General features: G+C 71.6%; 111 protein-coding genes and 3 pseudogenes (2 of these 114 cut by a window edge). 68 read left to right on the forward strand and 46 right to left on the reverse strand.

Annotated elements, in window-relative coordinates; all coding sequences use genetic code 11:
- Both EDC02_RS02405 and EDC02_RS02410 read right to left on the reverse strand, forming a co-directional pair.
- Positions 1 to 957 carry the 5' portion of a hypothetical protein gene (locus EDC02_RS02405; protein WP_123600533.1) on the reverse strand. 474 nt of this gene lie to the left of the window's left edge, so the window shows 957 of its 1,431 coding nt (coding positions 1–957); it begins with the start codon at positions 955 to 957; its stop codon lies beyond the left edge, outside the window.
- Entirely contained in the window at positions 957 to 1,601 is a 645-nt protein-coding gene (locus tag EDC02_RS02410; protein WP_148083310.1) for a hypothetical protein, read from the reverse strand. The genes EDC02_RS02405 and EDC02_RS02410 overlap by 1 nt, the downstream gene beginning before the upstream one ends.
- A 5-nt stretch (positions 1,602 to 1,606) precedes the next feature.
- Between EDC02_RS02410 and EDC02_RS02415 the strand changes: the two genes are divergently transcribed.
- Positions 1,607 to 1,960 (forward strand): beta/gamma crystallin domain-containing protein, encoded by a 354-nt coding sequence (locus EDC02_RS02415; RefSeq protein ID WP_123600535.1) that lies wholly within the window; start codon positions 1,607 to 1,609, stop codon positions 1,958 to 1,960.
- Between the two features lie 72 nt (positions 1,961 to 2,032).
- Here EDC02_RS02415 and EDC02_RS02420 read toward each other — a convergent pair whose 3' ends face one another.
- A complete protein-coding gene (locus tag EDC02_RS02420; protein ID WP_123600536.1) occupies positions 2,033 to 3,073 on the reverse strand; it encodes a glycoside hydrolase family protein in 1,041 nt (346 codons plus the stop codon).
- Positions 3,074 to 3,240: 167 nt separating this feature from the next.
- Here EDC02_RS02420 and EDC02_RS02425 point away from each other — a divergent pair, with 167 nt between their 5' ends.
- On the forward strand, positions 3,241 to 3,591 hold the full coding sequence (locus EDC02_RS02425) for a beta/gamma crystallin domain-containing protein (RefSeq protein ID WP_123600537.1): 351 nt from the start codon (positions 3,241 to 3,243) through the stop codon (positions 3,589 to 3,591).
- Between the two features lie 87 nt (positions 3,592 to 3,678).
- Here the strand turns inward: EDC02_RS02425 and EDC02_RS02430 are convergent, their stop codons facing one another.
- The gene (locus EDC02_RS02430) at positions 3,679 to 4,560 is read right to left on the reverse strand and encodes an enoyl-CoA hydratase/isomerase family protein (protein ID WP_123600538.1); all 882 of its coding nucleotides are present in this window, start codon (positions 4,558 to 4,560) and stop codon (positions 3,679 to 3,681) included.
- Between the two features lie 83 nt (positions 4,561 to 4,643).
- Positions 4,644 to 5,660 (reverse strand): Lrp/AsnC family transcriptional regulator, encoded by a 1,017-nt coding sequence (locus EDC02_RS02435; protein ID WP_123600539.1) that lies wholly within the window; start codon positions 5,658 to 5,660, stop codon positions 4,644 to 4,646.
- Between the two features lie 154 nt (positions 5,661 to 5,814).
- On the opposite strand from EDC02_RS02435, the gene EDC02_RS02440 reads away from it, so the two are divergent.
- From EDC02_RS02440 to EDC02_RS02470, 8 genes and pseudogenes are all read left to right on the forward strand, one after another.
- Positions 5,815 to 7,119, forward strand: a complete 1,305-nt coding sequence (locus EDC02_RS02440; RefSeq protein ID WP_199757478.1) for an amidohydrolase family protein — start codon at positions 5,815 to 5,817, stop codon at positions 7,117 to 7,119.
- A complete protein-coding gene (locus EDC02_RS02445) occupies positions 7,120 to 8,589 on the forward strand; it encodes an MFS transporter (RefSeq protein WP_199757479.1) in 1,470 nt (489 codons plus the stop codon).
- Positions 8,555 to 8,974: pseudogene (locus EDC02_RS41230) on the forward strand (RidA family protein); the annotation flags it as partial. The gene EDC02_RS02445 and the pseudogene EDC02_RS41230, both read left to right, overlap by 35 nt.
- A gap of 75 nt (positions 8,975 to 9,049) precedes the next feature.
- The gene (locus EDC02_RS02450; protein ID WP_233606327.1) at positions 9,050 to 9,991 is read left to right on the forward strand and encodes a threonine/serine dehydratase; all 942 of its coding nucleotides are present in this window, start codon (positions 9,050 to 9,052) and stop codon (positions 9,989 to 9,991) included.
- Positions 9,992 to 10,060: 69 nt separating this feature from the next.
- Positions 10,061 to 10,594, forward strand: a complete 534-nt coding sequence (locus EDC02_RS02455; RefSeq protein WP_123600541.1) for a thiamine pyrophosphate-binding protein — start codon at positions 10,061 to 10,063, stop codon at positions 10,592 to 10,594.
- Positions 10,594 to 11,202, forward strand: a complete 609-nt coding sequence (locus tag EDC02_RS02460; RefSeq protein ID WP_123600542.1) for a thiamine pyrophosphate-dependent enzyme — start codon at positions 10,594 to 10,596, stop codon at positions 11,200 to 11,202. Before EDC02_RS02455 ends, EDC02_RS02460 begins: the two co-directional genes overlap by 1 nt.
- Positions 11,199 to 12,641, forward strand: a complete 1,443-nt coding sequence (locus EDC02_RS02465) for an aldehyde dehydrogenase family protein (protein ID WP_199757480.1) — start codon at positions 11,199 to 11,201, stop codon at positions 12,639 to 12,641. The genes EDC02_RS02460 and EDC02_RS02465 overlap by 4 nt, the downstream gene beginning before the upstream one ends.
- Positions 12,638 to 13,858 (forward strand): pyridoxal phosphate-dependent aminotransferase, encoded by a 1,221-nt coding sequence (locus EDC02_RS02470; RefSeq protein ID WP_123600543.1) that lies wholly within the window; start codon positions 12,638 to 12,640, stop codon positions 13,856 to 13,858. The genes EDC02_RS02465 and EDC02_RS02470 overlap by 4 nt, the downstream gene beginning before the upstream one ends.
- Positions 13,859 to 13,896: 38 nt before the next feature.
- Here EDC02_RS02470 and EDC02_RS02475 read toward each other — a convergent pair whose 3' ends face one another.
- Positions 13,897 to 14,538, reverse strand: coding sequence for a TetR/AcrR family transcriptional regulator (locus tag EDC02_RS02475; RefSeq protein WP_199757481.1), 642 nt, complete (start codon positions 14,536 to 14,538; stop codon positions 13,897 to 13,899).
- 101 nt (positions 14,539 to 14,639) lie between these two features.
- Here EDC02_RS02475 and EDC02_RS02480 point away from each other — a divergent pair, with 101 nt between their 5' ends.
- The 3 genes from EDC02_RS02480 to EDC02_RS02490 all read left to right on the forward strand — a co-directional run bounded on the left by EDC02_RS02480 (position 14,640) and on the right by EDC02_RS02490 (position 17,236).
- Positions 14,640 to 15,458: a hypothetical protein gene (locus EDC02_RS02480; RefSeq protein ID WP_148083311.1), complete on the forward strand. Its 819-nt coding sequence runs from the start codon at positions 14,640 to 14,642 to the stop codon at positions 15,456 to 15,458.
- A gap of 75 nt (positions 15,459 to 15,533) precedes the next feature.
- Positions 15,534 to 16,484 carry an ABC transporter ATP-binding protein gene (locus EDC02_RS02485; RefSeq protein ID WP_123600546.1) on the forward strand — a complete coding sequence of 317 codons (951 nt, stop codon included), beginning with the start codon at positions 15,534 to 15,536 and terminating at the stop codon, positions 16,482 to 16,484.
- Complete coding sequence (locus EDC02_RS02490) at positions 16,481 to 17,236, forward strand: ABC transporter permease (protein ID WP_123600547.1); 756 nt, start codon at positions 16,481 to 16,483, stop codon at positions 17,234 to 17,236. Before EDC02_RS02485 ends, EDC02_RS02490 begins: the two co-directional genes overlap by 4 nt.
- A gap of 79 nt (positions 17,237 to 17,315) precedes the next feature.
- Here EDC02_RS02490 and EDC02_RS02495 read toward each other — a convergent pair whose 3' ends face one another.
- The 5 genes from EDC02_RS02495 to EDC02_RS02510 form a co-directional block, all read right to left on the reverse strand.
- Positions 17,316 to 17,843: an AAA family ATPase gene (locus tag EDC02_RS02495; RefSeq protein ID WP_158632028.1), complete on the reverse strand. Its 528-nt coding sequence runs from the start codon at positions 17,841 to 17,843 to the stop codon at positions 17,316 to 17,318.
- A gap of 39 nt (positions 17,844 to 17,882) precedes the next feature.
- Positions 17,883 to 18,746: a hypothetical protein gene (locus tag EDC02_RS02500; RefSeq protein WP_148083312.1), complete on the reverse strand. Its 864-nt coding sequence runs from the start codon at positions 18,744 to 18,746 to the stop codon at positions 17,883 to 17,885.
- A gap of 189 nt (positions 18,747 to 18,935) precedes the next feature.
- Positions 18,936 to 20,546 (reverse strand): arabinogalactan endo-1,4-beta-galactosidase, encoded by a 1,611-nt coding sequence (locus EDC02_RS02505; protein WP_123600550.1) that lies wholly within the window; start codon positions 20,544 to 20,546, stop codon positions 18,936 to 18,938.
- The gene (locus tag EDC02_RS40010; protein ID WP_158632029.1) at positions 20,543 to 20,695 is read right to left on the reverse strand and encodes a hypothetical protein; all 153 of its coding nucleotides are present in this window, start codon (positions 20,693 to 20,695) and stop codon (positions 20,543 to 20,545) included. The genes EDC02_RS02505 and EDC02_RS40010 overlap by 4 nt, the downstream gene beginning before the upstream one ends.
- A 157-nt stretch (positions 20,696 to 20,852) precedes the next feature.
- Positions 20,853 to 22,898, reverse strand: coding sequence for a beta-galactosidase (locus tag EDC02_RS02510; protein WP_123600551.1), 2,046 nt, complete (start codon positions 22,896 to 22,898; stop codon positions 20,853 to 20,855).
- A gap of 183 nt (positions 22,899 to 23,081) precedes the next feature.
- Here EDC02_RS02510 and EDC02_RS02515 point away from each other — a divergent pair, with 183 nt between their 5' ends.
- The 5 genes from EDC02_RS02515 to EDC02_RS02535 all read left to right on the forward strand — a co-directional run bounded on the left by EDC02_RS02515 (position 23,082) and on the right by EDC02_RS02535 (position 28,224).
- Positions 23,082 to 24,368, forward strand: coding sequence for an ABC transporter substrate-binding protein (locus tag EDC02_RS02515; protein WP_123600552.1), 1,287 nt, complete (start codon positions 23,082 to 23,084; stop codon positions 24,366 to 24,368).
- Positions 24,369 to 24,375: 7 nt separating this feature from the next.
- On the forward strand, positions 24,376 to 25,323 hold the full coding sequence (locus EDC02_RS02520; protein WP_123600553.1) for a carbohydrate ABC transporter permease: 948 nt from the start codon (positions 24,376 to 24,378) through the stop codon (positions 25,321 to 25,323).
- The gene (locus EDC02_RS02525) at positions 25,323 to 26,207 is read left to right on the forward strand and encodes a carbohydrate ABC transporter permease (protein WP_123600554.1); all 885 of its coding nucleotides are present in this window, start codon (positions 25,323 to 25,325) and stop codon (positions 26,205 to 26,207) included. Before EDC02_RS02520 ends, EDC02_RS02525 begins: the two co-directional genes overlap by 1 nt.
- Before the next feature lie 66 nt (positions 26,208 to 26,273).
- Positions 26,274 to 27,302, forward strand: coding sequence for a LacI family DNA-binding transcriptional regulator (locus tag EDC02_RS02530; RefSeq protein ID WP_233605698.1), 1,029 nt, complete (start codon positions 26,274 to 26,276; stop codon positions 27,300 to 27,302).
- An 82-nt stretch (positions 27,303 to 27,384) separates the two neighbouring features.
- On the forward strand, positions 27,385 to 28,224 hold the full coding sequence (locus tag EDC02_RS02535; protein WP_123600555.1) for a DUF4081 domain-containing GNAT family N-acetyltransferase: 840 nt from the start codon (positions 27,385 to 27,387) through the stop codon (positions 28,222 to 28,224).
- 61 nt (positions 28,225 to 28,285) lie between these two features.
- Here the strand turns inward: EDC02_RS02535 and EDC02_RS02540 are convergent, their stop codons facing one another.
- Genes EDC02_RS02540 through EDC02_RS02550 form a run of 3 tightly spaced genes read right to left on the reverse strand, consistent with a single transcriptional unit; the run spans position 28,286 to position 32,069 of the window.
- Complete coding sequence (locus EDC02_RS02540) at positions 28,286 to 29,902, reverse strand: hypothetical protein (protein ID WP_123600556.1); 1,617 nt, start codon at positions 29,900 to 29,902, stop codon at positions 28,286 to 28,288.
- Complete coding sequence (locus EDC02_RS02545; protein WP_123600557.1) at positions 29,899 to 30,945, reverse strand: glycosyltransferase; 1,047 nt, start codon at positions 30,943 to 30,945, stop codon at positions 29,899 to 29,901. Before EDC02_RS02545 ends, EDC02_RS02540 begins: the two co-directional genes overlap by 4 nt.
- Positions 30,924 to 32,069, reverse strand: coding sequence for an FAD-dependent oxidoreductase (locus EDC02_RS02550; RefSeq protein ID WP_123600558.1), 1,146 nt, complete (start codon positions 32,067 to 32,069; stop codon positions 30,924 to 30,926). Before EDC02_RS02550 ends, EDC02_RS02545 begins: the two co-directional genes overlap by 22 nt.
- Positions 32,070 to 32,124: 55 nt before the next feature.
- Here EDC02_RS02550 and EDC02_RS40015 point away from each other — a divergent pair, with 55 nt between their 5' ends.
- Genes EDC02_RS40015 through EDC02_RS02560 form a run of 3 tightly spaced genes read left to right on the forward strand, consistent with a single transcriptional unit; the run spans position 32,125 to position 34,621 of the window.
- Complete coding sequence (locus EDC02_RS40015; RefSeq protein WP_158632030.1) at positions 32,125 to 32,922, forward strand: NAD(P)-dependent oxidoreductase; 798 nt, start codon at positions 32,125 to 32,127, stop codon at positions 32,920 to 32,922.
- Complete coding sequence (locus EDC02_RS40020) at positions 32,922 to 33,749, forward strand: sugar phosphate isomerase/epimerase (RefSeq protein ID WP_158632031.1); 828 nt, start codon at positions 32,922 to 32,924, stop codon at positions 33,747 to 33,749. The genes EDC02_RS40015 and EDC02_RS40020 overlap by 1 nt, the downstream gene beginning before the upstream one ends.
- Entirely contained in the window at positions 33,746 to 34,621 is an 876-nt protein-coding gene (locus tag EDC02_RS02560; RefSeq protein WP_123600559.1) for a glycosyltransferase family 2 protein, read from the forward strand. Before EDC02_RS40020 ends, EDC02_RS02560 begins: the two co-directional genes overlap by 4 nt.
- A gap of 31 nt (positions 34,622 to 34,652) precedes the next feature.
- On the opposite strand, the gene EDC02_RS02565 is transcribed toward EDC02_RS02560, so the two are convergent.
- From EDC02_RS02565 to EDC02_RS02585, 5 genes are read right to left on the reverse strand one after another with little or no spacing between them, the layout of a single operon-like run.
- The gene (locus EDC02_RS02565) at positions 34,653 to 36,197 is read right to left on the reverse strand and encodes a serine hydrolase (protein ID WP_158632032.1); all 1,545 of its coding nucleotides are present in this window, start codon (positions 36,195 to 36,197) and stop codon (positions 34,653 to 34,655) included.
- Positions 36,194 to 36,745, reverse strand: coding sequence for a helix-turn-helix transcriptional regulator (locus tag EDC02_RS02570; RefSeq protein ID WP_123604425.1), 552 nt, complete (start codon positions 36,743 to 36,745; stop codon positions 36,194 to 36,196). The genes EDC02_RS02565 and EDC02_RS02570 overlap by 4 nt, the downstream gene beginning before the upstream one ends.
- A 10-nt stretch (positions 36,746 to 36,755) precedes the next feature.
- Positions 36,756 to 37,388: a DUF998 domain-containing protein gene (locus EDC02_RS02575; protein WP_123600561.1), complete on the reverse strand. Its 633-nt coding sequence runs from the start codon at positions 37,386 to 37,388 to the stop codon at positions 36,756 to 36,758.
- Between the two features lie 20 nt (positions 37,389 to 37,408).
- Complete coding sequence (locus EDC02_RS02580) at positions 37,409 to 37,717, reverse strand: hypothetical protein (RefSeq protein WP_123600562.1); 309 nt, start codon at positions 37,715 to 37,717, stop codon at positions 37,409 to 37,411.
- Positions 37,704 to 38,021 (reverse strand): hypothetical protein, encoded by a 318-nt coding sequence (locus tag EDC02_RS02585; protein ID WP_123600563.1) that lies wholly within the window; start codon positions 38,019 to 38,021, stop codon positions 37,704 to 37,706. The genes EDC02_RS02580 and EDC02_RS02585 overlap by 14 nt, the downstream gene beginning before the upstream one ends.
- A 141-nt stretch (positions 38,022 to 38,162) precedes the next feature.
- Between EDC02_RS02585 and EDC02_RS02590 the strand changes: the two genes are divergently transcribed.
- Both EDC02_RS02590 and EDC02_RS02595 read left to right on the forward strand, forming a co-directional pair.
- Entirely contained in the window at positions 38,163 to 38,966 is an 804-nt protein-coding gene (locus EDC02_RS02590; protein ID WP_158632033.1) for a Scr1 family TA system antitoxin-like transcriptional regulator, read from the forward strand.
- Entirely contained in the window at positions 38,963 to 39,145 is a 183-nt protein-coding gene (locus EDC02_RS02595) for a DUF397 domain-containing protein (RefSeq protein WP_123600565.1), read from the forward strand. The genes EDC02_RS02590 and EDC02_RS02595 overlap by 4 nt, the downstream gene beginning before the upstream one ends.
- 79 nt (positions 39,146 to 39,224) lie before the next feature.
- On the opposite strand, the gene EDC02_RS02600 is transcribed toward EDC02_RS02595, so the two are convergent.
- A complete protein-coding gene (locus EDC02_RS02600) occupies positions 39,225 to 44,783 on the reverse strand; it encodes an NACHT domain-containing NTPase (RefSeq protein ID WP_158632034.1) in 5,559 nt (1,852 codons plus the stop codon).
- Positions 44,784 to 44,907: 124 nt separating this feature from the next.
- Between EDC02_RS02600 and EDC02_RS42260 the strand changes: the two genes are divergently transcribed.
- Complete coding sequence (locus EDC02_RS42260; protein WP_255499772.1) at positions 44,908 to 45,033, forward strand: hypothetical protein; 126 nt, start codon at positions 44,908 to 44,910, stop codon at positions 45,031 to 45,033.
- A 134-nt stretch (positions 45,034 to 45,167) separates the two neighbouring features.
- Here the strand turns inward: EDC02_RS42260 and EDC02_RS02605 are convergent, their stop codons facing one another.
- Both EDC02_RS02605 and EDC02_RS02610 read right to left on the reverse strand, forming a co-directional pair.
- Positions 45,168 to 45,431, reverse strand: a complete 264-nt coding sequence (locus tag EDC02_RS02605) for a Txe/YoeB family addiction module toxin (RefSeq protein ID WP_123600567.1) — start codon at positions 45,429 to 45,431, stop codon at positions 45,168 to 45,170.
- Positions 45,428 to 45,703: a type II toxin-antitoxin system Phd/YefM family antitoxin gene (locus tag EDC02_RS02610; RefSeq protein ID WP_123600568.1), complete on the reverse strand. Its 276-nt coding sequence runs from the start codon at positions 45,701 to 45,703 to the stop codon at positions 45,428 to 45,430. The genes EDC02_RS02605 and EDC02_RS02610 overlap by 4 nt, the downstream gene beginning before the upstream one ends.
- A 108-nt stretch (positions 45,704 to 45,811) precedes the next feature.
- Here EDC02_RS02610 and EDC02_RS42265 point away from each other — a divergent pair, with 108 nt between their 5' ends.
- Positions 45,812 to 45,946: a hypothetical protein gene (locus tag EDC02_RS42265; protein WP_255499773.1), complete on the forward strand. Its 135-nt coding sequence runs from the start codon at positions 45,812 to 45,814 to the stop codon at positions 45,944 to 45,946.
- A gap of 45 nt (positions 45,947 to 45,991) precedes the next feature.
- On the opposite strand, the gene EDC02_RS02620 is transcribed toward EDC02_RS42265, so the two are convergent.
- From EDC02_RS02620 to EDC02_RS02670, 11 genes and pseudogenes are all read right to left on the reverse strand, one after another.
- The gene (locus tag EDC02_RS02620) at positions 45,992 to 46,540 is read right to left on the reverse strand and encodes a tyrosine protein phosphatase (RefSeq protein WP_233605699.1); all 549 of its coding nucleotides are present in this window, start codon (positions 46,538 to 46,540) and stop codon (positions 45,992 to 45,994) included.
- Positions 46,541 to 46,697: 157 nt separating this feature from the next.
- Positions 46,698 to 47,210 (reverse strand): ribonuclease HI, encoded by a 513-nt coding sequence (gene rnhA, locus EDC02_RS02625; RefSeq protein ID WP_199757482.1) that lies wholly within the window; start codon positions 47,208 to 47,210, stop codon positions 46,698 to 46,700.
- Between the two features lie 30 nt (positions 47,211 to 47,240).
- Entirely contained in the window at positions 47,241 to 48,047 is an 807-nt protein-coding gene (locus tag EDC02_RS02630; RefSeq protein ID WP_123600570.1) for an IclR family transcriptional regulator C-terminal domain-containing protein, read from the reverse strand.
- A 29-nt stretch (positions 48,048 to 48,076) separates the two neighbouring features.
- Positions 48,077 to 48,508 (reverse strand): annotated as a pseudogene (gene pcaC / locus EDC02_RS02635) (4-carboxymuconolactone decarboxylase); the annotation flags it as partial.
- An 85-nt stretch (positions 48,509 to 48,593) separates the two neighbouring features.
- Positions 48,594 to 49,412: a 3-oxoadipate enol-lactonase gene (gene pcaD, locus EDC02_RS02640; protein WP_123600572.1), complete on the reverse strand. Its 819-nt coding sequence runs from the start codon at positions 49,410 to 49,412 to the stop codon at positions 48,594 to 48,596.
- Positions 49,412 to 50,839, reverse strand: coding sequence for a 3-carboxy-cis,cis-muconate cycloisomerase (gene pcaB / locus EDC02_RS02645; protein ID WP_123600573.1), 1,428 nt, complete (start codon positions 50,837 to 50,839; stop codon positions 49,412 to 49,414). Before pcaB ends, pcaD begins: the two co-directional genes overlap by 1 nt.
- Positions 50,814 to 51,401 carry a protocatechuate 3,4-dioxygenase subunit alpha gene (pcaG, locus tag EDC02_RS02650; protein WP_233605700.1) on the reverse strand — a complete coding sequence of 196 codons (588 nt, stop codon included), beginning with the start codon at positions 51,399 to 51,401 and terminating at the stop codon, positions 50,814 to 50,816. The genes pcaB and pcaG overlap by 26 nt, the downstream gene beginning before the upstream one ends.
- Entirely contained in the window at positions 51,398 to 52,144 is a 747-nt protein-coding gene (pcaH, locus tag EDC02_RS02655; RefSeq protein ID WP_123600575.1) for a protocatechuate 3,4-dioxygenase subunit beta, read from the reverse strand. The genes pcaG and pcaH overlap by 4 nt, the downstream gene beginning before the upstream one ends.
- A gap of 35 nt (positions 52,145 to 52,179) precedes the next feature.
- Positions 52,180 to 52,905 carry a CoA-transferase gene (locus EDC02_RS02660; RefSeq protein WP_123604427.1) on the reverse strand — a complete coding sequence of 242 codons (726 nt, stop codon included), beginning with the start codon at positions 52,903 to 52,905 and terminating at the stop codon, positions 52,180 to 52,182.
- A gap of 38 nt (positions 52,906 to 52,943) precedes the next feature.
- Positions 52,944 to 53,783, reverse strand: a complete 840-nt coding sequence (locus EDC02_RS02665) for a CoA transferase subunit A (protein WP_123600576.1) — start codon at positions 53,781 to 53,783, stop codon at positions 52,944 to 52,946.
- Between the two features lie 36 nt (positions 53,784 to 53,819).
- Positions 53,820 to 55,043 carry a 4-hydroxybenzoate 3-monooxygenase gene (locus EDC02_RS02670; protein WP_123600577.1) on the reverse strand — a complete coding sequence of 408 codons (1,224 nt, stop codon included), beginning with the start codon at positions 55,041 to 55,043 and terminating at the stop codon, positions 53,820 to 53,822.
- Positions 55,044 to 55,197: 154 nt separating this feature from the next.
- Here EDC02_RS02670 and EDC02_RS02675 point away from each other — a divergent pair, with 154 nt between their 5' ends.
- From EDC02_RS02675 to EDC02_RS02705, 7 genes are all read left to right on the forward strand, one after another.
- Entirely contained in the window at positions 55,198 to 56,160 is a 963-nt protein-coding gene (locus tag EDC02_RS02675) for an ABC transporter substrate-binding protein (RefSeq protein WP_123600578.1), read from the forward strand.
- Positions 56,157 to 57,026: an ABC transporter permease gene (locus EDC02_RS02680; protein ID WP_123600579.1), complete on the forward strand. Its 870-nt coding sequence runs from the start codon at positions 56,157 to 56,159 to the stop codon at positions 57,024 to 57,026. The genes EDC02_RS02675 and EDC02_RS02680 overlap by 4 nt, the downstream gene beginning before the upstream one ends.
- Positions 57,023 to 57,799 (forward strand): ABC transporter permease, encoded by a 777-nt coding sequence (locus EDC02_RS02685; RefSeq protein WP_123600580.1) that lies wholly within the window; start codon positions 57,023 to 57,025, stop codon positions 57,797 to 57,799. Before EDC02_RS02680 ends, EDC02_RS02685 begins: the two co-directional genes overlap by 4 nt.
- Before the next feature lie 63 nt (positions 57,800 to 57,862).
- A complete protein-coding gene (locus tag EDC02_RS02690) occupies positions 57,863 to 58,660 on the forward strand; it encodes an ABC transporter ATP-binding protein (RefSeq protein WP_123600581.1) in 798 nt (265 codons plus the stop codon).
- Positions 58,661 to 58,699: 39 nt separating this feature from the next.
- Entirely contained in the window at positions 58,700 to 59,905 is a 1,206-nt protein-coding gene (pcaF, locus tag EDC02_RS02695; RefSeq protein ID WP_123600582.1) for a 3-oxoadipyl-CoA thiolase, read from the forward strand.
- 186 nt (positions 59,906 to 60,091) lie between these two features.
- Positions 60,092 to 60,913, forward strand: coding sequence for an SAM-dependent methyltransferase (locus tag EDC02_RS02700; RefSeq protein WP_123600583.1), 822 nt, complete (start codon positions 60,092 to 60,094; stop codon positions 60,911 to 60,913).
- A gap of 2 nt (positions 60,914 to 60,915) precedes the next feature.
- On the forward strand, positions 60,916 to 63,078 hold the full coding sequence (locus EDC02_RS02705) for a bifunctional diguanylate cyclase/phosphodiesterase (protein ID WP_123600584.1): 2,163 nt from the start codon (positions 60,916 to 60,918) through the stop codon (positions 63,076 to 63,078).
- Here the strand turns inward: EDC02_RS02705 and EDC02_RS02710 are convergent.
- The gene (locus EDC02_RS02710; RefSeq protein WP_123600585.1) at positions 63,029 to 63,547 is read right to left on the reverse strand and encodes a DUF309 domain-containing protein; all 519 of its coding nucleotides are present in this window, start codon (positions 63,545 to 63,547) and stop codon (positions 63,029 to 63,031) included. The two genes, EDC02_RS02705 and EDC02_RS02710, sit on opposite strands and share 50 nt — an antisense overlap.
- Positions 63,548 to 63,582: 35 nt before the next feature.
- Complete coding sequence (locus tag EDC02_RS02715) at positions 63,583 to 64,557, reverse strand: hypothetical protein (protein ID WP_148083313.1); 975 nt, start codon at positions 64,555 to 64,557, stop codon at positions 63,583 to 63,585.
- Positions 64,558 to 64,751: 194 nt separating this feature from the next.
- Between EDC02_RS02715 and EDC02_RS02720 the strand changes: the two genes are divergently transcribed.
- Positions 64,752 to 65,234, forward strand: a complete 483-nt coding sequence (locus EDC02_RS02720) for a pyridoxamine 5'-phosphate oxidase family protein (protein ID WP_199757790.1) — start codon at positions 64,752 to 64,754, stop codon at positions 65,232 to 65,234.
- A 161-nt stretch (positions 65,235 to 65,395) separates the two neighbouring features.
- A complete protein-coding gene (locus tag EDC02_RS02725; protein ID WP_123604428.1) occupies positions 65,396 to 69,124 on the forward strand; it encodes a SpoIIE family protein phosphatase in 3,729 nt (1,242 codons plus the stop codon).
- Between the two features lie 28 nt (positions 69,125 to 69,152).
- Here the strand turns inward: EDC02_RS02725 and EDC02_RS02730 are convergent, their stop codons facing one another.
- Complete coding sequence (locus tag EDC02_RS02730) at positions 69,153 to 69,467, reverse strand: STAS domain-containing protein (protein ID WP_123600588.1); 315 nt, start codon at positions 69,465 to 69,467, stop codon at positions 69,153 to 69,155.
- Between the two features lie 128 nt (positions 69,468 to 69,595).
- On the opposite strand from EDC02_RS02730, the gene map reads away from it, so the two are divergent.
- Complete coding sequence (map, locus tag EDC02_RS02735; RefSeq protein WP_123600589.1) at positions 69,596 to 70,456, forward strand: type I methionyl aminopeptidase; 861 nt, start codon at positions 69,596 to 69,598, stop codon at positions 70,454 to 70,456.
- Here map and EDC02_RS02740 read toward each other — a convergent pair.
- The 3 genes from EDC02_RS02740 to EDC02_RS02750 form a co-directional block, all read right to left on the reverse strand.
- Complete coding sequence (locus EDC02_RS02740) at positions 70,443 to 70,970, reverse strand: PadR family transcriptional regulator (protein WP_123600590.1); 528 nt, start codon at positions 70,968 to 70,970, stop codon at positions 70,443 to 70,445. The genes map and EDC02_RS02740 overlap by 14 nt on opposite strands.
- Before the next feature lie 95 nt (positions 70,971 to 71,065).
- Complete coding sequence (locus EDC02_RS02745) at positions 71,066 to 71,479, reverse strand: ferritin-like domain-containing protein (RefSeq protein WP_199757483.1); 414 nt, start codon at positions 71,477 to 71,479, stop codon at positions 71,066 to 71,068.
- Between the two features lie 33 nt (positions 71,480 to 71,512).
- Positions 71,513 to 72,133 (reverse strand): hypothetical protein, encoded by a 621-nt coding sequence (locus tag EDC02_RS02750; RefSeq protein ID WP_233605702.1) that lies wholly within the window; start codon positions 72,131 to 72,133, stop codon positions 71,513 to 71,515.
- Between the two features lie 290 nt (positions 72,134 to 72,423).
- Here EDC02_RS02750 and rimP point away from each other — a divergent pair, with 290 nt between their 5' ends.
- From rimP to dapB, 17 genes and pseudogenes are all read left to right on the forward strand, one after another.
- Complete coding sequence (gene rimP / locus EDC02_RS02755; RefSeq protein WP_123600592.1) at positions 72,424 to 73,071, forward strand: ribosome maturation factor RimP; 648 nt, start codon at positions 72,424 to 72,426, stop codon at positions 73,069 to 73,071.
- The gene (gene nusA / locus EDC02_RS02760) at positions 73,068 to 74,105 is read left to right on the forward strand and encodes a transcription termination factor NusA (protein ID WP_123600593.1); all 1,038 of its coding nucleotides are present in this window, start codon (positions 73,068 to 73,070) and stop codon (positions 74,103 to 74,105) included. Before rimP ends, nusA begins: the two co-directional genes overlap by 4 nt.
- Positions 74,106 to 74,147: 42 nt before the next feature.
- Positions 74,148 to 74,447, forward strand: a complete 300-nt coding sequence (locus EDC02_RS02765) for a YlxR family protein (RefSeq protein WP_233606328.1) — start codon at positions 74,148 to 74,150, stop codon at positions 74,445 to 74,447.
- 93 nt (positions 74,448 to 74,540) lie between these two features.
- Positions 74,541 to 74,693, forward strand: a pseudogene (locus EDC02_RS42630) (translation initiation factor IF-2 N-terminal domain-containing protein); the annotation flags it as partial.
- Positions 74,694 to 74,816: 123 nt separating this feature from the next.
- Positions 74,817 to 77,501: a translation initiation factor IF-2 gene (gene infB / locus EDC02_RS02770; RefSeq protein ID WP_370461509.1), complete on the forward strand. Its 2,685-nt coding sequence runs from the start codon at positions 74,817 to 74,819 to the stop codon at positions 77,499 to 77,501.
- Between the two features lie 128 nt (positions 77,502 to 77,629).
- Complete coding sequence (locus EDC02_RS02775; RefSeq protein WP_123604430.1) at positions 77,630 to 77,923, forward strand: DUF503 domain-containing protein; 294 nt, start codon at positions 77,630 to 77,632, stop codon at positions 77,921 to 77,923.
- A 100-nt stretch (positions 77,924 to 78,023) separates the two neighbouring features.
- The gene (gene rbfA, locus EDC02_RS02780; RefSeq protein WP_123600596.1) at positions 78,024 to 78,557 is read left to right on the forward strand and encodes a 30S ribosome-binding factor RbfA; all 534 of its coding nucleotides are present in this window, start codon (positions 78,024 to 78,026) and stop codon (positions 78,555 to 78,557) included.
- 29 nt (positions 78,558 to 78,586) lie between these two features.
- Positions 78,587 to 79,591 carry a bifunctional oligoribonuclease/PAP phosphatase NrnA gene (locus EDC02_RS02785; RefSeq protein WP_370461510.1) on the forward strand — a complete coding sequence of 335 codons (1,005 nt, stop codon included), beginning with the start codon at positions 78,587 to 78,589 and terminating at the stop codon, positions 79,589 to 79,591.
- Positions 79,592 to 79,712: 121 nt separating this feature from the next.
- Positions 79,713 to 80,120: a hypothetical protein gene (locus EDC02_RS02790; protein ID WP_123600598.1), complete on the forward strand. Its 408-nt coding sequence runs from the start codon at positions 79,713 to 79,715 to the stop codon at positions 80,118 to 80,120.
- Positions 80,117 to 80,335, forward strand: coding sequence for a DUF6186 family protein (locus EDC02_RS02795; RefSeq protein ID WP_123600599.1), 219 nt, complete (start codon positions 80,117 to 80,119; stop codon positions 80,333 to 80,335). Before EDC02_RS02790 ends, EDC02_RS02795 begins: the two co-directional genes overlap by 4 nt.
- A 537-nt stretch (positions 80,336 to 80,872) precedes the next feature.
- Positions 80,873 to 82,159 (forward strand): MATE family efflux transporter, encoded by a 1,287-nt coding sequence (locus EDC02_RS02800; protein ID WP_233606329.1) that lies wholly within the window; start codon positions 80,873 to 80,875, stop codon positions 82,157 to 82,159.
- A gap of 80 nt (positions 82,160 to 82,239) precedes the next feature.
- Positions 82,240 to 83,082, forward strand: a complete 843-nt coding sequence (gene truB, locus EDC02_RS02805) for a tRNA pseudouridine(55) synthase TruB (RefSeq protein ID WP_233606330.1) — start codon at positions 82,240 to 82,242, stop codon at positions 83,080 to 83,082.
- Positions 83,083 to 83,144: 62 nt separating this feature from the next.
- Positions 83,145 to 84,107: a bifunctional riboflavin kinase/FAD synthetase gene (locus EDC02_RS02810; protein ID WP_123604432.1), complete on the forward strand. Its 963-nt coding sequence runs from the start codon at positions 83,145 to 83,147 to the stop codon at positions 84,105 to 84,107.
- 226 nt (positions 84,108 to 84,333) lie between these two features.
- Positions 84,334 to 84,603 (forward strand): 30S ribosomal protein S15, encoded by a 270-nt coding sequence (gene rpsO / locus EDC02_RS02815; protein WP_123600601.1) that lies wholly within the window; start codon positions 84,334 to 84,336, stop codon positions 84,601 to 84,603.
- Positions 84,604 to 84,840: 237 nt separating this feature from the next.
- On the forward strand, positions 84,841 to 87,186 hold the full coding sequence (locus EDC02_RS02820; RefSeq protein WP_123604433.1) for a polyribonucleotide nucleotidyltransferase: 2,346 nt from the start codon (positions 84,841 to 84,843) through the stop codon (positions 87,184 to 87,186).
- A gap of 11 nt (positions 87,187 to 87,197) precedes the next feature.
- A complete protein-coding gene (locus EDC02_RS02825) occupies positions 87,198 to 88,547 on the forward strand; it encodes a pitrilysin family protein (RefSeq protein WP_123600602.1) in 1,350 nt (449 codons plus the stop codon).
- 112 nt (positions 88,548 to 88,659) lie between these two features.
- Complete coding sequence (dapB, locus tag EDC02_RS02830; RefSeq protein WP_255500578.1) at positions 88,660 to 89,424, forward strand: 4-hydroxy-tetrahydrodipicolinate reductase; 765 nt, start codon at positions 88,660 to 88,662, stop codon at positions 89,422 to 89,424.
- Positions 89,425 to 89,474: 50 nt separating this feature from the next.
- Here dapB and EDC02_RS02835 read toward each other — a convergent pair whose 3' ends face one another.
- Entirely contained in the window at positions 89,475 to 90,053 is a 579-nt protein-coding gene (locus EDC02_RS02835) for a GNAT family N-acetyltransferase (protein WP_123600603.1), read from the reverse strand.
- 31 nt (positions 90,054 to 90,084) lie between these two features.
- Here EDC02_RS02835 and EDC02_RS02840 point away from each other — a divergent pair, with 31 nt between their 5' ends.
- Entirely contained in the window at positions 90,085 to 91,329 is a 1,245-nt protein-coding gene (locus EDC02_RS02840) for a glycosyltransferase 87 family protein (RefSeq protein ID WP_123600604.1), read from the forward strand.
- Positions 91,330 to 91,393: 64 nt separating this feature from the next.
- Here EDC02_RS02840 and EDC02_RS02845 read toward each other — a convergent pair whose 3' ends face one another.
- From EDC02_RS02845 to EDC02_RS41235, 3 genes are read right to left on the reverse strand one after another with little or no spacing between them, the layout of a single operon-like run.
- Positions 91,394 to 91,759 carry a hypothetical protein gene (locus EDC02_RS02845; protein WP_123600605.1) on the reverse strand — a complete coding sequence of 122 codons (366 nt, stop codon included), beginning with the start codon at positions 91,757 to 91,759 and terminating at the stop codon, positions 91,394 to 91,396.
- Complete coding sequence (locus EDC02_RS02850) at positions 91,756 to 92,511, reverse strand: GPP34 family phosphoprotein (protein ID WP_158632035.1); 756 nt, start codon at positions 92,509 to 92,511, stop codon at positions 91,756 to 91,758. Before EDC02_RS02850 ends, EDC02_RS02845 begins: the two co-directional genes overlap by 4 nt.
- Positions 92,508 to 92,891, reverse strand: coding sequence for a hypothetical protein (locus tag EDC02_RS41235; RefSeq protein ID WP_233605703.1), 384 nt, complete (start codon positions 92,889 to 92,891; stop codon positions 92,508 to 92,510). The genes EDC02_RS02850 and EDC02_RS41235 overlap by 4 nt, the downstream gene beginning before the upstream one ends.
- Positions 92,892 to 93,027: 136 nt before the next feature.
- Between EDC02_RS41235 and EDC02_RS39440 the strand changes: the two genes are divergently transcribed.
- Positions 93,028 to 94,440, forward strand: a complete 1,413-nt coding sequence (locus EDC02_RS39440) for a helix-turn-helix transcriptional regulator (protein WP_158632036.1) — start codon at positions 93,028 to 93,030, stop codon at positions 94,438 to 94,440.
- 26 nt (positions 94,441 to 94,466) lie between these two features.
- On the opposite strand, the gene EDC02_RS02865 is transcribed toward EDC02_RS39440, so the two are convergent.
- Both EDC02_RS02865 and EDC02_RS02870 read right to left on the reverse strand, forming a co-directional pair.
- Positions 94,467 to 95,042, reverse strand: a complete 576-nt coding sequence (locus tag EDC02_RS02865; protein WP_123600607.1) for a GNAT family N-acetyltransferase — start codon at positions 95,040 to 95,042, stop codon at positions 94,467 to 94,469.
- 111 nt (positions 95,043 to 95,153) lie between these two features.
- Positions 95,154 to 96,221 carry a DUF2855 family protein gene (locus tag EDC02_RS02870; RefSeq protein WP_123600608.1) on the reverse strand — a complete coding sequence of 356 codons (1,068 nt, stop codon included), beginning with the start codon at positions 96,219 to 96,221 and terminating at the stop codon, positions 95,154 to 95,156.
- A gap of 138 nt (positions 96,222 to 96,359) precedes the next feature.
- Here EDC02_RS02870 and EDC02_RS02875 point away from each other — a divergent pair, with 138 nt between their 5' ends.
- The 8 genes from EDC02_RS02875 (at position 96,360) to EDC02_RS02910 (ending at position 104,933) form a co-directional block, all read left to right on the forward strand.
- The gene (locus tag EDC02_RS02875; RefSeq protein ID WP_123600609.1) at positions 96,360 to 97,253 is read left to right on the forward strand and encodes an alpha/beta hydrolase; all 894 of its coding nucleotides are present in this window, start codon (positions 96,360 to 96,362) and stop codon (positions 97,251 to 97,253) included.
- A gap of 145 nt (positions 97,254 to 97,398) precedes the next feature.
- On the forward strand, positions 97,399 to 98,610 hold the full coding sequence (locus tag EDC02_RS02880; RefSeq protein WP_123600610.1) for an acyl-CoA dehydrogenase family protein: 1,212 nt from the start codon (positions 97,399 to 97,401) through the stop codon (positions 98,608 to 98,610).
- Positions 98,607 to 99,758, forward strand: coding sequence for an acyl-CoA dehydrogenase family protein (locus EDC02_RS02885; protein ID WP_123600611.1), 1,152 nt, complete (start codon positions 98,607 to 98,609; stop codon positions 99,756 to 99,758). Before EDC02_RS02880 ends, EDC02_RS02885 begins: the two co-directional genes overlap by 4 nt.
- 227 nt (positions 99,759 to 99,985) lie before the next feature.
- On the forward strand, positions 99,986 to 100,828 hold the full coding sequence (locus tag EDC02_RS02890) for an ABC transporter ATP-binding protein (RefSeq protein ID WP_123600612.1): 843 nt from the start codon (positions 99,986 to 99,988) through the stop codon (positions 100,826 to 100,828).
- A 4-nt stretch (positions 100,829 to 100,832) separates the two neighbouring features.
- Positions 100,833 to 101,555 (forward strand): ABC transporter ATP-binding protein, encoded by a 723-nt coding sequence (locus EDC02_RS02895; protein ID WP_123600613.1) that lies wholly within the window; start codon positions 100,833 to 100,835, stop codon positions 101,553 to 101,555.
- Between the two features lie 40 nt (positions 101,556 to 101,595).
- On the forward strand, positions 101,596 to 102,474 hold the full coding sequence (locus EDC02_RS02900; RefSeq protein WP_123600614.1) for a branched-chain amino acid ABC transporter permease: 879 nt from the start codon (positions 101,596 to 101,598) through the stop codon (positions 102,472 to 102,474).
- Positions 102,471 to 103,523, forward strand: coding sequence for a branched-chain amino acid ABC transporter permease (locus EDC02_RS02905; RefSeq protein WP_123600615.1), 1,053 nt, complete (start codon positions 102,471 to 102,473; stop codon positions 103,521 to 103,523). The genes EDC02_RS02900 and EDC02_RS02905 overlap by 4 nt, the downstream gene beginning before the upstream one ends.
- 132 nt (positions 103,524 to 103,655) lie before the next feature.
- Positions 103,656 to 104,933 carry an ABC transporter substrate-binding protein gene (locus EDC02_RS02910; RefSeq protein ID WP_123600616.1) on the forward strand — a complete coding sequence of 426 codons (1,278 nt, stop codon included), beginning with the start codon at positions 103,656 to 103,658 and terminating at the stop codon, positions 104,931 to 104,933.
- 17 nt (positions 104,934 to 104,950) lie between these two features.
- Here EDC02_RS02910 and EDC02_RS02915 read toward each other — a convergent pair whose 3' ends face one another.
- Entirely contained in the window at positions 104,951 to 106,159 is a 1,209-nt protein-coding gene (locus tag EDC02_RS02915; RefSeq protein ID WP_123600617.1) for an acetyl-CoA C-acetyltransferase, read from the reverse strand.
- A gap of 148 nt (positions 106,160 to 106,307) precedes the next feature.
- On the opposite strand from EDC02_RS02915, the gene EDC02_RS02920 reads away from it, so the two are divergent.
- From EDC02_RS02920 to EDC02_RS02945, 6 genes are all read left to right on the forward strand, one after another.
- Positions 106,308 to 107,078, forward strand: coding sequence for an SDR family oxidoreductase (locus tag EDC02_RS02920; RefSeq protein WP_233605704.1), 771 nt, complete (start codon positions 106,308 to 106,310; stop codon positions 107,076 to 107,078).
- Positions 107,079 to 107,089: 11 nt separating this feature from the next.
- Entirely contained in the window at positions 107,090 to 107,911 is an 822-nt protein-coding gene (locus EDC02_RS02925; protein ID WP_199757793.1) for an SDR family oxidoreductase, read from the forward strand.
- Positions 107,904 to 108,977 carry a phosphotransferase family protein gene (locus EDC02_RS02930; protein ID WP_123600619.1) on the forward strand — a complete coding sequence of 358 codons (1,074 nt, stop codon included), beginning with the start codon at positions 107,904 to 107,906 and terminating at the stop codon, positions 108,975 to 108,977. The genes EDC02_RS02925 and EDC02_RS02930 overlap by 8 nt, the downstream gene beginning before the upstream one ends.
- A complete protein-coding gene (locus EDC02_RS02935) occupies positions 108,977 to 110,203 on the forward strand; it encodes an acyl-CoA dehydrogenase family protein (protein ID WP_123600620.1) in 1,227 nt (408 codons plus the stop codon). The genes EDC02_RS02930 and EDC02_RS02935 overlap by 1 nt, the downstream gene beginning before the upstream one ends.
- A gap of 93 nt (positions 110,204 to 110,296) precedes the next feature.
- The gene (locus tag EDC02_RS02940; RefSeq protein WP_123600621.1) at positions 110,297 to 110,917 is read left to right on the forward strand and encodes a TetR/AcrR family transcriptional regulator; all 621 of its coding nucleotides are present in this window, start codon (positions 110,297 to 110,299) and stop codon (positions 110,915 to 110,917) included.
- 48 nt (positions 110,918 to 110,965) lie between these two features.
- On the forward strand, positions 110,966 to 112,313 hold the beginning of the coding sequence (locus EDC02_RS02945; protein WP_123600622.1) for a LuxR C-terminal-related transcriptional regulator. It continues 1,532 nt past the right edge of the window; only the first 1,348 of its 2,880 coding nucleotides appear in the window; the start codon lies at positions 110,966 to 110,968; the stop codon falls past the right edge of the window.

The raw sequence follows: 112,313 nt of genomic DNA on the forward strand, positions 1-112,313 counted from the left end.
CAGGCGGGACAGCCCGACCCAGGCCAGGCCCGACCCGACCGGCAGCCAGACCAGCCAGGCCCGGCCGAGGCCGCGGCGTTCCCGGACTGTCACCAGGGCGGCGAGGATGCCGCCGGCCACCAGTCCTTCATTCTTACTGAGGACGGCGGCGGTCAGCAGTACCAGCCCGAGTGCGGGACGGACGAACGGATCGCGGCCGAGCAGCAGAGCCGCAGCTGCACCGACCAGACACGCCGACCACAGGGCGTCGGCGTAACCTGCGGCCACGTACTCCGCTCCGGTCGCCCAGGTCGCCAGTCCGACCGCGACCCCGGCGGACCAGGCGAGCCAGGGCCGGCTCCGGGCGAAGGCGGTCGCGACCGCCACGACGGTGGCGGCGACCGCCGAGAACGTCGTCAGGGCCGACACCAACTGCGCGGTCCGGTAGCTATGGCCGAACAGGGTCCAGGCCGCAGCGACCGGTGCGGAGGCCAGTGGCGGGTAGTCGGTGTGCGAGAAGGCGAAGCCAGGGCTGGCCATCGCCGTCCGGGCGATCTCCGCGTCGTAGGTGAAGTACCCGGCGTGCAGCCACCAGATCGAGTGCGCGTCCCAACTTGTCGGCGGGTGCAGGACGAGAAGGAACGGTACGGCGAGAACGCCGGCCGTGACGCCGACGGCCAACCACGGTGCGCCGGCAGGCGACGGTGCGGCGGGCGGAGCCGGCTGTTTCCGGCGCAGCCACCGGGGCCGGCATAGCCGCCAGCCGCAGACCGCCCAGGTGATCATGAAGGCCGTTGCCAGCCAGCTGCGGAAACCGGCGCCGAAGACCAGCATCAGCACCACCGCGACCGTGCTGACCAGAGCGGTGGCGAGCGGAGCGAGCAGCAGGGCGGCGGGCGCTGACCGGACGATCGTGAACGCCAGCGGCAGTCCGGCTGCCACGATGAGCGCGACCGTCAGCAGGTGAACGGCGGACATCAGTCGAGCACCGTCGGCTGGAGCACCGTCGGCTCGAGCAACGTCAGCTCGACGTCGAACCGGCGTCCCACCGGGGTGTCCCGGTGAACGAGGCTTGCCCGGTAGTCGGCGTCCCGGCGGTCGGTGACCACGGTGCCTCCGGCCAGCGCGGTGAACTCACTGAAACGCTGCAGCCAGAGATGCTCGAGCGGCGGATCGATGAGCACCCGACTGCCCGGCGGCACCGTCGCGACGAACTCGCGGCGGATCTTCTCGAAGTCGTGGTGCAGGCGCCGGTCCGCTGCCAGCTGGCCCGGTGACCGGGCGTATCCGAAACCGGTGAGCCCGGCATCGTACGCACCCCGGGCGGCCAGCACCACACACAGCAGGGCGAGCACGACCACGAGCACCTGCTGAGCCAGCTGCCGGCTCGGGCGTGATCGTCGCAGTTCCACCGGCGCTCCCGTCCATGGTCTTCGAGTCAGGCGACAGGTAGATAAACGCTCAGCCGGGCCGACGGGTAACTCGGTCGATGGTGATCCCCAGATTCCCTCCGGACCGGTGAACGATCGGCTGCCCTGGATCGTCTTCATGGCGACACCGCACATCGGACGGCAGGTGCCGCCTGCGCGATCACCGCGGTGCTGATCATCCAGAAGGGACATGTCGGATGAGGATGCGTCTCAAGAAGTTCGCCGTCGGGCTGCTGGCGGTCGCCGCCCTGACCTTCGGCCTGCCGGCGAGCCCGGCCATGGCGATCAACCGGGTCGGTTGCGGGAACCGGACCGACTTCCTGACCCTGCACGTCGATCTCGGCGGTGGTGTCGGCACCGCCCAGTGCTTCGCGAACTCCGGAGCGATGGCGGTGAACATCAGCGGCGTCTACCGGTTCGACACCGGCAACAACAAGGCGACCGTCAACTACGAGCGAGGCGGCCGGTACTACAGCGAGACCTTGAACAAGTGGTGGGGCATGAGCTTCGGCGGGGCCCGGGTGCGGGTGTACGAGGTGCGGATCTGGTGATCATCGACTGACCGCCGTCGGGTGGGTGCGCCAGGTCCCGTGGCGCACCCACCATCCCACCTTGCCGGTGGCTCACCGGGCGGACTGGAACGCCCGACCGATCACAGTCGGCTGGTTGCCGCTGGTGAACAGACCAGTGCGGTCCCGGTCAGTGGCGGGCAGTCCGAACCATGCGTACCGCTGCAGATAGGGCAGGCCGGCGAGCATCTCGGCCGCCGCGGTCAGGAACGCGGCCTGCTGCTGCTCGCTCGGAAACTGCGGGCCACCGTCGCCGAATCGGATCAACGCGAACTCGGTCAACCAGATCGGCTTACCGTACCGCTGGTGCACCGCCTCGAGGTACTGCTTCAACTGGTTGACCGCGTTGCCTGTGGCGAAGTCGCCGCCGTACCAGTGCAGGGCGATGAAGTCGACCCGGTGGCCGCGTCGCTTCGCTCCGGACATGAACCGGTCCAGCCAGCCGCCGGCGTCGGCACCACCCCAGGCCACCGCCGGACTGCCCAGGACGTTGCCGGTGGCCTCCAGCTGCGGCCACAGCTCCAGTGCCTGCTCGACCGTCATGTTCGACTGCTCGGCCAGGTCCGGCTCGTTGAAGCCGAGGAGGTACGGTCCTGCCTGCTTGGCTCGGGCAAGTTCCGTCGGGTTGACGCTGCCGGGACCCCAGATCATCGGCACGAAGGTCGCCCCGGCCGGGGTCCGGATGCCCGGGTGCTGGGTGCTCCAGGTGTAGTACCAACCAGCCTTGGAGTTCGTCAGCGCTTCGCTCACTCCGGGGAAGTCCCACACCCCCACCCCTTTGCGCGCCGATGACACCGGTGCCGGCTGCGGCGGCGCGGTCGATGCACGGCCTGCCGTACCGGGGACGGTGCGCACCGGGTCCGCCGCCGTCGTCGCCTCCGTCGTTGACGCCTCCGCCGTCGACGCGGCCGTCGGCGCGGCTCCTGGCGTTGACGCGGCCGTCGTCGGCGGCGTGCTCTGTGCGGGCTCGGCCGTCGCCGACGCCTGGTCCGGCCGGGCGGCGGGTCGCCCGGCGCAGCCGGCGAGCAAGAGCGCTCCAGCCAGGACGAGAGCGGTCAGTGATCGGGAGCTGGCGCGGCCGGCCGGTTCGGTCATCGGGGTTCCTCCTCGTGCCGCGACGGACCATACGTGAGGACGCTGCGGAAGTCATCCGGCTGGTCCCCGGACCTCCCGAGAATTCATTGAAGTCTGGTGAACGCTGTGGCGATGCGCGTCGTTCTGACTATGCACGTACATCGGACACCGAAGGGACACCGAGCCAGATGAGGTTGAGCTTCAAGAAGATCGCCGTCGGGTTGATGGCCGTCGTAGCCCTGACCTTCGCCCTGCCGGCGAGTCCGGCCATGGCGATCAACCAGGTCAGCTGTGGCAGCCGTACCGACTTTCTCAAACTGAGCATCGATCAAGGCGGTGGCTTCGGCACCCCCCGGTGCTATGCCAACCCCGGTGCCGTGGCGGTGAATCTCCCCGGCGTCGTCGGGTTCAGCACCGGCAACAACAAGGCGACGGTCAACTACGAGCGGGGTGGGCGCTACTACACGATCACCCTCAACAAGTGGAAGGGCGCCAGTTTCGGCACCGCGGTCCGGGTGTACGAGCTACGGATCTGGTGAGCATCGACTGATCACTGTCGGTGGGTGCGCCAGGTCCCGTGGCGCACCCACCACCCACGACCTTGCGCGGGGTTTGCGCTGGGCCGGCTACGTGGGGTCTCCGGAGCCGCTGCGCGGGCCGGCCAGCCACGGCGCGGCGTCGGCGAGCAGGTTCGGGTCGGGCACCACCGACTTGCTGGCGACGTTGGCGAGCATCTGGTGCGCCATGTGGAAACCGAAGTCCTCGGTGACCGCCTTCTTCCAGTGCCGCGACACGATGTTGTGGGTGGCCCATCGGGTGTAACGGGGCCGCTTCATGATGAACCGGGCCAACTCCCAGGCGCGGTCGAGGAGTTGGTCACGGGGGAGAACGTCGCTGACGATCCCCCATTCGAGGGCCTTGTCGGCAGGGATCGATTTGGCTGCGTAGATGTGGTACGCCGCGCGCTTGGCGCCCATCAGCGCCTCCAACGCCATGCCCTGACCGTCGCCGGGCGGGGAACCCAGCCAGAAGTGCGGGTCCAGGAAATCGGCGTCCGGCGCGGCGAAGGTGACATCGCTCATCATCGCGAACTCGGTGTGTACACCCGGGCCGTTGACTGCGGCGATCGTCGGGATGTCGATGCTGTTGACGAAGCTCTCGATGAGCTTCCAACCGTCGGACATCCGCTGGTAGATGTGGTCGGGGTCGAGGTCCGCGGCGGGGACGGGGTTGAGCCCCTTCGGGTTGCCGGTCATCCACTTGTCGCCGGTACCGGTGATGATGAGCACCTGGTTGGCGGGATCGTTGCCGACTTCCTGCCACACTCGTTGCCACACGTTGTGCGCCGCGTGGGTGTGCACGTACGGCCCGTCGTCGGTGTGTAGGCGGACCTCGATGATGCCGTCCTCGCGCCGCATCCGGAAGAAGTCCGCGTAGCGCGCCGAGTACTCGGCGAACGTGGGTGGCGCGAGGTAGCCCTGCCAGTGCTCGGCCGGATCGAATGCCATCTGCCCGTACCTCCGTGTGTCGTGGGGGTGACCTGGGCCCGTAAGCTACACCACTCGGTGTGCTTTTGAGGAGGGGTGTCGACCTACCGTGCGGCCGCCGCGTCCGGATGGAGGGGCACCGAGCGGACCGACCGGCCCTCGGAGTCCAGGACCCGGCCGAGCAGTTTGGTCATGTTCAGCACGACCGAGCGGTCCTGGACGCGCAGCGCCGGCAGTTGTTGACCCATCCGCCACTCCAGGTCGTGCACCTCCGCGATCGACCGTAGCGACGCGTCGACGATCACGTTGAACGGCCCGGCGACGAACGTCGAGGCACGGACCCCCGGCAAGGTGCGGATGCGCTCCTCGGCGGCCCGCAGATCCTGCACGTCGAGCGACCCGAAGTACACCGCCGAGACCGAGCGGCCGGACAGGTGGCGGGAGACGTCGCACCGGAAGGTGATCAGGCCGGCCTCCTGCAGCCGGGACAACCGTCGGCGTACGGCCACCGGCCCGACGCCGGCGTGCCCGGCGAGCCGTTCGAACGACATCCGGCCGTCCGACTGCAGCGCCCGGATGATCCGGATGTCGGCGGCGGCGAGGACCTCGGCGTCGTCGGAGCGCTGTGTCGTCCGTACGTCGAGCCGGCTCCGCTGCTCCGACGTCAGCGCGCCCTCCCGCCACCGGCTTGCCTCCAGCGTCGAACGGGTGACGACGTGGCTGCGGACCCGGACGATCCCGCTGGTGCCCCGGACCAGGTTCAGCAGGTAGCCCGACAGCGAGTCGAGATCCGGGGCCTGCGCCAGCATCAGCACGTCCCGGGCGCCGCTGGTCACCTTCACGGTCGCCGCCTGGTTGTCCTCGGCGAGGATCCGTGCGACCTCGGTCGACCGTCCCGGGGCACAGTCGATCTCCACCAGGGCGCAGGCCGGGGTCGCGGGCCCCGATGGATGCGCGGTCACCCAGGCGACGCCCTCGGACTCCATCCGCGCCCAGCGCCGGCTCACCGTCGCCGGGTCGACGTTGAGTACGTCGCCGAGGTCCCGCCAACTGGCCCGGGGAGCCGACCGCACCGCGTCGACGATTGCGACATCGAGCTCGTCGAGGGGCGAATGCGCCATTGTCCACCGATCCTTTCCTGCAACCAAGAGACGGTAGATGGAGATTTCATGCAGTTCGGAGGCGAGAAGGAAGGATCACCCTACCGTGGCGATGGTCAAACGAAACGAACGGTCACCCGACAGCTAACAAGAGACGAACGAGGAAGGTCGGCGGGTGGGACTCCACGACGGCGCGGCACTGCGGGTGCACAACGTACGGCTCATCGACGGCATCAGCCCGCGAGCCGTGGACGACGCGGTGCTGGAAGCCGGCGACGACGGCCGGATCACGTACGCCGGACCGGCGGCGGGCGCACCTGCCGCACGCCCCGGCGTACGCAGCGTCGATGGCCGGGGCGGGACGCTACTGCCCGGACTCTTCGACTGCCACACCCACCTCGGTATCGCCTCCGACCGGTCACTCGTCGACGTGGCGATGCTGACCGACCCGGTCCTCGGCGTCCTGCGCACGAGCGAGCGGCTCCGTCGCACGCTCGACGCCGGGATCACCTCCGCACGCGACCTCGGCGGCCTGCCCGCCGGCTTCCGCGACGCCGTCGCGGCCGGGCTCATCGCCGGTCCCCGGCTACAGACGTCGGTCGGCGTGATCAGCCACACCGGCGGCCACGCCGACGGAACCTTGCCGAGCGGCCGGGATCTCGCGCTCGACTACTGCGAGATCGCCGACGACGTGACCGGCGTGCGCAAGGCCGCGCGCCGGGTGCTGCGGGCCGGTGCCGACCTCATCAAGATCTGTACGAGTGGCGGGATGAGCAGCGCCCACGACGATCCCGACGATCAGGACCTGCTCGACGAGGAGATCGCCGCAGCCGTCGACGAAGGGCGCCGGCACCGCGAGCGTCCAGTCGCCGCGCATGCTCAGGGACGCGCTGGCGTGCTCGCCGCCATCCGGGGCGGAGTCCGGTCGGTCGAGCACGGCTACGGCATCGACGACGAGGGGTGCGACCTGCTCGGCGAGCATGGCGCGTTCCTCGTACCCACCCTGTCCACCGTCTTCCAGCCACTGGATCCGGGCCGGACCGTGCCGTGGCGGTACCAGAAGAAGCTGCGCTGGAACGAGCAGACCAAGGCGAACATCGCGCAGGCGATCGCGCGGAAGGTGACCATCGCCGCCGGGACGGACGCCGGTATCAGTCCGCACGGGCAGAACCCCTTCGAGCTGTGGTGTCTCGTCCAGCTCGGTATGTCACCGATGGACGCCATCCGGTCGGCAACGTCCACCAGCGCCCAACTCCTCGGCGTCGGCGACTCCCTCGGCGCACTACGACCCGGGTACGTCGCCGATCTGGTCCTGTGCACGCAGGACCCACTGCGGGAGATCGCCTGCCTGTCGACGCCCGAGAACATCGCGCTGGTCGCCCAGCAAGGGGTCATCCGCAAGATCACGCTTTCCGATCATTCCGTGTCCGAGGAGCGAACCACACCCGGTCCGAGGAGCGAGACGACAGAGGAGACATAGATGCCAGACACCGCCACCGACACCGACACAGACAGACCGAGGACCGATCTGCACACCGGCTGGACCGGGCGGGTCGTCGGCTACGTCGTGATCCTCATTCTGGTGAACGTCATGGTCGACAGCGTGATCGCGTCGCCGACATTCGTCCTGCCGCAGCTGAGCGCCGCTTTCGACACCACGCAGTTCGCCTGGCTCGGTTCCAGCGCGTTGCTCGCCGGGGCGATGTGGGCACCGCTGCTCGGCAAGAGCGCCGACATCTACGGCAAGCGCAAGATCCTGGTGATCACCCTGCTGGTCGCCGGTGCTGGCGGTGTCGTATGCCTGTTCGCGCCGCACATCAGCGTCTTCGTCCTCGGGCGGGTCCTGCAGGGTGCCGCAGTCGGCGCGCTGTTTCTCACGGTCGCGCTGATCCGCGACATCTGCGCGTCGAAGTTCGCGATGGTGGTGACCGGCATCGTCACCTCCGGTTCGGCCGTCTTCGGCATCGTCACCCCGTTCATCCTGGAACCGGCGCTGCATGTCTTCGGCTGGCGGGTGGTGTTCGTCATCTCCGCGACATTCGCCGGCCTGGCCACAGTGCTGGTACGCACGGTGCTGCCGAAGACCCCGAGCACCACCCCGGGCACGGTGGACATCGTCGGCGCACTCGTACTCGGCGGCGGCATCGCGGGCGTTCTCGTCTACGTCAGCCTCGGGCAGGTGTTCGGATGGCTGGGCATCTTCCCGCTCGCCGTCCTCGCCGCCGGAATCGTCGCCCTGCTGACCTGGTTCTTCGTCCTGAGCCGCAAGCCGGAACCGGTGATCGACATCCGGGGCATCTCGCTGCCGCTCGGGCTCGGCCTGCTGGTGGTCGTCATGGGCACCGGCGCGTACCAGAGCATGCTGCAGCTGTTCAGCCTGCTGATCGAGGTCTCCCCGGACGAGGGTCTCGGTTACGGGATCTCCGCGCCCGCCGCCCTCGGCCTGATGTTCGGCATCCCGTCGATCGGCATCATGCTCGGCGGCATCCTGGCCGGCTCGATCGCCACCCGCGTCGGCCCGGCCTGGACCCTGGCGGCCGGGGTGGTGACGGGTACGGCAGCGACGGTGATCATGTTCCTCGCCGGTGCGGCGAGCCTGCCGATCGCGGTGGTCTGCTCGTTCATGCTGAGCTTGACCGCAGGGTCGCTGGTCACCTCCGGGTTCAACCTCGGATCGATCCTCGCGCCGCCGCAGCGGCAGGGCACCGTGTCGAGCATGGTCATGGTGATGGTCGCGGTCGGCGCGGTGACGATGAACTTCATCGGCTCCGCGATCCTCGGCGCGACCCGCATCGTCGTCGACGGTGAATCCGTCAACTCCTCGCTCGGCGTGCACACCTACATCGCCGTCGCGGCCGGGGCGTTCGTCCTGGCCGGCATCCCGACCGTCTTCCTCGTCCGCCGACTGCGCGGCCATGTCGTCAGTGGCGTCCCGGTCAGCCACATCTGACGACCAACCGGCTACTTCGAGGAGGACGACGGTGACCGACACCGCACCCACCAGCCCCGCCCAGGCGCGGCACCCGTACAGCCCGGTGCGGCAGACCCCGGCCGGACTCGTCTTCGTCTCCGGCCAGCTGGGGATCGCCGACGGTGCACTCGCTCCAGGGGGCATCGTCGCCGAGACCCGGCAGGCCTTGGCGAACCTGCGGGACAAGCTGGCCTCCGCCGGGCTGGACTTCAGCCACCTTGCCAAGGTCACCGTCTACCTGGCGTCGATGGACGACCGCAACGCCATGGACGCGATCTACCAGGAGACGCTGCCCGAACCACGCCCGGCCCGTACCTGCATCGCCGTCGCGGAGCTGCCGTACCGGGCCCGGGTCGAACTCGACGCGATCGCCGTGCGGGACGGACAGCGGCCGGGCGCCGCGTCCCGCACAGCGGCCGAGACGGCGTCGGGTCTCGCGGTGACGATCGGCGACGTCGTCGCCGCGCGGACCCGGATCGCCGGCGACGTCGTGCGGACGCCGCTGCTCCAGGCCACCTGGGCACCCGGCGACCTCTGGCTCAAGGCCGAGAACCTGCAGCCGATCGGGGCGTTCAAGTTGCGCGGCGCGCTGAACGCGATCGGCCGGTGCGATCCGCAGGTACGGGCCCGGGGCGTGCTCACCCACTCCAGCGGCAACCACGGCCAGGCCGTGGCCTGGGCCGCACGGGCAGCCGGCGTGCCCGCCGTGATCGTCATGCCGCGAAGCGCCACCGAGGTCAAGGTGGCGGCCACCCGGGCGCTGGGCGCCGAAATCGTCACGGTCGCCGCCGACGGGCGCGACCTGACGACCGCCGAGCTGCGGGCGCGGCGCGGCTTGACGGTCATCCCGCCGTACGACCACGTCGACGTGATCGCCGGGCAGGGCACCCTCGCCATCGAGATACTCGACGACCTGGCCGACATCGACACGGTGCTCGTCCCGGTCGGCGGAGGCGGGCTGATCTCCGGGGTGGGCGTCGTGGTCCGGGCGCGCTCGCCGCGCACCCGGGTGGTCGGGGTGGAACCCGAGCTGGCGGCCGATGCCCGCGATTCGCTCGCCAACCGGCGTCGCGTCGAGTGGGATGCCGAGGTCACCAGCCGTACGGTCGCCGACGGGACCCGCGCGTCCGTCCTCGGCGAGGTCACCTTCCCGCTGATCCAGGCGACGGTCGACGAGATCGTCACGGTGAGCGAGGACCAGATCCTCGACGCGGTGGCGACCCTGGCACGTCGGGGTCACCTGGTCGCCGAACCCAGCGGTGCGTTGAGCACCGCCGCCTACCTCGCCGACCCGCACCGGTACGGGCGCACGGTCGCCATCGTCTCCGGCGGCAACATCGACCCGGCCCTGCTCTCCCGTGCGCTCGCCCGCTCACCCTGAACCCGCTCACCTCCCGATCCGCCCGTCCACACCCGACCACTCAACCGTCCTGGAAGGAACAATCATTCGATGTCATACGCAGCAGCCGTCGCCGAGGGCATCTGGGCGGCAGGCGCGACGCGGGTCGGCTACGTCCCCTCGGTGACAGTGGCGCCGATCATCGGCGCGCTGGTCGCCACCGACGGCGGGGCGGACGGGATCTCCCCGCGCGTCACGCCACTGTCCCGGGAAGAGGAGGCGATGGGGGTGCTGGGCGCCGTCGCCCTCACCGGCGGGCTCGGCGTGGTCGTGATGCAGGACAACGGCTTCGGCAACGCGCTCACTGCCCTCACCACGTTCCCGCTGGCCTACCATCTGCCGCTGCTCGTCTTCGCGAACACCCGGGGCAGCCTCGGCGAGTACAACTCGATGATCCACGCCATCAGCCAGCCGATGCCGGCGATCCTGCGCGCGGCCGGCGTACCCGTGATCGAACTGGACCGGCGCAGTGGCGCCGAGGACTGGCGCGACACCGTGCGGGAGGCCGGGGCGCTCGCCGTCATGACGTATCGACCCGTGGTGGTCCTCGGGTCCTTCTGGAACACCGACGGGAAGGTCGCCTGATGAGACGGATCGACGCACTCGACGCACTCGCGAAGCTGACCGACCGGCATCCGGTCGTCGTGACGTGCGCGGCGACCAGCCGCGAGTTGGCCGCGGTGAAGGACAGCGACAACCACCTCTACCTGCTCGACGCGATGGGCCTCGTCGGGTCGGTGGCGACCGGGCTGGCACTCAGTCTGCCTCCGGCGGCGCCGAAGGTCGTCGGCATCGAGGGGGACGGCTCGCTGCTGATGAACCCGAACGTGCTCGCCACAGGCGGTTACCTCGCGCCTGTCAACCTGCTGCTGGTGCTGCTCGACAACGGCGTGTACGGGTCGACCGGTGCGCTGCCGACGTACTCGGCCAAGATCGATCTGGAGCGGCTGGCCGCCGCCGCGGGATGGACCACCCGTACGGCGGACACCGTCGCCGGGATGACGGCCGCCTTCGCGGAACTGCTCGCGGTGCCCGGACCGGGGTTCCTGTACGCCCGGATCGAGCCGGGTAACGCGCAGGGTGTCGCCAAGCTGCTGATCGATCCGGTGTCGATCACCGACCGGTTCACCCGCTGGCTGCGTGAGACGTACCCAGCCGCCGAGGTCGCGGCGGGACCGGCGGGACCGGCGTGACCGGCGTGACCGGCGGGACCGGCGTGACGGGCGGGACCGGCGTGACGGGCGGGACCGGCGCGGACGCCGGCGTCGTCACGGTGAATCCGGCGACCGGCGAGGAGTTGGACCGCTATCCGTACACCAGGCCTGAGGACATCGACCGGGTGCTCGACACCGCCGCCGGCTCGCCCTGGGGCCGGTCGAGTGTCGAGCGGCGGTGCGCGGCCATATCTCGGCTGGGCGACATCCTGGCGCACCGGCGGGAGTCCCTTGCCGCGCTCGTCACCCTCGAGACGGGCAAGCCCATCCGGCAGGCCAGAGCCGAAATCGACAAGTGCGTCGGCGCCTGCCGCTTCTACGCCGACCAACTGCCCGGAATGCTCCGACCGGAGACCTTCGACATCGACGGCGACACCGCCGTCGTGCGGGTCGTGCCGATCGGCGTCGTACTCAGCATCCTGCCCTGGAACTACCCGTGGTGGCAGGTGATCCGGGCGATGCTGCCGGCGATCGGGGCGGGCGACACGGTCGTGCTCAAGCACGCCGAGTCGGTCACCGGCAGCGCGATGGCGGTCGCGGAGGTGTTCCGGGACGCCTTCGGTGCCGGCGTCCTGCAGACCGTCGTCGTCGGCCCGGCGACCGCGTCGGAGCTCATTGCCGACCGGCGAATCGCCGCCGTCACGTTCACCGGCAGCGACCGGGTGGGGGCGTTGGTCGCCGCCCGCGCCGGTGCCGCGATCAAGAAGTGCGTGCTCGAACTCGGCGGATCCGACCCGTTCATCGTCCTCGCCGACGCCGACATCCCGGCGGCGGCAGCGGCGGCGGTCGAGTCCCGGTTCCTCAACAACGGCCAGAGCTGCATCGCGGCGAAGCGGATCCTCGTCCACCGCGACGTGTACGACGAGTTCGTGGCCGCGTTGGTGCCGCAGGTCACGCGGTTGGTCGTCGGCGATCCGGCCGACGAGCGGACCGACGTCGGTCCGCTCGCCCGGCACGACCTGCGCGACTCGCTGCGCGAGCAGCGCAGCCGGGCGCTGGCGGCCGGCGGCCGGATCCTCGCCGAGGTCGCCGCGCCGGAGGCTGCTGCGGGCGCCTGGTTCTCACCGTCGGTGATCGAGGTGGAGAGCGACTCGGTCCTGCTGAGCGACGAGACCTTCGGGCCGCTGGGCGCGATCACCACCGGCGCGGACGACGACGAGCTGGTCGCCTGGGCGAACTCCTCCCGGTACGGACTCAGCAGCAGCGTGTGGAGCGCTGACGACGACCACGCCATGGCCGTGAGCGCCCGGATTCAGGCTGGCGCGGTCTTCGTCAACACGATCTCCGCGACCGACCCGCGGCTGCCTACCGGCGGCGTCAAGGCCAGCGGGTACGGACGGGAGCTCGGCCGGTGGGGGGTGCACGAACTGGCGAACCTGCAGGCGCTGCGCATCCGTGCCGGTGGAGGTACGCGGTGACACCGCCACTCGCCGCGACCTCGTCGCTCACCCGGCCGGCCGACCGGCTGGCGGCGATCGTTCCATCGCGTATCCGGGTGGTGTTCGACCTGGCCGCGGAGCTGGAGGCGCGCGGGCACCGCGTCATCCACCTCGAGATGGGCCGGCCCGACTTCGACACCCCGCAGGTGGTGAAGGACGCCGCAGGCGCGGCGCTCGCCGCCGGGCGGGTGCACTACGGACCGAACGCCGGTTCGTGGCAACTGCGTGCGGCGGTCGCGGCGACGCTGGCCGCCTGCGGCGGCCCACGCTACGACCCTGGGTCGGAGATCCTGGTCACCATCGGTGCGAGTGAGGCGGTGTTCCTCGCCGTCATGGCGTTCTGCGACCCGGGTGACGAGGTCATCGTGCCTGTTCCGGCGTGGCCGGCGTACGAGGCATGTGTGCGCCTGGCCGGGGCGACGCCGGTGTTCCTCCCGCTCGACCCGGACGACGACCACGTCCTCGATCCGGCGCGGGTGCGCCGGCTGCTGACGCCCCGTACCCGGATGGTGGTGGCGTGCACGCCGCACAACCCGACCGGCGCGGTCGTCGACCCCGGTCGGCTCGCGCACCTCGCCGGCATTCTGCGCGGGAGCCGGGTGCTGGTCCTGGCCGACGAGATCTACCGCGAGCTCGTTTACGACGGCACCCGGCACGTTCCCGTCGCGACGGTGGCCGATCTGGCCGAGCGGACGATCACCGTCGGCGGGTTCGCGAAGGCGTACGCGATGGACGGGTGGCGGCTCGGCTGGCTCGCCGGGCCGGCGCCGCTGGTGGCGCCGGCGCTGCGGGTCCGGCAGTTCACGACGACCTGCCCGCCGACCTTTCTGCAGGACGCGGCGATCGTCGCGCTGCGCGACACCGCGACCGAACGGGAGCAGATGCGCCGGGCGTTCGCGGCCCGTCGCGCGGCCGCCCTGGAACTGCTGGGGCGGCAGCGGATCCTGCGGGTCGGGCGGCCGTCGGGGGCGTTCTACCTGTATCTCACCTACCCGGAACAGCTCGGCCCGGCTGACGATTTCACCCTGCGGCTGCTCGAAGACGAGCACGTGGCGGTCGTGCCGGGGATCGCCTTCGACCCGACCGGGCGGGGCAGGCATGCCATCCGGGTGTCGTACGCGGCGTCGATGGACGACGTACAGGAGGGGATCCGGCGTCTGATCGACTACGCGACCGCGCGCGCCGACGGTGCGTGACCGGCGATCGGTCAGCGGTGTCGGTGAGCGGGTGTCGGTCAGCGGTAGGCGCGCAGGAAGGCGTCGACCCCGTCGGTGATGATCGCCGAGAGCTCCGCCGCTTCGGCCGCCTCCGCCTGCTGCCGCTGGTCCGCGACCATCTCCAGCGCGAGGCTGATGGTCAGGGCGGTGAAGTGCCGCGCCGCGAGGCGGGGGTCCGGGGCCCGGATTTCGCCCGTGGCGGCCAGTCCGGCGAACCGATCCTCGAGCATCCGTTCGGGGCGGTCACGCACCGTCTCCGGTAGGCGCGGAACCGACCGTTGTTGGGAGACCAGCCGGCGGAAGGCGACATAGTCGGACGAGGGGAAGGTCTGGTTGACGATGCGGTGCCCGAAGGCGGTCAGTGCCTCACGCAGGTCGCGCCCAACCGTCAGCTCCTCGTCGATCGCGGCACGAACGGTGCTCACCAGCGCGTCGCTCACTCGTTCGAGCACTCGCAGGAAGACGGTCTCCTTGTCGCCGAAGTGGTCGTAGACGGTCCGCTTGGACACCTGGGCGCGCGCCGCGACCGCGTCCACGCTGGTGCGCTCGTACCCCTCGGTGATGAACAGGGTCTCGGCCGCGTCCAGGATCGCGGCCTTCTTGCCCTCGGACCGCCGTCGGCGGCCGGGGGTCTGCACGTCCGCGATAGCCCTCGGCACGGTCACAGCGTACGCCCAGCCGGCGCTATCCACACCGGCAGGTGCACTTGCCAGGCGATAAGTAAACTATTTAGTGTGCTTTGTTTCAGGGAGGTGGGACTATGGACGACAGGTTCAGGCGCGTGGCGTGCCTGGTCGACAACATGCCGGCGGAGCTCGCCGCCGACGGGCCCTGGATCGTCGTGGCGACGGCGCCCGCGACATCCGCTGGCGGGTCGTCGCGCCCTGTCGCCCAGACCGGCGACGACCTGCAATTCTGGGTGCGACGCCAGGTGGCGGTCTGGCCGGCACCCATTCCCATCGGCGTCGACCAGCCGCAGTTGCGGTCCGGCGGTGTCACCTTCGCGTCGGCGCACCTGACGGCGGGGCCGGCGGCCGGGCCGGCCTCGGGACCAGCCGTCAGGTACCACTGCGCGTTGGAGGCGGACGGCTCGTCGCTGTTCGCGCTCGCGGCGGGTGCGCTGCGCGACAGTCCAGGTGACGGCGCACAGGTCTGGGCGCTCGGGGAGGGCGCGCTGGCCTGGCTCACCGTCGCGACGCTGCGGCTGGCGGCAGCTTACGCCGAGTACGCGGGCGCCCCCGGCCACGCCGTGGTCCAGCTGAGCATCGCCTCGTACGGACCGGGCGGCGGCGCCGTGCCGTACGAGGTGTGGAACCACGGCGATCACGGCTACGCGCCAGCGGGCCGTCGGCTGGCCCGGGTCGAGCCCGCCCGTCGGCCGGTCGACCTCGCCGCCTGCCTGTCCGCCGACCTGACGAAGGTCTCCCGAGCGTTCGTGGTCGAGGTGCTGCGGCAGTTCGGGCTCGCCGGATCCCGCCACTTCACGCCGACCGGAGCGCTCCGCTGCCGCAACTTCACCGGGTACGACGAGCGGATCCGCGGCTGGGCCGAGGCGATCGGCGTGCCGTTCGAGCTCTGAGCCCGACCGGGTTCGCCGTCGCCGCCCCGGTTAACTACACTAAACGGTGTAGTTTAGTTTCCGAGGGGGAGGCACATGCCAGCGAACAGGTCGAGATCCCGGGAGACGCCGGCCGTCGGCATCCGGGCGCACGGACTGACCAAGAGGTACGGCACCAGGGTTGCGGTGGACCAGTTGTCCTTCACCGCCCAGCCCGGGGTCGTCACCGGGTTCCTCGGCCCCAACGGGGCGGGCAAGAGCACGACGATGCGCATGCTGCTCGGCCTGACCACGCCGACCGCCGGCACCATCACCATCGGCGGCCGGCACATCACCGACCTCGATGACCCGGCGCGCACCGTCGGCGCGCTGCTGGACGCCCGGGCGGTGCATCCGCACCGCACCGCGTCCGACCACCTGCTGGCCTTCGCCCAGACCATGGGCCTGCGCCGCGAGCGGGTCGACGAGGTGCTCGATCTGGTGGGACTGACGGATGCCGCCGGGCGCCGGGCCGGCGAGTTCTCCCTGGGCATGAACCAGCGGCTCGGCATCGCTACGGCTCTGCTCGGCGACCCCGGCGTCCTGGTGCTCGACGAGCCGCTCAACGGCCTCGACCCGGAAGGCATCCGCTGGATCCGTACCTTGATGCGCGATCTCGCTGGGGAGGGACGTACCGTCCTGTTCTCCAGCCACCTCATGTCGGAGATGGAGCTCACTGCCGACAACCTCGTCGTCGTCGGGCAGGGCCGCCTGATCGCCGAGGCAGCCCTCGACGACTTCGTCCGGGCCAACACGACGCAGGCGGTCACTGTCCGGGCCGTGTCACCGGCCGAGCTCGCTCGGGCGCTGGACCGGGTCGGGATCAGCTACACCCCCGGGCCGGCGTCCTCGTTCGTCGTCACCGGGGCGGACACCGCGACGGTCGGCAAGATCGCCGCCGCGGAGGGGATCGTCCTCGACGAACTCACCCGGGTGCGCGAATCGCTGGAAGACGTCTTCCTCCGGCTCACCCACGACGTCACCGAGTACGAAGGACATGCGGCATGAACCTGCTCCGCTCCGAATGGACCAAGGTCCGTAGCGTCCGCGGTACCTGGATCGCGGCGCTGAGCACCGTCGCCTCCGCAGCGGTCCTCGGCGTTCTCGGGATCTCCGATCTGCTCGGCGGGTCGCCGGCCGACCTGCCCGACGGCTGGGACCCGACCGCGACGAGCCTGCGGGGCTTCCTCTTCGCGCAGCTGATCATCGGCATGCTGGGCGCGCTCAGCGTCACGCCCGAGTACGGCACCGGCATGATCGGAACCAGCCTCGTCTTCGTCCCCGCCCGGTCGCGCCTGCTCGCCGCCAAGGCCACCGTGGTGACCGCAGTCGCGCTCGTCGTCGGATTCGTCACGACGGTGCTCAGCTTCGGCGTCGTACAGGTGGTGCTCATCGGTGCGAGCCTCCCGGCGGCAGGTCCCGGCGACCCGGGTGTCGTCCGCGCACTCGTCGCCGGCACGCTCTACCTGACGCTGATCGGCCTGCTCGGGGTCGCCGTGGGCAGCCTGACCCGGTCGACCACCGCCAGCCTCGCGGCGCTCGTCGGCGCACTCCTGCTCGTGCCGGCGCTCGGGCCGGGACTGCCCGGGGCCCTCGGTGACTGGTTCTCGCGGTACTGGCCGGTCACCGCCGGGCAGGCGGCGTACGCCGTCGTCCCGGTCGACGGCGTCGCCCCCGGACTCGGACTGGGGCTGCTGGCACTCGCCGCTGCCGGCGCCGGCGCCGCCAGCCACGTGGCGCTGCGCCTCCGCGACGTTTGACGGCACCGGTGCCGTGGTCGCGGGTCGTCGTGAGATCGATGTACCGTACCGTTCGGCTGCTGACTCCGATGGGTTGGATTCACCGGGGCGGCAGCGACTCGGCGATGGCGGCGGCGATCTGCCCGGCGCCGAGCCGAGACGAGTCGAAAACCCGGTCCGCCGGGATCATCGGCAGCCACTGCCGGAAGCGGTTGTGCGCCCGGTGGTGAAACCCCGGATCGCGCGACAGCCCGCGCGTCGGGTCGGCCTGGGCCCGGGCGAACGTCACTTCGACCGGGGCGTCGATGACCACCCACAGAGCGGCCGCGCTGTCCGGGAGCATCCGGGTGAGCGCGGCCCGCTCGTCGGCCGTGTGGAACGGTCCGACCGCGATCACGTAGTCGACCGCCGAGCGCATCCACTGGCCGACGAGCGCGCCGTGTGCCTCGTGCGCGGCGAACCACAATCCGGCCGCGCCCGCGCCGGGCCGGCGGACCATCGCGGCGACCTCGTCGACATCGGCGACCACGACGGTACGCCCGGCGTCGGTCAGCAGGTCGGCGAGCAGCTCCGCGACGGTGTTCTTGCCGGCCGCGATCGGGCCGGTGAGGACTATGAGTTGTGCCATGAGCGGACCATCGTCAGCGGCCCGGACCTGCATCGGTGATCACTCCTCGACGTCGGATCCCGGGGTCTTCCACAGCACGTAACGCATCGACTGGTCGATCTTGATGCTGAGTACGCCGTACCGGCCGTCGCTGGTGCGGATGCAGAACGTCGGTCGTAGTTTCCAGAAGTTGCCGCCGCTGGCGCGCATCCGGTCCTTCCAGCGGTCCCCGGGCAGCGACGAGCATTCGGCGAAGCTCGGGGTGCCCGACTGCCAGTCGGCGATCCGCGCGCCGTTGCGCAAGTGGGCGCCGATGCCGATGACGTCTGGCATGCTGATGTCGACGACTTCCGCGTACGCCGGATCGGTGTCCGGGTCACCGTGCTGTCCGGAGTCGAGGTCGTAGTGGGCCTTGGTGTTGTCACCATAGGTGACCAGGTCGTTGCCGTAGATCCGGAACTCGCCCTCCACCTCGACAACGTCGTCGGTGAGCGCGTCGGTCACCACGATCGTGCTCTCGACCTCCGGATCTACCGTGATCCTGATCTGGTTACGCTCGATCTCCTGGATGAAGCTGCCGTTCATCGCCACCTTGAGCTTGCGGTTGGTGTCGATCTGGAAGACGCTGATCTGTTGCTCGCCGTCGATGACCTGCTCGATCAGCAGGTACGTCACGTCCTGGTCCTTAGCGTGCTCCTCGAGCAGTTGCTCGGTGGCGAAGATTCCGACCAGCACCACCTGGCCGTACGGCGGTGGCAACGCTTTAGCGCCCGCCTTGCCGGCTTCGATGACGATCGGGACGATCTGCTCCTCGAAGACGACCAGTCGTTCGTCCGTACCACCAGTGCATCCCGCTCCGATCAGGATGGACGCCGTGGCCAGCAGACCGATGGCGGCGCGTCGCACTCCTCGTGAGTGGCTCATTACTCGAAACTAGAACGACGGATCGCCTTGCGCATCCGCTGGCCGGACCGTCGCGCTGGCCGGGTGAGCCGGGCGGCTCCGTAGACCGGCGGGGCCGGTGGTGGTGCCGTGGCGGATCCAGCAGCGATCTAGAAGGATCTGGCCGCTATATCGACCACAATCCTTCTAGATCGCAACGGCTGGACCCGGCTAGACCTGGCCGAAGACGGCCAGCGCCGGCAACGCCCGGCCGGAGTAGTCGAACACCGCCTGGTTCTCCCAGCCGTTGCCTGACGACGGGTCGTCCGGATCCCAGCCGGCACCGGAGACCGCCGTCCAGGTCGGCTCCCAGTAGAAGACGCCCAGGCCGCGCCCGTTCGGCACCGCCTTGACCGCGTCGAAGACGGCTCGCAGCGCGTCGGCCTGGCCCTGCGGGGTCGCCGGGTAGCCGCCGGCCGCCGCCAGCGAGGCGTTGAAGATGTTCGGCTCGTGGTCCTGCTGCGCGGTGGTGAACCCGTACGCGGTCTCCACCACCACGACCGGCCGCTGGTAGCGCGCCGCCAGGTCGTTGAGGTTGGTGCGCAGGCTGGTGATCGAACCGTGCCAGTAGAGGTAGTGCGACACACCGATCACGTCGAACGGCATGCCGCGCGAGGTGGCCTGGTCGAACCACCAGCGGTGCTGGCTGTTGTTGCCGCCCTCGGCCAGGTGCAGCATCACCCGGGTGTTGGCGTCGACGGCCTTGACCGCCTGCGCCCCGGCGGTCAGAAACGTCGCCAGGTTGGCCCAGTTGCTGCTGCGACCCTCCGGCCACAGCATTCCGTCGTTGATCTCGTTGCCGACCTGCACCATGTCGGCGGTGGTGCCCTGCGCCTTCAGCGCGCTCAACACGTCGTACGTGTGGCTGTAGACCGCGTCGCGCAGCTGGTTGACGCTGTAGTTCGCCCAGGCCCGGGGTTTGTACTGCTTGCCCGGGTCGGCCCAGGTGTCGGAGTAGTGGAAGTCGACCAGTAGCCGCATTCCCTGCGCCTTCGCCCGGGCGGCCATCGCCAGCACCCGGGCCTTGTTGTTGTAGCCGTCGGTTGGGTTCACCCACACCTTCAACCGGGCGTAGTTGACGCCGGCCGACCGCAGCAGCTGCACCGCGTCCCGTTGGTTGCCGGCGGCGTCGTGGTAGACCGCGCCCCGGTCCTCGTTCTTGGCCAGCGTCGAGAAGTCGGCGCCGACCATGAACCCGCCGGGTACGCCCGGATCGCCGGTCGACCCGCCGGTAAACTCCACATCGTCCACGTTGATCCAGTTCCCGGCGCGGGCGTTGGAGACGAAACTGACCGTGCACTGCCCGTTGGTCACCGTCGTGGAGACCGAGATCTGCGTCCAGTTGCCGGTGGTCGGGATGGTGACCCGGGCCTCGGCGCCGCCGCAGTTGCGCAGCGCCATGAACGCCTCGTACTGCCCGCCGCCGGAGCGCACCCAGGCCCGTGCCGTGTAGGCGCCGTTGTCCAGCCCGGACAGATACTGGTACGTCTCGACCTGGTAGGCACCCGACGCCCAGTGCGACAGCCGGTAGTTGCCGGAGCGTCCGCCCCACTCGGTGTAGCTGGCGCTGGTGTGCCCGGACCACGAGTACTCGCCCCAGCCGGACGGGGTCTGGGTGCCGCCGCCCGCCTCGAATCCGCCGTTGGTCAGCGTCGTGGCGGCGTGCGCGGCTCCGTGCGTACCGCCGACCAGGCCGACACCGAACGCGGCCGCGCCGGTTGCGGCCACCGTGAGCAGCGCGAGCGCCGCGCGTCCGAAAAATCTACGGGTACGGATGGTCATCGCTTGCCTCCCTTGTCACGTGCCACGACGTCGGCGAAGACCCGTAGCCCGGGCAGCGCCCTGCCGGAGTAGTCGAACAGTGCCTGGTCCTCCCAGCCGTCGCCGGTCGCCAGGGCGACCACGGCGGCCAGGGTTCTGCGGATGCGCATGTCTGCGCCCTCCTCGACAGGGACAAGCTCTGGGAGCGCTTACGGCCGCACCGGTCTGCTGTGGAGTGGTGATGCGCCCGATGTGAGCCCGTCACAACGATGTAATACTGGGAGCGCTCACAGAATCATCACCGCCGATCCCTGTCAAGAGGTGTCGTCACCCCCGGCGTACCACCCGCACCTGCCCGGCCGGCACCGTCACCGTCCCGGCGCAGCTCGCGCCGGTGATCAGCTCCGTCCCGGCGGCCGTCAGTACCGCGTCGTCGGCGGAGTGGTTGATCGCGATCAGGTAGTCGGCCGCCGGCCCGGTCCGGCGGACCAGCTCCACGCCGTCGGGGACGTCGGCCGGCGGTGCGATGCCCGCGTCGGCGTACACCTGGGTCATGACCGGGGCGAGCGTGGCGGCGTCGAGGCGGGTGGAGACGTACCAGGCGGTGCCGGCGCCGTACCGGTGCCGGGTGACCGCCGGACCCCCGGCCGCCGGACCGTCGGTGTAGCGCAGCACCGCCTCGGCCCCGGCCAGCTCCACCGCCTCGGCCCACACGTCACCGGTCAACCGGCCGTCCGGCCCGGTCAGGCCCTGCTCCGGCCCGGTCCGGCCCTCACCCAGCTCGACCGACTCGTCGGCGCGCAGCGGCAGGAACTCGTCCACGGTCAACCCGAGCAGGTCCCGCAACGCGCCCGGGTACGCGCCCGGGTGGACGGTGTCGGTGGCGTCCACGATGCCGGAGAAGTACGACACCAGCAGACTCCCGCCGCCGGCGACGTAGCGGCGCAGGTTCTCCGCCGCCGCCGGGGTGGTCAGGTACAGGCTCGGCACCACCACCAGGGGATAGCCGTCCAGTGCCGCCTCGGGGTGGGCGAAGTCGACGGTCAACCGGTCGCGCCACAGCCGCTCGTAACAGGTCTCGACCCGTTCCCGGAAGTCCAGGTCGACCGAGGGGCGCCACTCCAGCTCCACGGCCCACCAGGACTGCCAGTCCCACAGGATCGCCGCGTCGGTGACCACCGTCGTGCCGCGCAGCTCGTCGAGCCGGGGCAGCACCTCGGTGCCCAACTGGACGACCTCACGCCAGATCCGGGTGCCGGTGCCACCGTGCGGCACCATCGCCGAGTGGAACTTCTCCGCCCCGAACCGGGCGGCCCGCCACTGGAAGAACAGCACCGACTCGGCTCCGCGCGCCAGGTGGGCGAGGCTGTTGCGGGCCAGCTCACCGGGGCGCTTGGCGATGTTGCGCGGCTGCCAGTTGACCGCCGAGGTGGAGTGCTCCATCAGCAGCCACGGCCGGCCGCCGGCCACCGAACGGGTCAGGTCGGCGCACATCGCCAGCTCGATGGCGTTGTCGGCCCGCTCGGCCTGCAGGTAGTGGTCGTTGGCGACCACGTCGACCTCGTCGGCCCACCGCCAGTAGTCCAACGTCTTGCAGTTGGCCAGCATGAGGTTGGTGGTCACCGGCACGTCGGGGGTGTGCCGGCGCAGGATGTCGCGCTCGCGGCGAAAGTTGGCCAGGTGCGCGTCGGAGGAGAACCGCAGGAAGTCCAGCTGCTGGGCCGGGTTGACCGCGGTCGGTGCGGCGGTCGGTGCCTCGATCTCCGCCCAGTCGCCGTAGCGCTGCCCCCAGAAGCTGGTGCCCCACGCGGTGTTCAGCGCGGCCAGGTCGTCGCCGTAGCGCTCCCGCAGCCAGTCGCGGAACGCCTCGGTGGAGCCGGCGCAGTAGCAGAGCGCGTTGGCGCCGCCGTACTCGTTGTGCACGTGCCACAGTGCCAGTGCCGGGTGGTCGGCGTACCGGGTGGCGATCGCCTCGGCGATTCGGGCCGCCGCCTGGGCGTACGCCGGTGAGCTGGGGCAGAACGACTGCCGGGCGCCGCCGCCGAGCACCGCGCCGGTGCGGTCGACCAGCCGGGTGTCCGGGTGCGCGCGACGCAGCCAGGCCGGCGGTACGGCGGTCGGGGTGGCCAGGTCGACGGCGATCCCGCCGTCGTGCAGCAGGTCCAGCACCTTGTCCAGCCAGCCGAAGTCGAACTCGCCGGGGGCCGGCTCCAGCAGCGCCCAGGAGAAGATCCCGACGCTCACCAGGTTGACCCCGGCGGCGCGCATCAGTGCCACGTCCTGCGGCCAGACCTCGGCCGGCCACTGTTCGGGGTTGTAGTCCCCGCCGTACGCCAGCCGGTCCAGCCGGGGGATCAGTGGTCTCTGCACCATGTGACGCTCCGAAACTGTACGCGCTCCCAACCCGACATCGGCATGATCGCACACGCCACAGCAGCGATTGCAGCCCCGATGTGGCTCTTGACACACGATTGACCGGCGCCAAGACTGTGAGCGCTCACAGATGTTTCCTCCTGGTCACCATCCGATGACACGGGCGAACGATGAGAGGTTGAGATGGGACGCTCCCTCGGCGCGAAGATAATGGTCACGACGCTCGCCGCCAGCCTGGTCGCGGCCTGCGGGACCGACTCCGGTGACGACGGCCCGGTCGAGCTGACCTTCTGGTCCTGGGCCCCGAACATCGAGCAGGTCGTCGACGCGTGGAACGCCGACAACCCGGACGTCCAGGTCACGTTGAGCAAGCAGGCCGGTGGCGGCGACATCGTCACCAAGCTGCTCACCGCCAACCAGGCCGGCAACCCGCCGGACCTCGCCCAGGTCGAGTACCAGTCACTGCCCACCCTGGTCAGCAACGACGTGCTCGCCGACATCGCCGAGCTGGCCGGTGACGCGCAGAGCGCGTTCGCCGACGGCGTCTGGCAGCAGGTCACCCTCGGCACCGACGCCGTCTACGCCATCCCGCAGGACGCCGGGCCGATGATGCTCTACTACCGCGCCGACCTGTTCGAGCAGTACGGCCTGACCGTACCGGCCACCTGGGACGAGTTCGCCCAGACGGCCCGGGACCTGCGGGCGCAGACCACCGACCACTACCTGACCACGTTCTCCGCCAACGACCCCGGCTGGTTCGCCGGGCTGGCCCAGCAGGCCGGTGCCGGTTGGTGGGCGATCGACGGCGAGGCGTGGCGGGTCAGCGTCGACGACCCGGCCACCCGGCAGGTCGCCGAGTTCTGGGGCGGGCTGGTCTCCGAGGGCGTGGTCAACGACCAGCCGATGTACACCCCGGAGTGGAACCAGGCGCTCAACGACGGCACCCTGCTGGCCTGGCCGAGCGCCATCTGGGGGCCTGGGGTGCTGGCCGGCAACGCCGCCGACACCGAGGGTCGGTGGGAGATGGCCCCGTTGCCACAGTGGACAGCAGGGGAGAACGTCACCGGCAACTGGGGCGGTTCGTCCACCGGCGTCACCGAGGCCTCCCCACACAAGGAGGCCGCCGTCGAGTTCGCCACCTGGATGAACACCGACCCGGCCGCCACCGAACTGCTGGTGCGCGAATCCGCCATCTACCCGGCGGCCCGCGACGCGCAGACCGGCCCGGCGCTGGCCGACCCGCCGGCGTTCTTCGCCAACCAGCCCGACTTCTACCCCCTCGCCCAGGAGATCGCCGACACCGCCGCCGGGTTCACCTGGGGGCCGAACGTCAACGTCACCTACCAGACGTACATGGACTCGTTCGCGGCGGCGATCACCGACGGTACGCCGTTCGTCGACGCGGTCGCCGCGATGCAGACCGCGACCGTCGACGACATGCGCGACAACGGCTTCTCGATCGCCGAATGAGCGCCGGATGAGTTCAGTGACGCCATTGGCCACCCGCGCCCGCGGCGGCGGCCGCCGGGGAAGGCGTACGGCGGTGCCGTACGTCTTCCTCACCCCGGCGGTGGCGCTGTTCGTGCTGACCTTCCTGCTGCCCATCGGGTACGCCGTCCACCTGAGCCTGCGCAAGGTGCAGGTCTCCGGCCTCGGCCTGGGCCGGGGCTCGCGTACCGAGGTCTTCGCCGGACTGGACAACTACCGGGCCGCGCTCGGCGACCCGGCGCTGCTCTCCGGAGCGGCCCGGGTCCTCGGCTACGGCGCGCTGCTGGTGCCGGTGATGCTCGGCCTGGCGCTGCTGTTCGCCCTGCTGCTGGACCGCCCCCGGGTCGGCCTGCAACGCGTCAGCCGGGTCGCGATCTTCCTGCCGTACGCCGTCCCGGCGGTGATCGCCAGCCTGCTCTGGGGGTTCCTCTACCTGCCCGCCACCAGCCCGCTCAACGACACCCTGGACCGGCTCGGCTGGCCCGAGCCGAACCTGCTCGGCACCGGCACCGTCTTCTACGCGGTGGTCAACATCGCGCTCTGGGGTGGCGTCGGGTTCAACATGATCGTGCTGTTCACCGCGTTGCGGGCGATCCCGCCGGAGCTGTACGAGTCGGCCCGCATCGACGGCTGCTCGGAACTGCAGATCGCCTGGCGGATCAAGATCCCGCTGCTGGTCCCGGCGCTGGTGATGACCACCGTCTTCACCATGATCGCCACCTTGCAGGTGTTCAGCGAACCGATGACGCTGCGCCCGCTGACCAACTCGATCTCGTCGACCTGGACCCCGCTGATGAAGATCTACCGGGACGCGTTCGCCACCGACGACCGGTACGCCGCCGCCGCGACCTCGGTGATCGTCGCCCTGGCCACCCTGGTGCTGTCGTTCGGCTTCCTGCGGCTGGTGCAGCGGCGGGCCTTCGGTCAGGAGCGGTGATGGCGACCGCCCATCCGCAACCGGCCGCGGCCGCCGGCCGCCGCCGACCACACCGGCCCCGACCGCAACTGGTGCCGACGATCGTGCTGCTGATCGGCGCGGTCTACTGCCTGTTGCCGGTGGCCTGGGTACTGGTCGCCGCCACCAAGAGCGGATCGAGCCTGTTCAGCACCTTCACCTTCGCCCCCGGCGACGCGCTGTTCGCCAACATCGCCGAGCTGTCGGCGTACCGGGGTGGGCAGTTCTGGCGCTGGGTGGCCAACACCGCGTTGTACGCCGGGGTCGGCGCCCTGGCCTCGGCGGCGCTGTCCGGACTCAGCGGCTACACGCTGGCCAAGTACGACTTCGTCGGCCGGTCGGCGATCTTCAACATGCTGCTGGCCGGGGTGCTGGTGCCCGGGGTGATCCTCGCCGTGCCGCAGTACCTGCTGCTGGCCAAGGTGGGGCTGGCCGACACCTACTGGTCGGTGCTGCTGCCCAGCATCATCAGCCCGTACGGCATCTATCTGGCTCGGATCTACGCGGCGGCGGCGGTGCCGGACACGGTGATCGAGGCGGCCCGCACCGACGGCGCCGGCGAGTTCCGGATCTTCCGCCGGATCGCGGTGCCGATGATGGTCCCCGGCCTGATCACGGTGTTCCTTTTCCAGTTCGTGGCGATCTGGAACAACTTCCTGCTGCCGTTCATCATGCTCGCTGACGACGACAAGTTCCCCGTCACCCTCGGCCTGTACACCCTGCTGAACCAGGGTTCGACCACCCCGGCCCTGTACAGTCTGGTGATCACCGGATCGCTGTTGTCGATCATCCCGTTGGTGGCGCTCTTCCTCTCCCTGCAGCGGTACTGGCGGATCGACCTGCTGTCCGGATCCATCAAGGCATGAGCGCGATCGAGGCATGAAGTCGATCGGGCGTGAGATCGATCAAGGCCCAAGGAAGACAATGTGACTGTGGCCGGAACCGAGCGTAACCGGGCCCGCCCCGAGCGGGCCCGCCCCACCATGGACGACGTCGCCGCGGTCGCCGGGGTGTCCCGGGGCACCGTGTCGCGGTGGCTCAACGGCGGGCACAACGTCAGCGGCCCGGCCGCCGAGGCCGTCGAACGGGCCATCCGCAAGACCGGGTACGTGGTCAACCAGCACGCCCGCAGCCTGGTCACCCAGCGGTCCGACTCGGTGGCGTTCATCCTGTCCGAGCCGCAGGACCGGCTCTTCGAGGACCCGAACTTCAACGCGCTGCTGCGCGGCTGCACCCAGGCGCTGGCCGAACGCGACATCACCCTGCTGCTGACCATCGCCGGCACCTCGGAGGACCGCAAACGGGTCGGCCGCTACGTCACCGCCGGCCACGTCGACGGCGCGCTGCTGGTCTCCACCCACGCCGGCAGCCCGCTGATCGACGAGCTGAAGGGGCGCGGGCTGCCGTTCGTGGTCTGCGGCAAACCACTCGGCCACGAACGTGACGTCAGCTATGTCGCCGCCGACGACCGCGACGGTGCCCGGCAGATGGTCTCCTACCTGCGGTCCCGGGGGCACCGGACGATCGCCACCATCACCGGCCCGCTGGACACCCCGGGCGGGGTCGAACGCCTCGCCGGCTACCACGACGTGCTGGGTGACACCGACCCCCGGCTGGTCGTGACCGGCGACTACACCCGGGCCGGGGGAGAGGCGGCGATGGAGCAGCTGCTGCGCCAGGCCCCCGACCTGGACGCGGTCTTCGTCAGCTCCGACCTGATGGCCGCCGGGGCGATCGCCGCGCTGCACCGGGCCGGCCGGCGGGTGCCGCAGGACGTCGCCGTCGGCGGCTTCGACGACTCCGAGGTGGCCACCGCGTCGCTGCCGCCGCTGACCACCATCCGCCAGCCGCTGGGGCGGATCAGCGCCGAAATGGTCCGGCTGCTGCTCGGCCACCTGGCCGGCGACTCACACGCCGCCGTGATCCTGCCGACCGAACTGGTGGTGCGCGGTAGCGCCTGACCCCCCGGTGCGCGGCAGCGCCTGACCATCCGTGCCCGGATCGGGTCTGCCGGGCGGCATCGGATCTGGCAGGCTGGTAACTGTGCTGACGGTGCCGGTGCGGCAGCTCGGGGAGACCGAGCGTGGGGCGGTGGAGCGGATCCTCGACCTCGACCCCTATGCCGCGCCGCAGGTCGCGGAGCGGATCGCCGCGCGCGGGCTGGCCTGGTGGCGTACGGACGGCCGGGTCTTCGGCTACGGGCCGCGCCGCCAACTCGAGTCGCTGTGCTGGCTCGGCGGGCACCTGACCCCGGTGCACGCCTCACCGGCCGCGGTCGCGGCGTTCGCCGACCGGCTCGCCATCGAGGAACGGGTCTGCTCGTCGATCGTCGGCCGGGCCGACGCCGTACTCGGGCTGTGGGAGCGGCTCGGCGGGCAGTGGGGTCCGGCCCGGGACATCCGCGCCGACCAGCCGCTGCTGATCGCCGACCGGCCGCCGGCGGTGCCGGCCGACCCGGGGGTACGCCTGGTCCGGCCCGACGAGGTCGACCTGCTCTTCCCGGCGGCGGTGGCGATGTACACCGAGGAGGTCGGCGTCTCCCCGGTCGCCGAGGACGCCGGGCGCGGCTACCGGCGGCGGGTCGCCGAGCTGGTCCGGGCCCGTCGCACATACGCCCGGATCGTCGACGGCACGGTGGTCTTCAAGGCCGAGCTGGCCGTCGTCACCCGGCACACCGCGCAGGTCCAAGGGGTCTGGGTCGATCCGGTGTGGCGCGGCCGGGGGCTGGCCACCCCGGCGATGGCGGCGGTGGTGCGCGACGCGCTGCGCCGGGTCGCCCCGACCGTCAGCCTGTACGTCAACGACTACAACACCGCCGCCCGCCGGGTCTACGACCGGTGCGGCTTCCGCCGGGTCGGCTCCTTCGCCACCGTGCTGTTCTGACCGGGCTGGTCAAGACTGACCGGGCTGGTCAAGACTGACCGGGCTGTCGAGTCTGACCGGGCTAGTCGAGTGACACCCGGTAGAGCCGGCCCACGGAGGCACACGGATCCGGGGTCACCCGGGCGGCGGTGGCGAGCAACGACCGTGGCTCGTCGTGGCGCTGGACGGTCTGCGGATCGGCGTCCGGCGGCAGGGGCAGCAGGTAGAGCTGGTCGATTCCCCAGGTGGCGATCCAGTCGCGCCGTTGCGCGACCGGGATGTCGGCGAAGTTGTCCGGGAAGAACGCCGTCGGTCGGCCGGTCAGGGCGCTGTGCCGGCCGACCTCCGTGCTGGTGACGATGGTCAGCGTGCCGTCGCTGCGGCAGCGCCGCAGCTCCTGCTCGACCACGCCGCCGGTGAGACTGTCCGGGTCCGGTGGCACGGTGGTGAGCTGGTATCCGAGTGCCCAGCCGGCCGGCAGGGTCAGCAGCAGCACGCCGACGGCATGCCCGGTCCGCCGCCCGGCCAGCCGGGCCGGGACCGGGGCCCGGAGGATCAGCACGACGGCGGCCAGCAGCATCAGCAGTACGGCCAGGCTGAGATAGCGTCGGCTCAGGTAGCCGGTGCTGATCTCGGAGAAGGCGACCTGTGCGGTGAATGCGGCCAGCGCGGCCAAGCCGACCAGCAACCATCGCGGCCCACCGCGCAGCCGTCTGCGGCCGCGGAACAGCAGCAGGCCGGCGGCGACGGTGGTGGCCACGACAGTGGGTGCCCACACCGCAGCCTTGGCCGCCTGCAGAACCGCCGCCGGCGCGTTGCCGGCGAGCCGGGCCAGCCAGCCGAGCGGGTCGTCGGTGGCGGTCGGAAGCTGATCGAGGTCGATCACGTCGGTGACGTACAGCTGCGGCACGGCCATCGCGATGATCCGGTTGTCCGCCGGAAAGGGCGTGCCGAAGTGGGTCAGCCCGTAGACCGCCCACGGCGACATCACGAGGGCGAAGACCAGGCCCGCCGGCAGCAGCCAGCGCCAGTCCCGGCGGCGGATCACGACCAGCAGCACCGCCAGGAGCAGCACCGCCGGTAGGGTGTCCGGCCGGGTGAGCACCAGGCCGCCGGCGGCGGCACCGGCGGCCGGCCAGGCGAGCGCCGCACGCCGGTCGGTGCTGACCAGCGCGAGGATCAGCAGGCTGAGCAGCAGCCCGGCCAACGGGAAGGTCCGCGCGGTGAGGATCTCGTCGAGGAACGGCACAAAGCCGAGCAGACCCACGGTGACGAGCGGCCCGAGTCCGGGTACGCCGATGCGTCGGCCCAGCACGGACAGCACCGCCGCCATGGCCAGCACGCATCCGGCGGCGGCCAGCAGACCGGCCTGCGGGCCGGTGCCGGTCAGCGCGGCGGTGATGCCGACCAGGATCGGCCAGAGTGGACCGCAGCCCATCGAGTACGGCTCGGTCGACTGGTAGCTGTGCCGGGAGGTGATCCGGAAGAAGTCGCCGCCGAGGGTCTGGGACAGCTCGTAGTAACGCCACGAGTCCGGGTTGTACGGCGGACCGTTCCAGTAGTAGACCAGCAGGAACGCCAGCACGCCGACGAGCGCCGCCCAGCCGGCGGCGGGCAGCCAGCCGGGCACCGACAGGCGCCGCCTGACGTTGACCGGTTCGCCGACCGGTCGACCGGTGAGCCGGGTGAGCGTGCTCATGCGCCCACTCCGATCGTCGCCGTACGGTCGTCCGGTGTGGCCGGACGGGTCGGTGCGCCGGTCACCTGTTCGTGCAGGTACGGCCCCGGCGGTCCGGCGGTCCGGCCGGGCGTCTCGGCCGGCTGGCACACCACCACGTCGCGGACCGCGTACATCGGCCGGGCCCGCACCTCGACCAGGATCCGGGCCAGGTACTCGCCGAGCACCCCGAGGATCAGGAAGAGGCCGGTGAATCCGCCAGCCACCAGGATCGCCAGGGTGGTCCAGCCTTCGATGGGGTCGGACTTGACGAGGAACACCGCGACCGCGTACGCGATGCCGGCGAGCGACAGGGCGCCGAACGTCAGGGACAGCCGGTGTGCCACCCGTGGCCCGAAGTCGGAGAACGACAGCAGGATGTCGAAGGCCAGGCTCGACGTCTCCCGGTCCAGCCGCCGGCGCGCGGCGGTGTCCACCGTGGTCCGGGTGTACCGCAGGTGCTCGTGCCGGTGCCCGAGGATCGCGTACAGGGCCTTGCGGTAGCGGACCTTTTCCCGCATGGCGAGCATCGCGGCCAGCGTGCGCCGGGAGGTCAGCCTCAGGCGCTCGGTACGCAGCGGGGTGTCGAGGTCGCTGTACCGGTTGACCAGGCGGTAGAACACCCGGCTGCGCAGCGGCCCGTCGTCGCCGCTGGCGGTGACGATGTCGTAGCCGCCGGTGGTGGCGCGCTCGTACATCCGGGCGAGGGTGTCCAACGGGAAGTCCACTGTCGGGCTCTCCAGTTCGAAGACCCAGTCGCCCATCGCCCGGTCCAGCCCGGCCTTCATCCCGGCCTCCACGCCGTGCCGCCGGGCCAGCCGGACCACCACCGCGTTGAGCTGGTACCGGTCCGCGTACTCGCGCACCAACGGGGTGGGGTCGACGCTGGAGTTGTCGTCGACCACCACCAGTTCGTGCAGGTCGTAGTGCTCGTTGAGCCTGGGCCCCAGCTGCGCCAGGAAGCGGTCCAGATCCGGGTCGTCGCGGCAGTAGAGCACGAAGCTCACGAAGGTCTGGTACGCCACAGCGCCTCATCCAGGTCGTAGATCGTGTTGACTTTCCCGCTGAACAAGGTGACGAACGGGGGGTGCTCGCTCTCGGTCCGGATCAGGGTCGGCCGGGAGTCGTCGACCTCCGCCGTCCGCAGCACGGTCTTGACCGCGCACAGGCTCTCCACCCGGCGCAGCTGTCCGGCTGCCGGCAGGAAACGGCGGGCCAGGGTGTGCGTGTACGGGTAGCCGGTGGCCGGCCGGGCGGGGCATGTCCCGCAGTTGGCCAGGGCGGCCGGCGCGCAGCCCGGCGTCCGGCGCTGGCAGGGGAAGGTCGGCAGGGTGTCGGTGCTGGTCAGCCGGGGGGTGTAGGCCACCGCGCTGAGGCTGTGCCAGGGGGTGTGCCCGAACGGCATCAGCGAGAAGAAGGGACCGTCCAGCACGGTGACCGCCACGTCCCGGTGAGCCGGAGCGTCGACCAGCACCATCTCGCACAGCTCGTACTTGAGCGGCACCGGCGGCAGGCCGAACGTGGCGAGCAGGGCGTTGGTGCCGGCGTAGGTCGCGTTGACGACCGCGCCGGCCTCCACCTGGGTGCCGGACCGCAGCGTGGCCCGCCAGACCGTACCGTCTCGTCCCGCCTCTACTGCGGTGTCGCCGAGGAACCACCGCAGCCGGCCCGGGTAGGCGTCGAGCCGGGCCAGCAGCGCGGCGCGCAGCGCCGGTGCGTCGAAGCTGAACTCGTCGGTCTCGTACGCCGCCTCCACGGTGCCGCCCAGGAAGAACTCCGCCGGGTCGGTCCGGCTGGCCGGTACGCCGACGGTGGCGCAGAACTTCTCGAAGTAGGCGGCGTCCACGAAGGAACCTTCCGCCGCGATCGCGTACACGCTGCGGAAGCGGTGGTTGACCGCGGCGGGGAAGTCGCGCAGGAACCGTTCGTAGTAGCTGGCTGACCGCAGGGCCGTGTACACGCTGCGCGGGTAGTGGTAGCCGTTGTGCCCTCGGGCCTGGTTGATCAGGCTGGCGCGGAGCAGCGGGCGCCGGTCGATGTCGACCACGGCGACGGAACCGCCGTGGGCGAGTTGCCGCCGGGCGGCCCACAGGCCGAAGACTCCCGCTCCGAATACGAGCGTATCAACAGAAATGCCCCCTCTGCTCACGGCAGAAAGCTAGCATCCATCTTGTCACGATTTGTCGCTTAACGAGAGGTGAGTCATGCTCACAGGTTTGGTCGGCCACACCGGCTTCGTCGGCGGCAACCTGGCCCGACAACGCGGCTACGATCTCAAGGTCAACCGGGCCACCGTCGCGGCAATCGACGGGCAGCGGTTCACCCGGCTGGTGATCAGCGCCGCCCCCGGCGTCAAATGGCGGGCGAACGCCGACCCGGACGCCGACCGCGCCGCGATCGACGCCCTGACCACCCACCTGCGCACCACGACAGCCGACGAGGCCGTCCTCATCTCCACCATCGACGTCTACCCGCAGCCGCAGGGCGTGGACGAGGCGACGTCCGTCGAACCTGCCGACCACCCGCAGGCGTACGGCCGCAACCGGCGACAGCTGGAACAGTTCGTCCAGCGGCACTACCCACGCAGCCTGGTGGTCCGGCTGCCCGCCCTGTTCGGGCCGGACCTGCGCAAGAACCTCGTCTACGACCTGGCGACCGGGCGGGCCGAGGAGTTCTGCCACCGCGACTCGACGTTCCAGTTCTACGACCTGCGGCGACTCACCGCCGACCTGGACCGGGCCGTCGCCGCCGGGCTGAGCGTGGTCAACTTGGCGACCGAGCCGCTCGCCGCGCAGACCGTGGCACAGCAGGTCTTCGGACGCACGTTGATCTGCGACACGGTGGCCCGGGTCGACTACGACATGCGTACCCGGCACGCCGCCGTGTTCGGCGCCGACGGGCCGTACGTCAGCGGCCGCGACGAGACGATCGCCCGGCTGCGGGAGTTCGCCGACAGCCAGGCGGCGGGTGTGCGCCCGGCCGGGGAGCGGGTGGCGGCGTGATGTCCGAGTCGACCATCAAGGTGGCGGTCAGCAACATCGCCTGGCAGCCCACCGACGACGAGAAGGTCGCCGACCTGCTGCGCCACGCGGGAGTGGCCGGCGTCGAGGTGGCACCCACGAAGATCTGGCCGGACCTGACCGAGGTCTCCCTCGACCAGGCACACGCGTACGGGCGGACATGGGCCCGCGCCGGTCTGCCGGTGGTGGCGGCCCAGTCGCTGCTGTACGGACGCCCCGAGCTGACGGTGTTCGGGCCGCGCCGCGAAGACCTCGTCGCGTACCTGTGCCGGGTGATCGACCTGTGTGCCGCGATGGGTGCCACCGCCCTGGTCTTCGGTAGCCCGCGTAACCGCCGCCGCGACGGCCTGCCGGTCGAGATGGCGGACCGGATCGCCGCCGACGTCTTCGGCCGGCTGGCCCGCCGGGCACACGCCGCCGGGACGAGCCTGTGCCTGGAGGCCAACCCTGCCGAGTACGGCGCCGACTACCTGGTCCGGGCGGAGGAGGCGGCGAGGCTGGTGGCCGCCGTCGACTCGCCGGGGCTGCGGCTGCACCTGGACACCGCCTGCATGGCGCTGGCCGGTGACGACGCGGCGGCCTGCGTCGACCGTTTCGCCCCGCTGCTGCGCCACGCCCATCTCAGCGAGCCCGACCTGGCGGCGGTCGGTACCCCGGACCGCGCCCACGCCGACTTCGTCGCCGCGCTGCGGGCCGTCGGCTACGACCGGTACCTCAGCGTGGAGATGCGCCCGTCGGACGGCGACCCGGTCGCCGCCGTCGAGCGCGCTGCCCGGTACGCCGTGGCACTGTGCGGTGATCGGCCATGACCGGCATCCGACAGCTCGACGTCCCGGGCGACCAGGTGCCAGACGACCAGGTACCAGCGCTCTCCCGGGACCACGACCGGCGGATCCCGCACCACGACCGACGCGACTTCGCCCCCCGGCGCAGCCGGTACGCGGTGGTGGTGCCGGTGCTCAACGAAGGTGAACGGCTGCGGGCGCAGCTGCGCCGGATGCACGACCACGACCACGGCCTGGACGTGCTGATCGCCGACGGGGGCAGCACGGACGGCTCCCTCGCCGACGACTTTTTGGCCGCCCACGGCGTACGGTCGGTGCTGGTCAAGCGCGGTCCGGGCCGGCTCAGCGCGCAACTGCGGATGGCTTTCGCCGCAGCCCTGGACGACGGCTACCACGGGGTGGTCACCGTGGACGGCAACGGCAAGGACGGCGTCGAGGCGATCGGCCGGTTCCGGGACCGGCTGGACGCCGGGTACGACTACGTGCAGGGTTCCCGGTTCGTCCCGGGCGGCGTGGCGGTCAACACGCCCTGGGCGCGGTACCTCGGCATCCGGCTGCTGCACGCACCGATGCTGTCGGCCGGCGCGCGGACCTGGTACACCGACACCACCAACGGCTTCCGGGGCCACTCGGCCCGGCTGCTCGCCGATCCCCGGGTCGGCGTGTTCCGGGACGTGTTCGACGCGTACGAGCTGTTGGCGTATTTGCCGGTGCGGGCGGCCCGGCTGGGGCTGCGGGTCTGCGAGGTGCCGGTGACCCGGGCCTACCCGGCGGGAGCGGTGCCGACCAAGATCAAAGGCTGGTCCGGGAACCTGGACCTGCTGGCCGTCGCCGCCCGCGCCGCCATCGGCCGCTACGACCCGGTACCTGACCAGCAGCCACGACCCGGCACCTGACCCGGTCCGGCGGCGCAGCGCCCGGTTGAGCTCAGGCCAGCAGCAGGGTCAGGGTGAGCGCGACGGTGGTGACGGTGACGGTGGCCACCAGCCCGGTCCAGCGCAGCCACGGCCGGCCGGACCCGGTCACCTGCAGCCGTCGCCAGCGCAGCACACCGGCCGCCACCCCACCGGCGGCGAGCCCGGCGGCCACCGCCCACCAGCCGGCCCACACGTCGTGCCAGGCACCGGCGAGGTACCCGATCAGCAGGTAGAGCAGCGCGGTCGACGCCGAGCCGATCACCTTGAGCCGGTCGGTGACCGGCAGCCACCGACGCCGGCCGCCGAACGCGGTCGCCGCCGGGGTGGCCGCGGCGGCCAGCAGCAACACCACGGTGACGCCGATCAGCAGCGGCCCGGCCCCGGCGGCGTCGCTGTCGCCGGCCACCCCGAGCAGCGCCAGCCCGATCGGCTCGACACCCTTGTCGGTGTTGCCGAGCACCACCACGCCGTCGCCGGTGGCCGGGTCGAAACCGACGTACGAGCGGAAACCGCCGGTCCCGCCGTTGTGCCAGGTGACCGCCCGACCGTCGTACGTCGTCGTGAACCAGCCGTAGCCGATCCGGCGGGTGTCGTCGTCGGCGGTGAACCGGGGTTGGGCGGCGTCCGCGCCGGGCGCGGAGCCGTCGAGCAGCGCGGTGACCAGCCGGGCCAGGTCCGGGGCGGTGGACCACAGGCCGATGCCGGCGCCGGCCAGCCCGGAGCCTTGCCACGGGTCGGTGGTGCGGCCACCGGCGGTGGATCCGGTCGCCGCACCGGCCGGCGGGTCGGCCCCGTCGAGGGAGTAGCCGGTGTCGCCCATGCCGAGCGGGTCCAACAGCCGCCGCTCGACCAGCGCCGGGTAGGAGCCGGCGTCGGCCTCTCCAACACTCCCGGTCTGCTCAGCCAGCGCGATGCCGAGCAGCGCAGCCCCGAAGTTGGAGTAGTGCACCTCGCCTCGACCGTCACCGACCCGGGCGCGGGTCAGCGCCGCGCGGGTCCGGTCGACGTCCAGGCCGGCGTACGGGTCGGTGCCGCGCAGCGCCCCCAGCGTCATGGTGAGCGTGGCGGCCGGCCCGACTGTCGGCAGCCGGGGCAGCCCGGACCGGTGGCTGGCCAGCTCCGCCAGGGTGATTTCACCGACCGCCGGGTCGGCGAACTCCTGACCGGGCAGCGCTTCGGCGAGCGTCGTGTCGCCGTCGACCTGCCCGTCGCTGATCTGGTCGGCCATCAGCATCCCGGTCAGCGTCTTGCCGATCGAGCCGATCTCGAACGGGGTGTCCGGCCGTACCGGCTCGCCGTCGCGGCCGGCCAGACCGGAGGTACGGTCGCCGAGTCCGGCGACCCGTACCTGCCCGTCGCTGATCCGGGCCACCGCGAGACCCCGGTAGCCACCAGGGTCGTCGATCACCGCGCGGACCTCGGCGGCGAGCGCGAGGTCACCGGTGTCGGCGTCGCCGAGGCGGGCCGGCCACGGCGCGATCAGCGCGGCGAGCAGCCCGCCGACGACGGCAACGGCCGCCGCGACGATCAGAGCGCGGGTACGGACCGGGGTCACCGGTGTGCTCCGGACAGGACGATCAGCAGGGGGACGACCCGTTCCGGCGGTACGGCGTACTGCCCCCGGGCCGACGTGCGCAGCCAGCCGGCGCTGACCAGTTGCCGCAGGTGGTGGTAGAGCTGACCGGTGGTGCCGAGCCCGTCGACCTCGGCCAGGGCGGCGACGGTCCGGGTGCCGGCCAGGATCTGCCGGACCAGCAGCAGCCGCACCGGGTGGGCGAGCGCGGTGAGGGTGTCGGCGTACCCGGTCCAGTCGGCGTCGAGCAGGTCGTCGACGGTGTGCCCGTACTGCCAGTCGTAGTGCTCGCCGGTCGGCAGGGTGACGGTGCCGGTGTAGAGCACCGCGCCGGGGGTGCCGCCGACCTGGGCCTTGAGCCCGTCGAGCGCCCAGAACGGGTTGCCGGTGTCCGGCCCGGCGGTGTCGGGCCCGGTGCCGGGGTCGGCGGTGGGCCCGGCGGTGGGCCCGGCGGTGGCGAGACGCGTGACGAGGTCCTGCACGGTCCGCTCCAGGGCGGCGACCCGCTGGGTCAACTCCGGCTCAGTCATCATCCCATTATTACGTAGTTACGTAATTTCTGCAATCGGAGTAGGTCGGATCGCGGATCACCTGTCCTGCCGTCGCCACGCACCACACCACGATCAGCAGCAACAGCAGCCGCTCCAGCGTGCCGACCAGCAGCCCGCCGCCGATCAGCAGCATGCTCAGCCCGACGGCGGCGGACAGCGGCAGCGCGGCGGCGGCCCCGAGCAGCGCCAGCCGACGCAGCGGGTAGGTCGACACCGGCGACCAGAACACGGCGATCATCGCAAAGACGCAGCAGGCGACGGCGACGATGCTGGCCCCGCCGTGCACCAGGTCGGTCACGGTGACCGGATCGTGTGGCGGCAGCGGGCAGCCGTCCCGGCAGGAGACGGTCGCCGAGACCGTCGTCGCACCGGCCCCCGCGACCAGCAGCCAGGCGGCGGCGCGGACCGCGCGCAGCGCCCCGGCGAGCAGCAGCAGGCTCACCGCCAGGGCGAGCAGCCCCGACTGGTACGCCACTACATAGCCGCCCTCGCCGACCCCGGACTCGCTGACGTACCCGCGCAGTCCCGGACCGGGACCGGCGACCACCGCGACCGTCACGGTCACCGCCCCGCCGACCGCGCCGACCGCCGCCCCGACCGCCCACCACCTGGTACGCCTCACCTGCTTACGGTGTCACGTGGTCACGGCTCACGTGGCTGCGGATGTGCCGGTGGTGCCGGTGGTGCCGGCCGGGTGTGCCGGACCGGCCGGATCACCGCCCCCGGCCGCAGCAGCGCCACCAGCCGCGCCTGGATGTGTCGGGTGACGCCGTCCCGGCCGTCGTAATTGATCTGTGCGCCGATCAGCTGCACCCATCGAATCCCGTCTTCGATCGACACGTCGCCCACGTGCTGCACCCGCAGTCGGAGCGCGCCGATCCCGTACCGGTAATCGGTTTCCGACATCTTGATCACGTCGCCGACCTCGACCGGAAGATCACTGTTGCTCATTGTCGTCCATCCTTTCCGGCACCATTTCCGGTGGTTGCAGGCCGTGTAGTTGGAGTACCGCGCGGACCCTTCTGGCCGCTGGATCCCGGTGCCGGTCGAGGTAGGCCAGCGCCTTGCGGAACGGCCGGCAGTACACCTGCCCGCACGGCAGACAGCCGTCGTTGCGGCGGGGCATGTGCCGGGTGACCAGGCGTCGGGCGTGGGTGATCACGTCATCGTGTGCGGTGGTGTGCTGCGGGCCGGCGTTGCCGGGCAGCCGGCGTAGTTGCCGCGGTAGTCCGCCGATCCCGTCGTTTCTTGGCATCCGTTGACCTCCCGGGTGGAGTGTCGAGTGGAATTTCACTCCACTCCACCCTGGACTTCTCCAGCCGGTCAGTGGAAGATAGGTCAGCGGCAATCCGCACCCATCTGCCGAACAATCACCTGTATCCGAAAGGTGTGCACCGTGAATACACTTCCGGAAATCCTCCGTCAGCTGCGCAGCGAACGCTCCGTCACCCAGGATCAGGTCGGTGAGGCGATCCTGGTCTCCGGCTCGCTGATCGCCGCCTTCGAGCAGGGCCGGCTGGTCCCGCAACCGGACACCGCCGCGCGGCTGGACCAGTTCTTCGGCTCGGGCGACCGGGTCCGCAAGGCGGCGGCCGAGGCGGCCGAGGCCCGTGAGCTGGAGCGGGAGCGGCGTCGGATGGCCCAGGCGGTCTGGTTCCGCCCGTGGGTCCAGCTGGAGGAGTCCGCCACCGCCCTGCGGTACTACGAAGCGTCCCTCATCCCTGGCCTGCTGCAGACCGAGGAGTACGCCCGGTCGGTGCTGGACAGCGGCCTGCGCAGTCAGCGCGAGGTCGACGAGCAGCTCGCCGTCCGGATGGAGCGCCAGTCCGTCGTGCTGGGCCGCGAGGACCCGGCGATCTGCGTGTTCATGATGGACGTGGCGGCGTTGCGCTCGGCCCACCCGGCGATGGCCAAGGCCCAGCTGGAGCGGCTGCTGGCCGACTCGGAGCGCCACCGGACCTTCGTGCACGTGGTGCCGGACGGGGTCGGCATGCACATCGGCCGGTCGGTGTCGTTCGTGCTCGCCTCGCTCGACAACGGCGCACTCGCTGGATACATGGAGGATATTTTCGAGGGCCGGCTTGTCACCGCGCCGGCGCGGGTGACCGGGCTCGATCGGGCGTGGCACACTGTCAACGCGCTCGCCCTGAACGCGGCCCAGTCCCGGGATCTGATCAGGCAACAGTTGAGGGAGCTATGACCACCGAGCCGATGTGGCGCACGTCCCGCCGCTCGAACGCCTCCGGCGGCAACTGCGTCGAGGTCGCCGACAACCTGCCCGGCCGGGTGCTGGTCCGCGACTCCAAGGACCGCACCGGCGGCACCCTGGCCTTCGACCCGCCCGCCTGGTCCGCCTTCGTCGCCACCGTCAAGCGCTGAGCCGCACCCAGCCGCCGGGCGTACCTCCGAGCCCGCCGCCGCTCGTCGGCTACCAGGCAGCAGGCCGGGCCGGGGTGGGCTATGACTGGTCTCCCTGTTGGGGGATCCAGCCCGAGCCGTTGGCGATGGAAGCTACGGACCGGTGCAGTCGGCGGCGGGCGCGCGGGTCGAGGTGGTCGCGGTCGAGCGTCTGGAGTGCTTCGCGGGCGGTGCGCTGGTGTGAACGCACCGTCTCGGCCAAGGCTTCGGCCGCCCATCGCCGGTGATCGAACGGGCATTCGTCGTCGCTGATCACCTTGAGCAGGCGGCGGGCGCATGTGCCCGCTTCCGCGAAGTCCATCTCGGGGATCGCGGCCAGCGCCATGAACCGCACGTACGGATGTGCTGCCGGGTTGTCGGCCAGCTGGCGCATCGTCGTCGTGGCGGCTGCGTGGTCCGCCCAGACTCCCGTGCTGCCGAGCGCCCGCGCAGCGGTCAGGATCGTGTACGGCTTGGCGCCCGGCAGCGCCAGCAGCTCTTGCATGCGCATGGACGCCGACGGCTCCCGCGGGCATAGGCGAACGGCCGGCTCCGGACCGTCGGTGCGCAGCACCGCGACAGCTGCTGCCAGGCGATCGTCCGGGGCGGCATCCAGTTGCAGAAGGCGTGCCCAGGTCTCCGCACGCTTCGGTCCGGGCGCGTCGAGCAAGGTCTGACCGGCGAGCACCCGGAGGTAGCCGGGCGTGCCTGGGTTGTCCAGCAGGTCGTGGAGCACGTCGTGTGCCGGCCGCGCGGCGGTGCCCGATTCGAGGCCTAGCAGGATGGCGGCCGCTCGGATTCGGACGATCGGGGGCAGGTCGGGGTCGGCGGCGATGCCGGTCGCCTCGGTCACCACTCTGCGTACGGTGTCCGGGAGCATCCGAGCCAGTAGGGCGAGCAGCGCGGCCCGGCGCGCCGGGGTGGGTTCCGAACGTTTGAGGATCTCTTCTGTCGCCAGGCCAGCGCGAAGTCGCTGAACGGGCGTGCCCGCAGCCAGCGTTTGCGTGATCTCGATGACGGTGTCAAAGGGGGTGTCGCTGGCGGTCAGCAGCGCGAGGAGTTCGGTGAAGGGCTCGTCCTGCTCCGGATCGATTGTCGCTATGGCCAGTTGGACGGTGGTCCGGGTGGTCCTGCTGTCGGCGGCGGTCAGCATGCTGCGGAGCCGGTCAAGGGTGTCCGCCGTGGTGCCCGGCACCTCGTCTGCTCGCCGCACCAGGGCGGCGCAGCGGTCAGCCAACGACAGCCGGTCGTCACACGACTCCGCGAGGAACGACAGGTCGGCGTGCCGGAGTCCGTGCGGGCCGCCGTCTTTGGCCAGGATGGCTCGGGCCTCGCGGCGGCGGCGCCAGGTCTCCTTGCTGTCGCCGGCGACCGTCGCGAGCGCCGCGCCGGCCTCGGCTCTGCTGTGGACGACCTGGTAGAGCAACCGGGCGGCGTCGATCGGATCGATCGGTGGTGGCACCAGGTCGTCATGCGGCGGGCACAGCGCGGCATGAAGTACTTCTACAGCGGGTATGCGGTGCGCCGGCGACAGGTCGAGTTGCAGTTCCAGAACTCGGGCTCGGTCCTTCGGCGTCGCGGCGGGTTCGTCCAGAATTCGCTGGATGCCGGTCAGCGCTGCGGATTCCTCCTCCGGGAAGGCCATGACGGCGGTGGTGACCGCCGCCGTTGTCGGCGGCCGGGCCGCCAGGGCGGCCCGGACCGCTGTTTCGGCACCGTCGATGCGGGCCAGTCGACGGCCGGTCTCGGGCGGGACATAGCCGCTGAGAGGATATGGCCGCGCCAGCGATCGAAGAAGTAGGTCACCGAGCGCCCGCTGCACGGCCGTGTCGCGCCCCCACTGCGAGCGGAACAGAATCTCGGCTGTGCGTTGGGCGTCGTAGACGGAAGAAAGTGTGGTCCACAGCAGATCGTCTGCCAGCTGCAGTGGGGGAACGTGCCGGTCGTCCCCGTGGTGCAGGAGTACCTGGAGCGCCTGTACCCGGTACTCGATCGGCTCGTATCGGTCGGAGAAGAACGACAGCAGCCCGGTGCGGTACCTGCCGGTTCCGTTCGTTTCGGTTTGCGCCAGCCAGGCAAGGGCGTTGACGCGTTCCTCGTTCGGGGCGTGCACGTCTGCCGCAGCCGGCTCCAACACCTGAGCGGCATCGGCCACCGCTCGGTTCTCCGCGAGGCTGATCGCGATCCAGCGACGATCTTGTAGGTCGTTGGTCCGCTCCGACAGCATGTCCCGTAACAGTGCCAGCCACTCCGCCGCCCGTTGAGGCGCGCAGTCGATGAGTAGCGGGATCACGTCGACTCGCCATGTCGGACTTATGTGCGGATTTCGCGCATATGACTCCAGGACCCCGAGGGCGGAAGCGTGCCGGCTGACCAGCTCGCTGTATGCATTGAACAGCCACCGCCGCTGCGAGGGCGGGACGTGGACATCGAGAATAGCTTTCGTCGCTGCGGCACTGTGCAAGGGGTTGTCCATCAGGGCAAGCGCCGCATCGAGACGTGCTTGCACCCGTGTCGACGACCCGACCATCAATCCTTGGAGCAACGACTCGACAACCGGGTCGGGACGATACGCGCGTATGTAGCGCGCCGTGGCGCTCACGGTCTCATCGGGCAGATCGACCTCAGGGCTCGCAAGAAGCCGTTTCAACTGCCGATCGGACTCGGCGGCGACTGGCAGAGAACAGTCGCTGGACAGTGCGATGAGGCTTGTTGTCTCCTTGACGGTCCATGAGCGGCCGGCGGCGACCCGCAGGACGTCGTCCGCATCGGGCTGGAAACGAGGGTCGAGGTCGACGGCTGAAGCTCGGATGCGGGACACCTCGGCGGTGTCGAGCGTTGATTCGTCGGTCAGGGTTTCGATCGCATCCGCGATCCGATCCCGCAGGTCACGTTCGATCTCCCGCAAAAGCCAATATGGCACGAAACCTCGGGTCGACCTGCCGCTGTCATACAGCGCGCGACATATCGCTTCGACCACCTCGGGCCAGTGTTCCTCGCCTACTCGTGCCAGGCTTACGGCAGCCTGTATGCGTATGTCAGGATCGACGTCGTCAGCGGATGACAGGTGGCGCAGGCACCGGATCCCGTCCGGGCGATACTCCGGCCCCAGTTCGGTCAACAGTCGCGCGGCCTGGATTCGTTTGCCGTCCTCGATGTTCATCTCGGACAGGAAATACGCGCAGCGACCAGCGATCTCGGCCCGGCAGGTTCGATCGACGGCGAGTATGGTCTCCGCTGTCCTGGTCAGCTCGGAGACGTTGAGGTCCGGCTTGTCGAGGGTGAAGCGAAGCTCGGCGAGGATCAGCTGACGGGATGCGTCGTCCCACTCGGCCAGGGCCTCCGCCGCCACCCGTCGTTCGGACGGTTGCGCGGCGACATCGCCGAGGGTTTCCCGCATGAGCTGGAGCGCCCGGTCCCTCGGATCGCCTTCCCGGTCGATGAGGTGGCTCGCGACGGCGACCCGCTGCGAAATGGTGCCGCCGGCCTTCGGCAGAGCGTCCGCCAGCAGCCCCGCGAGCTCCGCCTCCTGGTCCGAGCCGATGTTCTCCAGAGCGATCACCGAGGCCAGCCGCGCGGTCAACGAACCGCCCTCGCCGGCTTCGGCTAACAGTTCTGCCTCCAGCGCCGGCCGTCGTGAACGATCCCGGTCGGCGAGCAGGGCGGCGAGGGCGGCCCACGCCGCCGAGCCAGGCTCCGCGATTTCGACGTGCCGGGTGAGCCAGCCGACGAGGACCGGGGTGACTGGGAAGCGGCGTAGCGGGGCGACCAGTTCGACCGCCTCGGGCGGCGAAGCCCCCCACAGTTGGTCGGGGAGCGAGTCCAGACATGCGGCGAGCTGCGGGTCGGAGGCCGCTGCGCCTTCGGCGACCAGCCGCACCGCGGTGGCCCGCTCGGCTGCCCCACCGCTGAGCAGCCAGCTCAGCAGGTCCCCGTCCTCTGGATGGAACCTGGTCCATCTGATCAGTACCGCCATCGCGCCCGGCTCGTCGCGGACCGCGAGGTGCAGCGCGCGGCGCCATCCCGTGTCGTCCGCGCCGAAACGGTCCGGCAGCTCGGCGGCGAACCGCCGAGCGGCGAAGTGCTCGGCGAACGTCAGGTGGATGAAGTCCGGTCCTGCGTCCCGGAAGCTGAGCAGTCCCGTGCTGAGCAGCACCTCGGATATGAGTTCCGCCATGTCCTCGGGCGGTCTGCCGCTGACCGGACCGGCCTCGCGGCGCAGCCACTCCATAGCGGTCAGGACCAGCGAGCGGCGGCTGCGCACCCGTACCACCGCGAGTTCTTCGACCAGGTCGTCCGTGCGGTCGCAGAGCGCGGCAACCAGCTCGGAGCTGTCGCTGTCACCGTCCAGCGTGGTAATCAGTGCGGTGCGGGCCGAGGTACGGCGGGCCGCGTTGTGCTGCCGGAGCCAGTGCAGGTAACGCTCGTAGAGGTCGTGGCGGTTGCGAGGCAGGCGGGAGTCAGGATCGTCCGCGTACACAGTGATCGCGATGGTCGCCATCAACGGCACCGCCGCCACTTCGTGTAGACCGGCCGATGCGACCTGAGACAGGAAGCCAGTGGCCTGATCGGCGCCCTCCGGCGACGGACCGAACCAGCGATGGGCGAACTCGGCGAGCATCCGCCGGTCGAACGGCAGCAGCGTGTAGTGGCCGATCGCTCCAGCGCCGAGCATCGCCGTGGCGTGCCCGGCCAGCGGCCGGGTGGTGATCAGCAGACGCCACGGGCGGTCGTCGGCGGTCGTCCATCCGGACAGCACCGCCATGAAAGTCTCCCGCTCATCGCTCGGGACCTCGTCCAAGCCGTCGATCACTATCAGCCACTCGGCGCCGTCGACCGGACCAGCGAGCAGCGCCGGATCGACCGAGTCGCGGGCGGCCATGCCGAGGCCCTGTGACGCGGCCGCCGCCAGTGCCTCTGGCCACTTCTGGCCAGCGTGGGCGGCCAGCGATCTCGCCGTGACCAGCAGCGGCAGCAGCGGCTTCGCCGACAACCGACGCCCGTGCTCGTCGGCGTGCAGCCAGGCCCTGGCCAGCTGACGACAGATCTGCGCCGCCGTTGTCGACTTGCCGGTGCCGGGACCGCCCTCGATCAGCAGATGGCGGTGCTGGTCGAAGACCTTCTCCAGCGGACGGCGCACCGGTATCACCCGAGGGCGCTCGTCGAACGGAAGGAACAGCCGCTCGTCGGCGAAACGGCTCAGCCGGCGCCGCCGTTCGTCGGCGCGGCTCTCAGCGGACTGTGGCTGCTCCACCCGCTGCTGAACGTAGACGGTGGACACCTCGTTCCGCCGGTTGCGCAACAGCCGGCTCGGTGACCGGTCGGCGGCGGCCTCGATGTCCTGGAGCAGCCGCCACACATCGTCGCGGAGCGGACGGCGGCCCCAGGCGGTCCGCTGCCTCCGAGTCCGCACCGGTGACGTAATCGTCCGGCCCTGACGCACAGCGATTACGGCCGCGCCGAAGGCGAGGACCCCGATGAACATCGCGACGACGCTCGCGAGCTGATCGGCGCGCTCCAGGCCGAGGCGGCTGAGGATTACGGCGAGGCCGCCCAGGAGAAGTGCGGTGAGGGCCAGGATCCCGGCGGCGACGAGTCGTCCGGACGAAGGGGTTCGCACTCGGTCATCATCCCAAGCGAACGCACCCATCAGTGTCCGTCACTTACAAGACCCGCAGGTTTCGCTCCTGCCCCAGCAGCCAGTCCTGCACGGCGTGTGCCGTCTTACGGTCCACATTCCGGTGATGATGTGCTCGATCTCGCCGAAGACCAACGGCGAGATCACCGTTGCTAATGCCACCCTGGAGCAGGCGATCGACAACCCGGACCACCAGTTCGAGTGGCTGTGTTGGCCGACAGCTGAACGCTGACGGTGACGACGGAACCCCGGGTCCCCCTGGGTTCCGTCGAGCCCTGTCGCGTCGGGAGGTGTGGGCTCACCCGCGACGACATCCGCACCTGGAGGCTGTCGTCAGCGTGCAATGCCCGGCCACGGCGAGACCGGTCAGTCGCTGTAGTGGTACCGGGCCTTGATGATCTTTACTTCCTTCTCGTCAGCCCGGTACACCAGGCGGTGTTCGTCATCGATGCGCCGTGACCAGTAGCCGGACAGGTCGCCTTTCAGGGGTTCCGGCTTGCCGACGCCGGTGAACGGGTCACGCTGGATCTCGCCGATCAGGCGGGTGATCCGGCGGGCCTTCTTCCGATCCGAGGCGAGCCAGAAGAGCAGGTCTTCCCATGCGTCGGGATCAAAGTTGACCCCCCTCACTCCTCGCCCCCAGCCATCTCCCGTAGCTCATCCATGGTCTTGGCGATCGAGGGGCCGCCCGCTCGGTCCCGGGCGACAGCTTCCATGAGCCGCCTCGCGTTCGCGGGAGACCGAAGCAGGTACACGGTCTCTTGCCAGGCGTCGTAGTCTTCCGCCGACATGAGCACCACGTCCCCGCTGCGCGAGCTGATGCGTATCGGGTTGTGGTCGTCGTTGACCCGCTCGATGAGGGGGAACAGGCGCTGCCGCGCCTCGCTTGCGCTGATGGACATGGTTGCGCTCCTTCCAGCCGGTACAGAAATACCGTACCACTGTCGTACCTAAAACTTGTACGACTTGCCGGTGCCGAGGTTGGCCATCATCGCGGCCGGGTAGCGATCGTGCTGGACTGCGAGACGTTGGTGACCCCGGATCTGGGTCAGGAGCTGGTGGTACTGACACTGGCCGACGCCGAGTCCCGCGAGCGCCTCGACCTACTGCGGGTGCTGGGCACCGAGGAGTTCCCGGTCAGCTGACCGGCCGGGTCCGCCACCAAGGAAATGCATGCGGTAGTGGTCAAGCTATCGTTCGAGCTGCTCCGGCCAGCGTCGCTGCTGGTCGGTCTCCGGCACCGTCACGCCCCGGACCTCCCCGATGATCTGCCAGACCCTGCCAGGGTCGGTGCCCAGCCGGATGAGACAAGCCGCTGCGATCAGTGAGGCCCGTCCGATGCCTGCGCGGCAGTGCACCGCGACGTGACGCCCATTCCTGAGCCGGCTGTGCAGGAGGTCGAGCAGCGGCCGTGTCAGCGCATGGTCGGGAACGCCGAAATCATCGATCGGGAAGCCGTGAAACTCCAACCCGGCGTGGACGGCGGCGAGGCCCTCTCCGGACAGGCCCAGTTCAACGGCCTCCGCAGAGGTAAGCAGGCAGACAAGGACGTCGACACCGGCGACGCGGAGAGCGGCCATCTCGTCTTCGAGCCAGTCGTCGCCGCGCGGCCGAGGCATCGTGCTCAACTGGCCAGGTGGCGGCGTCGGAATGCGGTACAGCGTGGGCGTGAACGGCATGTGATCAGGTAGCCCTTCGGGACGTAGGCGCTCGGCGGCCTGATGCCACAGGTGAATCAAGATGCACCTGTGGCATCACGTCATCGGACATACCCTGGGGTACCGGAAGCCGGCACCGGCGAGCAGGTGGTGCACGACACCCCGCTCGAACACCGTCGCGGGCGTACCTCGATCTCCATGACGCCTATCCTGCCGCCGTCCACCGAAACATGGTCGGTCAGCTGCGGTGCGGTGCGGTGCGGCGACGCGGCTGCGGCACCGGGACGCCGGCGGCCTCCAGCGCCTCCCGCTGACCGCGCGCGGCGAGCCGGTCGGCGCGCTCGTTCTCCACATGGCCGGCGTGGCCCTTCACCCAGTGCCAGACGACCTCGTGGTGGCGGGCGACGGCCGCGTCGAGCTCCCGCCACAAATCCTCGTTCTTGACCGGCTCGCCCGCCTTGGTACGCCAACCGTTGCGTTTCCAGTTCGCCATCCACGACATCACGCCGTTGCGGACGTACGTGCTGTCGGTGTAGAGGTCGACGGTGGACGTCCGGGTCAGCGCGGCCAGCGCCCGGATCGGGGCGGTGAGCTCCATCCGGTTGTTCGTGGTCGGGCTGGCCTCACCGCCGCACAGCTCCTTCTCGGCCTCGCCGTAGCGCAGCAGGGCACCCCAACCGCCCGGCCCCGGATTGCCGCTGCACGCGCCGTCGGTCCAGATCTGCACCCGTGTCGTCTTCAGCCCCGCCACCCGGACAACCTACTGGCGGGTGCGGCGCGGTCAGGCGCCGGGCAGCCGGGTGGCCCGGCCCGGCGCGGCGATCCGCAGATCGGCTTCGATCTTGGCGGCGGTGGCCAGCAGGTGCGGCAGCAGTTCGCGGCGGATCGACTCGACGGTGTTGCGGCTGGCGTGCACCGAGATGTTCACCGCGGCGACCACGGTGCCGGCCCGGTCCCGGATCGGTGCCGCCACCGACCGCAGACCTTCCTCCAACTCCTGGTCGACGATGGCGTACCCCTGGGCGCGGACCCGGTACAGCTCCGCCCGCAACGCCGCCATGGTGTGGACGGTACGGCCGGTGAGCCGGTCCAGCCGGCTGCGCTCCAGCCGGATGATCGCCTCTTCCTCGGGCAGGTGCGCCAGCAGCACCCGGCCGACGGAGGTGGCGTACGCGGGGAACCGGGTCCCGACGTTGATCGACACCGTCATGATCCGCGACGTCGGCACCCGGGAGACGTAGACGATCGAGTCGCCGTCCAGCACGCACACCGACGACGACTCGTGCACCTGGGCGACCAGCCGTTCCAGGTGCGGTTCGGCGACCTCGGGCAGCGAGATGCTGGACAGGTAGGCGTAGCCCAGCTCCAGCACCCGGGGGGTGAGCGAGAACATCCGCCCGTCGGTGCGGACGTAGCCGAGGTCGACCAGGGTGAGCAGGAACCGGCGGGCGGCGGCGCGGGTCAGGTCGCAGATCCGGGCCACCTCGCTGAGTGTCAACTCAGGATGCTGGGCGTCGAAGGCGCGGATCACGGCCAGGCCACGCTCCAACGACTGCACGAAATGAGCTTCCCGCCCATGCTCGGTCATGATTCTCCTGAGGTGATGGTCGCCGAACCCTAACCGGGTTCCACCGTGCCCGGATCCGCCGATGATCTTGTTACGGTGTCGGGGATCCGACCATCCGGTTCCGGGTTCTCGGCCAGCACCCGCTGTGCCACCGCGTACGCGCTGTTCGCGGCCGGCACGCCCGCGTAGACCGCGGTGTGCAGCAGCACCTCGTTGATCTCCTGCGCGGTCAACCCGTTGCGCAGCGCGGCCCGCACGTGCATCGCCAGCTCGTCGGTGCAGTGCAGGGCGGTCAGTACGGCGAGTGTGACGCAGCTGCGGGTCCGCCGGTCCAGCCCGTCGCGGGTCCAGACGCTGCCCCACGCGTACCGGGTGATGAAGTCCTGGAAGTCGGCGGTGAACTCGGTCGTGTTGGCCACCGCCCGGTCCACGTGCGCGTCGCCGAGGACCGCCCGGCGTACCGCCATCCCGGCGTCGTACCTCGGATCCGGCGACGGCGACGGCGACGGCGAGGTCCGGGGATCCGACGACGGCGACGGCCGGGGATCGGGCGACGGGGTCGTGGCGTCAGCCGGCGGGTCGGTCGGCATCGCCGGTCACCTCCTGTCCGGTGAGATGCGTCAGGATCAGCTCGGAGACCTGTTCGGCCTGCTCCACGCTGGCCAGATGCGCGGCGTCGGCGACGATCCGCAGGGTGGCGTCGGGGATGCCGGCGACGATCGTCTCGCTGTGCGACGGCGGGGTGGCCGGGTCGTCGGCTCCGGCGATCACCAGGGTCGGCGCGGTGATCCTCGGCAGCAGCCCGGTCAGGTCCATCTGTCCGATCGCGACGCAGCATCCGGCGTACCCCTCGGCCGGGGTGGCCGCGATCATCTCGCGGGCGGCGGCGAAGACGTCGGGTCGCCGTACGGCGAACCCGGGGGTGAACCAGCGGGCCGCCACCGTGTCGGCCACCACCCCGGTGCCCTCGGCCCGCACCGTGGCCGCCCGGTCGGCCCACGCCTGCGCCGGGCCGAGCAGCGCCGAGGTGCAGCAGAGCACCAGCCGGTCGACCCGGGCGGCGGCGTGCCCGGCCAGCCACATCCCGGTCATCCCGCCGAGGGACACCCCGGCCACGTGGACCCGGTCCAGCTCCAGGCGGTCCAGCAGGGCGAGCACGTCGGCCCCGAGATCGTCCAGACTGTACGGACCGGGCGGTACCGGGGAGCGGCCGTGCCCCCGGGTGTCGTAGCGCAGCACCCGCAACCCGGCACCGGTGAGCACCGGCACCTGCGGATCCCACATCGCCCGGGTGCTGCCCAGCGAGTTGGCCAGCAGCACCACCGGCGCACCGTCGGGTCCGACGATCTCGTGGTCGACCGCCACCGGGTGGCTGTCGGCGGTCATCAGCGGTCCTCCTGAGTCGGTCGGCTGCGGTGGGCGCGCAGCGCCCGGTCGATCAGTTCGCCGTACGCGCCGAGGTAGCCGGCCGGGTCGAGCAGCTCGGCCAGCTGCGCCCGGCTGAGTACCGTGCCCACCTGCGGGTCGGCGGCCAGCCGCTCGGCCAGCCCGGCGGCGGGCCCGCTGGTGACCGCCACCTTGACGATCTCGTTGGCCCGGTGCCGGCCGAGCTGCCCGGCCAGCGCCCCGCTGACCCGTTCGGCGAGCAGCGCCCCGCCGGTCAGGTCGAGGTTGGCCCGCATCCGTACGGCGTCCACCCGCAGCCCTTCCAGGCAGGTACGCAGCCAGTAGGCGGCCGAGCCGACCGACTCCAGCAGGTGGTTCAGCGCCCGCCACTCGGCGTGCCAGCCGCCGGCCGCCCGCTGGTGCTCCTGGGTCATCGCGGCCAGCAGGGTGGCGACCAGACCGGGGGCCTGGCCGGCGCAGGCGACGGCGGTGACGGCGGCGACCGGGTTGCGTTTGTGCGGCAGGGTCGACGATCCGCCGGGGCGTTCCTCGGCCAACTCGGCGACCTCGGTCTGGGCGTGCAGCGTGACGTCGCGGGCGATCTTGCTGATGCTGCCGGCGGTGCCGCCGAGCACGCCGGCCAGCTCGGCCAGCCGGCTCCGGTCGGTGTGCCAGGGCAGCGGCGGGGCGGCCAGGTCGAGCTCGGCGGCGAGCCGGTCGACCAGGGCCGGGCCGGCGGCGCCGAACGCGGCCAGGGTGCCGGCGGCGCCACCGAGCTGGACGGCGGGGACCTCGTCGCGGACGGTGCCCAGCCGGCGGGCGGCGGTGTCCAGCGCGGTCAGCCAGCCGGCGGCGACCAGTCCGAAGGTGGTCGGCAGCGCCTGCTGCAGCAGGGTCCGGGCGGGCAGCAGCGTGTCCCGGTGCGTCTCGGCCAGCCGGGCGGCGGCCGAGGCGGCCCGCCGTACGTCGTCCAGCATCGGCCCCAGCGCCCGGCGGACGACCAGCATGGCGGCGGTGTCCAGGATGTCCTGGCTGGTGGCCCCGGCGTGCACGTACCGGGCGGTGTCCGGTCCGACAGCGGCGCGCAACGCGGCGACCAGCGGCACCACCGGGTTGCCGGCGCCGGTCGCACCCGCGCCGATCGCCGCCGGGTCGAACCGGTGGTCGCGGGCGGTGGCGGTGATCGCCTCGGCGGCGGCCGCCGGCACCGACCCGCAGGCCGCCTGGGCGCGGGCCAACGCAGCTTCGGCGTCGAGCATGGCGCGCAGCCAGGCCCGGTCGTCGACGGCGGCCCGGACCCCGCCGGCGGCGAGCAGCGGGTCGAACAGACCGACCGGCTCGGGATCGTCGACCGGCACCTCGTCGTCGACGGCCCGCCGACCGTCGATGGTGGACTCCGGGTCAGACGGCGAAAAAAACGGTTTCATGCTCGCCCTGCAGTCGGATGTCGAACCGGTAGCCGTCCGGCCCGGCGGTCGCGATCAACGTGCCGCGTCGAGCCTGCGGCAGCCCGGTCAGCACCGGGTCGGCGGCGTTCGCGTCGGCCTCGTCCGGGAAGTAGATCCGGGTGACGACGCGGTGCAGCAGGCCACGGGCGAACACCGACACGGCGACGTGCGGGGCCTGCGGCTGCCCGTCCGGGCCGGGCACCGGCCCTGGCTTGCGGGTGCGCACCGCCCACCCGCCGGTCTCGTCGGTGGGGCAGCGGCCGAAGCCGCGGAACCCGGCCACCGCGCCGCGCGGATCGTCCGGATGGTCGAACCGGCCCTGCGGGTCGGCCTGCCAGGTCTCGATCAGACCGTCCGGCACCGGGTCGCCGGCGCCGTCGAGGAGCCGGCCGCGCAGCCAGATCCCCGCCGGGTCGGTCTCGTCGACCACGAACGGCCCGTCCGGCCAGGGCAGGCCGATCCCCAGGTACGGCCCGACGGTCTGCGCCGGGGTCAGCCCGGTCTGCCGGTCCCAGTCCGACGCGGTCACGCTGGTCGTCACGATTCCTCCATCGGGGTCGCTTCGGTGCCGCGCAGCACGATGTCGAACCGGAAGCCGAGCGCCCATTCCTCGACCGTGTTGGCCAGGTCGAAGCTGGCGATCAGCCGTTGCCGGGCGGCCGGGTCGGGGATCGAGTTGAAGATCGGGTCGTAGGCGAACAGCGGGTCGTCGGGGAAGTACATCTGGGTGACCAGCCGCTGGGTGAAGGCCCGACCGAACAGCGAGAAGTGGATGTGCGCCGGCCGCCACGCGTTGACGTGGTTGCGCCACGGGTAGGCGCCGGGCTTGATGGTGACGAACCGGTAGCGGCCCATCGAGTCGGTCATCGCCCGGCCGACGCCGGTGAAGTGCGGATCGAGCGGTACGTCGTGCTGGTCGAGCTTGTGCAGGTAGCGCCCGCCGGCGTTGGCCTGCCAGACCTCCACCAGGGTGTCCGGCACCGGCCGGCCGTCGCTGTCGCGGACCTGGCCGTGCACGACGATCCGCTGCCCCTGCGCTTCGCCGTCGCCGCTGCGGCTCAGGTCGGCGTCGGCTGCGGTGACCCGGCCCTCGCCGAGCAGTGGGCCGGTGATCTCGGTGAGCGTCTGCGGGAGCAGCACCGGCGACTCGGCCGGGGCGCGCAGCACGGTGGACTTGTAGCCGGGGGAGAGCAGCGGCGGGTGCACGGCGGCGTCGTCGCGCCGGTAGCGCGGCAGGAGCAGCCCGCCGGGGCGGTCGGCCCGTACGGGCGTGGTGTCGGGCATGACGGTGCCTCCTTGGTCAGCTCTTCCCGCCGGGGTCAGGGGTTCAGCAGTTGGCGCAGCGCGGTCAGCTCCTGCGGGGTGGGTTCGTCGGTGGTGGTCAGGTCGGCGGCGACCTTCAGCGGCCAGCCGGTGGCCGCCACGGCCTGCTCGACGCCCACGCCGGGGTGCAGCTGGGTGAGGGTCAGCTCGCAGGTGGCCGGGTCCGGGCGCAGCATGCCGAGGTCGGTGATGACCAGGGTGGGACCCCGGCCACGCAGGCCGAGGCGTTGCCGGTCGCCGGGGCCTGCGCCGAAGCCGACCGAGGTGACGAAGTCGACCCGGTCGACGAACGTACGCCGGCTCTGCGGCACGATGACGATCACCTCGCCGCACGAGGCGGCGATCTCCGGGGCTCCGCCCGCGCCGGGCAGCCGTACCTTCGGGTCGGTGTAGTCGGTGCCGATCACCGTGGTGTTGATGTTGGCGTACCGGTCGATCTGCGCCGCGCCGAGGAAGCCGACGTCGATCCGGCCGGGCTGCAGCCAGTAGTTGAAGATCTCCGGCACCGAGACGACCGTGTCGGCGGTCTCGGCGAGCACCCCGTCGCCGATGGACAGCGGCAGCCGACCGGGCTTGGCGCCGATGGTGCCGGACTCGTAGACCAGCACCAGGTTGGGGGAGTGGGTCCGTCGGGCCAGGTTGGCGGCGGTGCTGGGCCGGCCGATGCCGACGAAGCAGCGGGCGTCGTCGCGCAGCGCCCGGGCGGCGGCGACGGTCATCATCTCGTCGCGGGTGAACCCCTCGACAGACTGCGGCTCGTTCACTCGGCACCACCGTACGTCGGATCGGTCCCCGCCGGGGCCAGGACGTGTTCGTCGAGCCACCGGGTGAAGGTCTCCCGGTCCCGGCTGATCTCGTCCCACTGCTGGTAGTAGTCGTTGGCCCGGTCGCTGTAGTCCATCGCGTACGACGGGTGCGCCCCACCGGGCACCTCGGCGACCCGGGTGACCGCCCAGCCGGGCAGCACCACCGCGCCGGGGCGGGGGGTCAGCTCGTCGGCGATCTCCTCGACGGTGACCAGGGACCGTGCGGACGCCAGCACGACCTCCTTGTGGACCCCGGTGATGCCCCAGATCTGCACGTTGCCGTGCCGGTCGGCGCGTTGGGCGTGCACGATGCCGACGTCGGGGTTGAGCGCCGGTACGGCGGTGAGCACCTCGCCGGTGAACGGACAGCTGATCGGCGCGATGGTCGGGGTGCGGTCGACGAGGTCCGTGCCGACGTAGCCGCGGAGTACGGCGAACGGCAGGCCGGCGGCGCCGGCGACGTACCGGTTGGCCATCCCGGCGTGGCTGTGCTCCTCGATCTCCAGTGGTCGGGGCCAGCCGCGCTGCACGGCGTCGCGGAACCGGTGCAGCGAACCGACGCCGGGGTTGCCGGCCCAGCTGAAGATCAGCTTCTTGGCGCAGCCGGCGCCGATCAGCTGGTCGTAGACGACGTCCGGGGTCATCCGGATCAGCGTGAGGTCGCGTCGGCCCTGTCGGATGATTTCCTGCCCGGCCGCGGTGGGGATCAGGTGGGTGAATCCCTCCAGGGCGACGCTGTCGCCGTCGTGGACCAGGTCGGCGACAGCGTCAGCCAGCGAGGAAATTTCAGCCATGCATCATTCCCGGTGCGTGTGATGAACAAAAGTTCGCTAAGCGAACGGTACGGCCGGGGTCGCGGGCGTGTCAACGCGGCTGCTCCAGTCCAGCGGCAGCCCCACGTAGTTCTCCGCCAGGGTGGTCGCCGCCGCGGTGGAGGTCGTCACGTACTCGAGTTGGGCCACCTGGAGCCGGTGGCTGAACTCGTCGGCGTCGGTGGGCCGGTGCAGCAGCCCGGTCATCCAGGACGAGAAGTGCTGGACCCGCCAGATCCGGCGCAGGCACCGGGCCGAGTACTCGTCCAGCCCGGTCCCGCGTCCCTGACGGAACCAGGTGGTCAGCGCCTCGGCCAGGAAGCGGACGTCGGCGACCGCCAGGTTCAGCCCTTTCGCGCCGGTCGGCGGCACGATGTGCGCCGCGTCGCCGGCCAGGAACAGCTGGCCGTAGCGCATCGGTTCGGTAACGAAGCTGCGCATCGGGGTCACCCCCTGCTCCAGGATCGGGCCCTCCTTCAAGGTGAAGCCGTCGTTGGTCGCCAGCCGGGTGTGCAGCTCGTCCCAGATCCGCGCGGTCGGCCAGTCGCTCAGCTCGGTCCCGTTGGGCACCTGCAGGTAGAGCCGGGTCACCTCGGGGCTGCGCATGCTGTGCAGGGCGAACCCGCGTTCGTGCTGGGCGTAGATCAGCTCGTGCGCCGAGGGGGCGGCCTGGGCCAGCACCCCGAGCCAGCTGAACGGGTAGGTGTGCTCGACGGTGCGCCGGGCCGAGGCGGGGATGCTGCCCCGGGAGACCCCGTGGAAACCGTCACATCCGGCAACCACCAGGCAGTTCAGTTCGCGTATCGTGCCCTCGTGCGCGAACCGGATGACCGGGGCATCGCTGTCGATCCCGGCCAGCTCGACGTCGGTGACATCGAACAGGATCTCACCGCCGGCTGCCAGCCGGGCGGCGATCAGGTCCTTCACCACCTCCTGCTGACCGTAGACGGTGATCCCTCGCCCGCTGGTCAGCGCGGCCAGGTCGATTCGTCGGCTGACGCCCTCGAAGCGCAGCTCAAGGCCGGTGTGCACGAGTCCTTCGCGGCGCATCCGGGCACCGACGCCGGTGTCGGCGAGCAGCTGCGCCGTGTCGTGTTCGAGCACCCCGGCCCGGACCCGGCTCTCCACGTACGCCCGGCTGCGGGTCTCCAGCACGACCGAGTCGATACCCTCCAGATGCAGCAGATGGGAGAGCATCAAGCCTGCTGGTCCCGCTCCGATGATGCCAACCTGGGTTCGCACGACGCTCCCTCCACCTGCCGGATTGGCAGGGACTTTTCCGATATGTGACATTGACGTGAGCCCTCGGCGGGCCGTACGTTCATCATAAGAACCACCGTTCGGTCAGCGAACACCCCTGACCGACTCAACCTCAAACCCATCCCCTGGAGGTCCCATGCGACGGCCCCTCGTCGCCCTCACCCTGGCTGCCGCGCTGCTGGTCACCGCCGCCTGTGGTTCCGACTCGTCCACCGACGAGGCCGGCGGCACCGACGACGTCACCGACGTCACCGTCGGCATCATCCCGATCGTCGACGTCGCACCGATCTACCTCGGTGAGGAGAAAGGCTTCTTCGCCAAGCGCGGCATCAACCTGACCATGGAGAGCGGCCAAGGTGGCGCCGCCATCGTCCCCGGCGTGGTCAGCGAGCAGTTCCAGTTCGGCTTCAGCAACGTGACCTCGCTGCTCAGCGCGCAGACCGCCGACGTGCCGGTGCAGATCGTCGCCAACGGCGTGGCCTCGACCGGCAACCCCGAGGCCGACTTCGGCGGCGTGGTGGTCCGCGAGGACAGCCCGATCCAGACCCCGGCCGACCTGGCCGGCAAGAAGGTCGCGGTGAACACGCTGAAGAACATCGGCGACACCAGCGTCCGCGAGTCGGTGCGCAAGGCCGGCGGCAACCCGGACGACATCGAGTTCGTCGAGATGGCGTTCCCGCAGATGCCGGCCGCCGTCGCCAACGGCGACGTCGACGCCGCCTGGATGGTCGAGCCGTCGCTCGCCATCGCCAAGGACGCCGGTGGCCGGGTGGTCGCCTGGAACTTCGTCGACACCGCCCCGAACCTGACGGTCGCGGTCTACTTCACCAGCACCAAGCTCGCCCAGGAGAACCCCGAGCTGGTCGAGAACTTCCAGGAGGCGATGGCCGAGTCGCTGTCCTACGCCAACGCACACCCCGACGAGGTGCGTACCGTGCTGCGCAGCTACACCGACATCGACCAGGCGATCCTGGACGCGATGACGCTGCCGATGTGGCCGGCCGAGATCAACCGGGCGTCGATCGAGCGGGTCGCCGAGCTCGGTCTCGCCGACGGTGTCTTCGCGTCCGAGCCCGATCTGGACGCGCTGCTGCCGTGACAGCGGTCGACAACACCCCGGTCGGGGCCGGCTCCGCCGGCCCCGACCGGGGCACGTCAGCAGCAGCCCACCGGGCCGTACCGAGCCGGCGCCGTCGGCCGCCGACGGCGCTGCTCGGCGTCGCCGGCCTGGCCGGTCTGCTGGTCCTGGTGCAGGTCCTCCCGTCGACCCCGCTCGTCTCGCCGCGCTACCTGCCGCCGGCCACCGAGATTCTCGCCGCCCTGGTCGAGCTGCTCGGCGACGGCGCCTTCTGGTCGGCGCTCGGCGACACCCTGACCGGCTGGGCGATCGGCCTGGCCATCGCGGTCACCGCCGGCATCGTGCTCGGCGTACTCATCGGCTCGGTGCCGGCGCTGCGCGCGGTCACCGCCTCGACCATCGAGTTCCTGCGGCCGATCCCGTCGGTCGCGCTGATCCCGCTCGCCGTGCTGCTCTACGGCACCGGTCTGGAATCCACCCTGCTGTTGGTCGTCTACGCCGCGTTCTGGCAGGTGCTGGTCCAGGTCCTGTACGGCGTACAGGACGTCGACCCGGTCGCCGACGAAACCGCCCGCAGCTACGGCCTCGGCCGGTGGGCCCGGATCCGCCACGTCATCTGGCCGACCTCGCTGCCGTACGTGATGACCGGCGTGCGGCTCGCCGCCGCGGTCGCCCTGGTGCTGGCGATCACCGCGGAACTGGTCATCGGCGCACCCGGGCTGGGCAACCGGATCGCCGTCGCGCAGACCTCCGGCGCGGTCGACCTGATGTACGCCCTGGTGGTGGTCACCGGGCTGCTCGGCGTCGGGATCAACCTGATCGCCCGGGCGGTCGAGCGGCGGGCACTGTCCTGGCACCAGTCGATGCGCGGCGAGGTGATCGTGTGACCGGGGTGCTGAAGCGGGCCGGGCTGGTCGTCGCGCTGCCGGCCGTGCTGCTTGCCGTCTGGTGGTTCAGCAGCGCCGGCAGCACCAGCTTCTACGCGCCGCCGCTGAGCAAGATCCTCGGCACCTTCGCCGAGACCTGGACCGTCGAGCGCCTGCGGGCCGACGTGCTGCCCAGCCTGCTGCGGCTGGCCGCCGGTTACGCGGTGGCGGTGCTCGTCGGCGTCGCGCTCGGCGTACTGGTCGGCAGCATCCGCACCGTGCGGGCCACGCTGGAACCGGTGCTGGAGTTCTTCCGGGCCATCCCGCCGCCGGTGCTGGTGCCGATCATCATGCTCTTCGCCGGCATCGAGAACACCATGAAGATCGTGGTGATCGCGGCCGGTTGCGTCTGGCCGATCCTGCTCAACACCGTCGAGGGCGTGCGCGCCACCGACGAGGTGCTCTCCGACACGGCCCGCTCCTACGGCCTGACCGGTCCGGCCCGGCTGCGGCACCTGGTGCTGCCGGCGGCCAGCCCGCAGATCGCCGCCGGCATGCGCCAGGCCCTGTCGATCGGCATCATCCTGATGGTGATCAGCGAGATGTTCGCGGCCAGCAACGGTCTCGGGTTCACCATCGTGCAGTTCCAGCGCACCTTCGCGATCCCGCAGATGTGGACCGGCATCCTGCTGCTCGGTCTGCTCGGCTTCGCCCTGTCGGTGCTCTTCCGCTTCGTCGAGATGCGGGCGTTGGCCTGGTACCACGGCCTGCGCCAGGCGCAGCGCAGCTCTTGACCCGCTGCCCGGCGCGGCCGCCCGGCGTGGCGGCGCCGGAAACGATAGAGAGGTAACGAGCCCATGCTCGATGTCCAGGGCCTGCGCAAGGTCTACGACGGGCGGCAACGCCAGGTCGAGGCGGTGCGCGACCTCACCTTCACCATCGACGACGGCGACCTGGTCTGCCTGGTCGGCCCCTCCGGCTGCGGCAAGACCACCCTGCTCAAGTGCATGGCCGGGCTGCTGCCGCCGACCTCCGGGGAGGTCCGGCTGCGCGGCAGGCCGATCACCGGGCCGCCGCCCGGCATGGCGGTCGTCTTCCAGGAGTACGGGCGCAGCCTGTTCCCGTGGATGAGCGTGCGGGACAACGTCGAACTGCCGCTGCGGCAGAAGCGCATCGCCCGGGGCAGGCGTCGGGAACTGGTCGATGAGGCGCTCGCCGCCGTCGGTCTGGCCGACACCCACAACGCCTACCCGTGGCAGCTCTCCGGCGGCATGCAGCAGCGGGTGGCGATCGCCCGCGCGGTCGCGTACCAGCCGGACGTGCTGTTGATGGACGAGCCGTTCGCGGCGGTCGACGCCCAGACCCGCGCGGACCTGGAGGACCTGATCCGCCAGCTGTGGCAGCGGCTCGGGGTGACCATCCTGTTCGTCACGCACGACATCGACGAGGCGGTCTACCTGGGGCAGCGGGTGCTGATCCTGTCCTCGTCGCCGACCGTGGTGCAGGAGAGCCTGCGGATCGACCTGCCGGACGCCCGAGACCAGCTGCACACCCGCGCCGAGCCGCGCTTCACCCAGCTGCGCGGGCACGTCTACGAGCAGATCCAGGCGGCCAAGCGGGGGCAGCGACCACCCGCCCAGGCCGGCCGGGCCTGACCCTTTCCGCCGGCCCTGACCTTTTCGAGGAGAACCGAGATGCCCGTCGCCTATCTCGTCGCCGGGGTGCGCACACCGTTCGGCCGGTACGCCGGGGCGCTCGCCCCGGTGCGTCCGGACGACCTGGCCGCACACGTGATCCGCGAACTCGTCGCCCGGCATCCATCGGTCGACTGGGACGCCGTCGACGACGTGGTGCTCGGCTGCGCCAACCAGGCCGGCGAGGACAACCGCAACGTGGCCCGAATGGCGGCGCTGCTGGCCGGCCTGCCGACCGGGACCAGCGGCACCACGGTGAACCGGCTCTGCGGCTCCGGGCTGGACGCGGTGGCGATCGCCGCCCGCTCGGTGGTAGCCGGCGAGGCGGACCTGGTCGTCGCCGGCGGGGTGGAGAGCATGAGCCGGGCGCCGTTCGTGCTGCCGAAGGCGGCCACGGCGTACGGGCGTACCGCGGAGATCCACGACACCACCATCGGCTGGCGGCTGGTCAACCCGCTGATGCGGGCCGGCTGGGGCACCGACTCGATGCCGGAGACGGCGGAGAACGTGGCCGCCGAGTACGGTGTGGAGCGGGCCGCGCAGGACACCTTCGCGCTGCGGTCCCAGCAGCGGGCCGCCCAGGCCCAGGGGAGCGGCCGGTTGGCCGCCGAGATCGTGCCGATCGAGGTGCCGCAGGGCCGCAAGGGCACGGTGACCGTATCGGTCGACGAACACCCCCGGCAGACGTCGCTGGAGAAGCTGGCCGCCCTGCCGACGCCGTTCCGCGCCGACGGTACGGTGACCGCCGGCAACTCCTCCGGGGTCAACGACGGCGCGGTCGCGCTGCTGGTGGCCAGTGACGCCGCCGTCCGGCGGTACGGTCTCACCCCGCTGGCCCGGGTGGCCGGCGCGGCCACCGCTGGCGTCGAGCCCCGGGTGATGGGCATCGGGCCGGTGCCGGCCACCCGCCGGTTGCTCGGTCGGCTGGGTGTCGAGCTGTCCGAGGTGGACGTCGTGGAGCTCAACGAGGCGTTCGCCGCGCAGGCGGTGGCGGTGCTGCGGGAGCTGGGTCTGCCGGCCGAGGCGGAGCACGTCAACCCGAACGGCGGGGCGATCGCCCTGGGGCACCCGCTCGGGGCCAGCGGGGCGCGGCTGGCGCTGACCGCCGCGCTGGAGCTCGGGGTCCGCGACGCCGACCGGGCGCTGTGCACCATGTGCATCGGGGTCGGGCAGGGCATCTCGCTGCTGCTCGAGTCGGCCAGCTGAGATAGTGCCGATCCGGTGGGCGGGTGTCGGGCCGGATCAGGGCAATGTCGTGAACCTGCCAACGGTGCACATTCCACCGTCGCGGCGTTAGCATGGGCCGGCGCCCGGTGCGGACGGCTGGTGCCCGTGCCGACCCGCCCGTCACGGCTGGGCCGACGCGGACGTCGCGAACGAGCTGGAGGCAGGATGACGGAGCAGGCCAGTGGAGTCCCGGCCGGAGTCGACCTGAGCCGCCCCAGCGCCGCCCGGGTGTACGACTTCTTCCTCGGCGGGGCCCACAACTTCGACGTGGACCGTCAACTCGCCGAGCAGATCGCCGCGATGACGCCGCACCTGGCGGAGACCATGCGGGCCGGTCGGGCGTTCCTGCGTCGGGCGGTGCGGGTGCTGCTCGCCGATGGCATCGACCAGTTCCTGGACATCGGCTCCGGCATCCCGACGGTGGGCAACGTCCACGAGGTGGCCCACGCGGTCAACCCGGCGGCCACCGTGGTGTACGTGGACATCGACCCGGTGGCCGTGGCGCACAGTCGGAGCATCCTGGCCGGAGTGGGGCAGGCCGCGGTCCTGCAGGCCGATCTGCGCGAACCGGAGGCGATCTGCGCGCAGGCCGCCGCGACCGGGCTGATCGACTTCACCCGTCCGGTCGGCGTCCTGCTCGCCGGGGTAGCGCACTTCCTGCCCGACGCCGACGATCCGCAGGGCGTCCTGCGGCGGCTGCGGGCGACCGCGGCGGTCGGCAGCTACCTGGTGATCTCCCACGCCACCTACGAGGACCAGCCGCCGGAAGTGCTGGCCGCGCAGCGGTTGTCGGCCCGGACCGACACCGAGATCACGTTGCGCTCGCGAGCCGAGGTGACCGCGATGTTTGGTGACTTCACCATCGTCGATCCAGGAGTGGTCCACCTGCCACTGTGGCGGCCGGACACCGCCGCCGACGTGGACGCCCACCCGGAGCGGTTCGGCGCCTTCGGCGGCGTCGCCCGCCTGGACGCCGCCGCGGTCTGACCATGGCGACGTCCGAGACGGGCGATGGCGGTGCCGATCCCGAGGGCGCGCGACGCTTCGCCCAGGACTGGACGACCGCCGCCGGTGGGCTCGGCTATCTGCCGCTGAGCTGCGCCGAGACCGCCGACATCCTGCACGGGCACACGCTGCGGCTGGCTGCGGCGGTGCTGGCCGGGACGTTCGACGGCCAGGCCGGCCGGGACGTCGGGCGCTGGCTGGTGGAGGGCCACCTGACCGAGCCGGCCGTGCTGGGCTGGACCGTCCAGGCCCTCGGCGAGGACTTCCTGCCGCAGGTGTTGCCGCAGCTGGCGACATCGGTACCGGCCCGGGAACGGATCAGCCACCTGCAGGGCGCACTCGCCGAGGGGTACGCCCGGGCGCTGCGCAACCGGACCTTCGCGCAGCAGTCCAGCATCCGGCAGGCGGCCTGGTCCGCCCGGGACGCGGCCGAGCAGGCACTGCGCGACAGCGAGATCCGGTTCCGGGCGGTATTCACCGGCGCGGCGATCGGCATCGGGCTGGCCGACCTCGACGGGCGGATCATCGACGTCAACCAGGCGTTCGCCGACATGCTCGGCTACACCATCGCGGAACTGCGGGAAATCAACGTCGGGCAGCTGTTCCACCCGGACGACGCGCCCGGCATGTACCAGTTCTACCTTGAACTCATCGAAGGCAAGCACGACCGGGCCCGAGTGGAGAAGCGCTACTACCGCAAGGACGGCGCACCGATCTGGACGGACCTCGCGGTGTCGCTGATCCGGCACGACGACGGCCGACCCCGGTTCACCGTCGCGATGGTCGAGGACATCACCGACCGGTACGAGCTGCAGGAACGGCTGCGTTTCCAGGCCGAGCACGACCCGCTGACCGGGCTGCCCAACCGGGTGCTCTTCTTCGACCGGCTCGCCCGGGCGCTGGCCGACCCGGACAGACAGGTCGGCGTCTGCTTCCTGGATCTCGACGGGTTCAAGTCGATCAACGACGGGCTCGGTCACGACGTCGGCGACCAACTGCTCGCCGTGGTGGCGCGGCGGCTCGCCGACAGCGCCGCCGACTCCGGGCACCTGGTCGCCCGGATGGGCGGTGACGAGTTCGTGATCCTGGTGACCCACTGCACCGGCACGCCGCAACTGGTCGGTGTCGCCCAGGCCGCGCTGGCGGCGCTGGCCGCTCCGATCCAGGTCGACGGGCACCAGTTGACCGTGTCGGCGAGCATCGGGGTCGTCGCCTCGCCCACGGCCGGCACCACCCCCACCGAGGTGATGAAAGCCGCCGACACCACGCTGTACTGGGCCAAGGCCGACGGGCGAGGCCGGTGGGCCGTCTTCGACCCGGTACGCGGCGCTCGCGACGTCACCCGCTCGGCGCTCGCCGCCGCGCTGCCGGCCGCGCTGGACCGTGGCGAGTTCATCGTCGAGTATCAGCCGATCACCCGGCTGTCCGACCGGACGGTGTCCGCCGTCGAGGCGCTGATCCGCTGGCAGCATCCGACGCTCGGTCGGCTCGGGCCGGACCGGTTCGTCGCCCTCGCCGAGGAGACCGGGCTGATCGTCCGACTCGGCCGATGGGTGCTGGAACAGGCGTGCCGGCAGGCGTGCCGGTGGCGGGCCGAGCACCCGCGGGCTCCGATCGTGGTCAGCGTCAACATCTCCGCCCGTCAGGTCAGCGACCCGCAGCTCGTCGGGGAGGTGGCCGGGGTGCTCACCCGGACCGGTCTGCCACCGGAGCTACTGCAGCTGGAGTTGACCGAGAGCGCGGTGATGGCCACCGGCGGTGAGCCGCTGCCGGCGTTGCGCGGGCTGGCCGGGCTTGGTGTCCGGTTGGCCATCGACGACTTCGGCACCGGCTACTCCAACCTCGCCTACCTGCGGCGGATGCCGATCCACGTGCTCAAACTCGCCGGTCCCTTCGTGGAAGGGATGCGGGTCGCCGGTCCCGAGGGCGACCGCGACGAGCGGATCGTCGACGCGCTGGTCCGGCTGGCCCACGCGCTCAACCTGACGGTCACCGCCGAGGCGGTGGAGACCGGGGAACAGGCGGACCGGCTGGTGGCACTCGGCTGCGACCAGGCCCAGGGCTGGCATTTCGGTCGTCCGGTGCCGGCCGGGGAGATCACCGAGCGGTTGTCGCGTGGCCCGGATCGGCCCGTAGCCGGACAGTGAGGTCGACGGCTGCGTCGTGGGCGAGCCGGTCGGCCGTGTCCCGGCCGAACCGCACCAGATCCGGCACGGGTACACCGTACGGCCGCTGCCCGGCGTATGGCGCGATCCGGTCCGCTGCCCTGGCCAGCAGCCGCGCCGCGCCGGCCGGGTTGCCCCGCCGCGCGTGGGTGAGCCCGACCGCCAGCTGCGCCAGCCCGCGCCAGAACTCACGCTCCACCGTCGGTGCCGCCTTCCAAGCCGACTCCAGCACCTCGTGGGCGTGGAACGGCCGGCCGGCGTCGAGCAGCCGCTGCGCCTCGTCGAGCGCGTCGTGCGGGGTGAGCACCAGGTCGTCGGGCATGGTCGGTACGCCCGACGCGCCCGGCGGCAACGGCCGACCCAGCTCGTCGCGCGGCCGGGCGTTGCGTGGCCGACCTGCGGGGTCACGGTCCCGCTCCGGACGGTGGTCACCTGGCGACAGACGGGCCATCGGTCAACAGTAGTGCGGGCGACAGGGTCGGCCGGTCAGCGGGTGCCGGCCACGGGCAGCTCGCCGAACCTGACGAGGCCCTCGCGTACCAGGTCCGCCGGCAGCCGGGTACCCCAGCGCGGATCGAGGACGACGGCGAGGGCCTCCTGACCGGTCAACGCCGTCGGTAGCGGAGTGCTCCGGGCCGGGCGACCGCGGCATCGGGCCAGATCCAGCTGGATCAGGGTGCCGTCGGCTCGGTGGTACCGCACCGAGCGGCCACCGAGGCAGGCGTCGGAGACATCGTCGAAAGTCACCGTGCCGCCGTCGGCCAGTGGGTAGCAGATCTGGCCGGCGGCGCAGCCCGCCGCCAGCGCGTCGGCGGGCAACTGGTCGGACGACACCGAGAACCGGATCAGCAGGGGTCCGTCTCCCCGGTCCAGCTGGAGCTGCACCGCCACCGCGCCCGCCGACCCGGCCGGGTCTCCCTTGGCGTACCCGCTGATCCGGCCGTCCGGCAGCAGCCGGGTGAGCAGTTCCAGCGCACCCTCCGCGGTGGCCGGCGCGGTGTCGCCGATAGCGACCGGCGGGATGTCGAGGTCCCACACCTCGGCGACCGGACAGTTGGCCACCTCGGTGGGCGCGGCCGGCAGTGCGGTGACCGTGGCCGTGCCGCCGTTGACGTCACATCCGGACCGGACCGTCGGCTCCCCGGTGGCCGGCGGCGCAGCTGCGATGCTCGTCGCCTCGGCCGGTCCCGCGCTGGGGGTGACCGACCCGGCCGGTGCCACCGGCTGACCGACGCCCGGCGCACCGACGTCGGGCGGTTCACCGCCCGGCACCGGCAGCCCGACCCCCACCACCGCCGGAACCAGTAGTACGGCACCCGTCGCCAGGGCGGCGGCGATCCCCACGCCGGCGGCCCGTCGGTTGCGGCGGCGCCGCCGCCCCAGGCGTACCGACTCGGCGACCAGATCCCCGATCGGTGGGGCCGGCCGGGCGGCCAGCTCCTGTTCCAGCAGTCGCCTCATCTCACCTGCCACGGTGACCGCCTCTCCGATGCCGCTGGCCATGTCTGCCGGCGCCGGTTCGGCGCCCGTACCCGGCATGACGTCCCGACCGGGCGGTCCGGTGACAGACCGCGCCGCACCGACCCCCTGGCCACCCACGGCACGCTATTTCTTCGAGCGCACTCCAAGTCAACGGGTGATTCCGACGTGCGACGATTGGTGGCACGGGCAGACTGCACGCCGCCATCGACGGTCGGCTGCGTGACTTCATCGAAGCTCAGCCGATGTTCTTTGTGGCCACCGCGCCCTCCGACGGGCGGGGACACGTCAACGTGTCGCCGAAGGGGATGCGGGGCGCGTTCGCGGTGTTCGGTGAACATCAGGTCGGGTACCTCGACTACCACGGCAGCGGTGCCGAAACTGTGGCACACGTGCGGGACAACGGGCGGATCACGGTGATGTTCTGTGCCTTCGACGGTCCGCCGTTGGTCGTCCGGCTGCACGGCGTCGGCGCGGTGGTGTCCGTCGACGTCCATCGGATCAGTGACTCCTGCGGGTACGGCGTCCCGCTGATGGACTACCGCGGGGATCGCGACCTGCTGGTCCGGGCGAACTCCCGGCGGACCGCCGAGGACCTCGCCGAGTACCGGGCGACCCGCAACGCGACCAGCATCGACGATCTGCCCGCCTTCTCCTGACCGCCCCAGTCGACCACACGTTACGTTCGAGCGGCGCCGGGGTAGGAGGCGACCCACGCCGCACGACCGGGCCCGGCCTGGCCGGCGGGCGTGGCGGGACTCCGCAAATGGACGCGGTGTCGACGGCCGGTGACGGGTTCGACGAGCGAGGGTGGCCAGCGATGACAGAGGGCGATCGGTCGGTGGGCGCCCCACCGGTGCCGGCTCCTCGACCGGCCGTCCCCGCCTTGCTCGCCGCCGCCCTCGACCGGGCCGGCGAGACCAACCGGCTGATCCGGGAGCGCGACTGGAGCCGCAGCCCACTCGGCGCGCTGGACAGTTGGCCGGCCAGTCTGTGCCAGGCGGTCGGCATGATGCTCTCGTCGCAGGCCCAGATCGTGCTCTACTGGGGGCCGCAGCTGCGCGCCTTCTACAACGACACCTACCTGCCCACCATCGGCGCGAAGCATCCGGCCGCCCTGGGCAAGCCCGCCGCCGAGCACTGGTCGGAGCTGTGGGACGTGCTGGAGCCGCTGTTCGCCAGGGTGGTCGAGAGCGGGACCGCCTACCGTGGCACCGACCATCCGTTCCTGCTCGAACGGCACGGCTTCCTCGAGCAGACCTACTTCGACGTCTCCTACGACCCGCTGTGGGTCGAGGACGGCAGCGTCGGGGGTGTCTTCTGCATCGTCAGCGAGACCACCGGGCGGGTGCTCGGCGAGCGTCGGATGCGTACCCTGACCGGGCTGGGTAGCCGGTTGTCCGACCTGCAGAGCCAGGCCGACCTACGCCGTGGTGTGCTGGAGGTGCTCGACACCTGCCGCGGCGACATCCCGTTCGCCCTGCTCTACCTCGGATCGGACGCGGACTCCGCACGGCTGGCCGGCTGCACCGGCGTCGCGGCGCAGACCGTCACCGCGCCGCCGCATCCGAGCCCGGGCGATGCCCCGTCCGCGCTGCTGGACGCCTTGCACAGCGGTACCACGCGGACCGCCCGGGCGGCGGACTTCGTCGCCGTACCACCGGACACCGCGGCGCCGGAGGTGCTCGTCCTGCCGATCTGTGCGGCGACCGACCCGGTCGGTGCCCTCGTCCTCGGCCGCAGCCGGCACCTGCCGTTCACCAGTGACTACCGCGACTTCTTCGATCTGCTCACCACCCAGATCTCCAGCGCGGTGACCACCCAGCGGGCCTATCTGCACGAGCGGGCCCGGGCCGCCGAACTCGCCGTGATCGACCAGGCCAAGACCGACTTCTTCGCCAACGTCAGTCACGAGTTCCGGACTCCGCTGACGTTGCTGCTCGGCCCGATCGAGGACCAGCTCGCCGACGTGGACCTGCCGGTGGCACATCGCGAGCGGGCCGAGATGATGCACCGCAACGCCCTGCGCCTGCTCAAGCTGGTCAACACCGTGCTGGACTTCTCCCGGCTGGAATCCGGCCGGGCGCGGGCGGCGCTGCAGCCGGTCGACCTGGCCGACTTGACGAACCGGTTGGCCAGCACGTTCCGGTCGGCCGCCCAGCGGGCCGGGCTGGACCTGGTCGTGCAGTGCCCACCGCTGCCCGGGACCGTGCAGGTGGACCCGGGCCTGTGGGAGAAGGTCGTCCTGAACCTGCTGTCCAACGCGGTGAAGTTCACCTTCGACGGCACCATCACCGTGCGGTTGCGGGCGCTCGGCACGTCGGTCGAGCTCACCGTCGCCGACACCGGGGTCGGTATTCCCGCCGCCGACCTGCCGCACCTGTTCGAGCGGTTTCACCGGGTGGCCGGCACCCGGGCCCGCAGCCACGAAGGCACCGGGATCGGGCTGGCGCTGGTCCGTGAGCTCGTCCAACTGCACGGCGGGACCGTCGCGGTCTGCAGCGAACCCGGTCAGGGCAGTGCCTTCACCGTCGAGATTCCGGTCGGCGTCGGGCCGACCCCGCCGGCCGGCCAGGTCGCCGACCGGACGCCCGGCGAGGACTCCGACCGGAGGGCCGGGCGCGACTCGGCCGGCGACACCAGACAGCTGTACCTGGCCGAGACGCAGCGGTGGAGCGTCGGGCCGGCGCGGGAGGTGACCGAGCAGCCACGGGTCGATCAGCCCGTCGGGCGGGTCCTGGTGGCCGACGACAACGCCGACCTGCGGGACCACGTGACCCGGTTGCTGGCACCGTACTGGCAGGTGGTCGCCGCGGCCGACGGCGCCGCGGCGCTGGCCCTCGCCACCCGTACCCCCTTCGATGTGATCCTGACCGACGTGATGATGCCGGAACTGGATGGCTTCGGCCTGGTCACGGCGTTGCGTGCGGACCGGCGGACCCGGCATGTGCCGATCGTCGTGCTCTCCGCCCGGGCCGGGCCCGACGCCGCCGTGCAAGGGCTGTCCGCCGGCGCCGACGACTACCTGGTGAAGCCGTTCGCCGCGCAGGAACTCGTCGCCAGGGTGCGGGCCAACGTCGAGCTGGGTCAGCTGCGGGGCCGGATCATCCACCAACTGCGGGCCCTCGCCGACGCCGCCGTCGCGGTCAACACCGCGCAGACCACCAACGAGGTGCTGCGGGTCGCGGTCGAACACGTGCAGCGGTTGGTGCGGGCGTCGAAGGTGGTCGCCACCGCCCCGGGCGCCCGCCACGAGGCGGACGGCGGCGGCCAGCCCTCCGCCGACCCGGAAACGGCCACCCCGTTCATCGGCGCCGACGGGCAACGGCTCGGCGAGTTGTCGGTCTGGCCGTTCGACGGTGCCGGCGCCGACCCGGACACCGATGAGGCGGCGGTGGCGGAGTTCGCCCGGATGGTCGGGCTGCGGCTGGGCAACGCCCGGCTGTACGAGGCGGAACACCGCATCGCCAGCACCCTGCAGCACAGCCTGCTGCCCCAGGCGCTGCCCCGGGTGCCCGGCGCGCTGGTCGCCAGCCGCTACCTGCCCGGCAACGCCGAGGCGGAGGTCGGCGGCGACTGGTACGACATGGTGGAGGTCGGTGGTGGCCGGCTGGTTCTGGTGATCGGGGACGTGGTCGGCAAGGGTGTGAACGCGGCGGCCAACATGGGTCAGCTGCGCAACGCGCTGCGGGCCTACCTGCTGGAGGGTTTCTCGCCCGGTGACGCCCTCACCCGGCTGAACCGGCTGGTCACGACGATGGGCCGGCGTTCGCTCGCCACCGTGGTCTGCCTGTGGTTCGAACCGTCGAGCGGTGTGCTGCGCTACGCCAGCGCCGGCCATCCGCCACCGGTGGTGGCCGACGGCGCAACGGCCGAGCTGCTGCACGACCGGGCGCTCGGCCCACCGATCGGGGCGATCCGGGACAGCCGCTACGGCACAGTGACCGACCGGCTCGACGTCGGCAGCCGACTGATCTGCTACACGGACGGGCTGATCGAGGACCGCACCGTGGGCATCGACGCCGGGCTGGACCAGGTCCGGGCCGACGCCCGAGCCGGCGGCGACCACGTCGAGGAGCTCGCCGACCGGCTGCTGCGCCGGGTGGCCAGCCGGCCCCGTCGCGACGACGTCGCGGTGCTGGTGCTGGAGGCGACCGAGCTGGACCGCCTCAGGATGCGGCTGCCGGCGCAGGCGCGGGCACTGGCGCTGCTGCGTCGACGGCTGGCGGACTTCTTTGCCGCGCACCGGATCGGCGACACCGACCAGTTCGATCTGACGGTGGCGATCTCCGAGGCGGCGGCCAACGCGATCGAGCACCCGGTCACCCCCGCCCAGTCGGACATCTGGCTGGAGGTCGGTATCGACGGGGACGACCTGGTCGCCAGCGTGCGGGACAGCGGCGGTTGGCGGGAGGCCTCCGCCACCGGGTTCCGCGGTCGGGGACTGGCGTTGATCGCAGCCCTGGCCGAGCTGCGGATCGACCGGGACGGGCAGGGCAGCGAGGTCACGCTGCGCCGTCGACTGGCTCCCCGACCGAAGCTGGCCTGACCCGACCGGACCAGGCTGCCGGTCGGGATCAGCCGGCGGCCAGCCACGGCTGTCCGCCGAGGCCGGAGATGTCCAGGACCCGGCGGACCTGCCGGGACGGCAGCACCGTCAGCGCCTGCGGGTAGTGGTCGGTGAGCTGGAGCAGCGCGTGGATGGCCGCCGAATCGAAGAACGAGACCGCACGCAGATCGAGGGTCACCTTGCCGGCGTCCTCGTGGATCGCGGCCCGGTACATGTGCTCTGCGGTGGCCATGTCCACCTCGCCGGTGACGGTGACCGTCAGGCGGTCACCGTCCAGGTCACTGGTGGCGGAGAAGAGCTGCTCCGGACCCTGCTGATCCACGAACGTAAAGATGGCACAACTGTGCGGATCCAGCAAGATTCGGCGGTAAACGGTCGACTGCTCAGCGTGTTCGCGGCGGCCCGGTCGCCGGCCGGTAGGGCCGGCACCGACGGCGCTAGGCTGGACGCATGACCTCCGTCCGCGCTCCGCTGACCCCTGGAAAGATCTCGCCGTGGCGGCCGGTGCCGGCGCACATCGTCCGGCCGGAGTACGTCGGTCGCAAGCAGCCCGCGCCCTGGCGCGGCTCGCACGTCCAATCTCCGGAGACGATCGAGCGGATGCGGGTGGCGGGTCGGCTCGCCGCCCAGGCCGTGCAGCTCGCCGGTGAGCACTGCAAACCGGGGGTGACCACCGACGAGATCGACGCGGTGGTGCACGACTTCCTCTGTGACAACGGCGCCTACCCGTCGACCCTGGGCTACAAGGGGTTCCCCAAGTCCTGCTGCACCAGCCTCAACGAGGTCGTCTGCCACGGCATCCCCGACTCCACGGTGCTGGCCGACGGCGACATCGTCAACGTCGACGTGACCGCCTACATCGGTGGGGTGCACGGCGACACCGACGCGACCTTCTGCGTCGGCGAGGTCTCGCAGGAGGCCCAACTGCTGGTCGAGCGGACCCACGAGGCGATGATGCGGGGCATCCGGGCGGTGGCTCCGGGGCGGCAGATCAACGTGATCGGCCGGGTGATCGAGTCCTACGCCCGTCGGTTCGGCTACGGCGTGGTACGCGACTTCACCGGCCACGGCATCGGTGAGGCGTTCCACAGCGGGCTGTACGTTCCGCACTACGACAGTCCACGACCCACGGACGTGATGGAACCGGGGATGACGTTCACCGTCGAGCCGATGATCACGCTTGGCACGCACGAGTACGACATGTGGCGGGACGGTTGGACGGTGGTCACCAAGGACCGCCGGTGGACCGCCCAGTTCGAGCACACGATCGTGGTCACCGAGGACGGCTTCGAGATCCTCACCCTGCCCTGACCGGACCGGGGCCCAGCAGACTGGTCTCACAGTGGTCGAGCCAGCGGATCTCCGCCTCCGCCCGGAACAGCATCGCGTCGAGCACCAGCCGGCCGACGCGGTCGACGTCGGCCGACCTCGCTCGGGCACGGGTCAGCTCCCGTACCGCGTCCAGGGTTGCCGCCCGTTGCGCCGCGACCAGCCCGCGTACGTCTGCCCGGGGCGTGCTCAGCGCGAGGGCGATCTTCACCGTCAGTTCGTCGCGGCCCTGGTCGACGCGGCTGACCGGGCTGCTGAACCAGGTGGTCAGCGCGTCCCGGCCGGCGTCGGTGATGACGAACGGCCGCTGCCTGGCCGCGTTGCCCGCCAGCGCGCACACCAGCCCGTCGCGTTCCAGCCTGCTGAGCGTGGTGTACACCTGTCCGATGTTGAGCGGCCACGCCCCACCGGTGGCCTCCTCGAAGGCCGCCCGGAGCTGGTACCCGTGCATCGGGCCCCGGTCGAGCAGCGCGAGCAGCCCGTGGCGGATCGACATGCCAGCTGAGTATGCATACCGGGTAGGTGGGCGGCAACCGGGATCATGAATCGCGGTTCCGGTCGCGGGATTTCCGGTCGCGCGTCAGGCTCGCTTCAGCCGGGCCGGCCCGGCCAGGTCGGTACGGCCGGGGTGACGCCGGCCGCCTGTCGCCAGCGGGTCGCGCGGACCGCGTACTCGATCAGGACGGTGAGCGCCGCCTCGCGGTCCGCGCCGGAGGTGACCGGCAGCACCGCCCGCCAGACGGCGGCGGCCCGCTCCTCCACCTCGGCGGCCAACCGCAGGGCGCTGGTCGCGTCGGTGACCGGGAACGGCAGCTGATAGGCCGGGTCGACCGGCGGTGCGGCGGCGCCGATCCGCAGGATCAGCTGGTCGCGCCGGTCCCGGTGGGCGGCCTCGGCGTCCCGGGCCCGGCCAGCGGCGTCGCCGTCGAGCTGGACTCCGAGTACGCCGTAGGCGAAGATCGCCGCGTACTCGGCGGCGAGTGCCTGCTCCCACCCGTCAGCCACGGTCGCTGCTCCTTCTGATCCGGTGATCCACGCTCAACGAAGCACCTCAAGGTGGCAGGTGCGGGCGGCGGCAATCGAGCCCAGTAGCGCGGCCCGGTCGGCGGCGGCGGTGTGGCACGCGGCTGCGGCCTCGGCTGCGGCAGCCTCCTCCGCGGACCGCAACGCGGTGAGTACGGCGGCCCGGTCGACCGGCGGGGCCGAGGTGCCGGCCCCCGGTGCGGCCGTGCCCGGCGGTACGGTGCCCGGCGGTACGGCTGAGCCCGGGTCGGTGGGCTGGCCGCCGGGATCAGCGGGCGTCGGGGCCGGTAGGGCGATCCCGGTCAGCCGGCTGAGCTCCTCGGCGTGCGCCCGGTGGGTGGCGACGACCGGGGTCAGCAGCGGGCCGAGCTCGGCCGCCGTGGTCATCGCGGCGTCGTAGCGACCTACCAGCTCCAGCGTGGCGGCGAGCAGGCCGGCGAGTGGATCCGGCTCCGGTTCGGGCTCCGGCTCACCGCCGAGCAGGCCGCATCCGGCCAGCCCGGCGGGGACGGCGACGGCGACAGCGGCACCGACGGCACCCCGGATCACTCCGCGTCGGCTGCAGCCGACGACCGGAGAGGAGGCCGGGTGCGCGGTCCTGCCGATCGCCCGCCGGCCTGGTTGGTTCGCGAACACCGGACCAGTCAACACCATCGGCGTCGCACTCGGTCCACGCCTCCCGGGGATCGGCGGGCGAGAGCCTATCCGGAAAGTCCTGCAGTCGCGACTCAACGTGGTCGTCGCTGTCCCGGGTGGCTACCCGTATCGGCCTGCGGTCGGGTGTCCGGTTTCCTCGGTGCGCCGGGGGGTCGATCGCCTCGGCCGCGCGTTACGCTCTGCCCAGTCGTGGCGGAGTAACATCCGGCGGCACCGCTGGTGTCGCGTCGAGCGGCCAACGAAGAAGATAACGGTGGAAGGGTGCGGAGATGACACAGCGTGACCGTGCCGGTGGCAGGTCACCCGGTTCCCGCGCCCGTCGGGCCGCCACCACCCGGCCCCGTGCGGACGGCACGCAACGGCCCCAGGTCCCGGCTGCGGCCCGGCGTGACCGGTTGCGCGCGATCGTCGAGCCGGTGGTCCGGGCCGCCGGCTTCGATCTGGAGGACGTCTCGGTCTCCCGGGTGGGTCGTCGACACCTGGTCCGGGTGATCGTCGATGCCGACGGCGGTGTCGGGCTCGACTCGGTGGCCGAGGTGTCCCGTGCGGTCTCGGCGGCCCTGGACGAGGCCGAGTCGGTCGCCGGCGTGGAGCTGATCGCCGGCGAGTACCAGCTCGAGGTCAGCTCGCCCGGAGTGGACCGCCCCCTGCGGTTGCCCCGGCACTGGCGCCGCAACGCCGGCCGGCTGGTGCGGGTGACCGTGGCCCAGCGCCAGTTGACCGGTCGGATCATCACCGCCGACGACGAATCGGTGCAGCTGGACGTCGACGGCGGCGTCCAGCGGTGGCCCTACGACGACCTCGGCCCCGGGCGGGTCCAGGTGGAGTTCAACCGCCTCGACGAGGTCGTCGACGACGACCCGGCGGATGTCGACGACCCGTCCGACGACGACGAAGTGGAGGACGAGGAGAGGTGAACATCGACCTCGCGGCGCTGCGCGCACTGGAGCGCGAGCGGGAGATCCCGTTCGACACGATTCTCGCGGCGATCGAGGCCGCGCTGCTGACCGCGTACCGGCACACCGAGGGTGCGCAGACCCATGCCCGGGTCGAGATCGACCGGCGCAGCGGGATGGCGCTGGTCTACGCCCAGGATCTCGACGCCGAGGGCGCGGTGCTGCGCGAGTGGGACGACACGCCGCATGACTTCGGGCGGATCGCCGCGATGACCGCCAAACAGGTGATTCTGCAGCGGTTGCGGGAAGCGACCGACGAAGTTCACTTCGGGGAGTACGCCGGGCGCGACGGTGATCTCGTCACCGGGGTGATCCAGGCGCACGAGGCGCGTAAAGAGAAGGGGATCGTCACCGTCGACCTGGGCAAGTTGGAGGCGGTGCTGCCCGCCGCCGAGCAGGTGCCGGGCGAGAGCTACCCGCACGGCCAGCGGATCCGGTGCGTGGTGGTGCATGTGGCCAAAGGGTTCCGGGGGCCGCAGATCACCCTGTCCCGGTCCCACCCCAACCTGGTCAAGCGGCTGTTCGCGCTGGAGGTCCCGGAGATCGCCGACGGCACCGTGGAGATCGCGGCGATCGCCCGGGAAGCCGGCCATCGGACCAAGATCGCGGTACGGTCGACCGCTTCCGGGGTCAACGCCAAGGGCGCCTGCATCGGTCCGATGGGCCAGCGGGTGCGGGCGGTGATGAGCGAACTGCACGGCGAGAAGATCGACATCATCGACTGGTCCGACGACGCTGCCGCCTTCGTGGGCAACGCGCTGTCGCCGGCGAAGGCGTTGCGGGTCGAGGTGGTCGACGCAGCCATCCGTACCGCCCGGGTGACGGTGCCGGACTTCCAGCTCTCGCTGGCCATCGGCAGGGAAGGGCAGAATGCCCGGCTTGCTGCCCGATTGACCGGCTGGCGGATCGACATCCGGCCGGACACCGAGGCCGGTTCCGCCGGTCGGGACCCGGCCCCCGAACCGGGCGGCGCAGTCTCTGGCGCGTCGGGGTAGACTTTTCTCGTGGTACGACGTGCGTTGCCGGTGCGCACCTGTGTGGGCTGCCGACGACGTGCACCGGTTCACGAGCTGCTACGGGTTGTCGTAGTTGGAGGCGAGCACGTGTCGCGCCTGCGACCTGATCCGATCCGTGGTCTACCGGGGCGGGGTGCGCACCTGCATCCCGATCCGGCGTGTCTGGAGCTGGCGCAGCGGCGTCGCGCCTTCGGGCGGGCGCTGCGGGTCCCCGGTGTCGTCGACACCGGGGAGCTGGCCGAGTACATCAGCACGTCAACCGCTACGTCCGGTCATCCGGCCGGACGAGGGTCGCACAGCAAGGTAGGACGACCGACATGAGCACACGATGAAGTCCCAGCAATGAGCAGGCTTCTAGTGCACGAGTGAGGTCGCTGCGGGTGCTGCCCGCACGACCTCGGAGTGAGGAGTGCAGTGGCAGGCAAGGCCCGCGTACACGAGCTCGCCAAAGAGCTCGGGGTCGAAAGCAAGACCGTTCTCGCCAAGCTCAAGGAGATGGGCGAGTTCGTGAAATCCGCGTCGAGCACGGTGGAAGCACCCGTGGCCCGACGCCTCCGTGGTGCGTTCGCGGCGGCGTCCCAGTCGTCGCCGTCGGCACCGGCCCGGCCGGCCGCGTCGCCGGCGAACAGCACCGAGCCGAGAGTCTCCGCCAAGCCGGCGCCACCGCGCCGGCCGGCGGCGCCGTCGTCGATGCGCCCCAAGGCCCCGGTGCCCGGTCCGCCGCCGTCGGCGGCCCCGGTGGCCAAGCCAGCGAGCGCGCACGACATCGAGGTGGCCGCCGCCGAGGCGCGGGCGGCAGCGCTCAAGGCCGAGCAGGAGGCCAACGTCAAGGCCGCCCAGCAGGCGGCGAAGCAGCGGGACACCGGCCGGCGGGAGCCTCCGGCGGACGGCGGTCCCCGACCCAAGCCCGGACCGGGGTCGGTGCCGCCGCGTCCGGGTAGCCCGGCAGCCGGTCGCTCGACCGGCGGTCGGCCGTCGGCGCCCGGTGCGCCGTCGCCGGGGGCACCCGGTCGGCCGGGTGCCCGCCCGCCGGCGCGGGGCGGTAACAACCCGTTCGGCATCAGCCAGGGTGGCGGGCAACGACCCGCCGCCGGTGGCGGCCAGCGGCCCAACCCGGCGTCGATGCCGCCGCGGCCGAGTCCGGCGTCGATGCCGCCGCGGCCGAGTCCGGCGTCGATGCCGTCGCAGCGCCCGGGTCGCCCCGGTGGTCCCGGTGGCGCCGGTCGCCCCGGTGGTCCCGGTGGCGGCGGCCGTGGCGGCGGTGGCGGCGGTTACCGGGGTGGTCCCGGTGGCGGCGGCGGTGGCGGCGGTTACCGCGGCGGCCCTGGTGGCGGCGGTGGCGGCGGCGGTTACCGGGGTGGTCCCGGTGGCGGCGGCGGTTTCCGTGGTGGTGCCCCTGCCGGTGGCGGGGGTCGGCCCGGTGGCGGCGGTCGCGGCCGTGGTGGCGGCACCGCGGGTGCCTTCGGGCGGCCTGGTGGCCGCCCGACCAGGGGCCGCAAGTCCAAGAAGCAGCGCAGACAGGAATTTGACAACCTCTCCGCGCCGACGATGAGTTCCGGCGCGCCGCGCGGCCAGGGCCAGGCGGTCCGGCTGTCGCGTGGGGCTTCGCTGTCGGACTTCGCTGACAAGATCAACGCCAACCCGGGGTCGCTGGTCCAGGAGATGTTCAACCTGGGCGAGATGGTCACCGCCACCCAGTCCTGCTCGGACGAGACGCTGCAGTTGCTGGGTGAGCACCTCGGGTTCAACGTGCAGATCGTCAGCCCGGAGGACGAGGACCGCGAACTGCTCGCGCAGTTCAACATCGACCTCGACGCCGAGGTGGACTCCGACCGGCTGGTCACCCGACCGCCGGTGGTGACCGTGATGGGTCACGTCGACCACGGTAAGACCAAGCTGCTCGACGCGATTCGGCAGACCAACCTGGTCGAGGGCGAGGCCGGCGGCATCACCCAGCACATCGGTGCCTACCAGGTGCACGTGCCGCACGACGGGGTGGACCGTGCGTTGACCTTCATCGACACCCCGGGTCACGAGGCGTTCACCGCCATGCGTGCCCGTGGTGCGCAGGTCACCGACATCGTGGTGCTGGTGGTCGCGGCCGACGACGGAGTCATGCCGCAGACCATCGAGGCGCTGAACCACGCCAAGGCGGCCGACGTGCCGATCGTGGTCGCGGTCAACAAGATCGACAAGCCGGAGGCCAACCCGGACAAGGTTCGCCAGCAGTTGACCGAGTACGGTCTGGTCGCCGAGGAGTACGGCGGCGAGACCATGTTCGTCAACGTGGCGGCCAAGCCGGGCATCGGCATCGATCAGCTGCTCGAGGCGGTGCTGTTGACCGCCGACGCGGCGCTCGAGCTCACCGCTCCGACCGACGGCCCGGCACAGGGCATCGCGATCGAGGCGCACCTGGACAAGGGCCGGGGCGCGGTGGCGACCGTACTGGTACAGAAGGGCACCCTGCGTACCGGTGACTCGATCGTGGCGGGTGGCGCACACGGCCGGGTCCGGGCGATGCTCGACGAGAAGGGCAACCAGGTCGCCGAGGCGGGCCCGGCCCGACCGGTCCTGGTGCTCGGCCTCACCGCGGTGCCCAGCGCCGGCGACACCTTCCTCGCCGCGCAGGACGACCGGACGGTGCGGCAGATCGCCGAGCAGCGGCAGGCCCGACGGCGGGCGGCCAGCTTCGCGAACTCGCGCGGCCGGGCCACCCTGGAGACGCTCATGGAGCAGATCAAGGAGGGCGAGAAGACCTCGCTCAACCTGATCCTCAAGGGCGATGTCTCCGGCTCGGTCGAGGCGTTGGAGGACGCACTGTTCAAGCTCGACATCCCGGACGAGGTCCAGCTGCGGATCCTGGACCGGGGTGTGGGTGCGATCACCGAGAGCAACGTGATGCTCGCGAGCGCGTCCGCCGAAGCGGCGACGATCATCGGTTTCAACGTCCGGGCCTCCAACAAGGTCCGGGAGATCGCCGACCGCGAAGGCGTGGAGATTCGGTACTACACCGTCATCTACCAGGCCATCGAGGAGATCGACGCGGCGCTCAAGGGCCTGCTCAAGCCGGAGTTCGAGGAGGTCGAGCTGGGCAGCGCGGAGATCCGCGACGTGTTCCGTTCGTCCAAGATCGGCAACATCGCCGGCTGCATGGTCCGTTCGGGCATCATCCGACGCAACGCCAAGGCCCGGTTGCTGCGCGACGGCGCGGTGGTGGCGGACAACGTCACCATCAGCTCGCTCAAGCGCTTCAAGGACGACGCGACCGAGGTCCGCGAGGGCTTCGAATGCGGTCTGACCCTGGGTAACTACAACAACATCCAGGTGGGCGACATCATCGAGACCTTCGAGATGCGGGAGAAGGTACGCACCTGATCCGCGCGGCGTAGGGCTCGCAGCACGCCGACAGGCGGCCGGCAACCGGTGAACTGCACCGGTCGCCGACCGCCTGTCGGCGTCGGGTGCCGGTCGAGTCCGCCGGTCACCGCGTATCCTTCGGGACGATGTTCACCGGAACCGCCATCTTCGACATGCTGCTGCCCGGCGACTCCCAGTCGCTGAAGGCGAAACGTTCCTACGTACGCCCGATCGTCGCCGCATTGCGCCGATTCGAGGTCTCCGCCGCCGAGGTCGGCGCGCTCGACCGGCACGGCCGGGCGGAGATCGCGGTGGCCGTGGTCGCGGCCGACGCGGCGCATGTACGCGAGGTACTGGACAACTGCGAACGGACGGTGGCCGGTCGGCCCGAGATCGAGCTGCTCTCCGTCCGGCGCCGGCTCTACGGCGCAGACGACTGATCCTTGACACGGACCGGTCCGGCACGGATGCGCACCGACCGGTCCGGCGTACGGCGCACAGGTAGGGTCGACACGTTGACCGGACACCGCGGAGGTAGAGATGACGGACCCGGCGCGGGTGCGCAGGCACGCGGAGCGCGTGCGCGAGCTGGTGGCTTCGGTAGTGCGTACCCAGATCAAGGACCCCAGACTCGGCATGATCACCATCACCGACGCGCGGATCACCGCTGATCTGCGCGACGCGACGGTCTTCTACACGGTCCTCGGTGACGCCGCCGCCCAGGCCGGCACCAGGGCGGCGTTGGACAGCGCGAACGGGCTGCTGCGCAGCACGGTCGGCAAGGCGCTCGGGCTGCGCCACTCACCGACGCTCACCTTCGTCCTCGACGACGTGCAGGAGCACGCCAAGCACATCGACGATCTGCTCGCTGCGGCCCGCAGCGCCGACGCCGAGGTGCAGCGGCTGGCGGCGAACGCCGAGTACGCCGGTGACGCCCAGCCGTACCGGGCCGAGTCGGATGACGACGAGGACGCAGCGGACGACGAGGACGCGCCGGACGGGGCCCCGAGGGGCGCGGCGACCGCCGACGCAGCCGGGTCCGGCCAGCCCTACCCGGACGGGCGACCCCGATGATCAGCGTTCCGTCCCCGGCCGGCCCGCCGATCGCCGATCAGGCGGCCGGGCCGACCGGGGACGAGTGGGCGGCGGCGGTCGCCGCGGTCCGGGCGGTCCCGCCGGGCGGACGGGTCCTGCTGCTGTGCCACGTCAACCCCGACGGTGACGCGCTCGGCAGCATGCTCGGCTTCGGGCTGGGCCTGACCCGGCTCGGCCGCTGCACGGTGCAGGCCGCGTTTCCCGGCAACCAGGAGTTGCCGCCCTCCCTGCGCGGAATGCCCGGCTCCCACCTGCTGGTCCAGCCGGACGAGGCGTGGGCCGATCCGGATCTGGCGCTCTGCTTCGACGTGGCGAGCGCGTCCCGGCTGAACACCCTCGCCGATCGGATGACGGCCCGGACGGCGATCGTGGTCGACCACCACGCCTCCAACACCCGGTTCGGCGGTATCCATCTGGTGGACCCGACCGCGGCGGCCACCTCGGTGGTGGTCGACCAACTGCTCGGCCGGCTCGGCGTACCGTTGGACCGGGAGATCGCCGAGTGTCTCTACATCGCGCTGATCACCGACACCGGGTCGTTCCGGTTCGACATGACCACCCCGGCGGTGCACCAGTTCGCCGCCCGGTTGCTGGCCACCGGCATCAGCCCGGCCGAGGTCTCCCGGCGGGTCTTCGACAGCCGACCGTTCGGGGCGGTCCAGCTCTTCGGCGCGGTGCTGCAACGTAGCGTCCTGGAGCCGGCGGCAGCCGGCGGCCAGGGTCTCGTCTGGACCCATGCCACCCTGGCCGATCTGGAACGTTACGACCAGCCGCCGTACGTGCTGGAGGCGTTGATCGATTCGGTCCGGTGCACGGTCGAGGCGGATGTGAGCTGCGTGCTCAAGCAGGTGAGCGAGACCGGATGGGCGGTCTCGATGCGTAGTAAGGGCGGCGTCGACGTGAGTGCGGTGGCGGTGGCGCTCGGCGGCGGTGGGCATCGGCTCGCCGCCGGCTTCACCGGCGTCGGTAGCGCCGACGAGGTCATCGCCGCCATCCGCGCCCAGCTTGGCTGAGTGACCCCGACCGCTGACCCGGGCGCGGGCCGGTGTCCACGTTTGCCGGGTCGCGCCGACCGGGCCCCGGCTGCCCACACAGACACTTCACTCGTCGTCACCGACCAGGGACAATCGGGTGATGGAGCAGTCGTCTGAGCTCACCGCAGAGGTGCCGCGGGCCTGGGACCGACCGATCGTCTCGATCCCGGTCATTGCCGTACTGTCGCTGGTGGGCGGGCAGTTGCCGTCGTTCTCGACGGCGGCGAACCTGTACACCATCGGCACCGGCGGGGCGCTGATCTGGTTCGGTCTGTCGCACCGGGTGCCCCGGCGGCCGACCCCACGTCGACTCGGTGACGGTGCGGTGTGGTGGATCGTGCCGGTCGCGATGTTCACCGTCGTCGAGGGCGCCACGTTCGCGATGGGCTCGACCGACGATTTCCCGACCTTCTCCAAGCTGGCCGATCCGGTGCTGGACGGGCAGGCGGCCCGGTCGGCGGCGTACTTCGGCTGGCTGGCCGCGTTCTGGGTGCTGGTGCGGCGATGAGCGCCACCCGGGCGGCGGTGATCGGCGGTTTCGTCGTCGCGCTGGCGTTGTTCGGGCTGCTGGAGGTGCTCGCCCGGCGGCCGGGCTCGCGGATTCCGACGTTCGGTGACGTCTGCGCGTACGTGATGCAGTACGAGGTGGGCAGGGTGCCGGTGGGCCGGATCGGGGTCTTCGGATTCTGGTGGTGGGTCGGCTGGCACTTCTTCGCGCGGTGATCGAGATGATCGAATGTATCATTCTCGCATTGTGGGAACAGTGCGCAGGATGTGGACCTGAACGATAATTTGGGTGTGGTGCGGGCCACACCTGCCCGCCGCCTGTCCGCCTGGTCGCGGCCCCGGTGATCCCGGAGGTGCCGTCGTCGGCAATCCGGTGTCAACCTGTGGGAAGGTCGTGGCGTCATGCCCAGCAAGCCCAAGCCCGAATCCGTCAACGAAGCGCGCGAGCAGGCCCGCCGGGCATTGCAGATGTCGATGGACACCCGCCAGTAACGTCTGTGGGTCGCGTCCGGCCGCGCCGTCGCACGAATCGCGCGGCCTGGGTCGGTGTCGTCCGTCGCATCGGTGTGCGGTGATCCGCCTAGGTAAGTGATCTAGGCAATAGCGCTCCTTACCAATCGGCTGTCACGCTGTACGTCGATGGCCACCTCCGGCACCGCGCCACCGTCTCCACCGCCAGGCTCGGCGTCCGAACCAGGCTCGGCGTCCGAACCAGGCCCGGGAGCCGAACCACGGTCGGCCTCCACCCGACGGATCGTGCGCCTGGCACTGCCCGCCTTTGTGGTGCTGGCGGCCGAGCCGATCTACGTCCTCGTCGACACCGCCGTCGTCGGCCGCCTCGGGCCGGTGGCCCTCGCCGCCGTCGCGGTGGGTGGCACGGTGATGTCGGTGGCCGCCTGGCTCGGCACCGTCGCGGCGTACGGCACCACCGGCCGCGCCGCCCGCCGTTACGGCGCCGGTGACCGCACCGCCGCGCTGGCCGAGGGGGTCCAGGCGTCCTGGCTCGGAGTGTGCGCCGGACTGCTGCTCGCCGTGGCGCTGCAGATCCTGGCCGGTCCGATCACCGCTGGGCTCGCCGGGGCGCACGGCTCGGTCGCCGACGCCGCCGAGCAGTGGCTGCGGATCGCCGCCTGGGGCGCGCCGGGTCTGCTGCTGGCCGCCGCCGGCAACGGCTGGATGCGCGGTGTGCAGGAGACCCGCCGTCCGGTGCGGTACGTGCTGGCGGCGAACGTCGTCTCCGCCGTGCTCTGCCCGGTGCTGGTCTACCCGCTGGGACTGGGGCTGACCGGGTCTGCGGTGGCCAACGTCGTCGCGCAGACCCTGGGCGGTCTGCTCTTCGTCCGGGCGCTGGCGACGGCCGGGGCACCGCTGCGCCCCCGGCCGCACCTCCTGCTGACCCACCTCACCGTCGGACGTGACCTGCTGATCCGAGGCGCCGCGTTCCAGGTGAGCTTCCTGTCCGCCACCGCGGTCGCGGCCCGGTACGGCACCGTCCAGGTCGGCGCCCACCAGATCGCCATCCAGCTGTGGTTCTTCACCGCGCTGGCGATGGACGCGCTGGCGATCGCCGGGCAGTCGCTGGTCGGCGCGGCGTTGGGCGCCGGTGACGCGGCGGGCGCCCGGCTGCTCGCCCGCCGGCTGGTGCTGTTCGGCCTCCTCGCCGGCGTCGGATTCGCGGCACTGTTCACCGTCGGCGCTCCGGTGATTCCCGGCTGGTTCAGCCCCGACCCCGGGGTGCACGACCAGGCGATGGTCATCTGGCCGTGGTTCGTGGCGTTGCAGCCGGTGGCCGGGGTGGTCTTCGCTCTTGACGGAGTCTTCATCGGGGCGGGTGATCTGCGTTACCTGCGTAACCTCACGATCGGTGGCGCGTTCGGTGGATTCCTGCCGGTCATCTGGGCCGGCTACCTGCTCGACCTCGGCCTCGCCGGCATCTGGGCCGGGCTGGCGGTGTTCATGCTGGTCCGGCTGGTCGGGCTGGTCCACCGGCTGAGGTCGCCGCGGTGGACGGTACTCGGCGTGCCGGCCGGCCGGACCTGATCGCCACGGCGCATCGGGATCTGGCAGGCTTGGCAGTCGTGAGTACGCACGGACTGATCGTGGTCGACAAGCCGGCCGGGATGACCTCGCACGACGTCGTCGCCCGGATCCGACGGCTGGCCGGCACCCGGCGGGTGGGCCACGGCGGCACCCTGGACCCGATGGCGACCGGCGTGCTGGTGGTCGCGGTGAACCGGGCCACCCGGCTGCTCACCTACGTGATCGGCGTCGGAAAGACCTACACGGCGACCATCCGGCTCGGCGTGTCGACGGTGACCGACGACGCCGAGGGGGAGGTCACCGGCCGGTCACCGGTGGACGGTGTCACCGAGGAGCGGATCCGGGCCGGGCTGTCCGCGCTGACCGGGGAGATCGACCAGGTGCCCAGCGCGGTCAGCGCTATCAAGATCAACGGACAGCGGGCGTACCGGCGGGTCCGCTCCGGTGAGCAGGTCGAGCTGGCCGCCCGCCGGGTGACCATCTCCCGCCTCGACCCGGTCGCCGTCCACCCGCCGACCGACGGCAGCGTCGACGTCGACGTCGAGGTGTCCTGCTCGTCCGGCACGTACATCCGGGCCATCGCCCGGGACCTGGGGGCCGCGCTCGGCGTCGGCGGGCACCTCACCGCGCTGCGCCGGACCGCGGTCGGTGGGTTCACCGCGGCCGAAGCCGCGACCCTGGCCGAGCTTGAGGACCGGGCACCGGACGTGGTGCAGTTGCCCATGGCGACCGCCGCCAGCCGCTTCCTCACCGGCCGCGAGGTCGGCGCGGAGGAGGCGCGGGTGCTCGGCCACGGCGGCCCGATCGCACCGGTCGGGCGACCCGGGCCGTACGCGGTCTACGCCCGGGACGGCGAACTGCTCGCGGTGGTGTCGGAACGTGACGGCCGGGCCCGGGCGGAGATCGTGCTCGCGCCCGCGTGACAGCATCGAACCCGGCCGGTCACCCGGTTGGGCAAACCTTGGCGGCACAGGCGGGAGGCATCATGCAGCGGTGGCGGGGAGTCGAGGCGGCCAGTGGCGGCTGGGGCCGCGCGGTGGTCACCATCGGGGTGTTCGACGGCATCCACCGCGGGCATCAGGCAACCATCGGGCACGCCGTCAAGCGGGCCCGTGACCTCGGTATCCAGTCTGTGGTGGTGACCTTCGACCCGCATCCGGCGGAGGTGGTGCGGCCCGGTAGCCATCCGGCGGTACTCAGCGGCCCGGCCCGCAAGGCCGAGCTGATCGAAGCGCTCGGCGTGGACGTGCTCTGCGTACTGCCGTTCACCGTCGAGTTCTCCCGGCTGACCGCCGAGCAGTTCGTCCACGACCTGCTGGTCGAGCATCTGCACGCCGCCGTGGTGGTGGTGGGGGAGAACTTCCGGTTCGGGCACCGGGCCACCGGGGACGTCGCGCTGCTGGCGCGGCTCGGTCGCCGGTTCGGGTTCGCCGTGGAGGACGCCAGCCTGGTCACCGACAGCGGCACGGTCTTCTCGTCGACGTACATCCGGTCCTGTATCGACGCCGGGGACGTGACCGCCGCCGCCGCCGCGCTCGGCCGGCCGCACCGGCTCGAAGGGGTGGTGGTCCGCGGCGACCGGCGTGGCCGGGAGATCGGCTTCCCCACCGCGAACCTGCTCACCCCGCGGTACGCGGCGGTGCCGGCGGACGGCATCTACGCGGCCCGGCTGGTGCGCTCGGACGGCCCGGTCCGCCCGGACGGGCTCAGCGGAGGAGGCCCCGGGCTGCCGGCTGCGGCGTCCATCGGCACCAACCCCACCTTCGCCGGCCGTGACCGCCGGGTGGAGGCGTACGTCCTCGACTTCGACCGGGACATCTACGGAGAGCAGGTGGCGATCGACTTCGTCGCCCGGTTGCGGGAGACCCGCCGCTTCGACGGGGTCGGTCCGTTGGTCACTCAGATGAACGAGGACGTCGCTCAGGTCCGGACGGTGCTCGGGGTCTGACCGAGCCGGGGAGTGGGGCCCGGCGCGGGCCGCCGAGCGGGGCCTGACCCGGCGTCGGCGACCCCGGTGGGCAGCGGCGATCCGACGCACCGTGGCCTTGCCGGCCACCGTTCCGGCCGGCTGGTAGCCTGAACGCAGCGTCGGACCACCGACGATTCGTCTCGCCTGCCTGCACGACGCCGCGGGTGCGAGGCGAGGGACGACCCCACACAGATTCAGGGAGACCATGGCGCTCGACCAGGAAGCCAAGCGCAAGATCCGCGAAGAGTACGCCACCGCCGACGCGGACACCGGTTCGCCGGAGGTCCAGGTCGCGGTGCTCACCAAGCGGATCGCCGACCTCACCGGGCACCTCAAGGTGCACAAGCAAGACCACCACAGCCGTCGTGGTCTGCTGTTGCTGGTCGGCCGGCGCCGCCGGCTGCTCAACTACCTGCAGAAGAAGGACATCAACCGCTACCGGTCGCTCATCGAGCGGCTCGGCCTGCGGCGGTGACGTAGCGGCGCGGCGGGGGCCGTCCGCGGCCCCGCCGCGCCGCGTCACCACCATTCGACACCGGGCACCACGACCCACCCGTCGAAGGGAGCCGGTCAACGTACCGGTCCTCGGTAGTGGCCCCCGGGCCAGCCGGCCATCAGGCCGGCTCCCCCGGGCGCTTCGATCGATGACCGGCCGGTTGGGCAGCTCCCCGAGGTCGTGGCCCCACGACGCGTAAAGGAGCGCGACCCGACCATGACCGAGCAGCACACTCTCGGCACCCAACGCAGTACCGCCGTGATCGACAACGGGGCCTTCGGCACCCGCGAGATCACCTTCTCCGCCGGTCGGCTGGCCCGCCAGGCCGCCGGCTCGGTGATCGCCCAGCTGGGCGACACCGTGGTGCTCTCCGCGACCACCGCCAGCAAGCAGCCGCGTGAGCACCTCGACTTCTTCCCGCTCACCGTCGACGTCGAGGAGCGGATGTACGCCGCCGGGCGGATTCCCGGATCGTTCTTCCGCCGCGAGGGCCGGCCCAGCGAGGAGGCGATCCTCACCTGCCGGCTGACCGACCGGCCGCTGCGCCCGACGTTCGCCAAGGGCCTGCGTAACGAGGTCCAGGTGGTCGCCACCATCATGGCGCTGGACCCGGCCCACCCGTACGACGTGATCGCGATCAACGCGGCGTCGATGTCCACCAAGCTGTCCGGCCTGCCGTTCTCCGGGCCGATCGGGGCGACCCGGATCGCCCACGTCGACGGCGCGTGGGTGGCCTTCCCGACCTTGGAGGAGCTGGCCCGCGCCACCTTCGACATGGTGGTCGCTGGCCGGGCGCTGCCCGACGGCGACGTCGCGATCATGATGGTCGAGGCCGAAGCCACCCCGCACGCGCTCGGGCTGATAGCCGGCGGTGCCACCGCCCCCACCGAGGACGTGGTGGCCAGTGGGCTGGAAGCGGCCAAGCCGGCCATCCGCGAGCTGTGCCGGGCGCAGAGCGAGCTGGCCGAGGTGGCGGCGAAGCCGATCGCCGAGTTCCCGGTCTTCCTCGACTACGGTGACGACGTCTACGACGCGGTCGTGGCCGCCGGCCGTGACGAGGTCGCCGAGGCGTTGAAGATCGCCGTCAAGGCGGAGCGTGAGGACGCGCTGGACCGGATCAAGGTCAAGGTGGCCGGCGAGCTCGTCGAGCGTTTCGAGGGCCGGGAGAAGGAGATCGGTGCGGCCTTCCGGTCGTTGACCAAGTCCGAGGTGCGGGCCCGGGTGCTGCGCGAGCAGGTACGCATCGACGGTCGTGGACCCCGCGACATCCGCCCGCTCACCGCCGAGGTCGGGGTGCTGCCCCGGGTGCACGGTTCGGCGCTGTTCGAGCGCGGTGAGACGCAGATCCTCGGGGTCAGCACGCTGAACATGCTCCGGCTGGAGCAGATGCTGGACACCCTCTCGCCGGAGAAATCCAAGCGCTACATGCACAACTACAACTTCCCGCCGTACTCCACCGGTGAGACCGGCCGGGTCGGTTCGCCGAAGCGGCGCGAGATCGGCCACGGCGCGCTCGCCGAGCGGGCCCTGCTGCCGGTGCTGCCGACGCGCGAGGAGTTCCCGTACGCGATCCGTCAGGTCTCCGAGGCGCTCGGCTCCAACGGCTCGACGAGCATGGGCTCGGTCTGCGCCTCGACCCTGGCGCTGCTGTCGGCCGGGGTGCCGCTGAAGGCACCGGTGGCCGGGATCGCGATGGGCCTGATCTCCGACGAGGTCGACGGGCAGACCCGCTACGTGACGCTGACCGACATCCTCGGTGCCGAGGATGCGTTCGGCGACATGGACTTCAAGGTGGCCGGTACGCCGGAGTTCGTCACGGCGCTGCAGCTGGACACCAAGCTCGACGGCATTCCGTCCGACGTGCTGGTCGGTGCCCTGCAGCAGGCCCGCGAGGCCCGGATGACGATCCTGGAGGTCATGCGCCAGGCGATCGAGGGCCCGGCCGCGATGAGCGAGCACGCCCCCCGGGTGACCACGGTGAAGATCCCGGTCGACAAGATCGGCATGGTGATCGGCCCGAAGGGCCAGACCATCAACGCGATCCAGGACGAGACCGGCGCGGACATCTCGATCGAGGACGACGGCACCATCTACGTCGGCGCCACCAACGGGCCGGCCGCCGAGGCCGCCGTCGAGCGGATCAACGCGATCGCCAACCCGACCCTGCCGAAGCTCGGCGACAAGTTCCTCGGCACGGTCGTCAAGACCGCCGCGTTCGGCGCGTTCATCTCGCTGCTGCCCGGCCGCGACGGCCTGCTGCACATCTCCAAGGTGGGCGACGGCAAGCGGGTCGAGCGGGTCGAGGACCACCTCAACGTCGGCGACAAGGTCGAGGTGCAGATCGCCGACATCGACGCCCGCGGCAAGATCTACCTGGACAAGGTCCGTCCGGAGGGTGCCGAGGCGCCGGCCGCGTCCGACGGCGGCGAGCGTCCCGGTGGCCGCGACCGTGGCGACCGTGGGCCGCGTGACCGTGGTGACCGCGACCGCGCCGACCGGGGCCCCAGCCGGGGCGACGGCGGCGAGGGCGGCGAGCGCCGCCGACGTAACCGGCACAGCTGACGCCGGCCGAGATGGCCAGGACCGAACCGGTCACCGGCCGGGGCCTGTCCCGGCCGGTGACCCGGACACTTACCGCCGACCCGTTGGGCGGCACGGTACGCCGTACCGTGCTGCCCAACGGGCTGCGGGTGATCACCGAGGCGATTCCGGCGATGCGCAGCGTCTCCTTCGGCGTGTGGGTCGGGGTCGGCTCGCGCGACGAGACCCCGGCCCGATCCGGTGCCTCGCACTTTCTGGAACATTTGCTGTTCAAGGGGACGAAGCGACGTACCGCCTGGGAGATCTCCTCGCAGATCGAGGCCGTGGGCGGCGAGACGAACGCGTTCACCACCAAGGAGTACACCTGCTACTACGCCCGGGTCCTCGACGAGGACCTGCCACTGGCCGTTGACGTCGTCTGTGACCTGGTGGCCAACTCGGTGATCGACCCGGCCGACGTGGAGACCGAACGTGGCGTGATCCTCGAAGAGATCGCCATGCACGACGACGAGCCCGACGACGAGGTCCACGACCTGCTCGCCGAGTCCGTCTTCGGACCGCACCCGCTCGGCCGGTTGATCTCCGGCACCGAGGCGACGATCTCGGCGTTGACCCGCCGGCAGATCCACGACTTCTACCGGCGTCGCTACACCCCGGGGGCGATGGTGATCGCCGCCGCTGGCAACCTCGACCACCGGGCGGTGGTCCGCCAGGTACGGGCCGCGCTGCGGGGCAGTCCGTTGGACGCCGAGCGGCCCGGTGCTCCGGCGCCGCTGCGCCCGGCCACCCCGGCGGTACGCACCCGCCGGCCCCGGGTGATGCTGCGCCGCAAGGAGACAGAGCAGGCGCATCTGGTGCTTGGTGGCCCGGGTATCAGTCGCGGCGACGACCGCCGGTTCGCGCTCGGCGTGCTGAACAACGTCCTCGGTGGCGGCATGTCCAGCCGGCTGTTCCAGGAGGTACGGGAACGCCGTGGGCTCGCCTACTCGGTCTACTCGTACGCCAGCCAGTACGCCGACGGCGGGACCTTCGCCGTCTACGCCGGATGTGCGCCGAGCCGGGTCGACGAGGTGCTGGAGCTGGTCCGGGCGGAGCTGGCGGCGGTCGTCGAGCACGGGGTGAGCTCCGACGAGCTGGCCCGGGGCAAGGGAATGAGCCGGGGCGGGTACGTGCTGGGGCTGGAGGACACCGGATCCCGGATGGGCCGGCTGGCCAAGGGGGAGCTGCTCTACGGCGAGCAGCTGACCGTGGACCAGCTGCTGGGTCGGGTGGCGGCGGTGACCGCCGAACAGGTCGGCGCGGTCGCCGCCGAGCTGCTCACCCGACCGATGTCCCTGGCGGTGATCGGCCCGGTGGAGTCCGCGACGTTGGCCGGCCGGTAGTCCTCGCCGGTGGGGTAGGGCGCTGGCCGGACCGCAGTCCCCGCCGGTGGGATAGGTTGTGCCGGTGAGCGAAGACGGTACGAATGTGACAGTTTCCCCGGGTAGGTCCGGGGTGGCCGCCCGGTCGTCCGCCGCACCGGTCCGGGTCGGCGTGCTCGGGGCCCGCGGCCGGATGGGCGTGCAGGTCTGCCGGGCGGTCGAGGGGGCCGACGGACTCGCCCTCGTCGCCACGATCGACGAGGGCGACCGGCTGTCCGACGCCTCGGACGCCGCCGCCGAGGTGGTCGTCGACTTCACCAACCCCGACGCGGTGATGGACAACCTGCGCTGGTGCGTCGACCAGGGGATCAACGTGGTCGTGGGGACCAGCGGGTTCACCGATCAGCGCCTCGACCAGGTCCGCTCCTGGCTGACCGACAGGCCCGAGATCGGCGTGGTGATCGCCCCCAACTTCGGCATCGGCGCGGTGCTGATGATGCAGTTCGCGGCGAAGGCGGCGCGGCACTTCGAGTCCGTCGAGATCATCGAGCAGCACCACTCGGCCAAGGTGGACGCGCCCAGCGGCACCGCCGGGCACACCGCGCGGGTGATCGCGGCGGCCCGGGCCGCCGCCGGGTCGGCCGCGATGCCGGACGCCACCACCGCCGAGGTGCCCGGCGCGCGGGGCGCGGACATCGACGGGATCCGGGTGCACTCGGTACGGGCCGCCGGTCTGGTCGCGCACCAGGAGGTGCTGTTCGGCACGGCGGGGGAGACCCTGACGATCCGGCACGACTCCTACGACCGTGCGTCGTTCATGCCGGGGGTGCTGCTGGCGGTACGGGCGGTGACGCGCCGCCCCGGGTTGACCGTCGGGCTGGACAGCCTGCTCGACTGAGCCCTGGTGGGTGCCCGGCTGGCCGAACAACTACTCCTCGGCTGGCCGGGTCACTGTTCTTCGGCGGCCGGTGGGACCGCCACGTGCAGCCGCAGCTGCGGCACCAGCATGTCGGCCACGTCCAACGCCCGCGTCGCCCCGTCCGGCTCCCAGCCGGCTGAGCCGAGGAACTTGCGGGTCGCCGGGTCCCGTTCGTACGCCCAGGCGACCGCAGTGTCGAAGCCGTCGGTGCGCCACAGGTCCACGGCGGCGGCGAGCAGTCGGCTGCCGTGTCCCCGCCGGCCCCAGCGCGGCTCGACCAGCAGGTCGGTGACGGCGGCGACCCGGTCACCGAGCGCCTCGGCCGGTTCCTCGGGAGCCAGGGCCTGCTCGTCGGCCGGACCGGACGCGGTGAAGCCCACCAGATAGGATTGCTCGGCCTGCTCGACGGCGACCAGCACCCGGTGCCGCTGCGACGGCGGATCGTTGATCGCGGCGTCCCACCGCTGCGCCAGCCAGCCCTCGTCCACCTCGTCGAGCACCTGGCGGGGCAGCAGCCGCCGGTAGGCGACCCGCCAGGTGGTCAACTGGATGCGGGCGATCTCACCAGCGTCGCCCGGTCGGGCAGGACGGACATATCCGAGCGCCATGAGTGGTCAGCGTACGGACAGGGGGGCGGCCATGCCGCAGCGGGCCGCCGGGGGCACCGGTCGGCGGGTGGCGATCGTCGCGGTGCTCGCGGTCGTCGTCGCCGGCTTCCTCGCCGTCGCCGCCGAACGGCACGGCTTCTTCGACCTCAAGGTCTACTACGGGGCGATGCACCACTGGCTGCGCGACGGCGGCGAACTCTACGACCACATGAAGCCGTTCAGCCAGTACGGGTTCACCTACCCGCCGTTCGCCGCGCTGGTGATGTCGCCGATGGCGGTCCTGCCGTGGCATCTGGCGATCGTGGTGAGCGTGACGCTCGCCGTGGTGACCAGTGCGCTGGTGCTGTGGTGGCTGGTCGACCCGATCTCCCGCCGCGAGGGCTGGACCCGCTGGTTCGCCTTCGCGGTCGCCGTCTGCCTGGTGGCCGCGTACGAGCCGATGCGTGAGACGGTGAACTTCGGCCAGGTCAACACGCTGCTGCTGGTCCTGGTCGCGGCCGACCTGCTGTGGCTGGTCGCGGCCGGGTCGCCGGTGCCGCCGCGCTGGCGCCGGTTCGCCGGGGTCGGGGTCGGCCTGGCCACGGCGATCAAGCTGACCCCGGGCATCTTCATCGTCTACCTGCTGGTCACCCGGCGGTGGCGGGCGGCGGTCACCGCCGCCGGTACGGCGACCGTGGCGACCCTGGTCGCGGCGGCGGTCGCGCCGGACGCGTCCCGGGAGTTCTGGACGCAGGCGCTGTGGAACACCGACCGGGTCGGTGCGCTGGACTTCGTCTCCAACCAGTCGCTGCGCGGGGTCGTCGCCCGGATCGATCCGCTGCATCCGAGCACCGTCGCCTGGCTGGTGCTGGTGCTGGTCACGTTGATCTGGTGGGCGTGGCGGTGCCGCCGTGCGGTCGCCGCCGGTGACGAGGCGACCGGGCTGGCGTTGACCGGCGTGGTCGGCTGCCTGGTCAGCCCGGTCACCTGGGTGCATCATCTGGTGTGGTTGCTGCCGGCGCTGATCCTGCTGGTGGACAACGGGCTCGCCGCGTCGCGGGGCAGCCGGCGGCGCCGGGCGCTGCTCGGCTTCGCCACGGTCGGCTATCTGCTGCTGATCAGCCGGCTGGTGTGGATCTGGCGCGAGTCCGACGCCGCCAACCTGGCCGGCTTCGTGGGCAGCAACGCGTACGTGTGGGTCAGCCTCGGCCTCCTGCTGTTCCTGCCGGTACGCGAACTGGACCGGTCCGTCCGCTGGCCGGCGCCGGCCAGCGGTCGACCGATCACATCGAGGTGAGGCTGACGCACGTCAAGACGCGAAGATGACGTGTGTCAGCGTCACCTCGAGGCCGCGCACGGGCTCATCGCGCGGCGAGGTGTGGGTGTCGGGTGGTGGGTCGGTAGCCGTGGCGTAGGTAGAGGTCGCGGGCTGCGGGGCCGCCTGCCGGTCGGTGGTGTGGGCGATCGGGTACGGCAGCCACAGCGCCGTCCCGGCCAGGTTGACGATCGTTGTAGACGGTGCCGGCGGCCATCGCCTGGGTCAGGAGTCCGGGGCTGAGCCGCTGGTAGACGTCGCGCCGCCGTGCCGGGTCGGGGATCAGCCAGCGGGCGTCGGGGGTGTCGACGAACGCGTCGACCAGCACCCAGGCGAGGCGCGGTACGTCGTCCACCCCGGCCCGCCGCACCCGCACCGGGCTGGCCGGCCGGGCCGGTCCGGGTGCGGTCACCGCCGGCTCCGCCGGTCGTGCTGGCCCCGTTGGCCGTGTTGGCTGTGCCGGCTTCGTCCGTCGGTGGCGGCGAGCGGCCGTAGCAGCTGGTCGACCCCTGGTGGTACGGGGGTGAGCAGTTGCCGGAGCTGCCGTCGGGCGGTCGACGTGTCGGCTCCGAGGATGTGGCCGCCGAGTCCGGTCGCGACACAGAGTCGGGCCAGCGTGCTGTCGTGTGTGTTGAGGCGGGTGCGGCGGCGTACCCGCATCGTCAGCCGCGCCCACGGCCAGGCCGCGACGTTCGTGTCGACCGGCGGGTAGCCGGTGTGTCGACGCAGCCAGCGGCGGACCGTGCGGGGCCGGACCAGCCCGGCGACGGTGAGCCGGTCGGCGACGCTGCGGTACGCGTGCCCGGCGAGCCGGTCGATCCAGGCGGCCGGCGGGTGCGGTGTGTCGGTGTCGATCCAGCGAAGCACCGTACGGCCCCACGGGTCGACGGCACCCGGCGCGGCCGTACCGGTGACGACCTTGCCGGTCGCGGCGACCGTGACCGCGCCGACGTAGGCCAGGTCGGCGAGCATCGCGGCGGCCAGCCCACGCCCGACGGTCCGGGCCGGCACGCGCAGTCGGCCGGTGACGTCGTCGTGGGCGATCAGGAACAGTTCGTCGGCGAGCCAACCGGTCGGCGGCAGCGGTACGGCCGGTTCCGCCAGCGGTGTCGCTGCGGGTGATGTGGTGGACCAGTCGCGGGTGCGGGTGCGGTAGACGGTCACCGGGCGGCCCGCCTCGTCCAGGCCAGGAACCGGGTGAACAGGTCCCCCGGGGTCGCCTCGTCGGGCAGGTCGGCGATCGCCTCGACCATCCGTTCTGCCGCGTACATGCTGCGCGAGATCGGGTCCAGGTTCGCGGTCAACTCGGCCCGCGCGTACCCGCACGGCCAGTCGACCTGCGGCCCGCACCCCGAACAGGACCACACCGGCCGTACGGGCACGTGCAGCACGTCATCCAGCCCGGTCACCGGTGCTGCGCCCCGGCCTGGTTGCGGTGCCGCCGCCCGCGCACGCTCGACTGCGACGGCGGTAGGGCTGGCGTGGTGCCCCAGGTCCGCTCGATCGGCGCGGTGCAGTCCGGGCAGGTCAACGTCTGCCCGCACACCGGACACCACCGGTGCCGACACCGACACAACACGAACCCACCCACCACGCCAGCGAGAAGACCGGCCACGGTCGCAAGCAAAATCCACAACGCTCCTCCAACGGCCCCTTGATCGACTTCGGTACAGCGGTTTCATGCGCAGCACAACAAGCGTCACGGCGTCGATGTACGAGGTGATTGATCAACGACATGTCGTCCGCCTGCGTCAAACCCACACTGGACGAAGCCAACCTCAACCTGCAGAGGTAATCTGTCGCCTGAAGGCTGTAGACAGCGACGGGCGACAGTGGGAGGCCGCGATGACACCACAGTCAGGGGCTACCGGCGAAAGCGACCCGACTCACTTCGGTAGCGCGGTCCGAACACTCCGGGTCGGTCGCGAGTGGTCGCTTCGGGATCTTGGCGAACGGATCCGGTTCAATCGCGGCTACATCGGGAAAGTAGAACAAGGTGACAAGTTTCCTGAACGGCAGTTCGCCGAACTCGCCGACCGGGCACTAGACGCTAATGGTTTCCTGGTGGCAGCATGGCGAGACGCAGCCGAAGAGCGACGAAAGGCGCTGGCGACAGGGCGGCTGCTGACCGCCTCGACCAAAGACTCGCTGAATATGATCGCAGCCGTGGAAGAGTCCATGGACCTGACCGATCTAGAGCAAGCCGCGACCCAGCTTTCGATCGCATACCTTGGCGCCGCTCCAGCGCCGATGCTGCGTTCCGCAGTAGAATTGCGAGGCGATGTCCTACGCCGCCTGCGAAGCCGCCAATACCGGCCGAATGAGCTGGCCGACCTGTATCAGATAGCTGGTCGCCTTCAAGGCATTCTTGCCTACGCCGCTCTCGACCTGGGAGAGTCGGCGGTAGCGATGACACATGCGGATGCGGCGCTGGTATGCGCCGAAAATTCGGGTGATCGTGAGCTCCGAGCCTGGGCGCGGGGAACCCAGAGCCTCATAGCCAGATTTGATAGCAGCTATAGCCAAGCCCTTGCGTACGTCGCGGACGGGCTCGCGCACTCAGCTGCCAGCGCAAGCAGACTTCGCCTGCTATGCGGGTACGCCCAGTGCAAGGCGAACCTTGGGGACTCGGCAGGCAGCAACCGAGCCCTCGACCAAGTGCAACATGAGCGGGAGAAGTTGATCCCGAGAGCCTCGGAGCGCGGGATATTCGACTTCAGCGAGGCCAAGCAGCACTATTATGCCGGCAGCAGCCTGATCTGGCTGGATGAAGCCTCGGACGCAGACCGGGCAGCCCGGGAAGCATCCGAGGCAATTCGCCTTTGGGAGAACGGTTCGGAGGAGGATCGATCGCTAGACGACGAAGCGCTGGCGCGCGTTTATCAGGGCACCGCCTACCTGAAGGTCGGCAAACTGGACGAAGCTGCGGCAGTCGTTCGTCCAGTGCTCAATCTTCCACGGGAGCGCCGCATTTCGTGGATCAATAAACGTATCGGACGCATGGCCGACATGCTCGGTGCCAAGCGATTCACCGGGACTCGGAAGGCCGATCAGTTGCGGACCGAGATCCGTGCCTTCGCCGAAGTCACGTAGCTCGGATCGAATTTTCCGATTCTCGGTCAACTGGCGAGGGTGAGGATCCGGTTGCCGGCGATCCGGGCCAGGTAGCGCACCTCGTCGAGCCCGACCGGGCTTTGCCCCGGTGAGCGGGGCACCTGGTAGACGCTGCGTTCCCCGTCCGGGCGCAGCCCGGCCGCCTGGTAGAACCGCCGGGCCCGCTGGTTGCCGTCGAGCACCCACAGTCGCATCGCGCGCCAGCCCTGCCCGGTCAGCCCGGCGATCGAGGCGGACAGCAGGACGCGGCCGACCCCGGTGCCCCAGTGCGTGGGGTCGACGTACATGCTGACGATCTCGCCGTACGTCGGATCGAGTTGGTCCCGGTCCTGGTCGATCCGGTACGGGCCGTAGGTGCTGAACCCGACGATCTGCTCGCCTTCGGTGGCGACCAGGGTGCGGAACGGCTGGTCCGGGTCGGCGGTGCCGACGTCGCGGCGGCGCTGCGCCCAGGCGGCGACGTTGAGCCGGTCGAGCACGTCGGCGGGGATCAGGCCCGCGTAGCCGGCCTGCCACGCGCGCACGTGGACCCCGGCGATCGCCTCGGCGTCCTCCGGAGTCTCCTGCCTGACTTCTGGCATATGGGGATTTCTATCCTGTTTCACAACCGACGTCCAGCAGCGCCGGCCGGGTGTCGGCCGGCGCCGGACGCGGGTGCGGCCAGCGGCGGCTAGAGCGTGGTCGGAGCGTGGCTAGAGCTGGACCACGTGGCCCACCCGGGGCGGGGTGCGGCCGGCGAGGACCTCCAGCCAGGTGCTGCACAGGGCATCCGGTCCGTGGCCGACCCTGATGTCGACCCATCCGGTGACGATGGTGGCGAACCGCCGCCAGGCGTCGGCGAAGCGCCGGTCGAGGCCGTCACGACCCCAGTCGACGGTGCGTTTGCGCATCTGGGCCGGGGCGAAGAAGACCTCGCCGGCGGCGTCGGCGTTCGGGGTCTGGTTGGTCAGACCCACCGCCACGTCCCGGACGAGCCGGTCGCCGAGGTGCGCGTGCAGGGCGGCGCGGGTCGCCGGTACGCCGGACAGGTCGAGATAGACGGTCGGTACCCGGTCGAGCGCGGCCACGCCGTTGTACGGCAGCACCTGGTCGTAGCAGCCGAGTGACTCGGTGAAGGCGACGTTTCCGGGTGAGGTGAGACCGACCAGCCGCGGGCCGCGGTCCCGCAACTCGAACGCGGCGGCGTACGCGGTCTTGCTGGAGGCGGAGGAGAGCACCACGGTCGAGGCGCCGTGGCAGTCGTTGTCGACGAGATGGTCGGCGAGCATGAACGAGGTGAAGAAGAGCGGCCGGTAGAGGATCAGCAGATCCTCCTCGTCGGCGCGGTACGCTTCGTCGCCTGTGGTCAGCCGGTACGCGTTGTAGGGCGACGGGAGGTCGCTTCGGTGTTCGCTGACGTCGCGGAACCCGGTCGGGTCCATCCGGCCGGGACGCACGACCAGGTGGCGGGCGGGCGGCAGGTAGCCGTAGAGCCGCTGGCCGGCGGTCACCCCGGTGACCCTCGACGCGACCACCTCGGCGAATCCCCAGAGCGGAACGAGTCCGTGGTCCGGCCCCAGCCCGTGTGGCTCGGGTGGGAAGAACCGCCAGTAGCGCAGGGTGTCGCCGAGTACCGCGTACGTCACGTTGTTCGCGGTCACCCCGACCCGGTCGACTCGCAGCACCGCTTCGCCATCGGCGGGGTCGGGTGCCGGCCTGTCGACCAGGACGGTCCGGGTGAGGTCGTCGCGCGCGACCGCGAATGTCCAGCTGGGAGCCATGACGCGACGCTAGGGCAGGTGACGACGACCGCACAACGTTCCAGCGAGCAGGCTGGTGATTCTACCGATGCGGTACGCGGACGGCGCCACAGAGACTGATGTGTGTCGATAGCCTTCCGTCCTTGAGGAGGATCTGGCATGCGTCCCACCATCATGAGCGGTGCGCGTCCCGTCCCGGGCTTCGTGACCCGGCTCTGCCTGACCGTCGCGTTGGTTGCCGTCGCGGGTGTCGCGGCGGCCGCCCCGGCGCAGGCGCAGACCAACCCGTACCAGCGCGGCCCGGCACCCACGCACGCGATCCTGGAGGCCAGCCGCGGCCCGTTCGCCACCAGCCAACAGTCGGTCTCGTCGCTGGTCAGCGGCTTCGACGGCGGGGTCATCTACTATCCGACGACCACCAGTGAGGGAACCTTCGGCGCGGTCGCCATCTCGCCCGGCTACACCGCGAGCTGGTCGAGTCTTGCCTGGCTCGGCCCGCGGATCGCCTCCCACGGTTTCGTGGTCATCGGCATCGAGACCGAGAGCCGGTTCGACCAGCCGGGCAGCCGGGGTCGCCAGCTGCTGGCCGCGCTCGACTACCTGGTCGACCGGAGCCCGGTGCGGACCCGGATCGACCCGGACCGGCTCGCGGTGGCTGGTCACTCCATGGGCGGCGGGGGCAGCCTGGAGGCCGCCGTCGACCGGCCGTCGCTACGGGCCGCGGTGCCGATCGCACCGTGGAACACGGACAAGACCTGGACCACCGTCGCAGTGCCGACGCTGATCGTCGGCGGCGAGTACGACACGATCGCCCCGGTCTACAGCCACGCGAAGCCCTTCTACGACTCGATTCCGGCCTGGACGGAGAAGGCGTACCTGGAGCTGAACGGAGAGGGACATCTCTTCCCACAGGTCCCGAACACCGAGCTGGCCAAGCAGGGGGTGGCCTGGCTGAAACGCTTCGTGGACGACGACACCCGGTACACGCAGTTCCTCTGCCCGGGGCCGTCGGGTCTGGCGATCGAGGAGTACCGCAGCACCTGTCCCTTCTGATTCGGCCGGCCGGCGGGCGGGGTGCGGGGTGGTCGCCGACCGGGCGACCACCCCGCACCGTTTCCGTCACCCCGTGCCGCTTCCGTGTCCGCGACCTGTCGGCTAAATTGCATCCGGAGTGCAAAAACTATTCTCGGAGGTTGCCGTGCCGGACACCGACACCGACCAGCTCCGTGACCCGGACCAGCTCCGTGACCCGGACCAGCTCCGCGACCCGGATCAGCTGCGTGGCGTGGTGGCCGGGTTCCTCCGCCGGCACGACCGGACCGGGGACCGGACCGCCTTCCTGCGGGCCCGGTTCGACGCCGGGCTGGCCTGGGTGCATCATCCCGTCGGCCTCGGCGGGCTGGGCCTGCCCTGGCATCTGCAGGCGGTCGTCGACGACGAGTTCACCCGGGCGGGTGCCCCGGACAACCGCCCACGCCGCAACAGCATCGGCCTCGGGATGGCTGCGCCGACGCTGCTGCGGCACGGTACGCCGCAGCAGCAGCGGCGCTGGTTGCGCCCGCTCTGGACCGGTGAGGAGATCTGGTGCCAGCTGTTCAGCGAGCCCGACGCCGGCTCCGATCTGGCCGCGGTGGCGACCGGCGCCGAGCGGTCCGGCGACGGTTGGCTGGTCGACGGTCAGAAGGTCTGGACGTCGCTCGCCCACCGTGCCCGGTGGGCGATCCTGCTCGCCCGCACCAGCTCCACCGGCCGGCGCCACGCCGGGTTGACCTACTTCGTCTGTGACATGACCGCACCGGGAGTGCAGGTGCGTCCGCTGCGCCAGATGACCGGTGAGGCCGAGTTCAACGAGGTCTTCCTCACCGGGGTCCGGCTGCCCGACGCCATGCGGATCGGTGAGGTCGGCGAGGGCTGGCAGGTCGCCCGTACCACGTTGATGAACGAGCGGGTCGCCATCGGCGGCCGGCCGCTGGCCCGCGAAGGCGGCATGATCGGCGTTCTGGCCGACGCGTGGCGCCGGCAACCGGAGATTCGGCGTACCGGCCCGCACCAGGATCTGCTGCGGCTGTGGGTCCGAGCCGAGGCGGCCCGGCTGACCGCGCTGCGCCTGCGTCAGCAACTGGTCGCGGGGCAGCCCGGACCGGAGGGCTCCGCAGTGAAGCTCAGCTTCGCCGAGCTGAACCAGCTGATCAGCGGCCTGGAGATCGAGGTACGTGGCGCGGCCGGCCTGCGGCACGACGACTGGACGATGCGCCGCCCCGAGGAGCCGGACCTGCTCGGCCGGACCGCCACCTACCGCTACCTGCGGGCCCGCGGCAACTCCATCGAAGGTGGAACCTCGGAGATCCTGCGCAATGTCATCGCCGAGCGGGTGCTCGGCCTGCCGAGCGAACCCCGGGTGGACCGATGACGAATCTGCTCTACGACGAGACCGAGGAGGCGCTGCGGGCGAGTGTCCGCGCGCTGTGCGCGGCGGTCAACCCGACCGGGCGCGTTCTGGCCCGGTTGGCCTCCGACGAGCCGTACGACCCGCGACTCTGGCAGCGGCTCGCCGACGAGCTGGGCGTCGTCGGACTGGCGGTGCCCGAGGAGTACGGCGGTGCCGGCGCCGGTCTTCGGGAGGTCGCCGTGGTTCTGGAGGAGCTGGGCCGGGCCGTGGCGCCGGTGCCCTATCTGGGCAGCGCGGTGGTCGCCACCCGGGCCCTGCTGCGCTGCGGTGCGACCGATCTGCTCGCCCCGGTCGCGGCCGGTCGTACCCGTGCCGTACTGGTGGTGCCGGTGTCCACCGCGCCAGGGGACGACTGGCCGACGGTCGAGGTCGGGCCTGCGGCGGCACCGGGCGCGGGCTCCGGCGCGGCGACCGTTTCTGGCGTGGTGGCCGGTGTCGCCGACGCGCTCCCCGCCGATCTGCTGCTCGTCCCGGCCCGGGACGGGCTCTACGCGGTCCGGGCCTCCGGCCCGGGAGTGCGGATCTCCCCGGTGGTATCGCTGGACGGCACCCGGCCGCTCGGCGACGTCGACCTGACCGCCGCCCCGGCGGTCCGGCTCGCCGACGGTTCGGCAGCAGTCGTGGCGGTACGCGACGGGCTGGTGGCCGGTGCGGCGATGCTCGCGTCGGAGCAGGTGGGGGTCGCCGAGTGGTGTCTGGACAGTACGGTCCGCTACGTCCGCGAGCGGTTCCAGTTCGGTCGCCCGGTCGGCTCGTTCCAGGCGGTCAAGCATCGGCTGGCCGATGTCTGGGTGGGTATCGCCGAGGCCCGGGCGGTGGCCCGGTACGCCGCTGACCGCGTCGCGGCTACGCAGCCACCGGGCCCGGCGCCCGTTGACGCCGAGACGGAGCTGGCGGCGGCCGTCGCCGCGGCGCACTGCTCGGCGGTCGCGGTCACCGCGGCGGAGACCTGCGTGCAGTTGCACGGCGGCATCGGGTTCACCTGGGAGCACCCGGCCCACGTGTTCCTGAAACGGGCCAAGAGCAACGCCGTCATGTTCGGTACGCCCGACCGGCACCGCGCGGCGCTGGCCCGGCTGGTCGACCTGCCCGGCCCGGTCGTGGCCTGACCGGTCGTGCCCGGCCCGGTCGGCCGGCCTGACCGGCCAGCCCACGACCGCCGTCGAGTCAAAGATCATGCATCAGTAATGCATGATCTTTGGCCATCCTCTGATGACCGACCCAAGTCCTCAACATGGTTCCAACCAGGTTACACGACTGCTTCGTGGGTGTTGACCTGGTGATCCAAAAACGTACACTGTCAGTGTAATTAATGCCCCCGGCCAAGGGACGGGCGATGGGACGAGGACTCGGACTGCGAAACGTCGGGGTGCGCTTCGGTGGGCTCACCGCCCTCGACGACGTCTCCCTCGACGTGCCACCCGGCACGGTGACCGGGGTGATCGGCCCGAACGGCGCAGGCAAGACCACTCTGTTCAACGTCGTCTGTGGATTCGTTTCGCCGGACGTCGGCACCATGACCCTGGACGGGCAGCCGTTCCGGCCCCGCCCGCACCGGCTCACCCGACTCGGGATCGCCCGCACCCTGCAGGGCACCGGACTCTTCGCTGGGCTCACCGTCCTGGAGAACGTGATGACCGGGGCCAACCACCGCGCCCGGACCGGCTTCCTCGCCGCCCTGTTCGCCCTGCCCCGGGCCGACCGTGACGAACGGCGGCTGCGTGCTCAGGCGCTCAACGCCCTCGACCGGCTCGGCGTCGCCGCACACGCGGCACGGCTGCCGGGCACCCTGCCGTTCGCGGTCCGCCAGCGGGTGGCACTGGCCCGGGCGCTCGTCGCCCGGCCCCGCCTGCTGCTGCTCGACGAGCCGGCCGGCGGGCTCGGCGACGAGGACGTCAGGCAACTCGCCGACCTGATCCGCGACCTGCCCGGTCGGGCCGTCGACCCCTGCTCGGTGCTGCTCGTCGAGCACCACATGGACCTGGTCATGTCCACCTGCGACCAGGTCGTCGTGCTGGACTTCGGCCGGGTCGTCGCGACCGGCACCGCTGAGCAGGTCCGCACCGCTCCCGCAGTCGTCGAGGCGTACCTCGGCGCGGCGGTCGACGACCCGGCACCCACACCCGGACCCCGCTCCGCAGCGGCACCGCAACCGCCCGCGACAGCGGACGGGCGGTGACCTGGTGACCGCCGAGGAGCTGCTCACCGTCCGGGACCTGGCCGCCGGGTACGGGGCCGTGCCGGTGCTGCGGGACGTCGACCTGACCATCCACACCGGCACCATCGTCGCTGTGGTGGGCGCCAACGGCGCCGGCAAGACGACGCTGCTGCGGACCCTTTGCGGCATGGTCCCGGCGAGCGCGGGACGGGTGGTGCTCGCCGGCGCGGACCTGCGCGGCGTACCGGTCGAGGAGGTGGTACGGCGGGGCATGGCGCACGTGCCGGAAGGGCGTGGGGTGATCGGCGAGCTGACCGTCCACGAGAACCTGCGGCTCGGTGGGCTCTGGCGGCGCGACCGGGCCGACGCGGCCCGTGCCCTCGACGAGGTCTATCAGCTCTTCGAACCGCTGGCCCGGCGGCGCCGATGGCACGGCCACCAGCTCTCCGGCGGGGAGCGGCAGATGCTCGCCCTCGGTCGGGCGCTCGTCGCCCGTCCCCGGCTGCTGCTGCTCGACGAACCGTCACTCGGCCTGGCGCCCCGGGTGATCACCCAGATCATGGTGCTGCTCCGGCGGCTGCGGGACGAGACCGGACTGACCGTCCTGCTCGTCGAGCAGAACGTCCACGGCGCACTCTCCGTCGCCGATGAGGCGGTGGTCATGTCCCTGGGCCGGATCGTCGTGCGGGCTCCCGCCGCCCGACTGCGCGACGACGAATCGCTGCGCCACCACTATCTCGGCTTCTGACCGCCGAATCCCGGATCTCCGACCGCACCAGGAGGCCCCGTTGGACCGCTTCCTCTTCCTCACCCTCGACGGGCTGTCGCGAGGCGCGGTCTACGCCGCGTTCGCGCTGGCCCTCGTCCTGATCTGGCGGGCCGCCCGGGCGGTCAACTTCGCCCAGGGCGCGATGGCCGCCGCCACCGCGTACGTCGGCTACGGCGTCGCCGCCGCGACCGGCTCGTACTGGATCGGCTTCCTGACCGCGATCGCCGCCGGTCTGCTGCTCGGCGCCGCCGTCGAGCGGATCGTCATGCGCCACGTCGGGCACGCCTCCCCGCTCAGCCCGGTGATCGTGGCGCTCGGGCTGGTCCTGGTCATCCAGGCCGGGCTGGGCATCGTGTACGGCAACGAGTTCCGTCCGGCGCCGACGCCGCTGTCCCGCTCCGCCGTCACGGTCGGTGGGCTGCGCCTGCTCTCCCCGTACGACCTGTTCGTCTTCGGCGCCGTCGGGGTCGTCGTGGTCGCGCTGGCGTGGATCTTCGCCCGGACCGCCGTCGGCCTGCGGATGCGGGCGGCGGCCTTCGCCCCGGACGTCGCCCGGTTGCTCGGGGTACGGGTCGGCGGGATGCTCACCCTCGGCTGGGCACTCGCGTCGGCCGTCGGGGCGCTCGCCGCGATGCTGGTCGTCCCCACCGAGCTCGGCCTGCACCCGAACGCGATGGACCTGGTCTTCGTCTCGGCGTTCACTGCGGCCGTGGTCGGTGGCCTGGAAAGCCCACCCGGAGCGGTGGTCGGTGGCCTCGCCGTCGGTCTGGCCCTGTCCTACGTGGGCGGCTACGCGGGCAGCGACGTCACCCCGCTCGCCGTCCTGACACTGCTGCTGGCGGTGCTGCTGATCCGACCGGGCGGACTGTTCGCCACGGCGACGGCGAGGCAGGTGTGAGCGCCTACACGCTGCCCCGTCACCTCGGCCTGCTCGCCGTCGGCGTGCTGGCGGTGCTGGCGTCGAGCTACCTGCTGGAGCCGTACCGGCTGTTCCAGGCCGCGACCGTGGCTGCCTTCCTCTGCGCCACCGCCGGCCTGACCGTCCTCACCGGCCTGAACGGGCAGCTCTCCCTCGGCCACGGTGCGCTGATGGCGGTCGGCGCCTACAGCCTGGCGCTCAGCCAGCGTGCCCTCGCCGAGCGCGGCCTGACCGGCGGCGGCGCGCTGCCGATCTCGCTGCTGGCGGCGGTGCTGGTCACCACCGCCCTCGGCGCGGTGATCGGGGTGGCGGCCGCCCGCATCCGGGGTCCCTACCTGGCGGGCGTCACGCTCACCGTGGCGATCGCGGTGCCCGCGCTGACGGTCACCTTCAGTGGGGTCTTCAACGGCGAGCAGGGGCTCGCGGTGCCGCTCGCGCCACCGCCGGCCGTCCTCGGGCCGTACTTCCCGTACGAGCGGTGGCAGCTCTGGCTGGTGGCGGCGGTGACCCTGCTCGCGTTGCTGCTGCTGACGAACCTGGTCCGGAGCCGGTACGGCCGGCTGCTGCGCGCGGTCCGCGACGACGAGGTCGCCGCCGGTTTGGCCGGCCTGCCGGTTGCCGGCATCCGGGTGCTCGCCTTCGTGGTCAGCGCCGCCGCCGCCGGACTGGGCGGGGCGCTGCTCGCGTTGCTGACCCAGAACGTCTCCCCGGGAGCGTTCTCGCTGGCCCTGTCGCTCTCGCTGCTGACGGCGGTGGTGGTCGGTGGGCTCGGCCGGCTCGCCGGAGCAGCCTGGGGCGCGCTGCTGCTGGTGGCGTTGCCGGAGCTGACCCACAGCCTCGCCGAGGCGCTGCCGTTGACACCGGCGCTGGCGCACCGGATGGAGGGCAACCTGCCGTTGGCGATCTTCGGGCTCACCCTCGTCCTCGTCGTGATCGTCGCACCCGGTGGGGTGCAGGGACACCTGTCCCGGCTGGCCCAAGCCGCGTGGACCCGGCTGCCGCATCGGGCGGCACCACCGACCACCTGACCACCCGACCACCGCACCGTCCGTGACCCGCACCTGCACTGACCTGCACCTGCACTGACCCGCACCTGCACTGACCCGCACCGATCAAGCGCACCGTCACGATCACGCCAACACCGAGAGAGGTGTCCGTCGATGTCACCCACCCTTCGCCGCGGCCTCGCGTCCGCCGCGTCCCTGACCCTGCTTCTCAGTTTCGCCGCCTGCGGCGCCGATCCCGGTGACGGTTCCGGCGTCGCGACGCCCGGGGTCACCGACACCGAGATCGTGGTCGGCACCCACATGCCGTTGACCGGGCCGGCCTCGGCCGGATACTCCACGATCGCGCCCGCCACCCGGGCGTACTTCGAGCACGTCAACGAGGCCGGTGGGGTGTACGGCCGGAAGATCGACTACAAGATCATGGACGACGGCTACAACCCGGCCACCACCCAGCAGGTGGTGCGGGAACTCGTCCTGCGGGACGAGGTCTTCGCCGTCCTCAACGGGCTCGGCACCCCGACCCACACCGGCGTGCTCGACTTCCTGCACACCAACCGGGTGCCCGACCTGTTCGTCGCCTCGGGCAGCCGTACCTGGGACCAGCCGCAGAAGTATCCCGGCACCTTCGGGTTCAACCCGGACTACATCGTCGAAGGGAAGATCCTGGCCAGCCACGTGGCGGAGAACTTCGCCGGCAGTACGGTCTGCTTCTTCGGCCAGGACGACGACTTCGGCCGGGACAGCCTGGTGGGGGTGGAGAAGATCCTGGGCCCGGTGACCGACAAGCAGACGTACGTCACCAGCAACACCAACGTGGCACCACAGATCGGTGCGCTCAAGGCCGCCGGCTGTCAGGTGGTGATCCTGGCGACGGTGCCCGGTTTCACCGCGCTCGCCATCGGCACCGCCGCCCGGATCGGCTTCCAACCGCAGTGGCTGGTCTCGAACGTCGGCGCCGATTACCTGACGCTCGCCAGCCAACTCGGTGAGGCGGCCGGGCTGCTGGAGGGCCTGATCGGGGTGAACTACCTGCCGATGCACAACGACGAGACGAACCCGTGGATCGTGCTGTTCCGCCAGATCCACGAGAAGTACAACGCGGACGCACCGTTCGACGGCAACACGGTGTACGGGATGGCGGTCGGCTACCTCTTCGTCCAGGCGCTCCAGGCGGCCGGCCCCGATCTGACCCGTACGGCGCTGGTCGAGGCGGTCGAGCGGGGTGGCTTCGAAGGCCCGGGACTGGCCCCGCTGCGCTTCTCCGCCACCGATCACTCCGGGTACGGCGGGCAGCGGCTGACCCGGGTCAACGGTGGGACGCAGGAGTACTTCGGGCCGACCTACGAGACGGATCCGGCCGACGGTCCGGTGAACGAGTACCCCGGCGAGTCGGCCACCCCGCCGGCCGACGGGATCCCGTCGGCGCCCTGAGTCACCTGCGGCGGCGGTCAGGCCAGCCGTTCGATGATCAGGGCCATGCCCTGGCCGCCGCCGACGCACATGGTCACCAGCCCGGTCTGCCGGTCGTGCCAGCGCAGCGAGTTGAGCATCGTGGTGGTGAGCCGGGCACCGGTCATGCCGAACGGGTGTCCGACCGCGATCGCGCCGCCGTTGACGTTGAGCCGGTCCCAGTCGACCCCCAACTCCTCGGCGCTCGGCACCACCTGCGCGGCGAACGCCTCGTTGATCTCCACCAGGTCGATGTCGTCGATGGACATGCCGGCCCGGGCCAGTGCCCGCCGGGACGCCTCCACCGGCCCCAGACCCATGATCTCCGGCGAGAGTCCGCTCAGACCGGTGGCGACGATCCTGGCCAGCGGCCGGATGCCGAGGTCGCGGGCCCGGGTGTCGGACAGGATCACCAGGGCGGCGGCTCCGTCGTTGAGCGGGCAGGCGTTGCCGGCGGTGACCGTACCGTCCGGACGGAACCGCGGGGCCAGCGCGGCCACCGCGTCCAGGGTGACGCCGGGCCGTGGCCCGTCGTCGGCGGTGACCACCGTACCGTCGGGCACGGTGACCGGGGTGATCTCCCGGGCCCAGAACCCGCTCGCGGCAGCCTGCTCGGCGCGGTTCTGCGAGCGGACCGCGAACTCGTCCTGGCGTCGCCGGCTGACCCCGCGCAGCCGGGCCACGTTCTCGGCGGTCTGTCCCATGGCGATGTAGACGTCGGGCAGCGCGCCGTCGTCGCGCGGGTCCCGCCAGGGTGGGGCGTCGGCGCCGGCCCGCGCTGCCGTACGGGCCCGTGCCCCGGCGAACGCCGGGTTGGTGACGTCCGGCTGCCCTTCGGGGTACCGGGACACGCATTCCACGCCGGCGGAGACGAAGGCGTCGCCCTCGCCGGCCCGGATGGCGTGCAGGGCCATCCGGGTGGTCTGTACGGACGAGGCGCAGTAGCGGGTGACGGTGGTGCCGGGCAGTTGGTCGTGGCCGAGCAGGGTGGCGACCACCCGGGCGAGGTTGTGTCCCTGCTCGCCGACGGGCTGCCCGCATCCGAGCATCAGGTCGTCGAGTTGGTCGGCGGGCAGCTCGGGGACCTGGTCGAGTGCGGCCCGGACGATGGTGGCGGCCAGGTCGTCCGGGCGCAGGTCCCGCAGCGAACCTTTGGTGGCCCGCCCGATCGGTGAGCGGGCGGCGGCGACGATCACTGCGTCGGGCATGGCGGACTCCTTCGCGTGGCGCTATTTATGCACTGACAGTGCTTCTGTGTTGTCTGGATGTCAATGCGTATGGCAGCCATTTGGTGGCTGTTCAGATGGGATATCTCATTGTTGACGAGGCGAAGGTCCCTCTCGTACTATCCGCACTGTGAGTGAAATTCGGGGCAGGCTGGTTGGGCGGGTCGCGCTGGTGACCGGGGCCAGCCGGGGGATCGGGCTGGCCATCGCCCGACGGCTGGTCGCCGAGGGTGCCCGGGTCGGCCTCACCGCCCGGCGGGCCGGCGCCCTGGACGAGGCGGTCGCCGCCCTCGGCGGTCCGGATCACGCGGTGGCGGTCCCCGGCGGAACCGATGATCCGGACCACCGCGCCGCTGCGGTGCGTCAGGTCACCGAGACCTTCGGGCCGGTGGACGTCCTGGTCAACAACACCGGGATCAATCCGGTCCACGGCCCGCTGGCCGGGCTCGACCTGGCGGCCGCCCGCAAACTGCTGGAGGTCAACCTGCTCGGCACCCTCGGCTGGGTGCAGCAGGTCTGCGCCGCCGGGATCACCGACCGGGGCGGCTGCGTCGTCAACGTCTCGTCGATCGCCGGGCTGCGGCCGTCGCCGGGCATCGCGTTCTACGGCGTGACGAAGGCCGCCGTCAACCACCTCACCGCCAGCCTCGCCGTCGAACTCGCCCCGTCGGTGCGGGTGAACGCCGTCGCCCCCGCCGTGGTCCGGACCCGGTTCGCCGCCGCCCTCTACGAAGGGCGGGAGGAGGAGGTCGCCCGGGCGTACCCGCTGCGTCGGCTCGGCGAGCCGACCGACGTGGCCGGTGCCGTCGCCTTCCTCGCCTCGGCCGACGCGGCCTGGATCACCGGCCAGACCCTGGTCGTGGACGGCGGGATCTCGCTGGCCGGCCGGACCACCGGGTGAGCGGACCGGGACTGGCCGTCGCCGGTGCGCGGGTGGTGGTGACCGGTGCCGGGTCCGGCATCGGTGCCGCGCTGGCCGCCCGGTTCGCCGCCGGCGGTGCCCGGGTCGTCGTCAACGACATCGCCCCCGACGCCGTGCGCGCCGTCGCCACCCGACTCGGCGCGGCCGCCTTCCCCGCCGACGTGGCGGACCCGGCGGCGGTGTCCGCCCTGGTCGGCTACGCCCGACGACATCTCGGCGGCATCGATCTGTACTGCGGCAACGCCGGTGTCGCCGGCGGCGGCCCGGGGGAGCCGACCGACGAGGTCTGGCACCGCGCCTGGCAGGTCAACGTGATGTCCCACGTGTACGCCGCCCGGGAGCTGCTCCCCTGGTGGCTCGCCGCCGGCCGTGGCCGGCTGCTCGTCACCGCCTCCGCCGCCGGCCTGCTCACCATGCTCGGCAACGCTCCGTACTCGGTGACCAAGCATGCCGCCGTCGGCTACGCGGAATGGTTGCGGGCCACGTACGCGCACTGCGGCGTGACAGTCCAGTTGCTCTGCCCGCGCGGGGTGCGTACCCCGATGTTGGCGGCCGGCGGCGACCGGGCCGCCGCCCAGCTCGACGACGACGCCGTCACCCCCGAACAGGTCGCCGACGCTGTCGGACAGGCCCTCACCGACGACCGGTTCCTGGTCCTGCCACATCCGGAGGTCGCCACGTACCACGCCCGCCGGGCCGCCGATCCACAGCGCTGGCTGCGGACGATGAACCGTGCACAGCGGGAGCTGGAGCGACGCGGCGACCTGCCCGGTGTGGTGCCGCGACCGGCGGACGGTGCGCCCGATGACTGAGCTGCCGGGCCTGGACCTGACCCGGCTCGCCGCCCACCTCGACCGGGCCGGGCCGGGGTTGTTCGGCGGGGCGCTGACCGGCGAGGTGATCGCGGGCGGTCGGTCCAACCTCACCTACCGGGTCAGCGACGGGCGACGGACGCTGGTACTCCGTCGTCCGCCCCTGGGACACGTCCTGGCCACCGCGCACGACATGGGGCGGGAGGTCCGGGTGCTGCGGGCCCTCGCGACCACCGCGGTGCCGGTCCCCGCGATACTGCACCACTGCCCGGATCCCGGCCCGGTCGGTGCGCCGTTCTACCTCATGGAGTTCGTGCCGGGGCCGGTCCACCGCACCGCAGCGGAGCTGGCCCGGCTCGGGCCGGCGGGGGTCCGCACGCTGGCCCTGGCACTCGTCGACACCCTGGCCGACCTGCACGCGGTCGACCCCGCCGGGGTGGGGCTGGCCGACTTCGGCGTCCCGGCCGGCTTCGCCGCCAGGCAGGTGCGCCGCTGGAAGCGGCAACTGGACGCCTCCCGCAGCCGGGACCTGCCGGGCGTCGACGAGCTGCACGCCCGGCTGGCGGCGACCGTACCGACCGCCGGGCCCGGCACCGTGCTGCACGGCGACCTGCGGGCGGACAACGTGGTGGCCGGCGATCTGCGGGCGGACGACGTGGTGGCGGACGATCTGCGGGCGGACGACGGTCCAGCCGGCGGTCACGGTCCGGCCGAGGGTACGACGGGCGGTCGGCGTGCGATCCGGGCGGTGCTGGACTGGGAGATGTCCACCCTCGGGGACCCGCTGACCGACCTCGGGCTGACCCTGGTGCACGCCGGGCGGGTCCGGGTGCCGGGGCAGCCCGGCACCGACGAGCTGGCCGCCCGGTACGCCCGACGCAGCGGCCGGTCCCTCGACGACCTGCCCTGGTACCTCGCCTTCGGTGCGTACAAGCTCGCCGTCATCCTCGAGGGTGTCCACTACCGCTACGTACGCGGCCAGACCATCGGCGAGGGATTCGACACGGTCGGCGAGCGGGTTCTTCCGCTGGTCACCCAGGGACTACGCGAGTTGGCGAGGCGCTGATGGACTTCGGCTACGACCAGACCACCAACCGGCTGCTGGACGAGCTGCGCGACTTCATGACCGGGTGGGTCCACCCGGCGGAGGAGGAGTTCGAGCGTCAGATGCGGGAGGCACCCGGGCGGTGGGAGCCGCCGCCGGTGCTGGACCGGCTGCGGGCCGAGGCCCGGCGCCGTGGGCTGTGGAACCTGTTCCTGCCCGGCGAGTACGGTGCCGGCCTGACCAACCTGCAGTACGCCCCGCTGGCCGAGCTCACCGGACGGTCGCCCTCGCTGGCACCGGCCGCGCTCAACTGCGCCGCGCCGGACACCGGCAACATGGAGCTGCTGGCCCGGTTCGGCACCCCGCAGCAGCGCGAACGCTGGCTGGTGCCGCTGCTCGACGGGCGGATCCGGTCGGCTTTCGCGATGACCGAGCCGGCGGTGGCCTCGTCGGACGCGACCAACATCGCCACCCGGATCGAACGCGACGGTGAGACGTACGTGGTGAACGGCCGCAAGTGGTTCGTGACCGGGGCGATGAACCCGCGCTGCGAGCTGTTCATCGTGATGGGGCGTACCGATCCGGCCGCACCCGTGCGGCGGCAGCAGAGCCAGCTGCTGGTGGAGCGGGACGCCCCGGGCGTCACGGTCCGCCGGGGCATGTCCGCCTACGGGTACGAGGACCGGGAGCACGGCGGCCACGCCGAGATCGACTTCGTGGACGTACGGGTGCCGGCGGCGAACCTGATCGACGTGGAGGGCTCCGGTTTCGCCATCTCCCAGGCCCGGCTCGGGCCGGGCCGGATCCACCATTGCATGCGGCTGCTCGGGATGGCCGAGCGGGCGTTGGAGCTGATGTGCCGGCGGGTCGCCGGCCGGCGGGCGTTCGGCGGGCCGTTGGCCGACCAGGGCGTGATCCGGGACTGGATCGCCGAGGCCCGGGTGCGGATCGAGCAGGCCCGGCTGCTGGTCCTCAAGGCCGCCTGGCTGATGGACACGGTCGGCAACCGGCAGGCGCACACCGAGATCCAGGGGATCAAGATCGTGGTGCCGGCGGTGGCCGAATGGGTCGTCGACCGGGCGGTGCAGGCGCACGGCGCGGCCGGGGTCAGCCAGGACACCGTGCTGGCCCGGTTCTGGGCCCGGGCCCGGACGCTGCGGCTGGCCGACGGCCCGGACGAGGTGCACCGGCAGTCGCTGGCCCGGCACGAACTACGGCGCCACGGCGGCGACGCGCGGCGTGTCTAAACTCGGCCGGGGAAGCCCACCGGGCGCCCGGCCGGTTCCGACGGGCGTGAGGCAGTGCCGGGTGGTCCGGCGGCGGGTGTCGAAGGAGGCGTGATGGGCAGGGGCGCCGAGGCGCCGGGCCGGGTCGACGGGCGCAGCGCCCGGGCGGAGCGGACCCGGGCGGCGATCGTCGAGGCGCATCTGGCGCTGATCTCCGAGGGCGACCTGCGGCCCACCGGGGAACGGATCGCGGAACGGGCCGGGATCTCGCTGCGGACCCTGTGGACCAACTTCAAGGACATGGAAACCCTCTTCGAAGCCAGTGGCGAGGAGGTGCTGCGGCAGCAGGAGGCGGCGTACCGGCCGATCTCGCCGAACCTGCCGTTGGCCAAGCGGGTGGACGCGTACTGCCGGCAGCGGGCCCGGTTGTTGCAGCTCATCGCGCCCTCGGCCCGGGCAGCGCAGATGCGTGAGCCGCTCTCCCCGCAGCTGCACCGCAACCGGCTCAAGCACATCGACCGGGTCCGGGCGGAGGTCGAGCAGCTCTTCGCGGTGGAGCTTGACCGGGCGGGGGCGGGCCGTGAGCAACTGGTGCAGGCCGTGACGGTCGCCAGCATGTGGTCGGCGTGGTCGATGCTGCGCGACGGGCTCGGACTGGGGGTGGATCAGGCCCGGGCGGTGATGGCCCGGACGGTCGGCGCGTTGCTGTCGACCGGCTCCGGCGATTCACCCTGATGTTTCCCGACTCTTTCCTGTCGGTTACACATCAGCGACACTGACCTCATGTTTACTGCATCCCCAGTGCAAAAATCTGGGTTGTGGGGGCGGGCCGAGGAATGTCGCGCCCTCGACCGCCTGCTGTCGGCGGCGGCCGGGCACCAGGGGACGGCCGTCCTGTTCCACGGTGAGCCGGGCTCCGGCCGCAGTTCGCTGCTGGACGAGGCCGTCCGGCGGATCCGCCCCCGCCGCTGGCGCCTGCTGATCTCGGCCGGCGTCGCCGACGAGGCCACGCTGCCGTACGCCGGACTGCACCGCCTCCTCGACCCGGTCCGGGACCAGGTCGCCGCCCTGGCCGACCGGCACCGGCTGCTGCTGCGGGCGGTGCTGGCCGGCGACGGCTGCCCGCAGCAACGACGACTCGCCCTGGCGATAGCCGTACGCGAACTGCTGACCGTGGTGGCGGCCGACGGTGTCCTGCTCTACGCGTTCGACGACCTGGATCTGGGCGACCCGGGCACCGCCGAGGTGCTCACCGCCGTCGCCCGCCGGCTGGCCGGCCGCCCGGTCGCCGGAGTACTCACCGGGACCTGCGGGGTCGCCGGCGTCCCCGGCCACCGGCTCGGGCCACTCGACGACGACCAGAGCCGGGCCGTCCTCGCCGACCGCCTCCCCGTGCCGGTACCGCGGCACGTGCTCACCGCCCTGGTCGCCGCCGGCGGCGGCAATCCACAGGCACTGGTGGACCTGGCCGCCGCCCTCGGACCAGGCCAGCTGCGCGGGGACGAGCCGGTGCCGGACCTGCTGCCGGCCGACGGTGGCCTCGGTCGCGCCTACCGTGCCCGACTGGCGAACCTGCCGGACCGGACCCGTCGACTGCTGCTCGTCGCAGCCCTCGACGAGCGCGCGGACCGGCAGCTGCTGGCCCGGGTGGCGGCGGCGACCGGCACCGGGGTCGGTGATCTCGCACCGGCCGAGCGCGCCGGACTGGTCCGGGTCGACGGTGAGACGGTGACGTTCCCGCAGCGGTTGGCCCGCGCCATGATTGTGGCAACCGCGCCGTTGGCCGAGCGGCACGCCGGGCACCAGCTGCTCGCCGGGCTGCTTGACCGACCCGAGCACCGGCTGCGCCGGGCCGTCCACCTCGCCGACGCGACCGCCGGGCCGGCCCCTGACCTCGCCGACGAGCTGGAACGCGCGGCGTTCGACGGTGGCGAGGACCGCGCGAGCGCGGCGTACGCGCTGCACCGGGCCGCCCGGCTCGGCCCCGAGCCGGCCCGCGGTGCCCGGTTGCTGGCAGCCGCGGGCTTCGCCTGGGCGGCGGGACAACCCGCGCGCGCCCGTCAGCTCCTGCGTGACCTGCCGGCATCCACCAACCCGTTGGCGCCGGCTTGTCGGGAAGCGTCGGCCGGTC

It is taken from the genome of Micromonospora sp. Llam0, assembly GCF_003751085.1.
In the GTDB taxonomy this organism is placed as follows: domain Bacteria; phylum Actinomycetota; class Actinomycetes; order Mycobacteriales; family Micromonosporaceae; genus Micromonospora_E.

Bases quoted from the DNA above. Each gene is read 5' to 3' on its own strand.
- EDC02_RS02460 (WP_123600542.1), top strand. From the start codon at position 10,594: ATGAGACGGATCGACGCACTCGACGCACTCGCGAAGCTGACCGACCGG.
- pcaB (WP_123600573.1), bottom strand. From the start codon at position 50,839: ATGAAACCGTTTTTTTCGCCGTCTGACCCGGAGTCCACCATCGACGGT.
- rpsO (WP_123600601.1), top strand. From the start codon at position 84,334: ATGGCGCTCGACCAGGAAGCCAAGCGCAAGATCCGCGAAGAGTACGCC.
- EDC02_RS02705 (WP_123600584.1), top strand. From the start codon at position 60,916: ATGGCGACGTCCGAGACGGGCGATGGCGGTGCCGATCCCGAGGGCGCG.
- pcaD (WP_123600572.1), bottom strand. From the start codon at position 49,412: ATGACCGCCGACAGCCACCCGGTGGCGGTCGACCACGAGATCGTCGGA.
- EDC02_RS02540 (WP_123600556.1), bottom strand. From the start codon at position 29,902: ATGAGCACGCTCACCCGGCTCACCGGTCGACCGGTCGGCGAACCGGTC.
- EDC02_RS02940 (WP_123600621.1), top strand. From the start codon at position 110,297: ATGGGCAGGGGCGCCGAGGCGCCGGGCCGGGTCGACGGGCGCAGCGCC.
- EDC02_RS02825 (WP_123600602.1), top strand. From the start codon at position 87,198: ATGGCCAGGACCGAACCGGTCACCGGCCGGGGCCTGTCCCGGCCGGTG.
- EDC02_RS02495 (WP_158632028.1), bottom strand. From the start codon at position 17,843: ATGGCACAACTCATAGTCCTCACCGGCCCGATCGCGGCCGGCAAGAAC.
- EDC02_RS02595 (WP_123600565.1), top strand. From the start codon at position 38,963: ATGACCACCGAGCCGATGTGGCGCACGTCCCGCCGCTCGAACGCCTCC.
- EDC02_RS02525 (WP_123600554.1), top strand. From the start codon at position 25,323: ATGGCGACCGCCCATCCGCAACCGGCCGCGGCCGCCGGCCGCCGCCGA.
- EDC02_RS02820 (WP_123604433.1), top strand. From the start codon at position 84,841: ATGACCGAGCAGCACACTCTCGGCACCCAACGCAGTACCGCCGTGATC.
- EDC02_RS02490 (WP_123600547.1), top strand. From the start codon at position 16,481: ATGAACCTGCTCCGCTCCGAATGGACCAAGGTCCGTAGCGTCCGCGGT.
- EDC02_RS02740 (WP_123600590.1), bottom strand. From the start codon at position 70,970: ATGTCGATCCGCCACGGGCTGCTCGCGCTGCTCGACCGGGGCCCGATG.
- rbfA (WP_123600596.1), top strand. From the start codon at position 78,024: ATGACGGACCCGGCGCGGGTGCGCAGGCACGCGGAGCGCGTGCGCGAG.
- EDC02_RS02795 (WP_123600599.1), top strand. From the start codon at position 80,117: ATGAGCGCCACCCGGGCGGCGGTGATCGGCGGTTTCGTCGTCGCGCTG.
- EDC02_RS02890 (WP_123600612.1), top strand. From the start codon at position 99,986: ATGGGACGAGGACTCGGACTGCGAAACGTCGGGGTGCGCTTCGGTGGG.
- EDC02_RS02865 (WP_123600607.1), bottom strand. From the start codon at position 95,042: ATGCCAGAAGTCAGGCAGGAGACTCCGGAGGACGCCGAGGCGATCGCC.
- EDC02_RS02430 (WP_123600538.1), bottom strand. From the start codon at position 4,560: ATGGCATTCGATCCGGCCGAGCACTGGCAGGGCTACCTCGCGCCACCC.
- EDC02_RS02870 (WP_123600608.1), bottom strand. From the start codon at position 96,221: ATGGCTCCCAGCTGGACATTCGCGGTCGCGCGCGACGACCTCACCCGG.
- EDC02_RS02570 (WP_123604425.1), bottom strand. From the start codon at position 36,745: ATGACTGAGCCGGAGTTGACCCAGCGGGTCGCCGCCCTGGAGCGGACC.
- EDC02_RS02500 (WP_148083312.1), bottom strand. From the start codon at position 18,746: ATGAGCCACTCACGAGGAGTGCGACGCGCCGCCATCGGTCTGCTGGCC.
- EDC02_RS02455 (WP_123600541.1), top strand. From the start codon at position 10,061: ATGTCATACGCAGCAGCCGTCGCCGAGGGCATCTGGGCGGCAGGCGCG.
- EDC02_RS02585 (WP_123600563.1), bottom strand. From the start codon at position 38,021: ATGCCAAGAAACGACGGGATCGGCGGACTACCGCGGCAACTACGCCGG.
- EDC02_RS02885 (WP_123600611.1), top strand. From the start codon at position 98,607: ATGACGAATCTGCTCTACGACGAGACCGAGGAGGCGCTGCGGGCGAGT.
- EDC02_RS02690 (WP_123600581.1), top strand. From the start codon at position 57,863: ATGCTCGATGTCCAGGGCCTGCGCAAGGTCTACGACGGGCGGCAACGC.
- pcaF (WP_123600582.1), top strand. From the start codon at position 58,700: ATGCCCGTCGCCTATCTCGTCGCCGGGGTGCGCACACCGTTCGGCCGG.
- EDC02_RS02710 (WP_123600585.1), bottom strand. From the start codon at position 63,547: ATGGCCCGTCTGTCGCCAGGTGACCACCGTCCGGAGCGGGACCGTGAC.
- EDC02_RS02665 (WP_123600576.1), bottom strand. From the start codon at position 53,783: ATGGCTGAAATTTCCTCGCTGGCTGACGCTGTCGCCGACCTGGTCCAC.
- EDC02_RS40015 (WP_158632030.1), top strand. From the start codon at position 32,125: ATGCTCACAGGTTTGGTCGGCCACACCGGCTTCGTCGGCGGCAACCTG.
- EDC02_RS02505 (WP_123600550.1), bottom strand. From the start codon at position 20,546: ATGACCATCCGTACCCGTAGATTTTTCGGACGCGCGGCGCTCGCGCTG.
- EDC02_RS02485 (WP_123600546.1), top strand. From the start codon at position 15,534: ATGCCAGCGAACAGGTCGAGATCCCGGGAGACGCCGGCCGTCGGCATC.
- EDC02_RS02510 (WP_123600551.1), bottom strand. From the start codon at position 22,898: ATGGTGCAGAGACCACTGATCCCCCGGCTGGACCGGCTGGCGTACGGC.
- EDC02_RS02700 (WP_123600583.1), top strand. From the start codon at position 60,092: ATGACGGAGCAGGCCAGTGGAGTCCCGGCCGGAGTCGACCTGAGCCGC.
- EDC02_RS02930 (WP_123600619.1), top strand. From the start codon at position 107,904: ATGACTGAGCTGCCGGGCCTGGACCTGACCCGGCTCGCCGCCCACCTC.
- EDC02_RS02775 (WP_123604430.1), top strand. From the start codon at position 77,630: ATGTTCACCGGAACCGCCATCTTCGACATGCTGCTGCCCGGCGACTCC.
- EDC02_RS42260 (WP_255499772.1), top strand. From the start codon at position 44,908: ATGATGTGCTCGATCTCGCCGAAGACCAACGGCGAGATCACCGTTGCT.
- EDC02_RS02515 (WP_123600552.1), top strand. From the start codon at position 23,082: ATGGGACGCTCCCTCGGCGCGAAGATAATGGTCACGACGCTCGCCGCC.
- EDC02_RS02810 (WP_123604432.1), top strand. From the start codon at position 83,145: ATGCAGCGGTGGCGGGGAGTCGAGGCGGCCAGTGGCGGCTGGGGCCGC.
- EDC02_RS02425 (WP_123600537.1), top strand. From the start codon at position 3,241: ATGAGGTTGAGCTTCAAGAAGATCGCCGTCGGGTTGATGGCCGTCGTA.
- EDC02_RS02715 (WP_148083313.1), bottom strand. From the start codon at position 64,557: ATGAGGCGACTGCTGGAACAGGAGCTGGCCGCCCGGCCGGCCCCACCG.
- EDC02_RS02435 (WP_123600539.1), bottom strand. From the start codon at position 5,660: ATGGCGCATTCGCCCCTCGACGAGCTCGATGTCGCAATCGTCGACGCG.
- map (WP_123600589.1), top strand. From the start codon at position 69,596: ATGACCTCCGTCCGCGCTCCGCTGACCCCTGGAAAGATCTCGCCGTGG.
- rimP (WP_123600592.1), top strand. From the start codon at position 72,424: ATGACACAGCGTGACCGTGCCGGTGGCAGGTCACCCGGTTCCCGCGCC.
- EDC02_RS02915 (WP_123600617.1), bottom strand. From the start codon at position 106,159: ATGCCCGACGCAGTGATCGTCGCCGCCGCCCGCTCACCGATCGGGCGG.
- EDC02_RS02445 (WP_199757479.1), top strand. From the start codon at position 7,120: ATGCCAGACACCGCCACCGACACCGACACAGACAGACCGAGGACCGAT.
- EDC02_RS02875 (WP_123600609.1), top strand. From the start codon at position 96,360: ATGCGTCCCACCATCATGAGCGGTGCGCGTCCCGTCCCGGGCTTCGTG.
- EDC02_RS02935 (WP_123600620.1), top strand. From the start codon at position 108,977: ATGGACTTCGGCTACGACCAGACCACCAACCGGCTGCTGGACGAGCTG.
- EDC02_RS02480 (WP_148083311.1), top strand. From the start codon at position 14,640: ATGGACGACAGGTTCAGGCGCGTGGCGTGCCTGGTCGACAACATGCCG.
- EDC02_RS02835 (WP_123600603.1), bottom strand. From the start codon at position 90,053: ATGGCGCTCGGATATGTCCGTCCTGCCCGACCGGGCGACGCTGGTGAG.
- EDC02_RS02610 (WP_123600568.1), bottom strand. From the start codon at position 45,703: ATGTCCATCAGCGCAAGCGAGGCGCGGCAGCGCCTGTTCCCCCTCATC.
- truB (WP_233606330.1), top strand. From the start codon at position 82,240: ATGACCTCGCACGACGTCGTCGCCCGGATCCGACGGCTGGCCGGCACC.
- EDC02_RS02675 (WP_123600578.1), top strand. From the start codon at position 55,198: ATGCGACGGCCCCTCGTCGCCCTCACCCTGGCTGCCGCGCTGCTGGTC.
- EDC02_RS39440 (WP_158632036.1), top strand. From the start codon at position 93,028: ATGCGCAGCACAACAAGCGTCACGGCGTCGATGTACGAGGTGATTGAT.
- EDC02_RS02580 (WP_123600562.1), bottom strand. From the start codon at position 37,717: ATGAGCAACAGTGATCTTCCGGTCGAGGTCGGCGACGTGATCAAGATG.
- EDC02_RS40020 (WP_158632031.1), top strand. From the start codon at position 32,922: ATGTCCGAGTCGACCATCAAGGTGGCGGTCAGCAACATCGCCTGGCAG.
- infB (WP_370461509.1), top strand. From the start codon at position 74,817: ATGCGCCCCAAGGCCCCGGTGCCCGGTCCGCCGCCGTCGGCGGCCCCG.
- pcaH (WP_123600575.1), bottom strand. From the start codon at position 52,144: ATGCCCGACACCACGCCCGTACGGGCCGACCGCCCCGGCGGGCTGCTC.
- EDC02_RS02560 (WP_123600559.1), top strand. From the start codon at position 33,746: ATGACCGGCATCCGACAGCTCGACGTCCCGGGCGACCAGGTGCCAGAC.
- EDC02_RS02520 (WP_123600553.1), top strand. From the start codon at position 24,376: ATGAGTTCAGTGACGCCATTGGCCACCCGCGCCCGCGGCGGCGGCCGC.
- EDC02_RS02630 (WP_123600570.1), bottom strand. From the start codon at position 48,047: ATGACCGAGCATGGGCGGGAAGCTCATTTCGTGCAGTCGTTGGAGCGT.
- EDC02_RS02840 (WP_123600604.1), top strand. From the start codon at position 90,085: ATGCCGCAGCGGGCCGCCGGGGGCACCGGTCGGCGGGTGGCGATCGTC.
- EDC02_RS40010 (WP_158632029.1), bottom strand. From the start codon at position 20,695: ATGCGCATCCGCAGAACCCTGGCCGCCGTGGTCGCCCTGGCGACCGGC.
- EDC02_RS02410 (WP_148083310.1), bottom strand. From the start codon at position 1,601: ATGTCCCTTCTGGATGATCAGCACCGCGGTGATCGCGCAGGCGGCACC.
- EDC02_RS02910 (WP_123600616.1), top strand. From the start codon at position 103,656: ATGTCACCCACCCTTCGCCGCGGCCTCGCGTCCGCCGCGTCCCTGACC.
- EDC02_RS02725 (WP_123604428.1), top strand. From the start codon at position 65,396: ATGACAGAGGGCGATCGGTCGGTGGGCGCCCCACCGGTGCCGGCTCCT.
- EDC02_RS02790 (WP_123600598.1), top strand. From the start codon at position 79,713: ATGGAGCAGTCGTCTGAGCTCACCGCAGAGGTGCCGCGGGCCTGGGAC.
- EDC02_RS02415 (WP_123600535.1), top strand. From the start codon at position 1,607: ATGAGGATGCGTCTCAAGAAGTTCGCCGTCGGGCTGCTGGCGGTCGCC.
- EDC02_RS02660 (WP_123604427.1), bottom strand. From the start codon at position 52,905: ATGATGACCGTCGCCGCCGCCCGGGCGCTGCGCGACGACGCCCGCTGC.
- EDC02_RS02420 (WP_123600536.1), bottom strand. From the start codon at position 3,073: ATGACCGAACCGGCCGGCCGCGCCAGCTCCCGATCACTGACCGCTCTC.